The organism is Ideonella alba (assembly GCF_018069875.1).
Lineage (GTDB): Bacteria > Pseudomonadota > Gammaproteobacteria > Burkholderiales > Burkholderiaceae_C > Ideonella > Ideonella alba.
In genome coordinates this window covers 1-108,720 of record NZ_JAGQDF010000013.1, presented here as the reverse complement: position 1 = coordinate 108,720, position 108,720 = coordinate 1, and the positions used below count along the sequence as shown (strand labels likewise).

General features: G+C 70.0%; 113 protein-coding genes (1 of these 113 only partly in view). 44 read left to right on the top strand and 69 right to left on the bottom strand.

Annotated elements, in window-relative coordinates; translation table 11 throughout:
* The 9 genes from KAK07_RS20080 to KAK07_RS20040 all read right to left on the bottom strand — a co-directional run.
* Positions 1-962 carry the 5' portion of a cytochrome d ubiquinol oxidase subunit II gene (locus KAK07_RS20080; RefSeq protein ID WP_210855332.1) on the bottom strand. It extends 34 nt beyond the left edge of the window, so only the first 962 of its 996 coding nucleotides appear in the window; its start codon is at positions 960-962; its stop codon lies off the left edge, out of view.
* Complete coding sequence (locus KAK07_RS20075; RefSeq protein ID WP_210855334.1) at positions 959-2,317, bottom strand: cytochrome ubiquinol oxidase subunit I; 1,359 nt, start codon at positions 2,315-2,317, stop codon at positions 959-961. The genes KAK07_RS20080 and KAK07_RS20075 overlap by 4 nt, the downstream gene beginning before the upstream one ends.
* Positions 2,318-2,336: 19 nt before the next feature.
* Positions 2,337-2,897 carry a GbsR/MarR family transcriptional regulator gene (locus tag KAK07_RS20070; RefSeq protein WP_210855336.1) on the bottom strand — a complete coding sequence of 187 codons (561 nt, stop codon included), beginning with the start codon at positions 2,895-2,897 and terminating at the stop codon, positions 2,337-2,339.
* A 104-nt stretch (positions 2,898-3,001) separates the two neighbouring features.
* The gene (locus KAK07_RS20065) at positions 3,002-3,880 is read right to left on the bottom strand and encodes an alpha/beta hydrolase (protein WP_210855338.1); all 879 of its coding nucleotides are present in this window, start codon (positions 3,878-3,880) and stop codon (positions 3,002-3,004) included.
* 76 nt (positions 3,881-3,956) lie between these two features.
* A complete protein-coding gene (locus tag KAK07_RS20060) occupies positions 3,957-4,922 on the bottom strand; it encodes an AEC family transporter (protein ID WP_210855340.1) in 966 nt (321 codons plus the stop codon).
* Positions 4,922-5,938 (bottom strand): phosphotransferase family protein, encoded by a 1,017-nt coding sequence (locus KAK07_RS20055; protein ID WP_247661213.1) that lies wholly within the window; start codon positions 5,936-5,938, stop codon positions 4,922-4,924. The genes KAK07_RS20060 and KAK07_RS20055 overlap by 1 nt, the downstream gene beginning before the upstream one ends.
* 10 nt (positions 5,939-5,948) lie before the next feature.
* On the bottom strand, positions 5,949-6,716 hold the full coding sequence (locus tag KAK07_RS20050; protein ID WP_310738634.1) for an SDR family NAD(P)-dependent oxidoreductase: 768 nt from the start codon (positions 6,714-6,716) through the stop codon (positions 5,949-5,951).
* Positions 6,713-7,879 (bottom strand): acyl-CoA dehydrogenase family protein, encoded by a 1,167-nt coding sequence (locus KAK07_RS20045; RefSeq protein ID WP_210855435.1) that lies wholly within the window; start codon positions 7,877-7,879, stop codon positions 6,713-6,715. Before KAK07_RS20045 ends, KAK07_RS20050 begins: the two co-directional genes overlap by 4 nt.
* A gap of 34 nt (positions 7,880-7,913) precedes the next feature.
* A complete protein-coding gene (locus KAK07_RS20040) occupies positions 7,914-9,650 on the bottom strand; it encodes a 2-hydroxyacyl-CoA lyase (RefSeq protein ID WP_210855344.1) in 1,737 nt (578 codons plus the stop codon).
* A gap of 126 nt (positions 9,651-9,776) precedes the next feature.
* Between KAK07_RS20040 and KAK07_RS20035 the strand changes: the two genes are divergently transcribed.
* The 5 genes from KAK07_RS20035 (at position 9,777) to KAK07_RS20015 (ending at position 14,848) form a co-directional block, all read left to right on the top strand.
* On the top strand, positions 9,777-11,327 hold the full coding sequence (locus KAK07_RS20035) for a class I adenylate-forming enzyme family protein (RefSeq protein WP_210855346.1): 1,551 nt from the start codon (positions 9,777-9,779) through the stop codon (positions 11,325-11,327).
* Between the two features lie 69 nt (positions 11,328-11,396).
* Positions 11,397-12,065: a GntR family transcriptional regulator gene (locus KAK07_RS20030; RefSeq protein ID WP_210855347.1), complete on the top strand. Its 669-nt coding sequence runs from the start codon at positions 11,397-11,399 to the stop codon at positions 12,063-12,065.
* On the top strand, positions 12,065-12,466 hold the full coding sequence (locus tag KAK07_RS20025) for a VOC family protein (protein WP_247661215.1): 402 nt from the start codon (positions 12,065-12,067) through the stop codon (positions 12,464-12,466). The genes KAK07_RS20030 and KAK07_RS20025 overlap by 1 nt, the downstream gene beginning before the upstream one ends.
* 305 nt (positions 12,467-12,771) lie before the next feature.
* The gene (locus tag KAK07_RS20020; protein WP_210855351.1) at positions 12,772-13,893 is read left to right on the top strand and encodes a DUF262 domain-containing protein; all 1,122 of its coding nucleotides are present in this window, start codon (positions 12,772-12,774) and stop codon (positions 13,891-13,893) included.
* A gap of 7 nt (positions 13,894-13,900) precedes the next feature.
* A complete protein-coding gene (locus KAK07_RS20015) occupies positions 13,901-14,848 on the top strand; it encodes a HEPN domain-containing protein (protein ID WP_210855353.1) in 948 nt (315 codons plus the stop codon).
* A 229-nt stretch (positions 14,849-15,077) separates the two neighbouring features.
* Here the strand turns inward: KAK07_RS20015 and KAK07_RS20010 are convergent, their stop codons facing one another.
* The 3 genes from KAK07_RS20010 to KAK07_RS20000 form a co-directional block, all read right to left on the bottom strand.
* Positions 15,078-17,243, bottom strand: coding sequence for a TRAP transporter large permease subunit (locus tag KAK07_RS20010; protein ID WP_210855355.1), 2,166 nt, complete (start codon positions 17,241-17,243; stop codon positions 15,078-15,080).
* Positions 17,240-17,875 (bottom strand): TRAP transporter small permease subunit, encoded by a 636-nt coding sequence (locus KAK07_RS20005; protein WP_210855358.1) that lies wholly within the window; start codon positions 17,873-17,875, stop codon positions 17,240-17,242. The genes KAK07_RS20010 and KAK07_RS20005 overlap by 4 nt, the downstream gene beginning before the upstream one ends.
* A gap of 147 nt (positions 17,876-18,022) precedes the next feature.
* Positions 18,023-19,138: a TRAP transporter substrate-binding protein gene (locus tag KAK07_RS20000; protein WP_210855360.1), complete on the bottom strand. Its 1,116-nt coding sequence runs from the start codon at positions 19,136-19,138 to the stop codon at positions 18,023-18,025.
* 209 nt (positions 19,139-19,347) lie between these two features.
* Here KAK07_RS20000 and KAK07_RS19995 point away from each other — a divergent pair, with 209 nt between their 5' ends.
* Positions 19,348-20,460, top strand: coding sequence for a tectonin domain-containing protein (locus KAK07_RS19995; protein ID WP_210862857.1), 1,113 nt, complete (start codon positions 19,348-19,350; stop codon positions 20,458-20,460).
* Between the two features lie 58 nt (positions 20,461-20,518).
* Here the strand turns inward: KAK07_RS19995 and KAK07_RS19990 are convergent, their stop codons facing one another.
* The 8 genes from KAK07_RS19990 to KAK07_RS19955 all read right to left on the bottom strand — a co-directional run bounded on the left by KAK07_RS19990 (position 20,519) and on the right by KAK07_RS19955 (position 25,417).
* Entirely contained in the window at positions 20,519-20,893 is a 375-nt protein-coding gene (locus KAK07_RS19990) for a DUF6916 family protein (protein WP_210862855.1), read from the bottom strand.
* Entirely contained in the window at positions 20,880-21,389 is a 510-nt protein-coding gene (locus KAK07_RS19985) for a GNAT family N-acetyltransferase (RefSeq protein WP_210862854.1), read from the bottom strand. Before KAK07_RS19985 ends, KAK07_RS19990 begins: the two co-directional genes overlap by 14 nt.
* 10 nt (positions 21,390-21,399) lie before the next feature.
* Complete coding sequence (locus KAK07_RS19980) at positions 21,400-21,936, bottom strand: phage tail protein (RefSeq protein ID WP_210862852.1); 537 nt, start codon at positions 21,934-21,936, stop codon at positions 21,400-21,402.
* A 10-nt stretch (positions 21,937-21,946) separates the two neighbouring features.
* Positions 21,947-22,450: a phage tail protein gene (locus KAK07_RS19975; protein WP_247661216.1), complete on the bottom strand. Its 504-nt coding sequence runs from the start codon at positions 22,448-22,450 to the stop codon at positions 21,947-21,949.
* A gap of 11 nt (positions 22,451-22,461) precedes the next feature.
* On the bottom strand, positions 22,462-22,977 hold the full coding sequence (locus KAK07_RS19970; RefSeq protein ID WP_210855371.1) for a phage tail protein: 516 nt from the start codon (positions 22,975-22,977) through the stop codon (positions 22,462-22,464).
* A 175-nt stretch (positions 22,978-23,152) separates the two neighbouring features.
* Complete coding sequence (locus tag KAK07_RS19965; RefSeq protein ID WP_210855373.1) at positions 23,153-24,349, bottom strand: cation:proton antiporter; 1,197 nt, start codon at positions 24,347-24,349, stop codon at positions 23,153-23,155.
* Between the two features lie 58 nt (positions 24,350-24,407).
* A complete protein-coding gene (locus tag KAK07_RS19960) occupies positions 24,408-24,824 on the bottom strand; it encodes a hypothetical protein (RefSeq protein WP_210855375.1) in 417 nt (138 codons plus the stop codon).
* A gap of 11 nt (positions 24,825-24,835) precedes the next feature.
* Complete coding sequence (locus tag KAK07_RS19955) at positions 24,836-25,417, bottom strand: RNA polymerase sigma factor (protein WP_210855377.1); 582 nt, start codon at positions 25,415-25,417, stop codon at positions 24,836-24,838.
* 130 nt (positions 25,418-25,547) lie between these two features.
* On the opposite strand from KAK07_RS19955, the gene KAK07_RS19950 reads away from it, so the two are divergent.
* A complete protein-coding gene (locus KAK07_RS19950; RefSeq protein WP_210855379.1) occupies positions 25,548-25,961 on the top strand; it encodes a DUF6249 domain-containing protein in 414 nt (137 codons plus the stop codon).
* Here the strand turns inward: KAK07_RS19950 and KAK07_RS19945 are convergent, their stop codons facing one another.
* Positions 25,962-26,405: a hypothetical protein gene (locus KAK07_RS19945; RefSeq protein WP_210855381.1), complete on the bottom strand. Its 444-nt coding sequence runs from the start codon at positions 26,403-26,405 to the stop codon at positions 25,962-25,964. It abuts the gene before it with no gap.
* A gap of 73 nt (positions 26,406-26,478) precedes the next feature.
* Between KAK07_RS19945 and KAK07_RS19940 the strand changes: the two genes are divergently transcribed.
* A complete protein-coding gene (locus tag KAK07_RS19940) occupies positions 26,479-27,084 on the top strand; it encodes a DNA-3-methyladenine glycosylase I (protein ID WP_210855383.1) in 606 nt (201 codons plus the stop codon).
* Positions 27,081-27,791 carry a haloacid dehalogenase type II gene (locus KAK07_RS19935; protein WP_210855385.1) on the top strand — a complete coding sequence of 237 codons (711 nt, stop codon included), beginning with the start codon at positions 27,081-27,083 and terminating at the stop codon, positions 27,789-27,791. The genes KAK07_RS19940 and KAK07_RS19935 overlap by 4 nt, the downstream gene beginning before the upstream one ends.
* Here KAK07_RS19935 and KAK07_RS19930 read toward each other — a convergent pair.
* On the bottom strand, positions 27,743-28,729 hold the full coding sequence (locus KAK07_RS19930) for an NAD-dependent epimerase/dehydratase family protein (RefSeq protein ID WP_210855387.1): 987 nt from the start codon (positions 28,727-28,729) through the stop codon (positions 27,743-27,745). The genes KAK07_RS19935 and KAK07_RS19930 overlap by 49 nt on opposite strands.
* Before the next feature lie 71 nt (positions 28,730-28,800).
* Here KAK07_RS19930 and KAK07_RS19925 point away from each other — a divergent pair, with 71 nt between their 5' ends.
* Together KAK07_RS19925 and KAK07_RS19920 are read left to right on the top strand one after the other, a co-directional pair.
* Positions 28,801-29,727 (top strand): LysR family transcriptional regulator, encoded by a 927-nt coding sequence (locus KAK07_RS19925; protein WP_210855389.1) that lies wholly within the window; start codon positions 28,801-28,803, stop codon positions 29,725-29,727.
* A gap of 45 nt (positions 29,728-29,772) precedes the next feature.
* Complete coding sequence (locus KAK07_RS19920; RefSeq protein ID WP_210855391.1) at positions 29,773-30,300, top strand: OsmC family protein; 528 nt, start codon at positions 29,773-29,775, stop codon at positions 30,298-30,300.
* 31 nt (positions 30,301-30,331) lie between these two features.
* Here KAK07_RS19920 and KAK07_RS19915 read toward each other — a convergent pair whose 3' ends face one another.
* Together KAK07_RS19915 and KAK07_RS19910 are read right to left on the bottom strand one after the other, a co-directional pair.
* Entirely contained in the window at positions 30,332-30,616 is a 285-nt protein-coding gene (locus KAK07_RS19915; RefSeq protein ID WP_210855393.1) for a hypothetical protein, read from the bottom strand.
* On the bottom strand, positions 30,613-31,248 hold the full coding sequence (locus KAK07_RS19910; RefSeq protein ID WP_210862850.1) for an SRPBCC family protein: 636 nt from the start codon (positions 31,246-31,248) through the stop codon (positions 30,613-30,615). Before KAK07_RS19910 ends, KAK07_RS19915 begins: the two co-directional genes overlap by 4 nt.
* 43 nt (positions 31,249-31,291) lie before the next feature.
* Here KAK07_RS19910 and KAK07_RS19905 point away from each other — a divergent pair, with 43 nt between their 5' ends.
* Complete coding sequence (locus tag KAK07_RS19905; RefSeq protein WP_210862848.1) at positions 31,292-31,951, top strand: lysoplasmalogenase; 660 nt, start codon at positions 31,292-31,294, stop codon at positions 31,949-31,951.
* A gap of 54 nt (positions 31,952-32,005) precedes the next feature.
* Here the strand turns inward: KAK07_RS19905 and KAK07_RS19900 are convergent, their stop codons facing one another.
* On the bottom strand, positions 32,006-32,293 hold the full coding sequence (locus KAK07_RS19900) for a hypothetical protein (protein ID WP_210862846.1): 288 nt from the start codon (positions 32,291-32,293) through the stop codon (positions 32,006-32,008).
* A 275-nt stretch (positions 32,294-32,568) separates the two neighbouring features.
* Positions 32,569-32,880, bottom strand: coding sequence for a cell envelope biogenesis protein TolA (locus KAK07_RS19895; RefSeq protein WP_210862844.1), 312 nt, complete (start codon positions 32,878-32,880; stop codon positions 32,569-32,571).
* Between the two features lie 159 nt (positions 32,881-33,039).
* Here KAK07_RS19895 and KAK07_RS19890 point away from each other — a divergent pair, with 159 nt between their 5' ends.
* Entirely contained in the window at positions 33,040-33,333 is a 294-nt protein-coding gene (locus KAK07_RS19890; RefSeq protein WP_210855402.1) for a cupin domain-containing protein, read from the top strand.
* Here the strand turns inward: KAK07_RS19890 and KAK07_RS19885 are convergent, their stop codons facing one another.
* On the bottom strand, positions 33,334-33,993 hold the full coding sequence (locus KAK07_RS19885; protein ID WP_210862841.1) for a putative pterin-binding protein: 660 nt from the start codon (positions 33,991-33,993) through the stop codon (positions 33,334-33,336).
* 101 nt (positions 33,994-34,094) lie between these two features.
* Here KAK07_RS19885 and KAK07_RS19880 point away from each other — a divergent pair, with 101 nt between their 5' ends.
* The 3 genes from KAK07_RS19880 to KAK07_RS19870 all read left to right on the top strand — a co-directional run bounded on the left by KAK07_RS19880 (position 34,095) and on the right by KAK07_RS19870 (position 36,582).
* Positions 34,095-34,622 (top strand): gamma carbonic anhydrase family protein, encoded by a 528-nt coding sequence (locus KAK07_RS19880; RefSeq protein ID WP_210855404.1) that lies wholly within the window; start codon positions 34,095-34,097, stop codon positions 34,620-34,622.
* An 8-nt stretch (positions 34,623-34,630) separates the two neighbouring features.
* Positions 34,631-35,677, top strand: a complete 1,047-nt coding sequence (locus KAK07_RS19875) for an RNA methyltransferase (protein WP_210862839.1) — start codon at positions 34,631-34,633, stop codon at positions 35,675-35,677.
* A 110-nt stretch (positions 35,678-35,787) separates the two neighbouring features.
* A complete protein-coding gene (locus KAK07_RS19870; protein ID WP_210862838.1) occupies positions 35,788-36,582 on the top strand; it encodes a DUF5694 domain-containing protein in 795 nt (264 codons plus the stop codon).
* Between the two features lie 19 nt (positions 36,583-36,601).
* On the opposite strand, the gene KAK07_RS25850 is transcribed toward KAK07_RS19870, so the two are convergent.
* From KAK07_RS25850 to apaG, 6 genes are read right to left on the bottom strand one after another with little or no spacing between them, the layout of a single operon-like run.
* Positions 36,602-37,681: a GNAT family N-acetyltransferase gene (locus KAK07_RS25850; RefSeq protein ID WP_310740752.1), complete on the bottom strand. Its 1,080-nt coding sequence runs from the start codon at positions 37,679-37,681 to the stop codon at positions 36,602-36,604.
* Positions 37,674-38,183: a hypothetical protein gene (locus KAK07_RS19855; RefSeq protein WP_210855412.1), complete on the bottom strand. Its 510-nt coding sequence runs from the start codon at positions 38,181-38,183 to the stop codon at positions 37,674-37,676. The genes KAK07_RS25850 and KAK07_RS19855 overlap by 8 nt, the downstream gene beginning before the upstream one ends.
* The gene (locus tag KAK07_RS19850) at positions 38,180-39,148 is read right to left on the bottom strand and encodes an AEC family transporter (RefSeq protein ID WP_210862836.1); all 969 of its coding nucleotides are present in this window, start codon (positions 39,146-39,148) and stop codon (positions 38,180-38,182) included. Before KAK07_RS19850 ends, KAK07_RS19855 begins: the two co-directional genes overlap by 4 nt.
* A gap of 10 nt (positions 39,149-39,158) precedes the next feature.
* Positions 39,159-40,313, bottom strand: coding sequence for a murein transglycosylase A (gene mltA / locus KAK07_RS19845; protein ID WP_210862834.1), 1,155 nt, complete (start codon positions 40,311-40,313; stop codon positions 39,159-39,161).
* 16 nt (positions 40,314-40,329) lie between these two features.
* Positions 40,330-42,306, bottom strand: a complete 1,977-nt coding sequence (tlpB, locus tag KAK07_RS19840) for a transporter-like protein TlpB (protein ID WP_210862832.1) — start codon at positions 42,304-42,306, stop codon at positions 40,330-40,332.
* On the bottom strand, positions 42,306-42,680 hold the full coding sequence (gene apaG, locus KAK07_RS19835) for a Co2+/Mg2+ efflux facilitator ApaG/CorD (protein ID WP_210855418.1): 375 nt from the start codon (positions 42,678-42,680) through the stop codon (positions 42,306-42,308). The genes tlpB and apaG overlap by 1 nt, the downstream gene beginning before the upstream one ends.
* A gap of 72 nt (positions 42,681-42,752) precedes the next feature.
* On the opposite strand from apaG, the gene rpe reads away from it, so the two are divergent.
* From rpe to KAK07_RS19820, 3 genes are read left to right on the top strand one after another with little or no spacing between them, the layout of a single operon-like run.
* Positions 42,753-43,445 carry a ribulose-phosphate 3-epimerase gene (rpe, locus tag KAK07_RS19830; protein ID WP_210862830.1) on the top strand — a complete coding sequence of 231 codons (693 nt, stop codon included), beginning with the start codon at positions 42,753-42,755 and terminating at the stop codon, positions 43,443-43,445.
* Positions 43,446-43,453: 8 nt separating this feature from the next.
* Positions 43,454-43,912, top strand: a complete 459-nt coding sequence (locus KAK07_RS19825) for a MarR family winged helix-turn-helix transcriptional regulator (RefSeq protein WP_310738637.1) — start codon at positions 43,454-43,456, stop codon at positions 43,910-43,912.
* A gap of 10 nt (positions 43,913-43,922) precedes the next feature.
* Positions 43,923-44,786: an HTD2 family dehydratase gene (locus KAK07_RS19820; protein WP_310740751.1), complete on the top strand. Its 864-nt coding sequence runs from the start codon at positions 43,923-43,925 to the stop codon at positions 44,784-44,786.
* Here KAK07_RS19820 and KAK07_RS19815 read toward each other — a convergent pair.
* The 4 genes from KAK07_RS19815 to pyrE are packed head-to-tail and all read right to left on the bottom strand — an operon-like array spanning position 44,783 to position 46,742.
* The gene (locus tag KAK07_RS19815; protein WP_210855422.1) at positions 44,783-45,232 is read right to left on the bottom strand and encodes a GNAT family N-acetyltransferase; all 450 of its coding nucleotides are present in this window, start codon (positions 45,230-45,232) and stop codon (positions 44,783-44,785) included. The genes KAK07_RS19820 and KAK07_RS19815 overlap by 4 nt on opposite strands.
* A complete protein-coding gene (locus KAK07_RS19810; protein ID WP_210862828.1) occupies positions 45,216-45,680 on the bottom strand; it encodes a PACE efflux transporter in 465 nt (154 codons plus the stop codon). Before KAK07_RS19810 ends, KAK07_RS19815 begins: the two co-directional genes overlap by 17 nt.
* Positions 45,681-45,726: 46 nt before the next feature.
* Positions 45,727-46,062, bottom strand: coding sequence for a hypothetical protein (locus KAK07_RS19805; protein WP_210862826.1), 336 nt, complete (start codon positions 46,060-46,062; stop codon positions 45,727-45,729).
* Positions 46,062-46,742, bottom strand: a complete 681-nt coding sequence (gene pyrE, locus KAK07_RS19800; RefSeq protein ID WP_210862824.1) for an orotate phosphoribosyltransferase — start codon at positions 46,740-46,742, stop codon at positions 46,062-46,064. Before pyrE ends, KAK07_RS19805 begins: the two co-directional genes overlap by 1 nt.
* Between pyrE and KAK07_RS19795 the strand changes: the two genes are divergently transcribed.
* Positions 46,741-47,562: an exodeoxyribonuclease III gene (locus tag KAK07_RS19795; protein WP_210862946.1), complete on the top strand. Its 822-nt coding sequence runs from the start codon at positions 46,741-46,743 to the stop codon at positions 47,560-47,562. The genes pyrE and KAK07_RS19795 overlap by 2 nt on opposite strands.
* A gap of 312 nt (positions 47,563-47,874) precedes the next feature.
* Positions 47,875-48,144 carry a hypothetical protein gene (locus tag KAK07_RS19790; protein ID WP_210862822.1) on the top strand — a complete coding sequence of 90 codons (270 nt, stop codon included), beginning with the start codon at positions 47,875-47,877 and terminating at the stop codon, positions 48,142-48,144.
* On the opposite strand, the gene KAK07_RS19785 is transcribed toward KAK07_RS19790, so the two are convergent.
* The 3 genes from KAK07_RS19785 to KAK07_RS19775 form a co-directional block, all read right to left on the bottom strand.
* Positions 48,119-48,514, bottom strand: coding sequence for a barstar family protein (locus KAK07_RS19785; protein WP_210856857.1), 396 nt, complete (start codon positions 48,512-48,514; stop codon positions 48,119-48,121). The genes KAK07_RS19790 and KAK07_RS19785 overlap by 26 nt on opposite strands.
* A 47-nt stretch (positions 48,515-48,561) precedes the next feature.
* Positions 48,562-48,954 carry a guanyl-specific ribonuclease gene (locus KAK07_RS19780; RefSeq protein ID WP_375141231.1) on the bottom strand — a complete coding sequence of 131 codons (393 nt, stop codon included), beginning with the start codon at positions 48,952-48,954 and terminating at the stop codon, positions 48,562-48,564.
* 181 nt (positions 48,955-49,135) lie between these two features.
* Complete coding sequence (locus KAK07_RS19775) at positions 49,136-51,433, bottom strand: NADP-dependent malic enzyme (RefSeq protein WP_210862820.1); 2,298 nt, start codon at positions 51,431-51,433, stop codon at positions 49,136-49,138.
* Positions 51,434-51,544: 111 nt separating this feature from the next.
* Here KAK07_RS19775 and KAK07_RS19770 point away from each other — a divergent pair, with 111 nt between their 5' ends.
* Positions 51,545-53,578: a two-component system sensor histidine kinase NtrB gene (locus KAK07_RS19770; RefSeq protein WP_210862818.1), complete on the top strand. Its 2,034-nt coding sequence runs from the start codon at positions 51,545-51,547 to the stop codon at positions 53,576-53,578.
* Positions 53,575-54,225, top strand: coding sequence for a response regulator transcription factor (locus tag KAK07_RS19765; RefSeq protein WP_247661342.1), 651 nt, complete (start codon positions 53,575-53,577; stop codon positions 54,223-54,225). Before KAK07_RS19770 ends, KAK07_RS19765 begins: the two co-directional genes overlap by 4 nt.
* Positions 54,226-54,252: 27 nt before the next feature.
* Here the strand turns inward: KAK07_RS19765 and KAK07_RS19760 are convergent, their stop codons facing one another.
* Positions 54,253-54,630: a hypothetical protein gene (locus KAK07_RS19760; protein WP_210856854.1), complete on the bottom strand. Its 378-nt coding sequence runs from the start codon at positions 54,628-54,630 to the stop codon at positions 54,253-54,255.
* Between the two features lie 18 nt (positions 54,631-54,648).
* Positions 54,649-55,248, bottom strand: coding sequence for a hypothetical protein (locus tag KAK07_RS19755; RefSeq protein ID WP_210856853.1), 600 nt, complete (start codon positions 55,246-55,248; stop codon positions 54,649-54,651).
* A gap of 324 nt (positions 55,249-55,572) precedes the next feature.
* Between KAK07_RS19755 and KAK07_RS19750 the strand changes: the two genes are divergently transcribed.
* From KAK07_RS19750 to KAK07_RS19735, 4 genes are all read left to right on the top strand, one after another.
* Positions 55,573-56,184 (top strand): hypothetical protein, encoded by a 612-nt coding sequence (locus KAK07_RS19750; RefSeq protein WP_210862816.1) that lies wholly within the window; start codon positions 55,573-55,575, stop codon positions 56,182-56,184.
* Positions 56,185-56,481: 297 nt separating this feature from the next.
* Positions 56,482-57,093 (top strand): hypothetical protein, encoded by a 612-nt coding sequence (locus KAK07_RS19745; RefSeq protein WP_210862814.1) that lies wholly within the window; start codon positions 56,482-56,484, stop codon positions 57,091-57,093.
* 88 nt (positions 57,094-57,181) lie between these two features.
* A complete protein-coding gene (locus KAK07_RS19740) occupies positions 57,182-58,810 on the top strand; it encodes an AmpG family muropeptide MFS transporter (protein ID WP_210862812.1) in 1,629 nt (542 codons plus the stop codon).
* A gap of 88 nt (positions 58,811-58,898) precedes the next feature.
* A complete protein-coding gene (locus tag KAK07_RS19735; protein ID WP_210862942.1) occupies positions 58,899-59,798 on the top strand; it encodes a M48 family metallopeptidase in 900 nt (299 codons plus the stop codon).
* 34 nt (positions 59,799-59,832) lie between these two features.
* Here KAK07_RS19735 and KAK07_RS19730 read toward each other — a convergent pair whose 3' ends face one another.
* From KAK07_RS19730 to KAK07_RS19715, 4 genes are all read right to left on the bottom strand, one after another.
* Positions 59,833-60,474: a Crp/Fnr family transcriptional regulator gene (locus KAK07_RS19730; RefSeq protein WP_210862811.1), complete on the bottom strand. Its 642-nt coding sequence runs from the start codon at positions 60,472-60,474 to the stop codon at positions 59,833-59,835.
* A gap of 52 nt (positions 60,475-60,526) precedes the next feature.
* The gene (locus tag KAK07_RS19725) at positions 60,527-62,071 is read right to left on the bottom strand and encodes a hypothetical protein (protein ID WP_210862809.1); all 1,545 of its coding nucleotides are present in this window, start codon (positions 62,069-62,071) and stop codon (positions 60,527-60,529) included.
* Positions 62,072-62,099: 28 nt separating this feature from the next.
* A complete protein-coding gene (locus tag KAK07_RS19720; protein ID WP_210862807.1) occupies positions 62,100-62,840 on the bottom strand; it encodes a helix-turn-helix transcriptional regulator in 741 nt (246 codons plus the stop codon).
* Between the two features lie 147 nt (positions 62,841-62,987).
* Positions 62,988-63,626 (bottom strand): MBL fold metallo-hydrolase, encoded by a 639-nt coding sequence (locus KAK07_RS19715; RefSeq protein ID WP_210862805.1) that lies wholly within the window; start codon positions 63,624-63,626, stop codon positions 62,988-62,990.
* Between the two features lie 257 nt (positions 63,627-63,883).
* Between KAK07_RS19715 and KAK07_RS19710 the strand changes: the two genes are divergently transcribed.
* A complete protein-coding gene (locus KAK07_RS19710; protein WP_210862803.1) occupies positions 63,884-68,551 on the top strand; it encodes a hypothetical protein in 4,668 nt (1,555 codons plus the stop codon).
* An 8-nt stretch (positions 68,552-68,559) separates the two neighbouring features.
* On the opposite strand, the gene KAK07_RS19705 is transcribed toward KAK07_RS19710, so the two are convergent.
* A complete protein-coding gene (locus KAK07_RS19705) occupies positions 68,560-71,355 on the bottom strand; it encodes an ATP-binding protein (protein WP_210862801.1) in 2,796 nt (931 codons plus the stop codon).
* A gap of 600 nt (positions 71,356-71,955) precedes the next feature.
* On the opposite strand from KAK07_RS19705, the gene KAK07_RS19700 reads away from it, so the two are divergent.
* The 3 genes from KAK07_RS19700 to KAK07_RS19690 all read left to right on the top strand — a co-directional run bounded on the left by KAK07_RS19700 (position 71,956) and on the right by KAK07_RS19690 (position 75,240).
* Positions 71,956-73,266: an alpha/beta hydrolase gene (locus tag KAK07_RS19700; RefSeq protein WP_247664501.1), complete on the top strand. Its 1,311-nt coding sequence runs from the start codon at positions 71,956-71,958 to the stop codon at positions 73,264-73,266.
* Complete coding sequence (locus tag KAK07_RS19695) at positions 73,263-74,009, top strand: ABC transporter ATP-binding protein (RefSeq protein ID WP_210862799.1); 747 nt, start codon at positions 73,263-73,265, stop codon at positions 74,007-74,009. Before KAK07_RS19700 ends, KAK07_RS19695 begins: the two co-directional genes overlap by 4 nt.
* A 67-nt stretch (positions 74,010-74,076) precedes the next feature.
* Positions 74,077-75,240 (top strand): ABC transporter permease, encoded by a 1,164-nt coding sequence (locus KAK07_RS19690; RefSeq protein ID WP_210862797.1) that lies wholly within the window; start codon positions 74,077-74,079, stop codon positions 75,238-75,240.
* Here KAK07_RS19690 and KAK07_RS19685 read toward each other — a convergent pair.
* The 13 genes from KAK07_RS19685 to KAK07_RS19625 all read right to left on the bottom strand — a co-directional run bounded on the left by KAK07_RS19685 (position 75,182) and on the right by KAK07_RS19625 (position 86,840).
* On the bottom strand, positions 75,182-75,577 hold the full coding sequence (locus KAK07_RS19685; RefSeq protein ID WP_210862795.1) for a DUF192 domain-containing protein: 396 nt from the start codon (positions 75,575-75,577) through the stop codon (positions 75,182-75,184). The two genes, KAK07_RS19690 and KAK07_RS19685, sit on opposite strands and share 59 nt — an antisense overlap.
* Positions 75,578-75,582: 5 nt before the next feature.
* Positions 75,583-76,446 (bottom strand): type II secretion system F family protein, encoded by an 864-nt coding sequence (locus tag KAK07_RS19680; RefSeq protein WP_210862793.1) that lies wholly within the window; start codon positions 76,444-76,446, stop codon positions 75,583-75,585.
* Positions 76,443-77,285: a type II secretion system F family protein gene (locus KAK07_RS19675; RefSeq protein WP_210862791.1), complete on the bottom strand. Its 843-nt coding sequence runs from the start codon at positions 77,283-77,285 to the stop codon at positions 76,443-76,445. Before KAK07_RS19675 ends, KAK07_RS19680 begins: the two co-directional genes overlap by 4 nt.
* The gene (locus tag KAK07_RS19670; protein ID WP_210862789.1) at positions 77,282-79,009 is read right to left on the bottom strand and encodes a TadA family conjugal transfer-associated ATPase; all 1,728 of its coding nucleotides are present in this window, start codon (positions 79,007-79,009) and stop codon (positions 77,282-77,284) included. Before KAK07_RS19670 ends, KAK07_RS19675 begins: the two co-directional genes overlap by 4 nt.
* Positions 79,010-79,014: 5 nt before the next feature.
* Complete coding sequence (locus KAK07_RS19665; RefSeq protein WP_210862787.1) at positions 79,015-80,370, bottom strand: type II and III secretion system protein family protein; 1,356 nt, start codon at positions 80,368-80,370, stop codon at positions 79,015-79,017.
* A 205-nt stretch (positions 80,371-80,575) separates the two neighbouring features.
* A complete protein-coding gene (gene cpaB, locus KAK07_RS19660; protein ID WP_210862785.1) occupies positions 80,576-81,508 on the bottom strand; it encodes a Flp pilus assembly protein CpaB in 933 nt (310 codons plus the stop codon).
* Positions 81,509-81,510: 2 nt separating this feature from the next.
* Positions 81,511-81,711 (bottom strand): hypothetical protein, encoded by a 201-nt coding sequence (locus KAK07_RS19655; protein WP_210862784.1) that lies wholly within the window; start codon positions 81,709-81,711, stop codon positions 81,511-81,513.
* Positions 81,712-81,714: 3 nt separating this feature from the next.
* Positions 81,715-82,431 carry a hypothetical protein gene (locus KAK07_RS19650; protein ID WP_210862781.1) on the bottom strand — a complete coding sequence of 239 codons (717 nt, stop codon included), beginning with the start codon at positions 82,429-82,431 and terminating at the stop codon, positions 81,715-81,717.
* Positions 82,428-83,195, bottom strand: a complete 768-nt coding sequence (locus tag KAK07_RS19645) for a TadE family protein (protein ID WP_210862779.1) — start codon at positions 83,193-83,195, stop codon at positions 82,428-82,430. The genes KAK07_RS19650 and KAK07_RS19645 overlap by 4 nt, the downstream gene beginning before the upstream one ends.
* Complete coding sequence (locus KAK07_RS19640; protein WP_210862777.1) at positions 83,192-84,007, bottom strand: hypothetical protein; 816 nt, start codon at positions 84,005-84,007, stop codon at positions 83,192-83,194. The genes KAK07_RS19645 and KAK07_RS19640 overlap by 4 nt, the downstream gene beginning before the upstream one ends.
* A 50-nt stretch (positions 84,008-84,057) precedes the next feature.
* On the bottom strand, positions 84,058-85,452 hold the full coding sequence (locus KAK07_RS19635; RefSeq protein WP_210862775.1) for a pilus assembly protein TadG-related protein: 1,395 nt from the start codon (positions 85,450-85,452) through the stop codon (positions 84,058-84,060).
* Between the two features lie 168 nt (positions 85,453-85,620).
* On the bottom strand, positions 85,621-86,481 hold the full coding sequence (locus tag KAK07_RS19630; RefSeq protein WP_210862773.1) for an OmpA family protein: 861 nt from the start codon (positions 86,479-86,481) through the stop codon (positions 85,621-85,623).
* A 122-nt stretch (positions 86,482-86,603) separates the two neighbouring features.
* Positions 86,604-86,840 (bottom strand): pilus assembly protein, encoded by a 237-nt coding sequence (locus KAK07_RS19625; protein ID WP_247664499.1) that lies wholly within the window; start codon positions 86,838-86,840, stop codon positions 86,604-86,606.
* A 210-nt stretch (positions 86,841-87,050) separates the two neighbouring features.
* Here KAK07_RS19625 and lnt point away from each other — a divergent pair, with 210 nt between their 5' ends.
* The 4 genes from lnt to KAK07_RS19605 are packed head-to-tail and all read left to right on the top strand — an operon-like array spanning position 87,051 to position 90,138.
* Positions 87,051-88,679: an apolipoprotein N-acyltransferase gene (gene lnt / locus KAK07_RS19620; protein ID WP_210862771.1), complete on the top strand. Its 1,629-nt coding sequence runs from the start codon at positions 87,051-87,053 to the stop codon at positions 88,677-88,679.
* Positions 88,676-89,383 carry a TadE/TadG family type IV pilus assembly protein gene (locus KAK07_RS19615; protein WP_210862769.1) on the top strand — a complete coding sequence of 236 codons (708 nt, stop codon included), beginning with the start codon at positions 88,676-88,678 and terminating at the stop codon, positions 89,381-89,383. The genes lnt and KAK07_RS19615 overlap by 4 nt, the downstream gene beginning before the upstream one ends.
* A 60-nt stretch (positions 89,384-89,443) precedes the next feature.
* Complete coding sequence (locus KAK07_RS19610) at positions 89,444-89,788, top strand: hypothetical protein (RefSeq protein WP_210862767.1); 345 nt, start codon at positions 89,444-89,446, stop codon at positions 89,786-89,788.
* Positions 89,785-90,138, top strand: coding sequence for a hypothetical protein (locus KAK07_RS19605; protein WP_210862766.1), 354 nt, complete (start codon positions 89,785-89,787; stop codon positions 90,136-90,138). Before KAK07_RS19610 ends, KAK07_RS19605 begins: the two co-directional genes overlap by 4 nt.
* Positions 90,139-90,331: 193 nt before the next feature.
* Here KAK07_RS19605 and KAK07_RS19600 read toward each other — a convergent pair whose 3' ends face one another.
* On the bottom strand, positions 90,332-90,712 hold the full coding sequence (locus KAK07_RS19600; protein WP_210862764.1) for a hypothetical protein: 381 nt from the start codon (positions 90,710-90,712) through the stop codon (positions 90,332-90,334).
* A 107-nt stretch (positions 90,713-90,819) separates the two neighbouring features.
* A complete protein-coding gene (locus KAK07_RS19595; RefSeq protein ID WP_210862762.1) occupies positions 90,820-91,485 on the bottom strand; it encodes a phosphoglycolate phosphatase in 666 nt (221 codons plus the stop codon).
* A gap of 133 nt (positions 91,486-91,618) precedes the next feature.
* On the opposite strand from KAK07_RS19595, the gene KAK07_RS19590 reads away from it, so the two are divergent.
* The 4 genes from KAK07_RS19590 (at position 91,619) to KAK07_RS19575 (ending at position 97,068) form a co-directional block, all read left to right on the top strand.
* Positions 91,619-94,246: a cation-translocating P-type ATPase gene (locus KAK07_RS19590; RefSeq protein WP_210862760.1), complete on the top strand. Its 2,628-nt coding sequence runs from the start codon at positions 91,619-91,621 to the stop codon at positions 94,244-94,246.
* Positions 94,247-94,376: 130 nt separating this feature from the next.
* Complete coding sequence (locus KAK07_RS19585) at positions 94,377-95,612, top strand: 2Fe-2S iron-sulfur cluster-binding protein (protein WP_210862758.1); 1,236 nt, start codon at positions 94,377-94,379, stop codon at positions 95,610-95,612.
* Entirely contained in the window at positions 95,612-96,196 is a 585-nt protein-coding gene (locus KAK07_RS19580) for a hypothetical protein (RefSeq protein ID WP_247664497.1), read from the top strand. Before KAK07_RS19585 ends, KAK07_RS19580 begins: the two co-directional genes overlap by 1 nt.
* Positions 96,193-97,068: a cytochrome c3 family protein gene (locus tag KAK07_RS19575; RefSeq protein WP_210862756.1), complete on the top strand. Its 876-nt coding sequence runs from the start codon at positions 96,193-96,195 to the stop codon at positions 97,066-97,068. The genes KAK07_RS19580 and KAK07_RS19575 overlap by 4 nt, the downstream gene beginning before the upstream one ends.
* Positions 97,069-97,096: 28 nt before the next feature.
* On the opposite strand, the gene KAK07_RS19570 is transcribed toward KAK07_RS19575, so the two are convergent.
* Positions 97,097-98,047, bottom strand: a complete 951-nt coding sequence (locus KAK07_RS19570; protein ID WP_210862754.1) for a LysR substrate-binding domain-containing protein — start codon at positions 98,045-98,047, stop codon at positions 97,097-97,099.
* Positions 98,048-98,173: 126 nt separating this feature from the next.
* Between KAK07_RS19570 and KAK07_RS19565 the strand changes: the two genes are divergently transcribed.
* Genes KAK07_RS19565 through cbbX form a run of 3 tightly spaced genes read left to right on the top strand, consistent with a single transcriptional unit; the run spans position 98,174 to position 101,154 of the window.
* On the top strand, positions 98,174-99,658 hold the full coding sequence (locus KAK07_RS19565; protein WP_210862752.1) for a form I ribulose bisphosphate carboxylase large subunit: 1,485 nt from the start codon (positions 98,174-98,176) through the stop codon (positions 99,656-99,658).
* 24 nt (positions 99,659-99,682) lie between these two features.
* Positions 99,683-100,201 (top strand): ribulose bisphosphate carboxylase small subunit, encoded by a 519-nt coding sequence (locus tag KAK07_RS19560; RefSeq protein WP_210862750.1) that lies wholly within the window; start codon positions 99,683-99,685, stop codon positions 100,199-100,201.
* A gap of 11 nt (positions 100,202-100,212) precedes the next feature.
* The gene (gene cbbX / locus KAK07_RS19555) at positions 100,213-101,154 is read left to right on the top strand and encodes a CbbX protein (RefSeq protein WP_210862748.1); all 942 of its coding nucleotides are present in this window, start codon (positions 100,213-100,215) and stop codon (positions 101,152-101,154) included.
* A gap of 4 nt (positions 101,155-101,158) precedes the next feature.
* Here cbbX and KAK07_RS19550 read toward each other — a convergent pair whose 3' ends face one another.
* Complete coding sequence (locus KAK07_RS19550) at positions 101,159-101,758, bottom strand: exopolysaccharide biosynthesis protein (protein WP_210862746.1); 600 nt, start codon at positions 101,756-101,758, stop codon at positions 101,159-101,161.
* Positions 101,755-102,156, bottom strand: a complete 402-nt coding sequence (locus tag KAK07_RS19545; protein WP_210862744.1) for a hypothetical protein — start codon at positions 102,154-102,156, stop codon at positions 101,755-101,757. Before KAK07_RS19545 ends, KAK07_RS19550 begins: the two co-directional genes overlap by 4 nt.
* A 500-nt stretch (positions 102,157-102,656) precedes the next feature.
* Here KAK07_RS19545 and KAK07_RS19540 point away from each other — a divergent pair, with 500 nt between their 5' ends.
* The gene (locus tag KAK07_RS19540; RefSeq protein WP_210862742.1) at positions 102,657-103,076 is read left to right on the top strand and encodes a hypothetical protein; all 420 of its coding nucleotides are present in this window, start codon (positions 102,657-102,659) and stop codon (positions 103,074-103,076) included.
* Between the two features lie 127 nt (positions 103,077-103,203).
* Complete coding sequence (locus KAK07_RS19535; protein WP_210862740.1) at positions 103,204-103,863, top strand: hypothetical protein; 660 nt, start codon at positions 103,204-103,206, stop codon at positions 103,861-103,863.
* A 25-nt stretch (positions 103,864-103,888) separates the two neighbouring features.
* Here KAK07_RS19535 and katG read toward each other — a convergent pair whose 3' ends face one another.
* From katG to KAK07_RS19515, 4 genes are all read right to left on the bottom strand, one after another.
* The gene (gene katG, locus KAK07_RS19530; RefSeq protein ID WP_210862738.1) at positions 103,889-106,099 is read right to left on the bottom strand and encodes a catalase/peroxidase HPI; all 2,211 of its coding nucleotides are present in this window, start codon (positions 106,097-106,099) and stop codon (positions 103,889-103,891) included.
* Between the two features lie 116 nt (positions 106,100-106,215).
* A complete protein-coding gene (maiA, locus tag KAK07_RS19525; protein ID WP_210862736.1) occupies positions 106,216-106,860 on the bottom strand; it encodes a maleylacetoacetate isomerase in 645 nt (214 codons plus the stop codon).
* Positions 106,857-107,558 carry a fumarylacetoacetate hydrolase family protein gene (locus KAK07_RS19520; protein ID WP_210862734.1) on the bottom strand — a complete coding sequence of 234 codons (702 nt, stop codon included), beginning with the start codon at positions 107,556-107,558 and terminating at the stop codon, positions 106,857-106,859. The genes maiA and KAK07_RS19520 overlap by 4 nt, the downstream gene beginning before the upstream one ends.
* A gap of 9 nt (positions 107,559-107,567) precedes the next feature.
* Positions 107,568-108,623, bottom strand: a complete 1,056-nt coding sequence (locus KAK07_RS19515; protein WP_210862733.1) for a cupin domain-containing protein — start codon at positions 108,621-108,623, stop codon at positions 107,568-107,570.
* Between the last annotated feature and the right edge of the window lie 97 nt (positions 108,624-108,720).

The following is a 108,720-nucleotide window of genomic DNA, read 5'->3' as shown; positions in this document are numbered from 1 at the left end:
AACACGCGGTACGAGAACACCGTGTAGCCCGCGATGGCCGGCACGGTGATCGCACAGCCGATGGCGATCACCGCCAGCGACTCGGTCGCGCTGGCCGCCTGCCACACCGTCAGCCGGTCCATCACCACGTAGGGGAACAGGCTGTAGGCCAGGCCGGTGGCGCCCAGGCCGAACACCGCCACCGTGGCGGCGAACGGCAGCCAGGCCAGGCGGTCCAGCACCAGGCGGCTGTTCAGCACCACGCGGGCGGCCACCAGCGCGACCAGCGTGATCAGCGGAATCGGCAGCAGCGCGATCAGCTCGGGCATCGCGAACCAGCGCGCGCGCACCGTGGGGCTGACCAGCGGCGTGGCCAGCGACACCAGGCCCATGCCCAGCACCACTGGCGGCCAGGCGATCTTGGCCCAGACCACCGCGCGGCGCTGCAACTCACCCTCGGTCTTCAGGATCAGCCAGGCGGCGCCCAGCAGCACATAGGCGGCCGGCAGCAGCAGCGCGATGGCCGCGGCGAACAGCGTGGACAGCGTGGTGTCGCTCAGGCCGGTGATGTAGCGGCCCAGCATCCAGCCCTGGGTGGCGGCGGCCAGTGCGCTGCCGGCGAAGAAGGCGGCGTTCCAGGCCGGCTTCCAGGGGTCCTGCGCCTTGGCGCGGAAGTCAAAGGCCACGCCACGCAGCACCAGACCCACCAGCATCAGCGCCACCGGCAGGTACAGCGCCTGCAGCACCATGCCATGCGCCTTCGGAAAGGCGATCAGCAGGATGCCCACGCCCAGCACCAGCCAGGTCTCGTTGGCGTCCCAGAACGGGCCGATGCTGGCGATCATCGTGTCGCGCTCGGTGGGCGTGGCGCGCGGCAGCAGCATGCCCACGCCCAGGTCGTAGCCGTCCAGCACCACATAGGCCAGCATGGCCACGCCCATCAGGCCCAGGAAGACCACGGGCAGCAGCGTGTCCCAGTTCATGCGTTCACCTCCAGGCCAGGCTGCCCGGGCCGCCGCGGCGGCGCCAGCGCGGCTTCGCCCTTGCCGGCCATGTGCAGCAGCACCGCCACATACGACACCAGCAGCGCGGCATACAGCGTCAGGTACATCGCCAGCGTCAGCGCGATCTGCGGCGGCGGCACCTGGCTGGCCACCTCCGATGTGCGCAGCAGGCCATAGACGATGAAGGGCTGGCGGCCGATCTCGGTGACGTACCAGCCCGCCACCGTGGCCACCCAGCCACTGAAGGCCATGCCGCTCAGGCCCCACAGCAGCGGCCGCGGCAGGCGCTCGGCCACCCAGGCGCGGCGCCGGTAGAGCCACAGCCCTGCCCAGCTGAAGCCCAGCATCAGCAAGCCCATGCCCACCATCACCCGGAAGGCCCAGAACACCGGCGCCACCGGCGGGTGGGCGCCCTCGAACTCTGCCAGCCCGCGGATTTCACCATCGGTGCTGTGGCGCAGGATCAGGCTGGCGCCCTTGGGAATGCCCACGGCGTAGCGGTTCTCGCGCGCGGCCTCGTCCGGCCAGGCGAACAGCAGCAGCGGCGCGCCGCGCTCGGTGCGCCACACGCCCTCCATGGCGGCCAGCTTGGCGGGCTGGTGTTCCAGCGTGTTCAGGCCGTGCAGGTCACCCGCGGCGATCTGCAGCGGGATCAGCACCGCGCCCAGCGTCAGGCCCACGCGCAGCACCTTGGGCGTGCTGGCGTTGGCCTGGCGGCGCAGCAGCTGCCAGGCGCTCAGGCCGCTCAGCAGGAAGGCCACCGTCAGCCCGCTGGCCAGCAGCATGTGGGTCAGCCGGTAGGGGAAGCTGGGGTTGAAGATCACCTCCCACCAGCTGGTCACGAAGAACGCGCCGTCGCGCAGTTCCACCCCGGCCGGCGTCTGCATCCAGGAGTTCAGTGCCAGGATCCAGAAGGCGCTCATCGTGGTGCCAAAGGCCACCAGGGCGGTGGCCAGCAGGTGCACCCGCTCGCTGACCCGGCCGTGGCCGAACAGCATCACGCCCAGGAAGGTGGCTTCCAGGAAGAAGGCGGTCAGCACCTCGTAGCCCAGCAGCGGCCCGGCCACGTTGCCGGCGCGCTCCATGAAGCCCGGCCAGTTGGTGCCGAACTGGAAGCTCATCACGATGCCGCTGACCACGCCCAGCGCAAAGGTCAGCGCGAACACCTTGGTCCAGAAGCGGTAGGCGCCCAGCCAGGCGCTGTCCTGGGTGCGCAGCCAGCGCAGGCGGAAGAACAGCAGCACCCAGCACAGCGCGATGCTGATGGTGGGAAACAGGATGTGGAAGGTGATGTTGGCGGCAAACTGCATGCGCGCCAGAAGCAGGGCGTCCATGGGGAATCCTCTGTGAGGTTCAGTCGTTGCCGCGGGCCTTGCCCTTGAGCCGGTCCTTCAGCGCCAGCACGCGCTGCACCTGGGCGCCCATCTTCATCAGCTGGCCCAGCGTGGCAGCGTCCAGCTTCTGCACGTCGTCGAACCAGGTGGTCATCAGCTCGATCAGGTCGTGCATGCCCTTCATGCGCTGCTGGGCGTGGCGGTCCTCGTCGGTGGTGGGCTCTTCCAGCAGCGCATTGCGCAGCATCGACAGCGTGGGCTCGATCTCGCGGCGGCGGCGCTCCTCGGCCAGCGTGCGGAACACCTCCCAGGCGTCGCCCGGGGCCTCGAAGTACTCGCGCCGGTCACCGGGCAGGTGGCGCAGCCGCACCAGGCGCCAGGACTGCAACTCCTTCAGGCCCATGCTGACGTTGCTGCGGCTGAACTCCAGCTGCTCACCGATCTCGTCGGCGTTCAGCGGCCGCTGCGACACATAGATCAGCGCATAGATCTGGCCGACCGTGCGGTTGATGCCCCAGCGGCTGCCCATCTCGCCGAAGTGGGACACGAAGCTGCGGACCAGGGGCGACAGATTTGACATGCGGCAAGTCTGCTTGAATTTTCAGAAATTTGTGAAAATTCAGAAAATGACCCGGCTGCGCTCCGGGTTGATCGCGCCGGCCGGGCCGCCGCCTGGCGGGTCGTCTAGCGCCCCGCCGAGGGCGCAGACAAGGCCCGCGCCAGCACCGCCTGGTAGCTGGCAAAGCGGTGCACATCGTCGTGCGCCGCACCCGGGATCACCACCAGCCGTGCCTGCGGTGCCTGCCGCGCCAGCGCCTGGCTGTGCGCCAGCGGGATCAGCCGGTCCTGGTCTCCATGCACCAGCAGCACCGGCGAGCGCACCTGCGCCAGCGCCTGGTCGCTGCGCAGCGGGTAGCGCAGCAGGGCCGAGGGCACCCAGGGGTAGTGCTGCGCGGCCAGCGCCTGCATGCTCTCGTAGGGCGACACCAGGATGGTCAGCGCCGGCTGGTGCCGGGCCGCCCAGGCCGCCGCCAGTCCGGTGCCCAGCGAGCGGCCGTAGACGATCACCCGCAGCCCCGCATAGCGCGCCGCCACCGACTGCCACACCGCCTCGACATCGGCCTGCAGCTGTGCCTGCGATTCGATGCGCCCGCTGCTCTTGCCAAAGCCGCGGTAGTCCATCATCACCAGGTCCAGGTTGGCGCGGCGGTAGGGGCCGCCGTCGGTGAACCACTCCTTCAGGTGGCCACTGTTGCCGTGCAGGAAGAAGACCACGCCCTCCGGCCGCGGCCGGCGCAGCTCCAGCACCGACAGCCGCGCGCCGGGCACGTCCACAAAGCGCTCGCTGACATCGGCCTCGCGCGACAGCGGCTCCGAGTCGGCCAGCGGCACCGGGTGGAACAGCAGCCGCTCCTGGCCGAACCACAGCGCCACCAGTGCCAGCGCCCACAGCAGGACGGCCAGCACCGCCAGCCCGGCCACCCATCGCGCACCGCGCCACAGCCGCAGCAGCGGCGCCACGGTTCGTGCGTTGGCGAGCGGGGAACGGGCGGTGGGCGGCATGCAGGGGCTCCGGAAACGCGCCACGCGGCGCATCGTGGCATACGCCTGAGGCGCCCGTCTGGATGCACCTCGCCTGTCAGGGCCCCGCGCCCGGCTGCAGCGCCGCCACCGCCAGCGCAAAGCTGGCGAAGGCGCCCACGGTGCTGAGTAGCACCACCTGCGCCAGCCGCCCCGGCTCGGCGCCATAGCGCTCGGCCAGGATGGGCACGTAGCTGGCGCTGGGCAGCGCGGCCACCAGCACCAGCACCACCGCGGCGAACGGGTCCAGCGGCAGCCCGGCGGCGCGCGCGGCACCGCCGGCGGCCAGCACCACCAGCGGGTGGACGATCAGCTTGAGCGCCACGATGTCCCAGGCGGCCGGGGGTCGCGGCGCGCCCGGCGCGCGCTGCATCGGCCCGCGCGCCAGCATGCCGCCCAGCGCGAACAGCGCCACCGGCGACGCGGCGTCGGCCAGCAGCTCGACGATGCGCCACACCGGCGTGGGCGGCCGCCAGCCCAGCGCCGACAGCAGCGTGCCGCCCGCGATCGCCCAGGGCAGCGGGTTGACCGCCATGCCGCGCAGCGCGCGCGCCAGCGCCGGGCGCACGCCGCCCGGGTGGCCCAGCTGCGACAGCGCGATGCACAGCGAGCTGGTCAGCACCATGTCCAGCGCCAGCGCCACGATCGACGGCGCCGCGGCGCGCGGGCCCAGCAGCGCCACCAGCAGCGGCACGCCCATGAAGCCGCTGTTGGGGAACACCGCCAGCAGCGTGCCGAAGGCGGCATCCGGCCAGCGCTGCCCCTGCAGCCGGGCCAGTGCCACCGCCAGCACGCTCATCAGCGCCGCGCAGCCCAGGTAGACCGCCACCACCGCACCGTCCAGCAGCTGGGCGATCGGCGTGATCGCGCTGAAGCGCAGCAGCATGCAGGGCAGGGCGAAGAACAGCACGAAGCCGTTCAGGCCGGGAATGGCCTCCAGAGCCAGCAGCCCGCGGCGCGCCATCAGCCAGCCCAGCAGCACCAGCCCGAAGAAGGGCGTGGTGACGGTCAGGATGGCCTGCATCAGCCGCGCACCTGGCGCCAGCCGGCCTCGGCCATGCGGCGCGCGCGGGCGCCGGTGGCCTCGGCGTCGGCCGCGGCGGCATTGCCCTGGCGCGCGCGCGCCAGGATGCCCTGCAGGATGGCCGCCATGCGGAACATGTTGAAGGCCATCAGCCAGTCCATCGTCGCTGCATCGGGGCCGGGCCGGCCGCCCAGGTAGCGCGCCAGGTGCGCGGCCTCGTCGGGCAGGCCCAGCGCGGCCAGGTCGTGGCCCTTGAGGCCGCGGAACTCGTCGGGCGTGACACGCCAGGCCATCAGGTGGTAGCTCAGGTCGGCCCAGGGATGGCCCAGCGTGGACAGCTCCCAGTCGATCACCGCCAGCACGCGCGGCTCGGTGGGGTGGAAGATCAGGTTGTCCAGGCGGAAGTCGCCGTGCACCAGCGTGCCGGGGTGCTCGTCCAGGCCGGCGGGCAGGTGGGCGGGCAGCCAGTCGATCAGCGCCTCCATCGGCGCGATGTCCTCGGTCTGGCTGTCGCGGTACTGGCGCGTCCAGCGGGCGATCTGCCGCGACAGGTACTGCTGCGGCTTGCCGTGGCCGCTCAGCCCGGCGGCGGCCACATCCACGCGGTGGATCGCGGCCAGCGCGTCCGCCATCGCGGCGTAGAGGGCGGCGCGCTCCGCCGGCGGCAGGCCCGGCAGCGCCGGATCCACGAAGACCCGGCCGTCCACATGTTCCATCACCACGAAGGTGGAGCCGATCACCGCCGGGTCCTCGCACAGGCCCCCCATGCGCGGCACCGGCACGCCGTGGCCGGCCAGCGCCGCCATCACGCGGTGTTCGCGGTCCACCGCATGGGCCGAGGCCAGCAGCACGCCCGGCGGCTTGCGGCGCAGCACCCAGCGGTGCGCGCCGGCCTCCACGCGGTAGGTGGGGTTGGACTGGCCGCCAGCCAGCCGGCTCAGGCGCAGTTCGCCGTCGAAGGCGGCCACGTGCGCGCGCAGCCAGGCGGCCAGGCGCTGTTGTTCGTCGGGGCTCATCGCGGGTCCTTCACAGGCTGCCCACCAGGTGCCCGCCATCAACGGCCAGCACGCTGCCGGTCATGAAGCGGCCGCCCTCGCCCGCCAGCAGCAGCAGCGGGCCGTCCAGATCGGCCGGGGTGCCGAAGCGCTTCTGCGGGATGCGCGCCATCAGGCGCTGGCCGGCGCTGGAGGCCAGGAAGTCGCGGTTCAGTTCGGTGGCGATGTAGCCCGGCGCCAGCGCATTGACGCGGATGCCGTGGGGCGCCAGCTCCAGCGCCATCGCCCGGGTCAGCTGCAGCAGCGCGGCCTTCGAGGCGCAGTAGGGGGCCACCCCGCCGGCCACCCGCTCGCCGGTGATCGAGGCGATGTGGATGAAGGCGCCACCGCGGCCCGCGGCCACCAGCCGGCGCGCGGTCTCCTGGCCCACCAGCCAGGCGCCCTTGAGGTTGGTGTCCAGCACCTGGTCGTAGTCGGCCTCGGTCTGCTCCAGCAGCGGCCGGGACACCGCCACGCCCGCATTGCAGACCAGCAGGTCCGGCACCGCGCGCCAGGCGGCCACGGCGCCCAGTGCGTCGCGCACCGAGGCCGCATCGGTCACGTCCATCGCCACCGCGAAGGCCTGGCCGCCGGCCGCGCCGATCTCGTCGACCAGCGCCTGCAGCCGCTCGCGGCGCCGCGCCGCCACCGCCACCGCCGCGCCGGCCGCGGCCAGCGTGCGCGCGAAGTGCCAGCCCAGGCCGCTGGAGGCACCCGTCACCAGCGCGGTGCGGCCAGCCAGAGAAAACAGATCGCTCACGCCGGCAGCCCCTTCATGATGCGCTTGGCCAGGCTCCAGCGGTGCACCTCGGACGGGCCGTCGTAGATACGGAAGGCGCGCATGTCGGCAAAGATGCGCGCCACCACGGTTTCCGACGTGGTGCCCTGCCCGCCCAGCACCTGCACGCAGCGGTCGGCCACGCGCCACACGGCTTCCGAAACGATGACCTTGGCGCGGCTGGACTCGGCCAGCCCCAGCTCGCCCTGGTCCAGCACCCAGGCGGCCTGCCAGGTGGTCAGGCGGGCCAGGTGCAGGTCCATCGCGTTGTCGGCCAGCATGAAGCCCACGCCCTCGTGGCGGCCGATCGCCTGGCCAAAGGCCTGGCGCTCGCGCGCATAGGCGCTGGCCACCTCGTGCGCGCGGCGCGCCGCGCCCAGCCAGCGCATGCAGTGCGTCAGCCGCGCCGGCGACAGCCGCACCTGCGCGTAGTGGAAGCCCTTGCCCACCTCGCCCAGCACGTCGTCGCGGTGCACGCGCAGGCCCTCGAAGCGCAGCACGCCGTGGCCGCCGGGGAAGCAGCGGTCCAGCGTGTCCATGTTGCGCTCCAGCACGATGCCCGGCGCATCCATCGGCGCCAGGAACATGGTGGCCCCCGCCCCCGGCACCATCGCCATGATGATGGCCACGCCCGCGCCGTCGGCGCCGGTGATGAACCACTTGCGGCCGTCGATCACGAAGTGCTCGCCGTCGGCCCGGGCGGTGGTGGCCAGCATCGACGGGTCGGAGCCGGCGCCCGGTGCCGGCTCGGTCATCGCAAAGCACGAGCGCAGCGTGCCGGCGGCCATCGGGCGCAGCCAGCGTTCCTGCTGCGCGGGTGTGGCCACTTCCTGCAGCAGGTGCATATTGCCCTCGTCGGGCGCGAACACGTTCAGCGCCACCGGGCCCAGCAGCGAGGTGCCGGCCTCTTCAAACACCACCGCGCGCTCCACATGGCCCAGGTCCCGGCCGCCGAAGTCGCGCGCCACATGCGGCGTCAGCAGGCCGGCGGCGCGGGCGCGCGCCACCAGCTCGTCGCGCAGCGCCGGCTCGGGGCCGTGGGCGCCCTGGCGCGTGTCGGATTCGAGCGGGATGACCTGCTCGTCGATGAAGCGGCGCACGCGCGCCTGCAGCTCGGCCAGTGCCGGCGGGAGGGAGAAGTCGATCATCGGAGGTCCTTGAAAGCAGTCAGGCCGAGCATCAGGAAGCGGCGCGCCAGCGCGCCTCGGCCTCGTCCCAGGCGGCCAGCGGTTGCAGGTCGGGCACCCAGGCCAGGCCGGACTTGGCGTCGGACGACACGGCCTCGGGCGTGACCACCACGTCCAGCAGCGCGGGCAGGCCCAGGTCCAGGGCCTTGAGCGCGCGGGCGATGGCGCCGGGCAGGTCTTCCGCGCGCTCCACCCGCTCGCCATAGGCGCCCAGCGCCCGCGCCAGCATCGCATGATCGGCGAACTGCAGTTGGGTGCCCACCACCTTGCCGTGGGTCTCCTGCTGATCGCGCACCTCGATCGCCCAGCTGCCGTTGTTGGCCACCACCACCAGCACCGGCGCGCGGTGGCGCACAGCGGTGTCCAGCTCCAGCGCGTTGAAGCCGAAGGAGCCATCGCCGGTGGCCACCAGCACGCGTCGGCCCGGGCAGGCCAGCGCCGCGGCCACGCCAAAGGGCGTGCCCACGCCGATGCAGCCCAGCGAGCCCGGGTCCAGGTAGGTGTCGGCCGGCAGGCCCACGCGGGCAAAGCTGAGGAAGTCGCCGCCATCGGCCACCACCACGGCGTCGGCCGGCAGGGCCTCGCGCAGCGCGGCGATCACGCGGTTGGGGTGCATGCGGCCGTCGCTGCCGGCGGGCGCGGCGGCCATCGTCTGCAGCAGCTTGGTCGAGCGGGCCACGTGCTGCTCGCGCAGGCCGGCGGCCCAGGCGCGGTCGGTGGCGGGGGCGCGCTCGCCCGCGGCCTGCAGCAGCGCGCGCACGGCCGCGGCCGGGTCGGCCAGGATCTCGGCGGCGCCGCGGCGGTTGTCGCGCAGCTCGGCGGCGCAGTCGGCGATGCGCACGAAGCGGGCATCGCCAAACACCGCGGGCGAGCCATAGGCCAGCTGGAAGTCCAGCCGCCGGCCCAGCGTGAGCACCACGTCGGCCTGCTGCATCACCGCGCCGCGCATCGCGGCCACCACGCTGGGGTGCGACTCGGGCACCAGGCCGCGGCTTTCGCCGGTGTCCAGGTAGACGGCGCCCAGGCGATCCAGCAGCGCACGCAGCTCGGGCCCGGCGCGGCGCGCGCCGCGGCCGCTGATCACCAGCGGGCGCTTGGCCGACCACAGCACGTCCACCGCGCGCTGCACCGCGGCCTGGTCGGGCCCGGCCACGGTGGCGGGCGGCGGGTTGAACAGCTCGGGCAGCTGCACCGCGGGCGAGACCCGCGCGCGCAGCACATCCACCGGCACGTCCACGAACACCGGGCCGGGCTCGCCGCCCTGGCCCAGCGCGCGGGCCACGGCCTCGTCCAGCGCGCTCAGCAGCAGGTCGGGCTGGCGCACGGTGCGGGCGAAGCGGGTGAGCGGCGCCACGAAGGCGCAGTGGTCCATGTCCTGCAGCGCGCCGCGGTGCTCCTGCGCGCGCGGCGGCGTGCCCGACAGCACCAGCACCGGCGCGCGCGCCACATGGGCGTTGGCCAGGCCGGTCATCGCATTGGTCACGCCCGGGCCGGCGGTGACCAGGGCCACGCCCAGGCCGCCGGTCAGCTCGGCGTGGGCGTGCGCCATGTAGACGGCGGCGCGCTCGTCGCGCACGTCGATCAGGCGGATGCCCTCGGCGTCCAGCCGCATCCAGGTGGGCATGATGTGGCCGCCGCACAGCGCGAACACGCGGTCGACGCCGCGAGCCTTGAGGAAGCGGGCGATCAGCGCGGCGGCGCTGTCTTCAGTGACGGTGGGAGTGCTCATGGTGAGGCCCTTCGGAACGGTCCCCGGACTGTAGCACTCTGAATTCAGAGTACAAAAGACAGGGATTCCCCGAATGCATTCTGAATTCAGCATTCTAAAATCGGCGCCATCTCGACGGAGAAGCCCATGAACCACCTGCTGACCCTGGCCGACGCCGTGGCCGCCCATGCCCGCCTCACCCCCCACAAGCTGGCCGTGCGCGATTCGCGCCGCAGCCTGAGCTACGCCCAGTGGCACGAACGCGCCTGCCGCCTGGCCAACGGCCTGCGGGGCCTGGGCCTGGCCAAGGGCGATCGCGTGGCCCTGCTGGCCTACAACAGCGCCGAGTGGATGGAGCTGTACGCCGGCCTGGCCGCTGCCGGCCTGGTGGCGGTGCCCATCAACTTCCGCCTCACCGCGCCCGAGATCGCCTACATCGTGCAGCACGCCGAGGCCCGCGCGCTGATCGCCCAGGACGAGCTGACCGACCGGGTGGACGCCGTGCGCGCCGAGCTGCCGGTGCCGGCCGACGGCTACGTCGCCTTCGGCCCCACCCTGCCCGCCGGCTGGCGCAGCTACGAGGGCCTGATCGACGCCGCCCGCCCCGCTGCCCCCACCGGGCCCGTGACCCCGGGCGACCCCAGCGCGCTGATGTACACCTCGGGCACCACCGGCAAGCCCAAGGGCGCGATCCGCAGCCACGAGGGCAGCACGCTGATCGCGCTGGCCACCGCGCTGGAGATGCGCTTCACCCGCGACGACACCGCGCTGCTGGTGATGCCCATGTGCCACGCCAACTCGCTGTACTTCAGCCACACCTTCGCCCACCTGGGCGCCACCTGCGTGATCGACGACCGCCGCAGCTTCGACCCCGAGGCCCTGCTGGCCACGCTGGCGCGCGAGCGCATCACCTTCACCTCGCTGGTGCCCACCCACTACATCATGATGCTGGGCCTGCCACCCGAGGTGAAGGCGCGCCACGACGTGAGCCGGGTGGAGAAGCTGATGATCTCGTCCGCCCCGGCGCGCAAGGACACCAAGCTGGCCATCCTGGACCACTTCCGCAACGGCCAGTTGTATGAGCTGTACGGCAGCACCGAGGCCGGCTGGGTGACGCTGCTGCGCCCCGAGGAGCAGATCGACCGCCTGGGCTCGGTGGGCCGCGAGTGGGCCGGCTCGGGCGCCATCCGCCTGCTCGACGCCGACGGCCACGAGGTGCCCGACGGCGAGGTGGGCGAGCTCTTCTCGCGCACCGCCTATGTCTTCGACGGCTACTGGAAGAACCCCGAGAAGACGGCGGAAGCGTTCCGCGGCCCCTGGTGTTCGGTCGGCGACATGGCCCGCCGCGACGCCGACGGCTACATCCACCTGGTCGACCGCAAGAGCAACATGATCATCAGCGGCGGCGAGAACGTCTACCCTTCAGAGGTGGAAAGCGTGCTGGGCGCGCACCCCGCCATCAAGGACATCGCCGTGGTGGGCGTGCCGCACGACAAGTGGGGCGAGGCCGTGCACGCCGTGGTGGTGCTGCACCAGGGCGCCGCCCTCACCGAGGCCGAACTGCTGGACTGGTGCCGCCCGCGCATGGCCGGCTACAAGCGGCCGCAGACCGTGCGCTTCGTCAGCGAAGAGCAAATGCCCCGCACGGCCACCGGCAAGATCCTGCACCGCCTGCTGCGCACGCCGCAGGCCGCCTGAGCCGCGACACGCACCCGTGATGGGGGCAGACCGCTACACTGGCGTGGCATTCCGGATTCGGCATTCAACATGAAGCCCCTGACCACCCAGCCCAACCTTGTCGAGCAGGTGCGCGACGCCATCCTCGAGGAAATCGCCGCCGGCCATTTCGCTCCCGGCGACCGCATCATCCAGGAGCAGCTGGCGCAGGCGCTGGGCGTGTCGCGCCAGCCGGTGCAGCAGGCGCTGGTGCTGCTGCGCAACCAGGGCGTGCTGCAGGACGCCCCTGGCCGCGGCCTGCTGGTGGCGCCGCTGGACCCCAACCACGTGCAGCACATGTACGACATCCGCGCCGCCATCGAAGGCCTGGCCGCCCGCCGCGCCGCCGAGCTGGGCGCCGAGCGCGCCGCCAAGGCCGGCCCCGCGCTGATCGAGGCCGGCCGCAAGGCCGTGGCCGCCGGCTCGGTGGCCAAGCTCATCGCCGCCGACATGAAGTTCCACGAGTTCATCTACGGCCTGTCCGGCAACCCGCTGATCGCCCCGGCCCTGGAAACCCACCTCACCTACACCCAGCGCGTGATGGGCGAGGTGCTGATCCGCGACGAAAAGCCGCGCGACATCTGGGACCAGCACGCCGAAATCCTGGACGCCATCGCCACCGGCAACGGCGACCGCGCCGAAGCCCTGGTGCGCAGCCACCTGCTGCAGGCCGCCCAGTTCATGGTCAACCGGGTGCGCGCCAAGACCGCCACACCTTGATGCTGCGCGCCGTCGAGTCGGTCATCTTCTTCGTGGCCGACATCGACGCCGCCGCCGCCTGGTGGGCCGATTTGCTGGGCAGCACGGTCGGCCACGAGAACCCCCAATTCGCCTTCGTCCGCGGCCCGGGCGGCGTGGTGCTGGGCTTTCACCCGGCGGACGCCAAGTGCCCAGGTGGCATTGGCGGCACCACCGTTTACTGGGAAGTGGACGATCTGGATGTGGCGGTGCAGGAACTGCAGCGCCGAGGGGCGCGGCTGCACCGAGGACCGATGCGCACGGACTTCGGGGCGGGGGTGGCGATGATGGTGTGTCCGTGGGGGTGTACGGTGGGGCTGAACCGGGTGACGGAAGAGTCATGCCAGGCGATTACCGCGACAGGTAATTTCGGTGGCAGTTAGGGGCCCTTGCTATGCCACAGCAGCTTGCAACAGGGATCGCGTACGGAAACGTAGCTGTCCCGCTAAGCGGAATCCAATCCTGCATGCTGCTCACTAACGCTATCGTCCGGCGGGCAATCCGTACAAGTCAGTGGCAACAGCGGACATCCCGGTAGCAGTGAGTCGGCGATGATTTCGGAGTTAGGATACCAACAAGAGCCGTGCAATAGGCAGGCTAGGTTGGGGCTGAGTGGCTAGACTGTCCCGCATGTCTCGCATATGCTCCATTCGGGTGATGCTCAACATAGCGAATTACTGGGGAAAAAATGCCAAGCAAAGTAGTATCTCCGGCACAGCAAGGCTCCAACGTCCAAAATGAAAAGATCCTCAGGCGGTTCCTGCTTGCACAAGATAGCCTGGTCTACCAAACAGCGGACCTCTCGTTAGGTTCCCTGTCGGGAATGATGTCTCCGCGCGAAGGAGGCGAGGCGGCAATCAACCTAGACCCTGATTTCCAACGTCGGGAAAGATGGTCACCTGACAAACAGTCCGGACTTATCGAATCCTTCCTGCTTAATGTTCCGGTGCCGCCTATTTATCTTGCCGAAGATGAATACGGTAAATACTCTGTAGTCGACGGTAAGCAACGACTTACAGCCATTCGGGCATTCATGGCAGAGAACCTTGAATTACGCGATCTCGAGAAGTTCGTCGAACTTGAAGGCCGAACTTTCGCCACTCTGCCCGAGGCACTTCAGAATTCACTCAATATTCGTCCATATGTGCGTGTCGTCACTCTGCTTAAGCAATCAGATCCTACCTTGAAGTTCGAGGTCTTCACCCGCCTTAACCGAGGTGGGGAGCCAATGCTTCCACAGGAACTTCGGAAGGTTGCTTATCGAGGAGCGCTAAGTGATCTCGTCTTCGATTTGTCGGACTCGCAGTTCTTGCGTGAGCAACTCAAGATAATTTCTAGCAACTCACCCGCGTACAAGAATATGGAGGACGCTGAGTATGTTTTGCGCTATTTTGCGCTCAGGAGTTCGTGGCAAAGCTTCTCCGGTAGCCTGCGAGGGGAGTTGGATGGCTACATGATAAAAAACCAGCACAGCAAACCTGCACAGATTAAGTCCCTACGACGAGATTTCCTGAGATCCCTTAACGGTTGTCAAAGTATATGGGGCGAACACGCCTTTAAGCGCCACACAGGGACTGGGTGGCGCTCGCAGTTTCTTGCGGGCATGTACGATGCGGAGATGTTGGCAATTGGGGAGCTGAACGATTCACAACTAGAAAAATCGATCAGAAAATCGGCGACTGCCGTGAAGCGCACAGCAGCTCTTTTTACTGATCCAGTATTCGAGAAATCTGTTCGACAAGGGACAAATACTCCATCCTTCGTGCGTACTCGAATAAAGGCGGTAACCGAGCTTCTCAAGGCGCTTTGACATCACCATGGGTGCAAGAGCCTCTCTGCTGGAGACATTGGCAGTTCTGAAGGACTGCCTTAATGACCCTGCGCTTGTAGACACAGTGCCTAATGGTCTTGCTCACAATGCTCGAGCGCGGATGTTGCGGCAGGGGTTGGCAGTGCTAATCTTCTCGACTGTCGAGACATTCATTAGGGAGCGCACAGGCGAGGTCTTGCGCTCGTTTGATAATCCGTCACTTGTATTCTCTGACCTGTCTCCGGCGCTTCAAAAGGCAACTACCATTGGTGCCCTTGATGGTGTCCGTTTTAGGCTGAAGCTTCAGCCGGTTGCAGACAAGATATCGTGGCTCGTAGCGAATTTGGTTCCTATATCCAGCGCGTTAACCAATGTGCAGAACCTCTCAGATCATTCGTTTGGTTACTCTGCTTCTAACATTGCCGAGAACGATGTTAAGGAAATTCTCAGGTCCTTTGGGGTAAATGATCCGTGGAGCCAACTGACATCGCTAACGGCTAGGTTCGGTATCGCCATACTCGACGCGGAGGCTGAATTTTCTTCCATTAAAAAGAGACGACACTCTTCTGCTCATGCGTTGACTGGCCAGGTCCTTTACGCAGACCTTCAGGACTCGGTTAGATCATCGCTGGCGATTTGTCTTGCATTCGATTTACTACTTTCTCACTCGGGAGCCTTGGTAAATGCAAAGGAAGGGGCCGGACAGGGTGGGCGGCCTCAGCTGCTTCACAGCGATATCGAGATGGTTTTTGTTGATCCACGAAGTCGGGCTCCTAAATTCCTTGTAAAAAAGGAGCGGGTTCAGCCACCCGCGGTCACAGCACGAACGACACTGAGAATATTTCCGAGTGAGCAACTTGCAATAGCTTATGGCGAGCAGTATGCCAAAGCTAGAAGGCGTCAGTTAGTTATTCTTGATGCTATGGCCATCCCGTCGAATTGGGTAACTTGGTGAATTGGGCGCTCAGAAAGTCTACTTGTTGGGTGTCAGTCTCAATTATGGAGCAGGATCATAATTCGACGAGGGCTCAGACCGCCTTCTCCGCTTCGGTGCTGCACGGTTGCCATCGATACTGAACTCTGCGGAAGAAAAGTTTCGTTTCTGAATGGCGTCAACTTACTGACCTAGTCAGCGGGCTCCGCAGGACCACTTCAGTTGCGAGGCCACCCCTCCCCTCTCCCCCTCACCTCCCATACAACACCTCCGGCAACCACAACCCAATCCCCGGGAACAGGTACAGCAGCACGATCGCCACCACCTGGATGCCCATGAAGGGCAGCATGCCGGCGAAGATCTGGTTCAGGGTGACGTGGGGCGGGCTGACGCCCTTCAGGTAGAAGGCGGCCATGGCCACCGGGGGGCTGAGGAAGGCGGTCTGCAGGTTCAGCGCCACCAGCAGGCCGAAGAACAGCGGGTCGACGCCGAAGTTGTCGAGCAGCGGGATGAAGATGGGCATGAAGATCACGATGATCTCGGTCCACTCCAGCGGCCAGCCCAGCAGGAAGATGATCACCTGACTCAGCACCAGGAACTGGGTCTTGGTCAGGTTCATCGACATCACCCACTGCTCCACCAGCTCCTGCCCGCCCAGCAGCGCGAACGCCGCCGAGAAGATGGCCGAGCCGACGAAGAGCCAGCACACCATCGCGCTGGTCTTGGCGGTCAGGAACACCGATTCCTTCAGCACGCCAAAGGTGAACTGCCGGTAGGCCACGGCCAGCAGGAAGCCGCCGAAGGCGCCCACCGCGGCGGCCTCGGTGGGTGTGGCCAGGCCGAAGACGATGGAGCCCAGCACGGCCAGGATCAGCACCAGCAGCGGGAAGAAGCTGCTGAGCAGCATCTTGAACACTTCCAGCCGCTGGAAGCTGAGCAGCGCGTACAGCGCCACCAGCGCCACCGCGCCCACGCCGGTGCCGATCCAGAAGCCCTGGGTGGCGGGGGTGCGTGTGCGCGGGGCATCAGCCGCGGCCGCACCGGCCGGGCTGGCCAGCGTGCCGCCGCTGGCGCCGGGGGGTTCACGCACGCCGCTGGTGGCGCCAGGAGGCTCGGCCAGGCCGCCGGGTGCGGCGCCCGGGGGTTCCTGCAGACCACCGCCGGCCGATCCGGGCGGCTCCTTCAGGCCACCTCCGGCGGCGCCGGGGGGCTCCTGCAGACCGCTGCTGCTGGTGTTGCTGCTGCTGCCAGGGGGCTCTTGCAGACCGCCGCTGGTGGGCGGCTCGCGCAGGCTGGTGGACGCGCCAGGCGGCTCCTGCACGCCGGTGGCGGCGCCCGGGGGTTCCTTCACGCCGTCTGCGGCCCCCGGCGGTTCTTGCACACCGGCGCTGGCCCCCGGCGGCTCGGCCACGCCGCCGCGCTGCACCGCGGCCGGCGCGTTGCTGTCGTCGCTGGGGCTGGTGTTCAGGTGCCAGGCCAGGCCGGTGGCCAGCGCAAACACCAGCGCGGGCAGCAGGGCCACCAGCAGCTCGCGCAGCAGCAGGCCCATGGGCACCTTGGCGTTGCGCGGGCCGGCCAGCGCGCGCAGCAGCGCGGGCAGCGCCAGCGGGCTGAAGGCGCGGGCCAGGTCTTCGCTCAGCGGGGGCAGCGGCACCAGGCGCTCGGCGGCGCTCAGCGGCGGCATCAGCGCGGGCTTGAGCTTGGCTAGCACCACCACGTAGACGATGTACAGGCCGGCCAGCATCAGGCCGGGGAAGAAGGCGCCGGCATACAGCTGCACCACCGACACCCCGGCGGTGGCGCCGTAGACGATCAGCATCACCGACGGCGGGATCAGGATGCCCAGGCAGCCGCCGGCGGTGATGGCGCCGGCCGAGATGCGCACGTCGTAGCCGCCGCGCAGCATCTGCGGCAGCGCCAGCAGGCCCATCAGCGTGACCACCGCGCCGACGATGCCGGTGGCGGTGGCAAACACCGCGCAGGTGAACAGCGTGGCCACCGCCAGCGAGCCCGGCACCCGCGCCAGCGCCAGGTGCAGGCTGCGGAACAGGCGCTCGATCAGGTTGGCCCGCTCCACCAGGTAGCCCATGAAGACGAACAGCGGGATCGAGATGAGCACGTCGTTGCCCATCACCGCAAAGGCGCGCTGCACCATCAGGTCCAGCGTCTGCGTCACCGCGCCACCCACCGTCTGCCCGCCCGAGTGGTAGGCGAAGAAGGCGAACAGCATGCCCATGCCCATCAGCGTGAACGCCGTGGGAAAGCCCAGCATGATGGCCACCACCACCAGCGCCAGCATCAGCAGGCCGTAGTGGCCGTTGGTGAGCTGGTCGGCGCTCAGCATCATGGCGGCCGCACCAGCCATGATCAGCCCCATCAGCGTGAAGCCGAACCAGAGTTCCTTGCGCAGCTTCATCGGGCCTTCTCCTGCGCAGCGGGGGCGGCGCCGGTGACAAAGCGGTCCAGTGCGGCGATGTCCTCGTCCTTCACGTGCACCATCTGCTTGAGCTTGTCGACGTCCACCTCTTCCACGTCCTGCTCACGCGATGGCCACTCGCCGGTCTTCAGGCAGGCCACGCAGCGCACGATCTCCACCACGCCCTGCAGCAGCAGCATCCCACCGGCCAGCGGGATGATGAACTTGAACGGGTACAGCGGCAGCGGCGTGGCCGAGAAGGTCTTCTCGCGGATGGCCAGCGATTCATTCGCGTAGGTCCATCCGGCCCAGGTCAGCGCCACGATGCCGGGCAGGAAGAACACCAGGTACAGCAGCAGGTCGATGCCGGCCTGGGTGCGCGGCTGGAAGAAGCCGTAGAGCACATCGCCGCGCACATGGCCGGCCTTGGCCAGGGTGTAGGCGCCGGCCATCATGAACAGCGTGCCGTACAGCATGATCTGGCCGTTGAGCGCCCAGTCGTGCGGGTTGTTCAGCACATAGCGGCTGAACACCTCCCACGAGATGCCCAGCGTGAGCAGCACGATGGACCAGGCGAAGAACTGGCCGATCCAGGTGGACAGCCGGTCAACGGCAAGCAGCAGCTTCTGCATGGGGGGCGCGGCCAGGGGCCGGGTGGGTGGGCGAGGTCACCGTGTGGGGCGGTGAGGCATGCCGTGCGGGCCTGTGGGAAACGGCACACGGGCCACCGGCCGCGCGCAGCGGCAAGCGGTGGCCCGTCCGGCCCGCGGGTGCGGGCGTCAGCGGCGGCCGAAGTAGTGGTTGTAGGCCATCTTGAAGTCGACCATGTAGTCGTTCTGCCAGGGGATCACGCGCTGGGCGTAGGCCTTCTGGCTGTCGAGCACCTTCTTGAACAGCGGGTTCTCGCCGGACTTCTTGGCGATCACCTTGTCCCAGGCGTCCAGCTGGGCGCGCAGGATGGCGTCGGGCGTCTTGTAGAAGTTCACGCCGGCCTTCTTCAGCTCGGCGTAGTCCTTCGAGTTGCGCTCGATGGCCTTCCAGCTCATGTCGGCGCTGGCGGCTTCCACGGCCACGTCGATGGCCTTCTTCAGCTCGGCCGGCAGGCCGTTGTACTTGGGGCCGTTGAACAGGATCTCGAACTGCTCGCCGCTCTGGTGGAAGCTCTGCAGCATGCAGTTCTTGGCCACGTCGGCAAAGCCCAGCACGCGGTCGGAGCTGGCGTTGTTGAACTCGGCCGCGTCGATCAGGCCGCGGTCCAGCGCTGGCACGATCTCACCACCGGGCAGCGGGTTCACCGCCGCGCCCAGCTCGGTGAACACGTCCACCGCCAGGCCCACGGTGCGGTACTTCAGGCCCTTGAGGTCTTCCACCTTGGCAATGGGCTTCTTGAACCAGCCCAGCGGCTGCGTGGGCATGGGGCCGTAGACGAAAGACTTCACGTCCATGTTCAGGCCCTTGTAGATCTCCTCCAGCAGCGCCTCGCCGCCGCCGTAGTAGTGCCAGGCCAGCACCATGTTCGGGTCCATGCCGAAGGCCGGGCCCGAGCCCCACAGCGCCAGCGCCGAGTTCTTGCCGTAGTGGTAGGCCAGCACGCCATGGCCGCCATCCAGCGTGCCCTTGGCCACGGCTTCCAGCAACTGGAAGGCCGGCACCACCGCGCCGGCCGGCAGCACCTCGATCTTCAGCCGGTTGCCGGCGATGTCGTTGACCTTCTTGGCGAAGTCGTTGGCGTACTCGTGGAAGATGTCTTTGGCCGGCCAGGTGCTCTGGAAGCGCAGCGTCACCGTCTGCGCGCGCGAGATGGCGGGCGCCGCCAGCGCCCCGGCACCCGCGGTGGCCGCGGCGGCAGTCTTCAGGAAACGGCGGCGCTTGGCCGGGGTCGGGTTCGATTCCATGCTGTCTCCAGGGGGTTGGACGGCACCGCGATGGGCCGTGGTTTGCGACATCAAGCGCTTGATGTTCTGGTACGCCGCAAATCAGACTCAACTCGTAGATACCCCGGAGGGAACAGGGGGCCGACCCGTAGGTTGGCGCGACAAAATGTCGGAGCCGCCGTCGGCCGGTCCGGGGCGGCCGATCAACCTCTGGCAGCAGGAGCACCGACATGACTCAACCGGATGACCGTTGGCCTGGGGGCGCCTGGCGCGCTGCGCTGCGTGTCCTGTCCGCGCTGCTGATGGCAGCTGCGGCCGGCGCCGCCGGCGCACAGGCCTGGACGCCCGTGCCCGACAGCGGCTTCGTCACCGCCGTGGCGGCCGCGCCGGATGGCCGGCTGGTGGGTGTGGGCACCGACCGCCTGCTGTGGACGCGCGCGTCGCTGCAGGCACCCTGGGTGCAGGTGCCGGGCAGTGGCTTCGTGGTCAGCGTGGCGCTTCGGCCCGATGGCAGCCTGGTGGGTGTGGGCACCGACCAGCAGCTGTGGACCCGCGCCCACCTGAACGCCGCCTGGGTGCAGGTGCCCAACAGCGGCTCGGTGGTGGGCGTGGCGGTGATGCCCTCGGGCGTGATCGTCGGCGTGGGCACCGACGGCTTCCTGTGGCAGCGCGCAACGATCGACAGCGCCTGGGCGCGCGTGCCCGACAGCGGCAGCGTGACCGCGGTGGCTGCGCGGCCCGATGGCAGCCTGGTGGGCGTGGGCCGTGACCAGGCGCTGTGGACCCGGGCGACGCTGGCCAGCCCCTGGGTGGCGCTGCCCAACAGCGCTGCGGTCATCGGCGTGGCGGCGCGGGCCGACGGTTCGCTGGTGGGCATTGGCACCGACAAGACGCTGTGGACCTGGGGCGCCGCCGGCGCCCAGCTGGCCCAGGCCGAGGCCCCGTGCAAGGACTGCCCGCCCTGGGTGGCGCGTTCGTTCACCGCCAACCACCTGCCGCTGGCCGCCACGGCGGAGGTCTGGAGCCGTCCCAAGCCCTTCCAGGCCAGCTCGGGCCCGATGACGGTGCAGTCCCGTTTCATGGGCCAGCAGGGCACGACCTGCCGTTTCGAGGTGCAGTTCAACAACCCGGGCCCGAAGCCGCTGGACGAGCGCCTGCTGATCGCCCGCCCCGACAAGGCGGCCGTGGGGGGCAACGACTTTCCGCTGGCGGCGCGCCTGGCGCCGGGCACCCACGTGGCCTATGCCACCGAAGTGCGCCAGTGCCCGCTGAACTGGGGCGAGACCAAGGACATGGACAAGTGCGCCGCCTGCGAGCCGCAGGTGTATTTCCTGGCGCGCTGAGACCGCCCACCGACCGACACCGCACCGGCGGGCGCTGGCGCGCCCGGCGGTGCAGCGCTCAGGCCAGCAGGCTGAAGTTGGCCTGGACGGTGCCGTTCAGGCCCGGCTCCAGGTGCAGGACCAGCGCCTGGCCGCTGCCGGCGTGCTGCAGGGTCTGCAGGCCGGAGGCGGCCCGCTCGGCGGCCGGTGCGGTGAAGTGCAGGTTGAACTGCTCGGCCGGGCCGTCGATCTTCAGCCGCTCGACGACCTTCAGGGTCAGGGGGCCGGCGGCGGTCTGGAAGGTCTCGCCGACGAAGGCCTCGAAGCGCTCGGCGCTGTAGCCGCTGGCCAGGTCGGGGAACGACCGCGCCTGGGGCTGGGCCATGGCCGGCAGGGTCGCCGGGGCCAGGCTGGCGGCGGCAACGCCGCTGAAAAGGAAATCACGCTTGTTCATCATGGCACTCCAGGGTCAGCGGAGCCGGCGTCCAGCGCATCTGGCGGTCCGGTCCGTTGTCACCGATGTCGTCGAAGCCCAGGCGCTGGTACAGCCGCCGGGCGGGATTGGATGCGTCCACCATCAGGGTGAGGGGACGCTGGGCGCGGGTGGCCTCGGCCTGCAGGGCCGACAGGGCCCACTGCCCGATGCCCTGGCGCTGGTGCGCCGGCAGCACGGCCAGGTCCAGCAGGTGCAGGGTCTGGCCTTCATGCACCCAGGCGCGACCGACCGGGGTGCCGCTGTCGGCCGCCACGATCAGCCGACAGCCCAGGCCACCGGTGGCCTCGGCATAGGCGCCGTCGCGCCAGCGATGCTGCTGGGCCAGCAGGCCTTGCAGCACCGGGTCGGGCGCGTCGGGCGACAGACCCCAGGCCTGGCCCTGCGTGGCCGCATACAGCTGGGCCATGAAGGGCGCGTCCTGCGGCGTCGCCGCCTGCCAGAGCCATCGGTCCACGGCGCGCACCTCAGGGGCGCTGGGGCCAGACGCCCTGCAGCGCGATGATGAAGCTGAGCTTCAGCACCGGCGGCAGGTTGTTGTGGGTGACGCTGGCGCCGGCGCCGGCCGGCAGCACGCTGGGGAAGCCCATGTCGACCAGCAGGCCCGGCCCGGGGTCGGCGCGGTAGGCCGGGAGGTTCTCGCTGACCGTGGCCAGGCTGGCGCTGGGCGACGGCGAGGTCTGCGTGGCCTGCGCCGACGCCATGGCGGTGTGCCCGTGGGCCGGGAGGTAGTTCTGGTTCAGGACGGCACGCTCGGCGCCGCCCACGCGGCCCAGGTCGCGCGGGCTCAGGCCGGGGCCCTGGCCGGCCTGGATCGGCACGCGGTTGCTCAGGTTGGGCAGCGCGAAGGTGGTCTGGCCGTCGCCACCGTAGGTGGTGCCCAGCAAGGAGAAGAGCGCGGTGTTCTGCGAGATCGGCAGCACCTGGCCCTCGCAGAACGCCCAGCCGGCTGGCGCGAAGTTGCCCGCGAACATGCGCACTTCGGCGATGAATTGATCGGACATCGGGAGCTCCTCAGGCGGGTGACGGGAAGATCCCGAACACCGAGATGATGAAATTCAGCGCCAGGTAGGGCGGCATGTTCTGGTGCGAGCCCGACTTGCCGGCCGGCCCCAACATCTGCGCGGCCATCGCCACCGTCGGCGTGGCGGTGCCGTAGATCGTCGAGGTGCTCGCGCCCAGCATGGCGTCCGCCGGCGGCAGCGTCACGTTGGCCGGCTGACGGCTGGCCTGCAGCCGGTGGGTGTGGGCCGGCAGATGTTCCGGACGCAGGGTCACCCGCTCCTCGCCGGCCGCCTGCCCGATCACATAGCCCGAGCCCTGGTGCAGGGGCGCGCGCCCGCGCAGGTCCGGCAGGGCGAAGGTTTCCTGACCATCGCCACCATAGGTGGTGCCGATCAGGGCGTACAGCGTGTCGTACTCGCTGATCGGCAGCAGGCTGCCGTCACAGAGCAGCCAGCCATAGGGCGCATAGGTGCCGGCGAACATGCGGATCTCGCCTACATAGGGTTGTGGCATGGTGCGCCTCCTCAGGTGGCCGACGGAAAAATGCCCTGAAGCGCGATCATGAAGTTCAGCGTCAGGTAGGGATTCATGTTCGAGTGGGGCTGGCCCTGGCCGCTCGCGGCGACCGTCTCGGGGTGCAGGGGCACGACCTTGCCGATGGGGGCGAAGATCGCCGCACCGCCGTAGTCGTTGTGCGTGGCGGGCATGGCATTGCTGGGCGAGCGGGTCTCGGCCCAGGGCTTGCTGGCGCGCATGGGGTGACGGTGCGTGGGCATTTCCTCCGCCGTCAGCGCATGCGATGCCTCCCCCAGGCGGGCGCCCAGCTCGCTCGACCCTGCCGGGGCGTGCATGGGCTGGCGGCCACGCAGGTCGGGCAGGGCGAAGGTGGTGCGCCCGTCGCCGCCGTAGGTCGTGCCCAGCAGCGCGAACAGGCCCTGGTTCTGCGCGATGGGCAGCACCTGGCCGTTGCACAGCGCCCATCCTCTGGGCACGAAGTTGAAACTGACGACGCGGATCTCGCCGAGGTAGGGGGTGGACATCGAGGACTTTCCAGCCACGTCGCCACCAGCCCCACGGGCCAGCCCCAACGACTGCAGGCTGTGCGGTGGATTGTCGGGACCTGGGGGCCCGCCGGGCCCACACCCCCCCACGCTTGACGGCGGTCATTTGTCACGGCGGGTACCGCCGGAGCGCCCTGGGCGGCGCGGCAGACCGTCAGCCCGTCGCGCCGGAGGCTGGCGAGCGCGCCAGCCGCGGCGCCACCACCGGCACCGTCAGCATGGTGCTGGCCACCGCCATCAGCAGCAGCGCGGTGAAGGTCTCGGCGGTGATGACCTGCTTGTCCAGCAGGATGTTGGCGAAGATGATCATGATCAGCGCCTTGGTCTGCAGCAGCCAGCCGATCAGGCTGGCCTCGCCCTTCGGCCAGCCCAGGATGCGGCCGGCCAGGCGCAGGCCGGCGAGCTTGCCCACCAGCTGCGCCACCAGCAGCAGCGCGGCGGCGCCGAAGACGGCCAGGCCGCCGGCCTGCCAGTTCGTGCGCAGGCCGGTGGACAGGAAGAACACCGGCATCATCACCAGCAGCACATGGTGGCGCAGCAGGTCCATCTTGGCCTGCTCGAACCACTCGGCGTCCAGCACCGCGCCGGCCAGGAAGGCGCCCACCATGTAGTGCAGCCCGGCCCAGTCGGCCAGGAAGGCGCAGCCGGCCAGCCAGATCAGCGCGGTGTACCAGCGGTCGCGCTCGGGGATGGCCTGCATCAGGCGGCGCACGCCCCAGGCGGCCAGCGCGAACAGCGCCAGGAAGGCCAGCTGGCGGCCCACGCGCTGCCAGTCCATCAGGATCAGCGCCAGCACGGCCCAGATGGCGATGTCGTCCAGGCTGGCATAGCGCAGGATGCGCTGGCCCAGTGGCTGGCGCAGGATGCCCAGCTTCTCCATGAACAGGATCAGGATCGGCAGCGCGGTCACCGCGCAGGCCATGCCAATGCCCAGCACGAACTGCCAGGGCTGCGCCTTCGGGCCCACCCAGCCGTCCTGCGCCAGCAGCACCAGCGCGGCGGCGCTGCCCAGCAGCAGCGGGCTGCCCAGCGCCAGGCCGGCGGTGATGCTGCTCTCGCGGCGGTGCCGCCAGGCGGCGCGCAGGTCCAGCTCGATGCCGGCGATGAACACGAACAGCATCACCGCCCACCAGGCCACGCCATTGAGCGACTGGATCACCGCCGGGGTGAAGACGAAGCGGTAGTACTCGGGGAAGGCCGCGCCCAGCACGCCTGGGCCCAGCACGATGCCGCCGACGATCTGCACCACCACCAGCGGCGCCCAGTACTCGGTGCGGCCCAGCCGCCACACCAGGTAGGGCCCGCCGAAGATGATCGTCATCGCGATCAGGAACAGTTCTGTGGTGTTCATGGCGGGGCGGATGGTGCCATGTCCACGCAGACCCGCAGCCGCGGGTTGTCTTGGAGCGTCAGAACCAGCCGCGGCCCCAGTTGGCGCGCGCCGCCAGCGTGGCGCTGCCCACCCCCAGCGCCAGCGCCACCAGCGGCAGCACCAGGTCGGGCGGCTGGTCCAGCCAGGGTTGCCACCAGGGCAGGGTCCAGACGGCCAGCGCGCCGCTGGCGAAGGACACCGCCACCGCCACGCCCAGCACCTGGGCGCTGTCGCGCCAGCGGCGCTGGCGCAGCTGGGCGCGGGCGCGGGCCAGTTCGGCCAGCAGTTCGGCCTCGCGTGCGGTCTGGCGCTGGCGCAGTTCGTCCAGCGCCCGCTGCTGGCGCGCCTGGGCCAGCGCGGTGTGCAGGCGCGGGGTCAGGCCGGCGGGCAGCGCGGGCGGCGGCAGCTGGCGCTGCAGCGCGTGGTCCAGCCAGTCGGGGTGGTGTTCGCTCATCGCGGTCTCCTTCACAGCCACAGCGCCGGGTCGTCCAGGCCCTGGTCGGCCAGGGCCTGGCGCAGACGGGCGCGGGCCCGGTGCAGGTGGGTCTTGACGGTGTTGTCGGGCAGGCCCAGCTGGGCCGCCACCTCGGCCACCGAGCGGTCTTCCCAGTAGAAGAGCTGCAGGCAGGCGCGGGGGGTCTCGGGCAGGGTGTCGATCAGCGCCTGCAGCGTGGCGCGGGCGTCGGTGGGGCCGGCCGCAGGCTGGGCCAGCGTGGCGGCCAGGGCCTCGCCGTCGGGCTCGTCGAGCGACAGCGTGTCCAGCGCCGGCCGGCCCAGCTGGGCCAGGCAGTGGTGGCGGGTGATGGTGTAGAGCCAGGTGGACAGCGCGCCGCGGGTGGCGTCGTAGCCGTCCAGCGCGCGCCAGGCGCGCAGCAGGCTGTCCTGCACCGCGTCCTCGGCGCGGGCGCTGTCACGCAGCAGCAGCCAGCTCAGCCGGTACAGGCGCGGCGTGTAGCGCTGCACCAGCTGGTCAAAGGCGGCCGCGCGCTCGCCGCGGGCCAGCGCGGCGACCAGATCGGCATCGCGCGCGCGGGCGTCCAGGGTCATGGGGCCTGATAGTGCCGGGGCGGCGCGGCGGTTTCAGCGGCGGCATCAAAAATTTTGGGGTGGCGGTCTGAAACCGGCCCGCCGCCGCGGCGCTATCAAGGGCATCCACCACTTCACGGAGCCCGACACCATGGACGCTGACGCCGTCATCCTCAAGCAGCTGCTCGGCCTGCTGATTCCCATCTGCGGCATCCTCGGCGGCGTGGCCGTGGCCATCATCTGGCTGGCCACCGACTACAAGCGCCGCGCCCAGCTGGTCGAGCTGCACCACAAGGAGCGCCTGGCGGCGATCGAGCGCGGCGTGGACGTGCCGCCGCTGCCGCCCGAGCTGTTCGACCGCGAGGACCGCATCGACCCGCTGGACGCCCGCAGCCGCGCGCTGCGCCGCGGCCTGACCTTCCTGCTGGTGGGCCTGGCGGTGGCGGCGGCGCTGGCGATCAACCGCGACAACGACTCGGCCGCCTGGGGCCTGATCCCGATCGCCATCGGCGTGGCCAACCTGATCTTCGCGCGCATCGGCCCGAAGACCGACGGCCCGGCCTGATCAGCGCGCCAGCAGCTTGTCCACCCGCGACTCGGCGCGGTTGGACACCAGCAGGCGCTCCACCACATTGGCCTGCTTGAGCAGCTTCGCGCCTTCGGTGCGGCAGCCTTGCGACAGCGCGCGCAGCGATTCCGGCGAGGCGCGCTTCTGCGCCGCCTCGGCCTCTTCCAGCAGGCGGTCGGCCAGGGTCTGGCGCAAGCCCTGCTTGTAGGCGGTGCCGATGAAGGCGAAGCCCTGCTCGGTCAGGCGCTTCATCTCGGGCTTCAGCCCGGGCGTGCCCGCCCAGCTGCGGTCGCGCAGCACCAGCACGTCGGCCTTGAGCACCGCCACGCAGGCCGAGGCCTGCTGCCAGCGGGCCAGGTCCTGCGGCGAGGGGTCGGACTGCGCCGCGGCGGCGCCGCACAGGCCGGCCAGGGCCAGCGCGACAAGGGGGTGGTTTCGCATCGGTCGGGGCTCAACGCGGCGTCGGCCCGGGCTGTTGACCGCGGCATTGTCGTCGCGGACGCACAATCCGCGCATGAGCCTGTCCACCGACGCCGGCCCCGACGGCCGACCGCGCTGCCGCTGGTGCCTGTCCACCGCCCAGTACCTGGCCTACCACGACCAGGAATGGGGCTTTCCGGTGGCCGATGACCGGCGCCTGTTCGAGAAGCTCTGCCTGGAGGCCTTCCAGTCGGGCCTGAGCTGGCGCACCATCCTGGAAAAGCGCGAGAACTTCCGCGCCGCCTTCCACGCCTTCGACTTCCACCGCATGGCCCGCTACACCGAGGCCGACGTGGCCCGCCTGCTGGCCGACGCCGGCATCGTGCGCCACCGCGGCAAGATCGAGGCGGTGATCCACAACGCCGCCCGCGCGGTGGAGCTGGTGCAGGCCGAGGGCTCGCTGGCGGCCTTCCTGTGGCGCTTCGAGGAAGCGCCCGACGACGACCCGGCGGCGCGCGCCACCTCGCCGCAGTCGGTGGCGCTGGCACGCGAGCTCAAGCGCCGCGGCTGGAAGTTCGTCGGCCCCACCACCGCCTATGCCTTCATGCAGTCGATGGGCCTGGTCAACGACCACGCCCCCGGCTGCCTCACCCGCGCCGCGGTGACGGCCGCGCGCCAGCATTTCAAGGTGCCCCGATGAATCCGCCGATCCGCGCCCTGGTCTTCGATGTCTTCGGTACGCTGGTGGACTGGCACGGCGGCGTGGCCCGCGAGGTGCGCGCCCACCTGCAGCCGCTGGGCCTGGATGTGGACGCCGCCGCCTTCGCGCTGGCCTGGCGCGCCCAGTACCAGCCGGCGATGGACGAGGTGCGCCGCGGCCTGATCCCGTTCGGCAAGCTCGACCTCCTGCACCGCCGCAACCTGGACGTGGTGCTGCGCGAGCTGGGCCTGGACGCGCAGGTGGACGAGGCCACGCGCCAGTCGCTGAACCTAGCCTGGCACCGCCTGGACGCCTGGCCCGAGGTGCCGGCCGCGCTGGCCCGGCTGCGCCAGCGCTTCCTGCTGGCGCCCTGCTCCAACGGCCACATCGCGCTGATGGTGAACCTGGCGCGGCGCAACGGTCTGCGCTGGGACGCGGTGCTGGGCGCCGAGATCGCCCGCGACTACAAGCCCACGCCCGTGGTCTACCAGGCCGCCGCCGCCGCGCTGGACCTGCCGCGCGAGCAGGTGATGATGGTGGCCGCTCATTCCTGGGACCTGGCCGCGGCTGCGCAGGCCGGCCTGCGCACCGCCTTCATCGCCCGGCCGAACGAGCACGGCCCCGGCGTGGGCGAGACCCGCGCCCAGGTGCCGGTGGACTACGAGGCCGCCGACCTGGCCGCGCTGGCCGACACGCTGGGCTGCTGAAGCGCGGCCACCGTGGCGGCCATCGCCGCCGCCAGCGGCGTGGCGGCGCGCGCTTGCGGCAGCACCTCCAGCAGGGCGTGCGGGCGCGCCCACAGATAGGCCATCTCGGCGATCTCGCGCGCCATCGGCACCAGCGGCGCGGCCAGGCGGATCGGCCACCAGGCCATGCGCCGCTCGCGCCAGCCGCGCGCCGGCGCCAGGCCCTGCGCCTCGGCGGCGCTGCGCAGGCCCTGCAGCAGCGCGGCGCCGGTCAGCGTGTGGCCGGCGAATTGCCAGCGGGCGAAGGGGCGGGTCTCAGCATGGGCGGCCACGTCCACGAAGGCGCGCGCCAGGTCGGGCAGGAAGGCCCAGGCGTGCGGCACCTCCAGCGGCCCGGGGTAGTCCAGCCGGCCGGCGCGCAGGTGCTTGGCGATCACCAGGTCGATCCAGCTGCCCGGGCCGCCGCCGAAGAAATCGCCCGCGCGCAGCACGCTGCTGCGCAGCCGGCCGGCCTGGGCACGCTGGCGCAGCTCGGCCTCCAGCGCGATGCGCAGCGCGCCCTTGCGGGTGTTGGCCACCTCGGGCGTGTCCAGCGTCAGCTGCGCCGGCAGCTCGCGGCCGAAGTTGTAGACGTTGCCCGGCAGCAGGAAGCGCGCGCCCAGCGCCTCGGCCACGTCCATGCCCTGGCGGGCCAGCGGCAGCATCTGCTGCGGCCAGCGGGTGTACGGCGGGTTGACCGCGTAGACCACCGCCTGCGCGCCCTGGGCGGCCGTGGCCAGCGCGGCGGTGTCGGCGAGCGGCACATCCAGCGCCCGGGCACCGGCGGGCAGGTCGGGTTGCGGGCGGCGGGCCTGGGCCCAGACGCGCCAGCCGGCGGCGGCAAAGGCCTGCACGGCGGCCTGGCCCAGTCGGCCCTGGCTGCCCAGGACCAGCACGGAAGGATCACTGGTGTATTCCATGCCCGGCAGTCTGCGCGCGCCCGATTCATCCGACAATGGCCGAACCCTGCATGTCAGCCATACGGATCCGCATGAGCAGCCTGGCCCGCCCCGACGCCTTCGACTGGACCCTGGTGCGCAGCTTCCTGCTGGTGCTGGAAGCCGGCAGCCTGACCGCCGCGGCGCGCCGCCACGGCCTGCACCAGCCCACGCTGTCGCGCCATGTGGCCGAACTGGAGGCGCAGCTGGGCGCGCCACTGTTCGAGCGCACCGGCCGCGGCGTGCGCGCCACGCCGGTGGCGCTGGCCATGGCCGATGCGGCGCGACAGATGCGCAGCGCTTCCCAGGCGGTCGCGCACGCGGTGGCGGCGCAGCGCGAGAGCCTGACGGGCACGGTGCGCCTGGCCACCAGCGAGGTGGCGGCGGCCTACCTGCTGCCCGAGGTGCTGGTGGCGCTGCAGCAGGCCGAGCCGGGCATCCAGGTCGAGCTGGTGGTGTCCAACAGCCTGAGCAACCTGCTGGCGCGCGAGGCCGACATCGCGGTGCGCATGCTGCGGCCCAGCCAGTCCTCGCTGGTGGCGCGCCAGCTGGCCGAGCTTCCCATCGTGCCCTGCGCCCACCGCGACTACCTGGCCCGCCACGGCACGCCGCGCGTGCCTGAGGAGCTGCCGCGCCATCGCCTGATCGGCTTCGACCAGGACGAAACCATCCTGCGCGGCTTCGCCCGCATGGGCCTGCCGCTGGGCCGCGAGGCCTTCGCGCTGCGCTGCGACAACCAGCTGGCCGCCAGCGCGCTGCTGGCGGCGGGCGCCGGCATCGGCTTTGCGGCGCGCTATGTGCTGCCGCTGCTGCCCGGCGTGGTGCCCCTGCTGCCGCAGCTGGCGATCCCGCCCATGCCCTGCTGGCTGGCGGTGCACCGCGAGCTGCGCGGCAGCGCGCTGGTGCGGCGGGTGTGGGAGCACCTGGCCGACGGCATCCCGCGCGTGCTGGCCGCGCGCGAGGCTGCCACCCTGGCCTGAGTGTGCGTGCATCATCGGGGTGTTGCCACAGCCCCCCGTACGCCGATGGATGCCGACCAACTCCGCCAGCTGCAGGCGCCGCTGAAGGCGCGCTACCGCACCGAGCCCGAGGCGGCGCAGCTGCGCTCGGTGGCGCGCGCGCAGCTGCTGCCGCACCGCCCCGCCTGCCGCATCGAGACCCGTGGCGGCCCGATCGAGGCCGGCCTGCACCCGCTGGCCGGCGGCGACGGCCAGGACGCCTGCTCGATGGACATGCTGCTCGAGGCGATGGTCGCCTGCGCCGGCGTCACCTTCAACGTGGTGGCCACCGCGATGGGCATTCCGTATCGCTCAGTGGAGGTGGTCGCCGAGGGCGAGGGTGACATGCGCGGCACGCTGGGCGTGGACCGCAGCGTGCCGGTGGGCGCCACCGCGCTGCGGCTGCGCTTCGAGGTGGATTCACCCGCCACCGACGAGCAGCTGGCCACGCTGGTGCGCCAGACCGAACGCTACTGCGTGATCCTGCAGACGCTGCAGCACCCGCCGCCGGTGGGCGTGACCTTGCAGCGCGTGGAGGCTGGCGCGCCCGGCTGACCCTGGTGCGATCGCGGCCCGCGGCCGCGGATCAGGCCGAGACGTCAAGCAGCGAGCCCAGCACCGGGTCGTGCCGCGGCAGGCTCTTCAGGCTGGCCTGCAGGCGCTCCAGCGCGCGGCGCTCGGACTGCATCTCCTGCTCCAGCTGGCGGCCCAGGGCCTCGGCGTTCTGTGCCGCCGGACTGGGCGTGGGCGGCCGGTGCGTGGCGGCAGGCACGGCGGCGCGGGGGTCGCGGCGTGGCCCCAGCGTCTCGAGCCGGGCCTGCGTCACGGCGGTCTGCAACGCCGTCAGCGCACTGGCGGTGGAGGTGTTCATGCCGCGCGCATCGGCTGGGGGCGGCGGCAGTTGAGGGTCTCGGCCCGGCAAAAGGTAACGGGTTGTATCCCGCTGACGCCTTGAGGGGCCCGGCGGGCCGCCATCTCGCGCAGCAGCGCGCTGAACTGCTCGGCGGTTTCGTGCTGCACCAGCGCGGGCCCCAGGCCGGGCGGGAACCAGCGGCCGGGCTCGACCTCGGCGTGGTAGTGCAGCCGGGTGCCGCCGGGCTCGGGCTCGAGCTGCATCAGCGTGTCCATGGCCGCCGCGCTGCCGCTGAGCGCATGGGCGCGGATCTCGCGCGGCGGGTCCAGCTGCAGCTCGCGCACCGATTCAAAGGGCAGCGTGATCGGGCCCCAGTGCGCCGCGCCCTTCTGCGCCACGCGCCAGGTCAGGCCGCGGCGCTCCAGCACCCGGCTCTCGCTCAGGTTGGGCACGAAGCGCGCCATGTGGTCGAAGTCGGTCAGCACCTCGAAGGCCAGCGGCGGCGGCACCGCCGCGTGCATCACCACGTCGATGCTGAAGTGGCTGCCCTGGCGCTGCACCTGCACGTCGGTCGGGGCCACGGTCGGCTCGCCGCCGGCGCGGCAGGCCAGCGCCAGCAGCATCGGCAGCAGGGCTCGGGATGCGCGCATCACCGCAGTGTGCCGCAGCGCGGGGCGCAGGAGAATCGGCGCCATGCCTTCTGTTGCCCTGCTGCTGCTGGCCGCCCTGAGCGGCGCCCTGACCATCCTGGCCGCGCCCTGGGCCTGGGCGCTGCCGCCGCTGGCCTGGGTCTGCAAGCCGCTGACCACGGCGCTGCTGATCGCCTGGGCGGCGCGGCGCGGCCACGGCGACCCGATGCGCCGGCCGCTGTTGCTGGGGCTGGCGCTGTCGTGGGTGGGTGATGTGGCGCTGCTGTGGCCGCAGCAGGGCTTCCTGCCAGGGCTGGTGAGCTTTCTGGCGGCGCACCTGGCCTATGGCGTGGCGCTGTGGCGCGGCGGCGCGCGGCCGTGGTGGCCGGCGATCGCGCTGTATGGCGCGGTGGCGCTGGGGGTGCTGCAGCACCTGTGGCCGGGCATTGCGCCCGCGCTGCAGGGGCCGGTGGTGGCCTATGTGCTGGCGCTGGCCGGCATGGCGGCACTGGCCGCGGCGCGCTGGTGGCGCCAGCGCAGTGCCGGCGCGGCCGGCCCTGCCTGGGGCGCTGCGGGCGGGGCGTTGTTCATGCTCTCGGACGCGACGCTGGCGGTCGACCGCTTTGCAGCGCCGGTGCCGATGGCGTCGCTGTGGATCCTGGCCAGCTACTGGTGCGCCCAGGCCTGCATCGCGGCGGCCTTGCCGCCGCGGGCAGCACGCTGAGCAGCGGCACGAGGCCGCTGCAGGGTGGTCAGCGGCCAGGGGCCGCTGTGACGATCACTGCGCGCCGGACGCGCCGGAGGCCTTCTTGGCGGCCTTGCGGGCTTCCTTGCGATCGGCCTTGCGGTCGTCCTGACGCGCGTCCTGGCGGCCATCCTGGCGCGCATCCTGACGGGCGTCCTGACGCTTGTCCTGACGGGCCTCCTTGCGGGCGGCCTTCTTGTCGGCATGGGCCGCGGAGGCGGCCGGCGCCGCCTGGGCGGCCGGGGCGGGAGCGGCAGGGGCTTGCGCGAACGCGGTGGCCGAAGCGAACAGCAGGGACAGCAGGGGCAGACGGAAGTTCATGGTGGACCTGTGCAATGAAGGGTTGAGGAGGGCGTCCGACCCGATGGTGTGGCGTCGGTCGTCGCGCGCCCTTCTGCCAACGCGGCTGCCCAGGTCCGGGTTGACCGCCGGCGATGTTTGGGCGCGCAAAGGTCGGGCGCGTGTGGGCCATGCGAAGTGACCGCCTGGGCACCTCGCCGTCAGCGTTGTGCGGACCATGGTGGCCCGCGACGTGAACGCACAGACCACTCGCCACGGCCCGACGGGCGCGGCGAGCGGTCTGTGGCCTGCGCGACTCAGGCGGCCGCGTGCGCCGAGCGCTGCGCCTTGCGGTGCGTGACGTGGGCGTGGCGGGTGGTGTGCGCGGCGCCGACGGCCGCGGTCTTGTCAGCCTTCTTCGCGGCCTTGCGCGTGGCCTTGCGGTGGGCCTTCTTGGCGGCCTTCTTGTCGGCATGCGCAGCCTTGTGCGAGGCCTTCTTGTCGGCCTTGGACATGTCGGCCGGCGCGGCCTGGGCGGCGGGAGCGGGCGCTGCAGGGGCCGCGGGCGCCTGCGCAAAGGCGGTGGCGGAGGCGAGCAGCAGCGGAATCAGCGACAGACGAAACTTCATGGTGGGCCTGTGAAGGAAAGGGTTGACCGGTGAACCCGAGAATCCGGCCAAGGGCCATTATTCGGGCCCGACCCGCCTTCTGACGAGGCCCTGCTTTTCGGACGGCGCACACTGTCGGCTCGTCGCCACAACCCAGCGACATGCCACCCTGGAGGCTGCATGAGTGACTCGCCCCTGCCCCGTTTCGACGACTTCGCCCAGGCGCTGCGCGCGCAAGGCTTCGACGAGGTGGTCGAGCGCCAGTGGCCGCCCGGCGAGATCGTACCCACCCACACCCACCCGTTCGCGGTGGAGGCACTGGTGGTGGCGGGCGAGCTGTGGCTGGGCTGCGGCGACGCCGCGCCGCGCCACCTGCGCCCGGGCGACCGCTTCAGCCTGGCGGCGCACCAGCCGCACGATGAGCGCTACGGCCCCGACGGCGCCACCTACTGGGTGGCCCGGCGCCACGCCTGATCAGGTCTGGATGACCTCGATGTGGTACAGGCCCCAGGGGCAGCGCTGGAAACGCTCGGCCAGCGGCAGCTCGGCGATGCCGGGCAGGCGGTCGGCGTCATAGACGGCCCACAGCGGGCCCAGGCCGCCAATGGCCATGCTCTGGCCGTCGATGCGGGTGGCCAGGATCATCTTCCAGGCGCGCACATCGGCCAGGCTCAGCTCCATGCGGTAGCCGTCCACCGCGCGCAGCGCCAGCATCACGCCGGCCTGGCCGGGGGTGATGCCCAGCGTGGCCAGCACCATCTCCAGCGGCGGGCCGCTGAGCGTGTGCGGCTTGGCGTCGTATTCCAGCGTGGGGTGGATGGTCTCGGCCGGCAGGTTGGCCAGTGCGGCGGCGTCGAAGGTGTAGGCCTGCTCCCAGGCCAGGCCGTGCTTGGCGGCCATCTGGTCGATCGCCTTGTCCAGCGGACCGCGGTTGCTCTTCTTGATGGCGCCGCTGACGGTCAGCAGCACCGGGCTGCGCAGCGGCGGCGGGGCGGGCGCGCGGGCCGGCGCGGCAGGGCGGCGCGGCGGCGCGGCCTTGCGCACCGGTGCGGCACGCTTGACCGGCGCGGCCTGGGCAGCCGGCAGCACGGCCGCCACGGCGCCCAGCAGGAAGGCACGCTTGAGCAGGTTCATGGGCAGGGTCCGTGAACGGGAAAGGGGGGCATCTTAGCGGCCCAGGACGCTCCGGGCCCCAGCCTTTACCATGGCGGGCTTCAGCCACCCGACACCGCACCATGGCCCTCTTCGCTCTCGACGACCAGCAGCCCGAACTCGCCCCCGGCGCCTGGGTGGCCGACTCGGCCGAGGTGATCGGTCAGGTCCGTCTGGGCGAGGACGCCAGCGTCTGGTTCGGCGCCGTGGTGCGCGGCGACCAGCCCGAGCCGATCACCATCGGCGCGCGCAGCAACATCCAGGACGGCAGCGTGCTGCACGCCGACGCCGGCCTGCCGCTGACCATCGGCGCGGACGTCACGGTGGGCCACAAGGTGATCCTGCACGGCTGCACCGTGGGCGACGGCACGCTGGTGGGCATGGGCGCGGTGGTGCTCAATGGCGCGGTGATCGGCAAGGGCTGCCTGATCGGCGCCGGCGCGCTGGTCACCGAGCGTCAGCAGATCCCGGACGGCTCGCTGGTGGTGGGCAGCCCGGCGGTGGTCAAGCGCCAGCTCAGCCCCGAGCAGCAGCAGCGCCTGGCGCTGAGCGCCGCGCACTACGTGCACAACGCGCGGCGCTACGCGGGCGGCCTGCGGCGCCTCGGCTGAACACCGCCATGCGCGTGACCGAGCTGCGCCAGCGCCTGCAGGCGCTGGGCGCGCAGCCGCTGCACCTGCAGCGCGTGCTGCGCGAGTGGACCCACGCGCTGCCGCCCGACGCCCACAAGCGCAGGAGCGACGACTTCCTGCCGCTCACGCTGCGCGACGCGCTGCCCGCGTTGCGTGCCGAGCTGGCCGGCCTGGCCACGCTGCGCGAGCAGCACCCGGGCGAAGACGGCTCCTCGCGCCTGCTGGTGGGCCTGCACGATGGCCAGGCCGCCGAAGCCGTGCTGCTGCCGCGCGACGGCGTGTGCGTGTCCACCCAGATCGGCTGCGCCGTGGGTTGCGCCTTCTGCATGACCGGCACCGGCGGCCTGGTGCGCCAGCTGGGCAGCGCCGAGATCGTCGCCCAGGTGGTGCTGGCGCGCACGCTGCGGCCCGTGAAGAAGGTGGTCTTCATGGGCATGGGAGAGCCGGCGCACAACCTGGACAACGTGCTCGAGGCGATTGAGCTGCTGGGCACCGTGGGCCAGATCGGCCACAAGAACCTGGTCTTCTCCACCGTGGGCGACGAGCGCGCCTTCGACGCGCTGCCGCAGGGCCGCGTGAAGCCCGCGCTGGCGCTGTCGCTGCACACCACCAAGCCGGCGCTGCGCGAGCAGCTGCTGCCGCGCGCGCCGCGCATCGCGCCCGAAGACCTGGTGGAACGCGCCGATGCCTACGGCCGACTCAGCGGCTACCCGGTGCAGCTGCAATGGACGCTGCTCAAGGGCGTCAACGACGGCGACGACGAGCTCGACGGCATCGTGCGCCTGCTCAGCGGCCGGCGCATGGTGCTGAACATGATCCCCTACAACGCGGTGCCCGGCCTGCCCTTCGAGCGCCCCAGCTGGGAAGCCGCCGCCGACATCGCCCGCCGCCTCCACCGCCGCGGCGTGCTGACCAAGCTGCGCCACTCGGCCGGCCAGGACGTGGACGGCGGCTGCGGCCAGCTGCGCGCGCGGGCGATGGATGGGGTCAGCGTGGTGCGCGGGCCGGCGGCGCGCAGGCGCCCACGCGGCTGACGGCGGCACCGGCGGCAGGCGACAGGCCGTCGATTCGCGGGGATGAACCGCCGCCCAGGCCCCGGCCGCCCGGCCTACAGTCTGGCCATCGTCCACCCCGCCCCCGCGCCATGAACCGACTGCTGGCCTGCGCCCTGCTGCTGATCGCCTGCCAGGCCCCCGCGGCCGAGCCGGTGCGCGTGATGGTGCTGGGCACCTTCCACTTCGACAACCCCGGGCTGGACATCGCCAACGTCCAGGTCGATGACGTGCTGCAGCCCCGGCGCCAGGCCGAGCTGCGCGCGCTGGCCGACAGCCTGGCGCGCTTCCAGCCCACGCTGGTGGCGGTGGAGCAGGACGCCGATGCGCTGCCCGACCGCGCCTTGCCGGCCTACAGCCGCTACCTGGCCGGCGAAGGCCGTGAGGATCGCAACGAGATCCTGCAGATCGGCTACCGCCTGGCGCAGCGCGCCGGACTGCGCCGCGTGGTGGGCATCGACACGCCGGGCGCCTTCCCCTTCGAGGCCGTGCAGGCCTGGGCCGGCCGCCACGGCCGCAGCGCCGACCTGGACGCCGAGATCGCCGCCATCCAGGCCCGGGTGAACGCCATGGAGGCACAGCAGAGGACCCAGACCATCGGCCGCGTGCTGCACGACATGAACCGTCCCGAGGTGATCCGCGAGGACAACGGCTTCTACCTGCGCCTGCTGGGCTATGGCGCCGGCGCCGAGCAGCCCGGCGCTGCGCTGCTGGGTGCCTGGACCGCGCGCAACCTGGCGATCTGCGCCCGCCTGGTGCAGGTGGCGCGGGCGGGCGACCGTGTGGTGGTGGTCTACGGTGCCGGCCACAGCGCGGCGCTGCGCCAGTGCGTCACGGATCTGCCCGGCTGGCAGCTGGTGGAGGCGGTGGACTACCTGCCGCGCTGAAAAACCCTCACCCTCCGAGTCAGCGCGGTGCCGGCCAGCGGAACAGGTCGCGCTCGCGCCCGTCCACAAAGGCCTGCCGGCCGGCGGGCTCGGCGCCCAGCCGGCGCACCAGCGCCCGCGCCTCGGTGTTGTCGTCGTTCATATAGGTCTGCACCTCGGGCCAGCCGAAGACGCTGTGGGCGTGGGCGATGGCGGCGCGCGAGGCCTCGGCGGCCAGGCCCTGGCCGCGGGCCTCGGGCAGCAGCCACCAGGTCAGCTCGCGCGGCCAGCCCAGGCCCTGCCAGAAGCCGCAGGCGCCGACGATGGCACCGCTGTCGCGCCGCTGCAGCGCCCAGACCCCGAAGCCCTGCAGGGCCCAGCTGCCCAGGTCGCTGGCCAGACGGGTCCAGGCCGCGGCGGCGCTGATCGGGCCGCCATAGTGGTGCGAGGCGACCGGATCGGTGTAGAAGCGGGTCCAGGCCTCGGCGCAGGCGGCCGAGGGCGGGACCAGGCGCAGGCGCTCGGTCTCCAGCGTGGGCGGCGTGGCCAGGGCGGATGGGGCCGATCGCTGCGCCGGCCAGTCGGCCGCCAGCAGCCCGTAGATCGCCGAGTCCGACGGCCTCCCGTCGATGATCCAGCGCTCGCGCAGCCGCCCCTCCCGCTGAAAGCCTAGTGCCTCCAGCGCGCGGGCCGAGGCCCGGTTGTCGGGGTCGATGTCGGCCTCCAGCCGGTTCAGCGCCAGCGCGCCGAAGGCGTGGTCAATCACGCTGCTGACGGCTTCGCGCTGGTAGCCCTGGCGCCAGTGCGCGGGCGCGATGCCGTAGCCGATCTCGGCGCGCCGGCAGCCGGCGTCCAGGTGGAACAGCGACACGGTGCCGATCAGCGCGCCGGCGTCCTTCAGCACGATGCCCAGGCGCAGGTGTTCGCCGGCGGGCAGCTCGCGCTGGTCGCGCTCGATCATCGCGTGGGCCTGGTCGATCGAGGTCCACGGCGGCGTGCTCCAGTAGCGCATGAAGGCCGGGTCCGAGTAGATGCCGAACAGCGCCGGGGCATCCTCGGGCCGCAGCGGCCGCAGCCGCAGCCGCGGCGTGTGCAGGCTCACCGCGCTGAAGTCAGGCATGGCCACCTGCGCTGGCGGTGAGGCGCCGGGCCGCCGCCGCCAGCAGCGCGCGGGCGTAGGCATGGTGCAGGCCGACCAGCGCGCCGGCCAGGCCGAAGCGCTGCCAGCGGCCGTGGCCGGGGCGCGGCAGCAGCGCCGAGCCGAACAACAGCCGGGTGCCGCCACCGGGCAGGCGCTCGGCCATCCACCAGCTGCGGATGCGCCCGCCCTGCACCGCCATCAGCAGCTGGTCGCGCACCCGGGCCTCGACGCGCCAGATGGCAAAGTCCTGCGCGCTGCCCATGGCCAGCGCCTGAACGTCCGACGCGGTGGTCGGGTGGCCCGCCCAGCCCAGCACACGGCGCTCCAGCTGGAACAGCCAGGAGTGGGCAAAGCCCAGCAGGTAGTCGGTCAGGTCCAGGCTGTGCGGCAGCGTCAGCGCCCAGCAGTCGACCAGCGCGCCGCGCTCGGCGTAGGCGCGCAGCAGCGCGGCCTCGGGCAGGGGCGCGGCGACGACCTTCAATGCGCCACCCTTGGCACCCAGCCGGCGGCCATCAGCGGCACGCTCAGCACCGCCAGCGCGGTGGACAGCAGCACGATCCAGGCGATGCGGCCGGCATCGGCCTCGTAGCGCTCGGCCAGCATGGTCACGTTGCTGGCCGAAGGCAGCGTGGCGGCCAGCACCACCACGCCCAGCGTGAACGGGTCCATCGGAAAGCCCAGCGCGGCCACGCCCAGGCTGGCCCCCCACACCGCCAGCGGGTGCAGCGCCAGCTTGATGGCGACGATCCAGCCCTCGTCCACCGCACCATGGGGCGCCTCGCCGGCACCCGCCGAGCGGGCCAGCACGCCCCCCAGCGTGAACAGCGCCACCGGGCTGGCGGCGTCGGCCAGCAGGCCCAGCAGCCGCGCCCCGGGCGCCGGCAGCTGGAACTCGGTGGCCGAGGCCAGCACGCCCAGCACGATCGCCCAGGGCAGCGGGTTGGTCAGCATGCCCTTGAACATCCGCCCCACCGCCTCACCGGCGTGGCCGGCGCCGATGCGCGACAGCGCGATGCACACCGAGGTGGTGATGACCATGTCCACCGCCACCGTGACGATCACCGGCCCGGCCGCCTGGGGGCCCAGCAGCGCCACCAGCACCGGCACGCCCACGAAGCCCGAGTTGGGGAAGGCGGCCACCAGCGCGCCGAAAGACGCATCGTTCCAGCCCACCGCACCGCGGCGCGTGGTGGCGATCGTCAAGCCCACGATCACCGCCGCCGCCAGCCCCCAGGTCAGCGCCACCGCCGGGTCCAGCAGGCGCTGAATCGGCGTGCTGGCGCCGAAGCGGAACAGCATGCACGGCAGCGCCACCCACAGCACGAAGGTGTTCATGCCGGGGATGGCCGCCATCGGCAGCCAGCCACGCCGCCAGCCCAGCCAGCCCAGGCCGACCAGCGCGAAGAACGGGGTGGTGACGCCCAGCACTTGCAAGACACCGTTCATGCCGATGTCCTCAGGGCCGTGGCCACAGTGCCCACACGCGCAGCGCCTGCTTGGTGCGGCCGGCCTGGGCCTCGGGCTCGTCGCCCCAGCCCCAGAAGAAGTCGGCGCGCACCGCGCCGACGATGGCGCTGCCGGTGTCCTGGGCCATCACCAGGCGCTGCAGCGGCCGCGTGGACAGCGGCTCGGTGCTGTCGATCCACACCGGCGTGCCGTAGGGAATGCTCTGCGGGTCCACCGCGATCGAGCGCCCGGGCGTCAGCGGCACGCCCTGGGCGCCCTTGGGGCCCAGCGCGGGGTCGGGCAGCGGCTCCTCGCGGAAGAACACATAGCGCGGGTTCTGCCACAGCAGCTCCTGCACCCGCCTGGGGTTGCGCCGTGCCCAGTCCTTGATGCCGGGCCAGCTGGCCTCGCCGGCCTTCAGCTCGCCCTGGTCGATCAGCCAGCGGCCGACCGATTTGTAGGGCTGGTCGTTGTGGCCGGCAAAGGCCACGCGCACCAGCTTCTCGCTGCCGTCGGGCTCGGTCAGGCGCAGCCGGCCCGAGCCCTGGATCTGCAGCACCAGCGCGTCCAGCGGGTCGTCGACATAGGCGATCTCGCGGCCCTTGAGCGCCACCGCGGCGGCGCCAGGGGTCTCGATCTGCTGGCGGGTGTACCAGGGCTTCTTCTGCCCCAGCTCGGCGGGCACCGCATGCAGCGGCACGCGGCGGCTGGCCGTGGGCTTGCGGCTGGCGGCCACCAGCGGCTCGAAGTAGCCGGTCAGCAGGCCCTCGGGGTTGGCGTCGGGCGATTCCACGCGGTAGACCACCAGGCGGTCTTCCAGGAAGCGCCGCAGCGTGGCGTCGTCAGGCGCCTTCAGCGCCGCCAGCTGGCCGCACAGGGCCACCCAGGGGTCGACTGGCACCGCGCAGCCGGCGCGCAGCGCGGGCAGCCACTCGCTCAGGCGATCGACGCCCCAGCCGGGCAGCTCGCCCCAGGCGGCGGGAATCCAGTGGGCGCGCGGGCGCGCCAGGCCACCCGGTGGCAGCGGCACGGGCTCCGTGCTGAGCTTCAGGTCAGGGCGGCGTTGCTCCACCGGCGCGGGGCCGTCAGCGCGCGGGGTCAGCAGGCTGCAGGCGGCCAGCGCCGCCAGGGCCACCGCGGCGGCCAGGAATCGGAACGGATGCATTGGGCGTGATGGTAGGTCACCCACGCGGCGGCCAGAAGAAACTGGCCGGCGCGCGCCGCAGCCGCCCGAGGATGGCGTCACGCAGCCGGGCCTGGTCCTTGAGCTTGAGTTGACGCGAGGCCAGCGCCACGCGCAGCGCCAGGAAGAAGCTGACGCCCAGGTTCAGCGCACCGATCACCGGAATCGCCGCCAGGCAGCGCCAGAACCCGGGTTGCTGCAGCAGGTCGGTGCCCAGCGCGCCCAGCGCGGCGGCCAGCTGGCCCATCGCCAGTGTGACGTGGCGCACCTCGATCGGCAGGCCGAAGAAGCTGCCCAGCGCCGGCACCAGGCCCAGCAGCAGACCCAGCGAGGTGTTGGCGGCCAGGCCCGAGACATTCGCGCGCCACCAGCGCGCCCAGCGCTGCGCGCGCTCGGGGCCCAGCAGCGCGCGGCTGCGCGGGTTCCAGGCGATGGCACTGTCCAGGCGCTGGAAGACGAACCAGTTCTCCACCCAGCCGGCAATCAGGCTGGAGGCGAACAGCAGCACGCCGGTGAAGGCGGCAAAGAAGGCGCTGGGCCCCAGGATGTCCAGCGAATGCAGCACGTAGTGCGCGTCGGTCTCGCCCACCAGCGGCGCGCCGGCCCACCACCAGCCCAGGCCTTGCAGCGCCAGCACCACCGGCACCACCAGCGCCAGGTTGCCGACGATGCCGGCCATCTGCGAGCGCAGCAGGTGCGCCACCTCGTCGACGAAGCCCTCCACCGCCTGCTCGTCGCGGCCGATGCCGTCCAGCCGCGCGGCCATGCTGGGCGCGGTCATCGCCGGCTGCTTGGTGGCCACGGTCCAGTGCAGCAGCTGCACCAGCACGAAGCTGATCGCGTAGTTCAGCCCGGCGGCCAGACCCGCCCAGAAGATCGGCAGCGCCAGCGCGCCCAGCGCGAACTTGGCCAGCGTGGTGAAGCCGATCACCGCGCCGCCGCCGGCGGCGTGGCGCAGCATCTGCAGCCAGCCGGCGCGGTCGCGGGTGATGTAGTGCTCGCCGGTCTCGGCGCTGCGCTCGGTGACCTTGCGCGCCAGCAGCGCGTAGTGGCGCGCCAGCAGCCGGCCCAGGCCGCGGCGCTCGGCGGCGGCCTCGGCCAGCGCTTCCACCAGACGGCGCCAGGCCGATGCGGGCCGGGGCGCCAGCAGCAGGTCGAGCAGCAGCTCCATGCGCTCGCGGCGGCGGCGCAGCTGGTCGATCTGGAACACCAGGTCCACCGAGATGCCGTGTTCGTCCAGGTGCTGGCGCACACTGTCGGCGGCTTCGACGCAGGCCTGCAGCACGGCGCGCAGGTACTGCGCCTGCTGCAGGCGCTCGGCGGCGTCGGCGCCGTCGCGGTGGGCGGCGCGCAGCGCCTCGGCGGTGCGGGCCAGCTCGTGGAAGGGGCGCTGCGCCAGCGCGGCGGGGTCGATGCGCTGGCGCATCGCGCCGGCCAGGCCGGTGGCGCGCATCTGGCTGGCCAGCAGCTGCAGCGCCTCGATCAGCACCGCCTGCGGCGGCTCCTCGGGGGTGTCGGTGCACAGCGCGGCCAGGCCCAGCAGCGTGGCGTCGTCCAGCGCGGCCAGCCAGGTGGCGTCGCCGTCGGCGCACACCAGCTGGAACAGCTCGCCCAGGTCATGGGTCTGCGGCGTGCCGGGCAGCAGGCCCAGGCGCAGTCGCTCGCCCAGCTCGCTGACGAAGCCCTGGCGAGGCGCAAAGCCGAAATCGGCCAGCAGGCCGGCCGGGTCCAGCGAGGCGAGCGTGGTGCGCAGCAGCGCGCTGACGCGGCCGTGGGCGTCGGCGTCGTGGTCCAGCTCGCTCAGCAGGTGGCGCAGCCGGCGCACCGGCCAGGGCACGTCGCGCAGCGGGTCGGCCTCGTCCACCGCGGGGCCGTCGGCGCGCACCCAGGCCAGCAGGTTCACCAGCCACAGGTGGCGCTCGACCGCCGGCGCCGCCGGATCGGCCTGCGCCAGCAGCCCCGCCAGCCCGGTCATCAATGCAGCGCGCTGGCCTGGGCCAGTTCGAAGGGCGCGATCGGCGTGTCGAACCAGTGCGCGTCTTCGGTGATGCAGAAGAAGGTGCCCTGCATGCGCCCGCGCGGCGTGGCCAGGCGCGTCCAGCTGGTGTATTCGAACTGCTCGCCTGGCTTGAGCAGCGGTTGGTGGCCCACCACGGCCAGGCCGCGCACTTCCTCGGTGTGGCCGGCGCTGTCGGTGATGATCCAGTGGCGCGCGACCAGCTGCGCCGCCACATCGCCGCTGTTGCGGATGGTGATCGTGTAGGCAAAGGCCCAGACATGGTCTGCGGCCGAGGACTGCTCGGGCAGGTACTGCGTGGCCACCGAGACGCTGAATTGCGGGTTCGACATCGGGCCATCCTAGCGCGGCTCCGTAAAATCGAGGTTTCCGCCCGTGCCAAGTCCCTTCACGCCTCATCCGTCATGACCACCTACCGCATCGCGCCCAGCATCCTGTCCGCCGACTTCGCCCGCCTGGGCGAGGAGGTCAAGAACGTGCTGGCCGCCGGGGCGGACTGGATCCACTTCGACGTGATGGACAACCATTACGTGCCCAACCTCACCTTCGGGCCGATGGTCTGCCAGGCGCTGAAGAAGCACGCGGTCAAGCCCGACGGCACGCCCGCGCCGATCGACGTGCACCTGATGGTGCAGCCGGTGGACGCGCTGGCGCTGGAGTTCGCCAAGGCGGGCGCCGACATCATCACCTTCCACCCCGATGCCTCCACCCACGTGGACCGCACGCTGCAGCTGATCAAGGGCGCGGGCTGCCAGGCCGGCCTGGTGTTCAACCCGGCGATGCCCATCGACGTGCTGGAGTGGACGATCGACAAGCTCGACGTGATCCTGCTGATGAGCGTGAACCCCGGCTTCGGCGGCCAGAGCTTCATCGACAGCACGCTGCGCAAGGCCGAGCAGGTGCGCCGGCTGATCGACGCTGAACGAGCCAGGTCGGGCCGCGACATCCGCCTGGAGATCGACGGCGGCGTCAAGGGCGACAACATCCGCCGCATCGCCGATGCCGGCGCCGACACCTTCGTGGCCGGCAGCGCGATCTTCGGCAAGCCCGACTACAAGGCCGTGATCGACGAGATGCGCGCCGCCCTGGCCCGCTGAGCCCCACCTTGGCCGACTTCCCGCTCGACGCCCTGCCGGGCCACTACATCCGGCGCCTGCAGCAGATCGCGGTGGCGGTCTTCCTGGAGGAGACGGCCGAGTTCGGCATCACGCCGGTGCAGTTTGCCGCGTTGCAGGCGGTGCGCCTGCAGCCGGGGATGGACCAGCGCAGCCTGGCCCGCACCATCGGCTACGACACCTCCACCATCGGCGGCGTGGTCGACCGCCTGGAAAAGCGCGGCCTGCTGCAGCGCCAGGCCTCGCCCAGCGACCGCCGCGTGCGCCAGCTGGTGCTCACGCCCGAGGGCGAGCGGGTGCTGACGCTGATCATCGCGCCGATGCAGCGCGCCCAGCACCGCATGCTGGCGCCCTTGCCGCCCGAGCAGCGCGACGAGTTCCTGCGCATGCTGATGACCCTGGTGCAGGGCAACAACGAGCTGGCGCGGGCGCCGGGCGAGATGGGCTGAGGGCGCTCCGGTGGACGCGCTGCCGCCACCGCTGGAGCCTGAGCAGCTGCGCCAATGGGTCGGCCGCGCGCCGCGGCGCATGGAGGATGTGGCCGCGCTGACGCCCGCCCGGCTGATGGCTGCCACCGTGGACGACACGCCGCGCGCGCTGCAGCCTGGCGATGCGCTGCCACCGCTGTGGCACTGGCTGTACTTCCTGGAAGGCCTGCCGCGCGCGCAGCTGGGGCCCGACGGCCACCCGGCGCGCGGGGGCTTCCTGCCACCGGTGCCGCTGCCCAACCGGATGTGGGCCGGCGGCCGCGTGCAGTGGCTGGCGCCGCTGCCGCTGGGCGCGGCGCTGGTGCGGCTGTCCAGCGTGCAGTCGGTGGAGGTCAAGCAGGGCCGCAGCGGTCCGCTGGTCTTCGTCACCGTGCTGCACGCGCTGCAGGCCGATGGCCAGCCCTGCCTGCGCGAAGAGCACGACATTGTCTTCAAGGGCCGGTCCTTGCCGGCCGCGGCCGCCACGCCCGAGCTGCCCGCGGCGGTGCTGCGTGAGCCCTGGACGCCGGACAGCACGCAGCTGTTCCGCTACTCGGCGCTGACCTTCAACGGCCACCGCATCCACTACGACGCCGACTACTGCCGCAGCGTGGAAGGCTACGACGCGCCCGTGGTGCACGGCCCGCTGATCGCCACCCGGCTGGCCGGCCTGGCGCAGCGCTGCCTGGGTGCGCCGCTGACGCGCTTCGAGTACCGCGCGCGCCAGCCGGTGACGCTGGGCCACGGCCTCGAGCTGGTGGCGGCCGCCCAGGACGGCGATGGCCTGGCGCTGTGGGCGGCGATCGACGAGGGCGCTGGTGTGGCCATGCAGGCCCGCGCCTGGGCGGCGCCCTAGCGCACCGTGCGCGAGTAGGCCCGGAACACCTGGTCGCGCACCCAGCCCATCGACTCGTACAGCGCCTGCGCGCCGATGTTGTCGTGGGCGGTGGTCAGGTCGATGCGCTGCTTGTCGTCGTCGCGCGCGGCGTTCACCGCCGACAGCAGCAGCAGCCGCCCGGCGCCCAGGCGGCGCGCCACCGGCTGCACATACAGGTCGTAGAGCACGTAGATGGGCGCCAGCTCCAGCGAGCACCAGCTGGGGTAGAGCTGGCAGAAGCCGATCACGCCGGCGGCCGCGGTCTCGGCCACGATGACGCGCGATTCCCCCGTCACCAGGCGCTGCTGCAGGAAGGCCTGGGCCGCCGCGCGGCCCGGGGGGCAGTGGTAGAACTGACGGTACTGTTCGAACAGCTCGCCCAGCCGCGGAAGGTCGGACAGGGCGGCGTCACGCGTGCTCAGCATGAGGATTCCCGGGGTTGGCTCGGGCCGATTCCGGCAGCCCGAAGACGCGATCGAAGGCCCAGGTGAAGGCCACCGCGTAGACGAAGAAGAAGGCGACGATACCCAGGTCAGCCAGCAGCGCGGCCCACAGCGTGGTGTTGAGCCACCAGGCCATCAGCGGCACCAGCATCACGACCAGGCCGCCCTCGAAACCGATGCCATGCGCCAGCCGGCGCCGCCACGAGCGGCCCTTGACCGCCTGGCGCGCCTCCCAGCGCTCGAACCAGCCATTGAACACCCAGTTCCAGGCCAGTGCCACGCTGGACAGCACCAGCGCCAGCGCCAGCGAGGAGGCCATCGGTGCGTCGAACAGCGAGGCCATGGCCGGGCCGACCGCCGTGATCGCGATCGCCTCGTAGAGCACGGCCTGCACGATGCGGCGGGCGGCGGGGGTCAGGGCCAGGGGCATCGGCCCATGATAGGGGCGCCAGGCTGCCGCCCGGCTGACAAGGGGTTCAGCGCGACGCCGCCGAGGCGGCCGGCGGCACGTAGACGTTCTCGGGCGCGATGCTGCGCGGCACCAGGCGGCACAGCGTGGTGCCCTCGGGCGTGCGCCACTCCAGCCGCGGCCCGCGCAGCTCCAGCCGGGTCTTCTCGCGGCCGTTCACATAGACCGCCTCGCGGCCTTCGCGCACCCGCTGCACGGTGTGGCGCTGGCCGTCCCACTCGACATGGGCGGTGAAGGGCGTGCTGGTGAGCTTGAGCACGCGGCCATCCTCGCAGCGGTAGTCGGCCGGCGCGGCCGCGGCGGCCAGCGGCAGCAGGGCCAGCAGCGCGGCCAGACGGCGCATCAGGCGTCGATCCCGTAGCGGGCGCGGTAGGCCGCCACGCGCTCGAGGTTGGCCGCCAGCGCCGCATCGCCGGTGGTCTGCAGCAAGGCCATCAGGTCGGCCAGCGTGGCGATGGACACCACCCGCAGGCCCAGCTCCTGCTCGACATACTGCACGCCCGAGCGGCGGTTGGCCGGGTCGTCGCTGGCGCGCTCCTGGCGGTCCATGGTGATGGCCACGCCCACGGGGGTGGCACCGGCGGCGCGGATCATGTCGGCGGCTTCACGCTTGGAGGCGCCGTCGGTGATCACGTCGTCGATGATCAGCACGCGGCCGCGCACCGGCGCACCCACCAGCGTGCCGCCTTCGCCGTGGTCCTTGGCTTCCTTGCGGTTGTACGCAAAGGGCACGCTGCGGCCTTCCTTGGCCAGGCCGATGGCCACCGCCGCGGCCAGCGTGATGCCCTTGTAGGCCGGGCCGAACAGCATGTCGAATTCGAGGCCCGAGGCGATCAGCCGGCGTGCATAGAATTCGCCCAGCCGCATCAGCTTGGCACCGTCGTCAAAGAGGCCGGTGTTGAAGAAGTACGGCGATTTCCGGCCCGCCTTGGTGGTGAAATCGCCGAAGCGCAGCACCCCCGCCTCCACCGAGAACATGACGAATTCCTGGGCCAGGGCGTCGGTGGTGGGCGTGGTCGACATGAAGGGACAGACGGTGGGTTTCAGACTGGTCTCGCTCAACCTGAACGGCATCCGTTCGGCGGCAACCAAGGGCTTTCGCGAGTGGGCGCAGGCCCACGCGCCGGATTGTATGGGGGTGCAGGAGGTCAAGGCGCAGGCGCCGGACGTCGAGGGGGTCTTCGACCACCTGGGTGACCTGCGCGGCCACTTCCACTACGCCCAGAAGAAGGGCTACTCCGGTGTGGGCTTGTACACCCGCCACGAGCCCAGCGACGTGAAAATCGGCTTCGGCAACCCTGAGTTTGATGACGAGGGCCGCTGGGTGGAACTGCGCTTCGACAAGCCCGGCCGCAAGCTCAGCCTGATCAGCTGCTACTTTCCCAGCGGCTCCAGCGGCGAGGACCGCCAGCAGGCCAAGTTCCGCTTCCTGGACGCGATGGCGCCGCACCTGGCCAAGCTGAAGAAGACACGCGAGTTCATCCTGGTGGGCGACGTCAACATCGCACACCAGGAAGCCGACCTGAAGAACTGGAAGTCCAACCAGAAGAACAGCGGCTTCCTGCCTGAAGAGCGCGCCTGGATGACCCAGCTGCTGGGCACCGGCAAGGGCCAGGGCGGCCTGGTCGACGTCTACCGCCGCCTGCACCCCAGCACCACCGACGAGTGCTACACATGGTGGAGCAACCGCGGCCAGGCCTACGCCAAGAACGTGGGCTGGCGCCTGGACTACCACCTGGCCACACCGGCGCTGGCCGAACACGCGAAGGCCGCCGCCATCTACAAGGACCAGAAGTTCAGCGACCATGCGCCGCTGACGATCGATTACGGGTTCAAGCTGTAGCACTGCGGGGCCGCTTGCTGCCTTGGCCGGCCGTTGGGTCGACTGCGGCGGTATGGCGCGGCGGGCGAGGGGGAGTTCGCTTGTCCTCATGTCCCCCGGCCTGCGGCCTCCTCCTTGACTTCGGCCAAGCGAACTCCCCCTCACCCGCTACCGACGTTCCCGCACTGCTCGCGCGAGCAGTCCCGAAACGGTGCCAAGCGAGGTGGGGGAAAGGGGTCGAACGAAGTCAAGGAGGAGGCCGCAGGCCGGGGGACATGAGAGAGACCCCTTTCCCCCACCTCGCCTCAACCGCCTCCGCGGGCAATGACTGCCATGGGCAGTCTGGCGTTCCCGAAAACAACAAAGCCCGCCGAAGCGGGCTTTGCCTTGTGCGCCAGACCAGAAGGTCAGGCGGCGCTGAGCCACATCGCCGTGTCGAAGGCGCTGCTCATCATCGGCATGTTCATGCCGAAGTTTGGATTGATACCGTTCTTGGCTGCCGCCTTCGCGGCAGGCTTCGTAGCTTCCTGGGCCGTCTCAGCAGCCCGCTCCCATGACCCGTTTTCCTGGGAGCGGGCTACTGAAAAGAATAGAAACATCTGAAGGGTATTTTTCGATCACCCCAGAAGTCGGCGGCATCGCGGAAGACGTCGAGCAGCTGCTCGCGCGACTCGCGATCGAAGCGCGTGTTGTCGGGGATCTGCTCGAGCACGACCACGAAGCCCGGCTGCTGGCCCGACTTGTGGACCAGGTCGGTCATGCAGTCGTACAGGGCGTCGAGGTTCTTGCCGAAGTGCGATGGGAACAGGAACGCGCTCGCGATGCCTTCCAGCACGTCCTGCTTGGACTGTGCCTCGGTGAGGTTGGCATACAGGAAATGCTGGCCCGACTCCTGTGCCGCGCGCATCAGGTCATCGACCCGGTACGCGCGTATCGCCTGCACGATGTTGGGACGGACGGTCTGCAAGAGCATGGTCTCGTTCCTCCGTTGTTCAAATGTCTGTCGTTCGTCCGCGGGCTTCAGGGCACGATGCGCCGAAAGCTCGCGTAATGGTCTTGGGTGTAATAACAGGCCTCAGGTTCCCTGGTTTGCTTGCCGCCGCAGACGATGCGCCGGGCACCCCGGTCGCGCGAGCCTGGCGTGGGCACGGTGTATTCGCGGTAGTGACCCCGGGGCTGGCGCGGTAGCAGTCGCTCGCGGTTGCCGAACACCGTGCCATCCTTGGCATACGGGAACGGACCGCCGGCGCGGATCAGGCTGTCGGTGCGGCGGGCCTCGACCGGCAGATCGCTCAGCCGGACCGTGGCCATCGCCGAGTCGGTCGCAGGGCCCGTTTCACGGGCCTGCGCCGCCGTCGCGGCAGCCCCCAGGACACCCACTGCGGCCACACCGACGACCGCCGCAGATGCGATGGTGAGCCCCCACTTGCGTAAGGTTCTGCCCACCAGCAGCGGATCGCACGAGACCACGGGTTTACCCTGAAGACTTAAACAGTCATGCTACCGGATTGGCGCGAAAACCACAAGTGCACTGCACCATGGCGGCGCAGTGCAAGGCCTTTCAAGTAAGCATTTGCTTACTTGCTTTACGTTGTCAATGGCGGGCGGCGTTGGCGTCAACCACCGTCAGTGCGGTCATGTTCACGATGCGGCGCACCGTGGCGGACGGCGTGAGGATGTGCACCGGTTTGGCCGCACCCAGCAGCACCGGGCCGATCGCGATGCCGCCGCCCGAGGCGGTTTTCAGCAGGTTGTAGCTGATGTTGGCGGCGTCGATGTTGGGCATCACCAGCAGGTTGGCCTCGCCGGTGAGCGTGCTGCGCGGCATCAGCTCGGCGCGGTAGGCGGCGTCCAGCGCGGTGTCGCCATGCATCTCGCCGTCGATCTCCAGCCAGGGTGCCTGCTCGCGCACCAGCGCCAGCGTCTGGCGCATCTTCACCGCCGAGGGCTGGTCGCTGGAGCCGAAGTTGCTGTGCGACAGCAGCGCGGCCTTGGGCGCGATGCCGAAGCGGCGCATCTCCTCGGCGGCCAGGATGGTGATCTCGGCCAGCTGCTCGGCGCTGGGGTCGTAGTTGATGTGGGTGTCGACCACGAAGACCTGGCGGCCCGGCAGCACCAGGCCGTTCATGCAGGCGTAGTTCTTGACGCCCGGGCGCTTGCCGATCAGCGCATCCACGTGGTGGATGTGCATGGCCGTGGTGCCCCAGGTGCCGCAGATCATGCCGTCGACTTCGCCCTTGTGCAGCAGCATGCTGGCGATCAGGGTGAGCCGGCGGCGCATCTCGATCTTGGCGAACTGCTCGGTCACGCCGCGGCGCTCCATCAGCCGGTGGTAGGTCTGCCAGTAGTCGCGGTAGCGGGTGTCCTCGTCGATGTTGACGATCTCGAAGTCGCGGCCTTCTTCAATGCGCAGGCCCAGCTTCTCGATGCGCGTCTTGATGACGCTGGCGCGGCCCACCAGCACCGGGCGGGCCAGGTTCTCGTCGACGATCACCTGCAGCGCGCGCAGCACGCGGCGGTCCTCGCCCTCGGCGAAGGCCACGCGGCGGTTCTTCGCCCGCTTGGCCACCGCGAAGATCGGCTTCATCAGCGTGCCCGAGGCATAGACGAAGGTCTGCAGCTTGTCGCGGTAGGCCTGCAGGTCGGTGATCGGGCGGGTGGCCACGCCGCACTCGGCGGCGGCCTGGGCCACGGCCGGGGCGATGATCATCATCAGCCGCGGGTCGAAGGGCTTGGGGATCAGGTACTCGGGGCCGAAGCTCAGCGTCGCGCCCGAGTAGGCGGCGGCCACCGCGTCGTTCTGCTCGGCCTGGGCCAGCGTGGCGATCGCGTGGACCGCGGCGATCTCCATCTCGTCGGTGATCGTCCTGGCGCCGCAGTCCAGCGCGCCGCGGAAGATGTACGGGAAGCACAGGACGTTGTTGACCTGGTTCGGGTAGTCGGTGCGGCCGGTGGCCATGATGGCGTCGTCGCGCACCGCCTTGACCGCCTCCGGCATGATCTCGGGCGTGGGGTTGGCCAGCGCGAAGATCAGCGGCCGCTCGGCCATGCTGGCCACCATCTCGGGCTTGAGCACGCCGCCGGCGGACAGGCCCAGGAAGATGTCGGCACCGGCGATGGCCTGCGCCAGCGTGCGGTGCGGCGTGTCGTTGGCGAACTCGGCCTTGTCCGGGTCCATCAGCTCGGTGCGGCCCTTCCAGACCACGCCGGCCAGGTCGGTGGCGATGATGTTCTCGCGCGGCAGGCCCAGCTTGACCAGCAGGTTCAGGCAGGCCAGCGCGGCGGCGCCGGCGCCGCTGGACACCAGGCGCACCTCCTTGATGCTCTTGCCCACCACCTTCAGGCCGTTGAGCAGCGCCGCGCCCACCACGATGGCGGTGCCGTGCTGGTCGTCGTGGAAGACCGGGATGGACAGGCGCTCGCGCAGCTTGCGTTCGACATAGAAGCAGTCGGGCGCCTTGATGTCCTCGAGGTTGATGCCGCCGAAGGTGGGCTCCAGCGCGGCGATGATGTCGACCAGCTTGTCGAGGTTCTTCTCGGCGATCTCCAGGTCGAAGACGTCGATGCCGGCGAACTTCTTGAACAGGACGCCCTTGCCCTCCATCACCGGCTTGGAGGCCAGCGGGCCGATGTCGCCCAGGCCCAGCACCGCGGTGCCGTTGGTGACCACCGCCACCAGGTTGCCGCGGCTGGTGTAGCGGAAGGCGTTGGCCGGGTCCTCGACGATCTCCTCGCAGGCCGCGGCCACGCCGGGCGAGTAGGCCAGCGCCAGGTCGCGCTGGTTGATCAGCTGCTTGGTCGCGGTGATGGCCACCTTGCCCGGGGTCGGGAACTCGTGGTACTCCAGCGCGGCTCGGCGCAGTTCGGATTGCTTCTCTTCGGAGGTGGTCATGCAGGAGCCTCGGCGCAGCGGATCGGGGGTCGGATTGTAGGAGTCACCCCGCGCCGGAGCCCTGCGGGAACTGCGTAGGCCCTGTCCCCGGTCCGGCCGGATACTTCCGCCATGCCACCCGCCACCGGCTCCACGCCCACCCCCGCACTGCGCGCGCGCGTGCTGTGGGGGGCACTGGTGCTGATGCTGCTGGTGGCACAGTCGCTGCTGGTGTGGCTGACGCTGGACTACGAATCGGGCCGCGCGCAGGACCGTGCTGCCGAGGTGGCCGCGCAGTCGGCCGGCGAGCTGCGCCGCCAGGCCCAGCAGGTGCTGGAATCGGTGCAGGTGCTGGTCTGGACCCATGGCTCCGATGCCGCCTGGCGCACCGAGACCCAGGCCCTGCTGCGCGAACGCCACGCGCTGCTGCGGCTGGAGCGCCGTGACGACCAGCTGCACCTGCTGTCGGCCACCGACACGCCCTACGGCCCCACGCCCTTCTCGGCGATGAGCCGGCGCGCGCTGGAGCTGGAACTGGCACCCACTTGCGTACAGGCGGTGCGCACCTCGACGCCTACCTTCTCGCGCAGCTACTTCATGCCGCTGCCCGGCGGCCAGGGCCAGGAGGTGGTGGACCTGTGCTTCGCGGCCGAGGGCGGCGCGCGCTTCGTGGTGGCCACCGTGTCGCTGCCCGAGCTGCTGGAGAAGGTGGCGGCCGGCACCCGCGGTGAGCACGAGCTGTCGCTGGTCGAACCCGACGGCACCCGCCTGGCGCGCGCGGGCAGCCTGCGCGGCCAGGGCGTCTACCAGGCCACCCGGCTGGTCAGCCTGCCGGGCCTGTCGCTGCTGCTGCGCGCCGACGCGGTGACCGGCCGCCCGGGCCTGATTCCCAACCTGGCGATCGCGCTGGTGCTGGGCCTGTCGCTGAGCCTGCTGGGCGTGGTGGGCCTGCTGGTGCGCGACATCCGCCGCCGCAGCGCCGCCGAACACGCGGTGGCCGAGGCGCTGGCCTTTCGCCGCGCGATGGAGGACTCGCTGGTCACCGGCCTGCGCGCCCGCGACCGTGACGGCCGCATCACCTATGTCAACCCGGCCTTCTGCGCGATGGTGGGCTGGGAGGCCGACGCACTGGTGGGCCAGGACACGCCGCCCTACTGGCCGCCCGAGCGGGTGGACGACTACCGCCGCCGCCAGGCCGAGCGGCTGCAGCTGGGCGCCGACGACAACGCCCAGCGCCAGGGCTTCGAGACCCAGTTCATGCGCCGCAACGGCGAGCGCTTCCCGGTGATGATCTACGAGGCGCCGCTGCGCGACCGCGAGGGCCGCCACACCGGCTGGATGAGCGCCGCGGTGGATGTGAGTGGCGAGCGCCGCATGGAAGAGCTCTCGCGCCAGCAGCAGGAGCGTCTGCAGGCCAGCGCGCGCCTGGCCACGGTGGGCGAGATGGCCTCGCTGCTGAGCCACGAGCTGAACCAGCCGCTGGCCGCAATCGCCAGCTACGCCACCGGCTCGCTGAACCTGATGGACGCGCCCGACGAGGACCCGGCCGAGCTGAAGGACCTGCTGCGCCAGGCACTCACCCGCATCGCCGAGCAGGCCGAGCGCGCCGGCCGGGTGATCAAGAGCGTGCACGGCTTTGTGCGGCGTCGCGACGGCGCGCGCGAGGCCCTGGCCGCCGACCAGCTCATCGAGGCCGTGCTGCCGCTGGTGCGCCTGCAGGCCCGCAAGAGCGGCACCCGCATCGAGGTGACGCTGGCCAGGCCGGTGCCGCGCGTCTGGGCCGATCGCACGATGGTGGAGCAGGTGCTGCTGAACCTCACCCGCAACGGCATCCAGGCGATGGACGAGGCCACGCCCGCCGCCGAGCGGGTGCTGCACATCGAGGTGGTGCAGACCCACCCGCGCTGGGTGCGCTTCACCGTGCGCGACGCCGGCCCCGGCATCCCGCCCGAGGTGGCGGCGCGCCTGTTCACGCCCTTCTTCACCACCAAGACCGAGGGCATGGGCCTGGGCCTGTCGCTGTGCCGCACGGTGATCGAGCAGCATGGCGGCGCGCTGGATTTCGGCCCCCCGCCGGGCGAACCCGCTGGCCGCGGCACCGAGTTCCGGTTTACCCTGCCGGTGCCCGAGACGCCCGTTCGCAAGCCCACCGACACCCCGCCATGAACTCCGCCCGCTTCGGCCTGCCGATGGTCTATCTGGTTGACGACGAGGACGTGGTGCGCGACGCGCTGGCCTGGCTGCTGCGTTCGCGCCGCCTGCTGTCGGAAGCGCATGGCAGCGCCGAGGCGTTTGAGACCATGCTGCGCCAGCGCCTGGCCGCCGGCGCCTGGCCCAGCGCGCCCAGTTGCCTGCTGCTGGACGTGCGCATGCCCGGCATGAGCGGCCTGGCGCTGTTCGACCGCCTGGTGGAGCTGGGCCTGACCCGGCTGCTGCCGGTGATCTTCCTGACCGGCCATGCCGACGTGCCCACCGCGGTGGCCTCGGTCAAGCGCGGCGCCTTTGACTTCGTCGAGAAGCCTTTTTCCGACAACGCCCTGGTCGACCGCGTGGAGCAGGCGCTGGCCTTGAGCCTGCAGGCCCTGACCGAGCGCGAGGATGCCCGCGCGCTGGCGCGCGCGCTGGCCGAGCTGACCGAGCGCGAGCGCGAGGTGATGCAGCTGGTGGTGGAAGGCAAGCCGAACAAGCTGATCGCCGATGCGCTGGACATCAGCGTGCGCACGGTGGAAGTGCACCGCGCCCGGCTGTTCGAGAAGATGAATGTGAAGTCGGCGGTGGAGCTGGCCAACCTGCTGCGCCCTGGCGGCGGCTGACGCGCCGCTGCGCCGTGGCGCGGATGGTCAGTTCTCGTCGAAGCGCGTTGGCTCGAACGAGGTGCCGCTGATCACGTGGCCCTGGCTGGAGGCCTCGACCAGCGCGCGCAGCTTGGCGCGCTCCTGCTTCAGGTCTTCTTCCAGGTCGGCGATCTCGCCGGCGTGCGAGCGCTTGAGCGCCTCGATCGAGCGCAGGTGGCGCTGCTCCTGCCGCTCGACCCGGGCTTCCAGCTCGCGGTTGTCCTCACGCAGCTTTTCCAGCGCGCGGCGCTGCTGCGAATCGGCCAGCGCATCGCGGGCGCGCTGGCTCTCGCGTGCGGCGCGGGCCGGGCCCACCAGCAGCATCACCACCGCGCCGATCACGGCGCCGGTGAGCAGCCAGGCTGCGCCGATCAAGGGGTCCATGCAAGCTCTCCTGCGGTGTCAGTGGCGCTGCGCCGGGCCGGGCAGCAGCTCGGTGCTCGCGAAGGTGGTGGTGGCGGGCTCGTCGGTGCTGTCATGGGGGCCCATGCGGCGCCAACGCTCGACCTCGGCCTCCAGCGCCTTCACATGGTTGGCGTGGGCCTTGTGGATGCCGTCCACCTGCTCCACCAGCAGCGCCATCAGGTGGCGCAGCTCGGTGGAGTGCTGCTGGCGCAGCGTTTCGACGCGCTCGTCGTAATCGGCCTTGGCCTCGGCCAGTGCTTCATCCTGGGTGCGCAGCAGCTTGGCATGCTGGGCGGCACTGGCCTTGAGCTGCGCCGCCAGGTCCAGGTTGCTCTGGCGCAGGTGTTCCAGCAGGCGCTGCTGCGGGGATTCGGCCGGGCTGCCAAAGCGGCTGGCGCCGGGCAGCACCGAGGTGGGCAACTCGCTGGCGGGTTTGCTCAGGCGGCTGTCGCTGGCGGGCGGACTGGCCGGGCGCTGCGGCCGCCGCTGGGCCTTGGTGCGCCGCAGGTGCCACGCGCCCAGGCCCAGACCCAGCCCCAGGCCGCCGAAGGCGCCGAGCACCTGCCAGGCCCAACTGGGAATGTCCGCCCACTGCACGCGAGTCCTCCACGCGCCGCGAGTCCCGGCGCTTCCATGCCTGATTGTGCGGGCAAACGCGCACCGCCACCACCCGCGGCCGGCCGGCAGCTGTGCCAGACCGTGACCGCCGCGTGCCGCTTGCGACAGGGCCGGGCACTCCGTCACGCCCGCCAGGCCCGCTCGGCGCTTCATCCAGGGGGCTTCTCCAGGAGGTGGCCAAAGCGCACACTGCCCCATCCCTTCGCCATCCCGCCCATCGCATCCGGCCCGCCCACCCTCCCGGCGGGCCGTTCGTCCGTCCACCGGTCGAGGAGGGCGACCCCTCTTGTCGAAGGAAGTGCCATGTCCACACCCACCTCCCGCGCCATGATGGTCCTGCTGGCCAGCCTGGCGGCGGCTCCGGCCTGCCGGGCCGACGCGAGCGCACCGCCCCCCTGCCTGATCAGCGGCACGCCCTTCCAGGCCGCCTATGCGCAGCAGCTGAGCTTTGGCAGTGACATCGAGACCTACGACCTCGAGACCCACTCGTACCGTTTCATCCCGCGCATCAACATGACGGTGTGCAGCGTCGGCTACACCAGCCCCGCCACGCCGCCGGGCCGCTACCGCTTCCAGATCCGCGACATCAACTGCAGCCCGGGGGTGCTGCTGAGCGTGGTCTTCAACCCCGCCTCGCTGGCCTTCCCGCCGCTGGGCATTCCCAACACCACCCACCAGCTGGTCACGCCCACGCCGCTGAGTGCCGGCTGCACCTACGAGATCCGGCGCACCGCGCTGAACTACAGCCTGACCAACCAGCTGATCGGCCGGGTGCTGACCGGCCAGGCGCCCTACCTCAGCGGGCCCAACAGCATCAACGCCCCGCTGATGACCATCGTCAGCAGCAAGCTCTTCGGCGGCGGCGGGCCGGTCAAGGACCAGGTGCTGCCGCACATCGACTTCGGCACCTACTGAGCCGCCGGGCCGCGACCGGGCCCGGCACCTGCCACACCACCCCGGCGCGCCACCGAACCGGCCGCGCCGCGGCGGCTTCGATCAGGGGGCTTCACCGTTCCTCCGCGGGCGCGCACACTGCATCCTGCACCCCGTGGCGGGCCACCGTCCGCTGCGCGGTGCCAGAGCGGCCGATTCAGGTGCTGCCGGCGCTGGGCGCGCCTCGCATGTCTGCCGGCCGGGTCTGTTCTCCCTTCGAGCAGACCGTCTGTCCGCCACCGGGTCGAGGAGGGCGCCCACCACACCGAGTGAACGGCCATGGCCCCATCCGCCACCCGCGCCGCGATGATCCTGCTGGCCACGCTGGTCAGCGCCCCGGCCTGCCGCGCTGAGGCTGGCGCCGTGCCGCCCTGCGTGATCAGCGGCACCCCGTTCCAGGCGGCCTATGCCCAGCAGCTGAGTTCGGGCACCGACCACGAGACCTACGACCTCGACGCGCATGGCTACCACTTCATCCCGCGCATCAACATGACGGTGTGCAGCGTCGGCTACACCAGCCCCGCCACGCCGCCGGGCCGCTACCGCTTCCAGATCCGCGACATCAACTGCACACCGGGCGTGTTGTTGAGCGTGGCCTTCGACCCGGCCGCGCTGGCCTTCCCGCCGCTGGGCATCCCCTACACCACGCACCAGCCGGTCACGCCGACGCCGCTGTTGGCCGGCTGCACCTACGAGATCCGGCGCACTGCACTGGACATCAGCCAGACCTACCAGCGCACCGGCCGGGTGCTGACCGGTCAGTCGCCGTTCCTGCGTGGCCCCCACAGCATCGACACGCCGCTGATGAGCATCCTCAGCACCAAGCTGGTGGGCGGCGGCGGGCCGGTCAGCAACCGGGTGCTGCCCTATATCGATTTCGGCACGTACTGAGCGCCCGCCGTGCGCGGCCTGGCGCGCCCTGGTGGAGGCGCCGCGGTGCCGCCGGCGGGGCGCAGCGGCCGCTCCTAGAATCGCGCCGATGCCCGATCCCGCCGCCCCCGCCCCGGCCCACCCTTCCGCCCCGGCGGCCCCGGCGCCCCTGACGGCCCAGGACCGGCTGCACGCTGCCTGGCGCCTGCTGGCGGTGGCGGTGCTGGGCTTTGCCTCCGGCCTGCCACTGGCCCTGACCGGCCAGGCGCTGCAGGCCTGGCTGAGCCAGTCGGGGGTGGACATCGCCACCATCGGTTTTCTCAGCCTGGTGGGCCTGCCCTACACCTTCAAGTTCCTGTGGGCGCCGCTGATGGACCGCTTCGATCCGCCCTGGCTGGGGCGGCGCCGCGGCTGGCTGGTGCTGACACAGCTGCTGCTGGCGGCCGGCCTGTGGGCGATGTCGGTGACGCCGCCGCAGGGCGCGCTGCAGACGCTGGCGCTGCTGGCGGTGGCGGTGGCCTTTCTGTCGGCGTCGCAGGATGTGGCGGTGGGCGGCTACCAGACCGATCTGCTGGCGGCGCGCGAGCGCGGCATGGGCGCGTCGCTGAACGTCATGGGCTACCGGCTGGCGATGATCGTCTCGGGCGGCATCGCGCTGATCTGGACCGACGCGCTACAGGGCGGCGGCTGGACCTGGCCCGAGGTCTACCGCCTGATGGCCGCCATCCTGGCTGGCGCCGCGGTGTTCAGCGCGGTGGCACTGCCCCGGCTGAAGGCCCCGCCGCCGCTGGCCCAGCCTGGCGGCCACGACCTGAAGGGCTTCCTGGCCGTGCTGGCCGCGGCCGCGATGGGTTACTTGCTGACAGACCGCTTGCTGGTGCCCGCGGCGCATGCGCTGCTGGCGCCGCTGTGGCAGGGCAGCGCGCTGCCCGCCGGGTTGCAGCAGCGCTGGGGCGATCTGCTGGCGTTGCTGGCCGGCATCGCGCTGACCGTGCCGCTGGGCGTGGCGGCGGCGCGCTGGGCCCGCTTCGAGACCCTGCGCGCCGGCCTGGCCAGCTACTTCGCCCAGTCCGGCGCGGTGGCCTTCCTGGTGTTCATCGTGCTGTACAAGCTGGGCGATGCCTTCGCCGGCGCGCTGATGACGCCCTTCCTGCTCAAGAGCATGGCCTTCGCCGCCGCCGAGGTGGGCCTGGTCAACAAGGTGCTGGGCCTGTGGCTGACCATCCTGGGCGCGCTGGCCGGCGGCGCGCTGATGCTGAAGCTGGGCCTGTGGCGCGCGCTGATGGTGTTTGGCGTGCTGCAGGCCGCCAGCAACCTGGGCTTCTGGTGGCTGGCCACGCATGGCCAGGGTGCGCTGGGCGCGTTGCCGGTGCCGGCCTTCGACTGGGGCTTCGTCAAGCTGGCGCAGGACAGCCGCATGGACGGCGGCTTGATTCTGGTGGTGGCGCTGGAAAACCTGACCGGCGGCATGGGCACGGCCGCCTTCGTGGCCTTCCTGATGAGCCTGACCAGCCAGCGCTTTTCGGCCACCCAGTTCGCGCTGCTGTCGGCGCTGGCCTCGGTGGGCCGGGTCTGGGTGGGGCCGATGGCCGGCGTGGTGGCCGAATCCATCGGCTGGCCCGACTTCTTCGTGCTGTCCACCTTGCTGGCGCTGCCCGCGTTGGGCATGCTGTGGTGGCTGCGGCCGCAGATCCAGGTGCTGGAAGCCGATCCGACCGCCGCCGCCATGGACGACTGAGTGACCACTGAGTGACGACCGAGGGAGCCCGATGAACGACCGCGTGGATGATCTGCTGGTGACCGACGCCACCATCGCCCTGCCGCCAATGGCGCACGCCCGGGGCTGCGGCTGCGCGCTGCACCGACGCCGCCGCGTCTTCGGCGGCCTGGCCGGCGCCGCCGCGCTGGGCACGCCGCTGGGCGCGCTGGCCCAGGACGGCGTGCGCAGCGAAGTGGGCAAGACCAGCGGCTTCACCAAGCTGGTGTCGGCCGAGCAGGTGGAACAGGCCGCCACCGAACAGTACGGCCAGATGAAGCGCCAGGCCGCCGCCAAGAACGCGCTGGCCCCCGACAACCACCCGCAGGTCATCCGCCTGCGCGCGATCGCCAACCGCATCATCCCCTTCACCAACCCCTGGAACCCCCGCGCCGCCCAGTGGCGCTGGGAAGTCAACCTGATCGGCTCCAAGGACCTCAACGCCTTCTGCATGCCCGGCGGCAAGATCGCCTACTACTTCGGCATCCTGCAACGCCTGCAGCTGAACGACGACGAAGTGGCCATGATCATGGGCCACGAGGTGGCCCACGCGCTGCGCGAACACGCCCGCGAACGCATGGGCAAGACCGCAGCCACCCGCGTGGGCGCCGGCCTGCTGAGTTCATTGCTGGGCCTGGGCAACCTGGGCGACGCCGCCCTGAACATCGGCGGCCAGCTGCTGACCCTGAAATTCAGCCGCCAGGACGAAAGCGAAGCCGACCTGGTCGGCCTGGACCTGGCCGCCCGCGCCGGCTACGACCCCCGCGCCGGCATCAGCCTGTGGCAGAAGATGCTCAAGGCCAGCGAAGGCGCCCCGCCCGAATTCATGTCCACCCACCCGGCGGGGCCGACGCGGATCAAGGACATCGAGGGGACCTTGCCGAAGGTGATGCCGCTGTATACGGCGGCGGGGAAGCCGGGGCAGAGGTTTGGGCCGCCGGCGGCGGAGGGCGGCGCGGCCGCGAGATAGGGCCTTGCCACCGGGGGCGGGGCGCTGAAGCGCCTTACCACCGGGACGGCAGCGCCTTCAGCAAGCACAACGCCTTGTCCCTGGTATCCACGAAGCCGCCGCGTTCCAGGTCCTTCATCACCCGGCTGACCATCTCGCGCGAGCATCCCAGGTGCTGGGACATCTGCTGATGCGTCAGCCGCTCGCCGATCACGCGCACCCCCTGTGCATCCGGCGGACCGGCCAGTTCCTCCAGCAGCACGCGCAACCGGCCGTAGACATCGTTGAGTGCCAGTTGCCGCGCTGACAACGTGGCCGCGCGCGCGCGGCGGATCACCTTGGCCAGCAGCTCCAGTGCGAATTCGGGGTGATCGGCGATGTGGGCCAGCAGCGTGCGCTGTGTCACCACCACGCACTCGCTGGCCTCCAGGGTTTCGACACTGGCCGAGCGCGGCCCACCGTCCAGGCTCATCTCGCCCAGGTACTCGCCAGGGCCGTAGGTGCCGTAGGTGATCTCCTTGCCGTTGTCAGCGGCCGAGAAGGCGCGCAGGCGGCCGCTGGCGATCAGGTACAGCGTGTCGCCTTGGTCGCCCTCCTGGATCAGCAGCGTGCCCTTGCGGTAGCGGCGCAATTCGCCACGGGCTGCCAATGGACGAACGGATGCAGAAAAGACCCCAAGCCATGCGTCACTTGCCATGGCTTGATCGTACCGCCCAGGGCGTGCGCCCTGAGCGGAGCATTGGTGCGTGTCATTTGCACATCGTCGCCAGCATGTCGGGTGGCGGTACCACGGCGCTGGTCAGAGCGGCCTCCGTCAGCTTGGCGCTGCTGAACTTTGCTCTCCAGGCGGTGGCTGTCAGCGCTGAGAGGCTTCGGGCAGTGGTCGACAGCAAATCAATGTCCTGCAGCACAGACTTGGCGCTGGCGCGCGCCTTGCCCAATTGGGCGTCAACGCTCAGCCGCTTCTCGGTGTTGGGCTCTTCCAACTTGGCGGCAGCCGAAGCCTTCATCAGGTTGGACAAGGCTTCGGGGATCCTGGCTTGGCAGGCTGCAAACGGCAAGGCAGCGATCGACTTGCCGAAACCCGCTGTCTCGCTTTCAAACTGCTTTTGTACTTGGTCCGGGCTCAGGCTTGACTTGTCAGACGCAGGCAGGGCTTGCTGCGATGACGCGTAGCTGGTGCTCAGTTCCTTTGCAATGATCGAGGCGTCGGCCACGGCGTTCGAGCGTGCGCGACTGGCACTGATCAAGGCTGCCTGCAGCGAGTTGTCCGTATCGCGCAGGGCTTCGCCCGAATAGGTCACTGCCAAAGGCGAGACGGTGAGGTTGGTTTGCTTCAGCAGGCTGGCCAACTCGCCAGAGTTCGCCATGTCCTTGATGTTCGGAGCGCGAGCCACTTCCCCGGCCACCTTGACGGCGGCGATGACCTCTGCCGCGCGGGCCAGACCCGGGTTGACGGCTTCCTTGATCGACTCCGCCGCTTCGGTGAGGCCGGCGACAGTGGAGCAGGCCCCATCGATGGTGATGGCGTCCCTGATCGCCGCCTCCATGGAGTAGTCGGCGATGGACTTGCCCGTTCGATTTTGCAGCACCTCCTTCTTCAGCCTGGCCATTCGCACATCCACACCTTGGGCGATCACCTGAGCCGCCAGGTTGCTGTAGTAGGCGCTGTTGAATTCGGCCTGAGTGCCCGAGAGCATGCCGGCTACTGCGGCCAGGTTACGGGAGTCATTGGCGCCCGGCAGAACGGCGCCCAGCACACCGGCCACCGTTGTGGCCGTGCCCAACTGGAAGTTGACGTCGCTCTGCTGTCGGCGCAAGAAGGTCTTGAAGACATTGCAGCGCGACTCAGTGGCCGCCATGATCTTGTCTTGAACACCATCTCGACGGATCGCCTTGTCCTCCGCAGTGATCTCTGACGTAGAGCGGAACCACGCCAAGACGAGGTCATAGCGCCTGCCCCAGACGCGCCAGTCGTTCTCGGCGGCCGCAGGATCCGCCGGGTCTGTAGGGGCTGCCGCATCGGCGGGCCAGGCCTTTAGGAGCTTTTCGCTGCGACTATCGGGGTCAATCATCTCTACCAGATTGACCTGCTCAAGGTAAACGCGCCGCACAACGGGGAACGCACTGTGCCTGTCCACGCGCGAAACCTGTTCGGCAGCCTCGCGCTGGTGGCCTGGGTCCCTCGCCAGTTGGGCACAGCCCGTCATGGCAACTGATGTCGCCACCGCAGCCAAGAGAGCCCAGCGGCGCGGCTCGCGGGGACCGCTGGCGTCAGATTCGCAGTGGTTCATGAGAAAGCTCCTCTCGAACGGCGCGTGCTCAAGCTGCCAGACGCTGGGGGGTACACAGGAAGTCGACGCCCATCAAGCGCAGCGAGCTCATCATCGGTGGCAGCATCGCCACCGACTGCACCAGCTCACGGATGCTGGGCGTGTCGGTCTTGGCGCGAATGCAGGCGATCTGGGTGCGCACGGTGGCGATCTTCACGCCATGGCGGTCGGCGATCTCGGTGGGTGTCAGGCCGTCGCACAGCTGCCGCAGCACGCGCTCTTCATGGTCCGACAGGCCGTGGGCCCGCGCATAGCCATGGATGCTCAGCGCACCGCACACTTGCCGGCGGCCCAGCACCAGCAGCGCGCCGGCGGGGCTGTTGGCACCGGGTGCCAGGCCTCCCAGCGGCACCACCGACACGCTGATGCGCTGCGCGCCCTGGCCAATCGACAGCATCCGGCGCAGCCCCTTGGTCACCGCCGTGTTCACGGCGTCGAACAGCGCTGCCACGTCCTTGGCGTCGCGGGCGCGCAGCTCGCCGCCCAGCAGTTGCAGCGGGTGGTCCTCGCCCAGCTCGGCCCGGGCGGCGTGGTTGACGTGCAGCACCTGGCGCGCATCGGCCAGCAGCACCAGGCCGTAGTCGATCTCGTCCAGCACCTGCGCCAACAGGCGCGCCATGGTCAGGCTGGCCTGGCGGCGTTCGGGGCCGCTGTAGGGCAGGGGCTGGTGCCAGGCGCCGCCGGCGTGCGGGCGGCGTGCCGGCTCGGGAAACGGGGTGTGGGTGTTCATCGCTGTCCTCCATCCAGGCCCCCGAAATGGGTGGGAGCCATGGGGAGTCAGCGTAGAAATCTGGCCCGGTTTCAGGCGGGCACTCTGACCGCGACGATTTGTGATCTATTCACATCCCCGCGGTGCAGGGCGGATGAGTTGAACCGATCAGGTGCCTTTGACGTAGGGGTTGTAGCGCCGCTCTTCGCCGAACGTGCTCTCGGGCCCATGCCCCGGGATAAACACCGTCGCATCGCCCATCGGCCACAGCCGCTGGGTGATGCTGTCGATCAGCTGCGGGTGGCTGCCACCGGGGAAATCGGTGCGACCAATCGAGCCGGCGAACAGCACGTCCCCCACGAAGCAGCGCTGAATCTCGGGGCTGTGGAACACCACGTGGCCGGGCGTGTGGCCGGGGCAGTGGCGCACGTTCAGCGTGGACTGACCCAGCGTGACCGTGTCGCCGTCATGTAGCCAGCGCGTGGGCGTGAAGGGTTCGGCCTTCGGAAAGCCGAACATCTGGCTCTGCTGCGGCAGGCCGTCGATCCAGAACTGATCGCCCTCGTGCGGGCCGATGATTGGCAGGCCCAACTCGCGTGCCAGCTGGCCGGTGCCACCGGCGTGGTCGATGTGGGCGTGGGTGAGCCACAGCGCCACCAGCTTCACGCCGCGGCGCGCCACCTCGGCCTTCAGCACGTCCAGATCGCCGCCGGGGTCGATCAGGGCAGCTTCGTTCGTCTGGTCGCACCAGAGCAGGGAGCAGTTTTGGGCGAAGCCGGTGACGGGGATGGTGTGATATCTAAGCATCGGGGGCGCGTCGTAAACAGTTTTCTGGTGATTTCGGCGTCGGTGCGCACTATTGCCGGCCCAAGGCCTGCGGCTGTTCGGCGAAGTTTCTCATCACTACGAAGTGCATGGCCACTATCCAAGGGTGTGCATTTGGCCCTAACCGGCGTTGAATAACCTCGTTCCGCGCGCTGAGCTGCCTCCTCCCTCGTTCTGTTGACAAAGGACTTGAAAAGTCGCGCTACATTTGCTTGAGTTCACGGTGTCGGGAGAACATCATGCAACCCGAATTTGAGGTGCGTACACCTAGCCTGTCTGGTTCGACGGAGCTTCTTGTGATGGCGCCTATTCGATCTGGCTTTGTGCCGGCGCTGGACACGTTGACCTACAAGAGCCGCGTACAGATGCTGCTTGAAATGCTGCACGCCGGACGCCAGGGCCAGCACGAGTACCGACTGCTAAGGGCTGTCTCCGATGCCGTCGAGCGCGTCGGCGTCATTCGCTCGCTGCGCGTGGCGGTCGTCGAAGGTCGCCGCCCTGCCGACGACCGAATCCTCCTCTCCGTGCACTTCGATGGCTCCTACGAGGCCTACGCGCGAACGATCTGGCAACGGGCTGCTCGCCTGCTGGATCTGATCTTTTGCAACGCCGAGGGCTACGTAACTGGCTGGGACCACCCTTTTGACGACTGGAACGCCTGGATCCGCTCGGTGCAAGTGCCGACGCCGTTCTTCTACGCGACGCCCGGCCTTACCTACGCCGACCAGACACACTTGACCATGTTCCACGCCCGCGACCGCGGTGACCCTGGCGACGAGACGGCGCGGACGCGCCTAGCGACGCCGACCGCCGAGGAGATCGCGTGGCGGATCTTGAAGGACCAGGTCGATCCGACGAGACGCGACGACAACACTGCGGCAAAAGGTCCGCTCGCGCGCGAGGAGGCCTTTCGCCAGAACCTCGCGGCGCTGACCGGTCTGTATCGGCTGATCGACAGCTATCCCTCTGAAACGGTGGACGGAGACGTGCTCCGCCGAGCCGCGCACGAAATGCTTCCCCAGCTTGCCGACGCGCTCGGCAGCCCCTTCAACCTCCAGCTGGCGCAGGTAATCGCTTACGCGGGTGGCCCACAAATGGCGCAGCGCCTAAAGTGGTTTGGCACGGGGCTTGGGGAAGCTCCGCCGTCGCGGGGGGGCACAACACTGCCCGAGCGCGCGTCGTGGGACCGAGCCGCCAATGAGGTTCAGAGCGGCATCCTACGAGCCTACGATGGTGTGACCGATGGCGCGATGGTGCTGGTGGCTTTCGCCAATCCGGCGTCGGCGGCTGGCTTCCTGGAAGGCTTCCGGCCTAGTCTGGAGGGTGACGCCGATGCGCCCGGCGCCAAGGTCTTCGGTAACTTCGCGCTGACGTTCGAGGGGCTGCGCGCCTGTGGTCTGTCGGCGGCACAGCTGGAAAGCTGGCCGCTGGAGTTCCGCCAAGGCATGGCGGCGCGGGCCGGCCTACTGGGCGACGTTCGCGGCAACCATCCGCGTCGCTGGACGCTGCCGCGTCGCAACGGCGCTCTGGACCCGAACCCAGATCGCGTCGACGCCGCACTGCCGCCGCTGCCGCTTGAGACCGTTCACGCCATCGTGCAGTTCCGGGCGCGGCCGGCTGCCGGCGTTCGCGCGGGCGCCATCGATGCCTTGTCTGAAGCGATCCGCAGCCTTTCCAATTTCGCGGGCGTCACGCCGCTCTCGGTGCAGTGGATGGCCCGCCGCATGGGTGACAACGGCAGCGCCGTCGACCACTTCGGCTACACCGACGGCCAGTCACAGCCGGTGTTCGACAGCGATCCGCAGGCGACGGCGCCGTACAAGAGCCAGGTGCACATGGGCGAGGTGCTGGTCGGCTACGCGAACGCTGCCGACCGCGAGTGTGACCTCGCGATCCGGCGCGACCCCGACCTTTCGGCGTTGATGTGCAACGGCAGCTTCCTCGCGGTGCGTAAGCTGCGCCAGGACGTGGCCGGCTTCCGGCGCGCTGTTGAGCGAGCTGCTAGCGGTGACTCTGTGGCCGACGCCCTGCTGCGCGCCAAGCTGATGGGCCGTTGGCCAGCCGACGCCGGCAAATCGCAGGCCGGCCTTCCGCTGGCGCCACTGCTGTCCGCTGACATCAACGACTTCGACTACCGTGGCGACGAGCATGGCGACACCACGCCGCTGGCGGCCCACGTCCGCCGTGCCAACCCTCGCGGGTCTGTGCTGGAGGATGACTTCCCTCAGCCCGCGCCCGGTGCCCGCCCGCCGCGCCTGATGCGCCGAAGCCTGCCCTACGGGCCGCCGCCGCCTGAGGATGGCCGCGACGACAGTGCTGACCGCGGCCTCGTCTTCATGGCTTACAACGCGAGCCTGGCGGAGCAGTTCGAGGTCGTTCAGGGCTGGCTGGCCGGCGGGAACAGTTCGCGCGCCTACTCAAGGGCTGCCTGTCCATTCCTCGGTGTGCCCGAGGTTGGTCGCGTGCGCCGTTTCCGCTACCTGGACGGTAATCGCAGCATCCAAGTCGCTCTCGACGGCGACGATGACCTGGGCCTCGAGCCTAAGCCGTTGGTCGCACTGCAGTGGGGCATCTACGCCTTCGCGCCTTCGCGCGCTGGCCAGGTAAGGTTGGCATCCATTGCTCGCGGCGTTGGCGCCGCTGCCGCGGCCCTGCCGTGGTCGGCCGAGCGTGGGCGGGCGCTGATCGCGCAGTTGCATCGGACCGAGGCCGAAGAAGGCACCGATGCCGCCGCAGCGGCCTGGAAGGCGGCGCTAGAGGATCCGCGGCCACTCGCCCGTTTCGACGCCGCCTCAATTTGGGCTGCGGTGCGCCAACTGCATGACGGCGTGCTTCGCATCCCCTATGGCGTGCTCGTCGCCGCCCCCGAGACAGTGGCCGCCGTCCTGAAGGACGAGGCGCGGTACACGGTGTCCGGCTACCGCCGCCGGCTGGTCAGCGCTGGCATGGGACCGATATTCCTGGGACGTGATGCTGACGATCCCGACTACACGCTGCTATCGGCCGCCTGCAACCAAGCGATCCAGTCGATCGACATGGCACGCGCCTTCAATGACGCGCGCTTGGCGGCGAAAGCGGTACTCGATGGTTGGATCAGTTATGCGGTGATGGTCGCGGCGGACAACCACAGCAAAGTATGGGAGGCCGCGATCGACGTCCGCGACCTCGTCACGCAGACGCTTGCCACGCTTTGCGAGACTTGGTTCGGGATCAATGAGGACAGCAAACCTCAGCTTTTCCGACGCGGCGCGCTGGATCCCGAATGGCTCCCGGGCGACGTCGTCAACTACCCTGGCCACTTCACCGCCGCGTCACGGGCCACCTTTCAGCCCGATCCGTCGGAGGCCGTGATGCGCGTTGCTGCCGCGCACGGTACTGCGTTGACTCGGGCGTTGCGTGCATTCATAGAGGCCAAGAGCGTGGGCGCTTTTGCTTCGAACCCAATCACGCGCGCCGTGCTTGAGGACCTGTGGGAAGAGCGGCCGCAGGATGCGGTCCACACCATTGCCGGCGCAATGATGGGCTTTCTCCCAACGACAGAAGGTTTGCTTCGGCGCGTGCTGGCCGAGTGGACTCGCGACAACACATTGCTTGACCTTTTTGGTGCCGCTGGGGTGGCCAAGCTCGAAGAATGGAAGGAGGCAGAGGCGATCATTGCGCCGGCGTTGAGACGCGCCATGAAGTTCCGGCCGGTGCCGGAACAAGTGTGGCGGGAAGCGAAAGTGGCGCACCGACTGGCTGGCACGGCGGACACGAGCATCGAGGTGCGCCCAGGCGACAAGCTGGTGCTTGGACAGGTGTCGGCGCTGCACGCGCAACTCGAACAGGGCGAGGATAGCGACGTCTCCGGTCTCTTTGGTGGCGCCCGTAAGGAAGGTGGCCCCACCCACGCTTGCCCGGGCTACGCTGCTGCCATGGGGGCCATGGTGGGTACTCTGGCGGCACTGCTCGCGCCGTCGCAGGGTCAGCTCGAACCCTCTGCGGCGGGTAGCCTGCTGTATCGAGGGTTCATCGATCGGTCCAGCGGGGTGGTCACTTTCTCGGACCGACTGGAGGTGATGAACGAGCGACCCGGACAAGGCCGCAAGCTGCTGGGATTCGGTGACTCCTGGCTGCGCTTCGAGTGGGAGATAGAGGACGAAGGCTCTGATTTCATGCGCTCCCTCGCCACGCTAGGCTACGACACCTCCATGTTTGCACTTCCCAACCACGCCAAGCAGGGCTTCCAACTCGCCCATATGAGGAAGCAATTGGTGGGCAGCGGTGCGTCCGTCTACGCGACGCTGCGCAACCTGCTGAAGGATGGGTCGCCGCCGTTGGCTGTGTTGGTGGGTGGGGGTGGAAACGACTTTGTAGATGGCGCTGGTGGCGGACTTCACATTTTCCCATTTTGCGAGAATCAGGGTGTCGGCTCGGTGCTCGACAAGGTACTCGGTGACCCGGGCAATCTGCAACCCTTCGTCGCCTTGATGCAGCAGCACCTTCACTTCATTGTGACTGAGCTACATCGTGCGGGTGAAGGTCGAGTGCCAGTGATCGTCCAGGCCTACGACCACCCTTATCCCGACGGCACTGGCGTTCGGAAGGCTATGTGTCCTTCGCTGCAGCCGGCCTTTCTCCGTAAGAAGCTGACGAAACTAGAAGACAACGCCCGCGCAATGGCGACCTTTATCGATGCGCTGAATGTTGGCTACGCCGAGACGGTGAAGACTTTGGTCGATAAGGACGGCGTCAACGCCCGCTTCGTCCGCCTGACTGGTGTATTGGCCTCAACGCCAGCGTTCGCCCAGCACGGCTTTAAGGGGGTCTGGAAGAATGAGATGCACCCCAATCGTGCTGGCTTTGCGGCGCTGGCGCAGCGGCTGCACGAAGAAGCGCTGGCGCCGTTGCTGGTGCCCATTCCCTGAGCCTACCCTCAGCGGCCTTGCTGAAGCTCGGCGCGCAACGAGACGTTGAGCGCTGCCTCTCGTATCGACCGTCGCCGGGCGGCCGCACGCTCAGCGTGCCCCAGGCGTCGCCACGCGCGCAGTTGGTCGCCCTGGCGAGCGGAGACGCGCGCCATCGCGCGCCACGCTACTGCCTCGCCCAACCGCTCGCCGGCGCGCGAGCGCCGCAGCACGCAGGCCGTCCAGCGCCAGGCGTCGGCGTCACGGCCCGTGTCGGCAGCCATCTCAGCCAGCCAAGCGTAGTAGATGGAGGTGAAGAACAGGACATGGTGATTCTCCATCCAGCGCACGGCCTCTTCCGTCTGGACAATCGCCATGTCATCGCGCTCCAGCCGCCAACGTGCGTAGCCGTCAACAGCGCGCGCGATGGCCAGCGGCAGCAGCGCATGCAGGCGCTGCGCAGACTCGGCCGTCGCGGCCACCACGCCTCGGACGTCGGCCCAACGCGCCTCCCAGGCCAGTATCACCATTTCCCAGTTGCGGACGGAGTCGGCCACTGGGTGGTTCGGCTGGGCTGCGACCAGTGTCCGCGCCTCGTCCAGCGACGCGTGGGCGGCGACAAAGTCTCCCTGGTCGGCGAGGACGCTGGCGCGGCAGGCGAGCGTGAACGCAGAACCGATGGCGAGCGCGCCGCTGTGTCTTGCATTCGTCTGCTTGGCGCGTAACGCGTGATGCATTGCTTCCAGCGCTGGCTCATAGCGGCAGATGGCAGCGAGCGCCTGGCCGTAGGTGGCCTGCACCTGCGCCAACAGCCGGCCGTTGTCTAGCGCTGCCGCGAGGGTGGCCGCTTCGTAGGACCGTCGCGTCGCTTTTTTCGGGTGGCCATAGACGTAAAGCAAGTACGCCTCCCAGTACAAAGATCGGGCCAGCAACTCGGCGTCGTCCAGCGTACGCGCCGTCGCGACTGCCCGGCCGGCGAGCACCAACGCCTCAGGCGAGGCCAGCGGGTCGAACATGCAAGTCATGGCGAGCCGATGCACCAGCGTGCACCATCGCCGCGTCGAACCTGTGTCGACAAGGCCAGCGAACTCGGCGCACTCAATGGAGGCCAAGTACTGCCGACGAGCGCTGTCGTAGGCGCCCAGTGGCACGGCGGCATCGGCGGCAGCTTCGCAGCGCAGCGTGGCCAGCGCCCAGTCACCTGCAGCGCGGGCATGGTGCGCCAGTGCCTCCATTCGCTCAAGCGGCCGCAGAGAGCCGCCCGGATTGCCCTCAAGGTGCTCAGCAGCGCGGCGGTGCAGGTCTTCTCGGCGATCGAGCGGAATCAGCTCGTATACCGCGTCGCGTGACAGACCGTGCCGGAAGCGAGCCGCGCCATCGTCACTGGTATACAGCAGGTCCGCATCGGCCAACTGTTTCAGCGAGTCCGGCGTCGGCGCGTGACCGAGCAGGTCGGTCAAGAGATTCAGTGGAGCGCGTAAACCGGCGACAGCGGCAGCCTGCACGACCCGGACTGCCGGCTCAGCCAAGCTCTCCAGACGTGCTGCCATCATCGATTTCATCCAATGGCTTGCTCCACCGCGGGCGCCTGCCGCGCGTAGCTGCTTCCAGCCGAGCTCGCCACGGTGGCGGAGCATGTGGCAGAGTTCCTCAACAAGTAGCGGTACACCGCCAGCATGTTCGTGCAACTCGTCCGCGACGAAAGGGCTGGTGCCGGGTGCCCAGGCCTGAACCAAGCGAAGCGTTTCCTCACGCCTCAACGGCATTGGACAAACGGTGGGACCATCAGGGTAGGTTTCAACGTCTCCGGCGTGACGTGACGCGAGCACAACACGGAGTTGCACTGTCGTGCGCAGCGCCTCGTCGAGAAGCGCCCGACAGGCATCGTCGGCCCACTGCCAGTCATCGAGTAGCATCACATGTCGGCCATCGTCGCAGGCGCGCAGCCATTGGAGTGCCGCGTCGCGCACGTCGTCTTCGGTGGCGGACTTACGGCTGTCGGCGTCCGCACCTAGTAGCTGGCGAAAGGGCGCCAGCACGGGCGTTATGCCGAAGGACTCACAACCTCCGCGTAGCGTCCGAACGCCCAACTGGTTCAAACGGCTGGCTAACTCGTCGAGAAGCCGCGTCTTGCCAATCCCCGCCTGTCCACGAATGGCAATGACCCGATGCACCGTGTCGGATCGTGTACAACCGTCTACCAAACGCGAAAGTGTGTCCTCGCGGCCTAATAGCGGCGACTGGCCACGGCTGCGTTCGGCGTCGATGCGGCGTTTAAGCGCGGCCACTGCCTTCACCTGAGCAGCCCGGATCGGGATTGCTCGTCCCGGCAAAGCCAAATCAGTCAGACTGTCAGTATCGAAGAAGGCCAGTTCGGGGCCCAGCGAGTCGGCGTCAGCAAGCAAGCCACCCCGACCGGCGCAGGACGCAAGCCGGGAGGCCGTATTCGCAGCATCACCCACGACGTCAAGATCGCCTCGCGTTCCGTTTCCAGGGGCGACGTATACCAGGCCGGAATGGACGCCCGAGTGCAGAGCAAGACGCTGCTGCCCGCCGGGCAGGTTCAAAGGCGGCAACGCTGCCACAGCTGCATGCGCCTCCAGTGCTGCCTGGCATGCATGACGCGCGTCATGCTCGCCAGGCCGCGGATAGCCGAACACGGCCAAGCTCCCATCACCCTGCGTGCGGACCACTCGCCCACCATGCCTAACCACTGCGTCGTTCACGACGTCATGCACACGGTCAAGCAGCGCGGCCAATATCTCGTACTCCAACAGGCCCGCGAGCGTGCTGGAGCCGCTGAGATCAGTGAAGAGTAGCGTCAAGAAATGTCGTCTGCGCGCCGGTACTCTCGCTCCTGTCTGCGAAGCCACTTGTCGTCCGTCCATCCCTTGCCTGTATGCCCTGTCATTGTTGTCGTGGAGAGGTCGTCCCCACAAGTGCACCGGTAGACCGCTCGCAGAGACGGGGCTGACGTGTCTGAGAAGCCATCACCGTACGGGGCGCCAGATGCCGGCAAGCAATTGACTCGCTCCCACCTTCTTGCCGTTCCGGAGACCATGAGACCGCCTAGCCCGGGGGAGCAACAGAATACCGACCTGAATGCAAGTCCGGACAGCAGTTTACGGTTGTTGAATGTTGGTGCGATTCACCGGTGCCCGCACCACGCACTATTTGACGGTGCGCAACCCACGACCGCCAGATCCCGAATATCGCCATTCCGCCTGTTTCTTACGACGTTGTCCTAACATCACAGCACCGTGGTTCGCCTCCCCCTCGTTCCCAGCCTCGCCGCCCCTTGGCTGGCCCCCCTCCTGCTGGCCACCCTCGCCTCCGCCTCCCCCGCCGCCCCCTCCCTCCCCCTCACCCCCTGCCGCCTCAGCAACGTCCCCCAGGAAGCCCGCTGCGGCACCCTGCAGCGGCCCTTGGACCCGGCGCAGCCGCAGGGTCGGCAGATCACCCTGAAGGTGGCCCTGATCCCGGCGCTGGCGCGCAACGCGCGGCAGGATCCGGTGGTGTTCGTCGCGGGCGGGCCGGGGCAGAGTGCGGTGGATCTGGCGGGGCATGCGATGGCGCTGTTTCCGCGGCTGCTGAACCGGCGGCCGCTGCTGTTGGTGGACCAGCGGGGCACCGGGCGCAGTGCGCCGCTGTACTGCGATGACCGCGTGCCGCCCACGCGGCCGCTGGCCGAGCTGGTGGATGCGCGGCGGCTGCCGTTGGACCTGGCGGCGTGTCGCCAGCGCTTGCAGCAGTTGCCGCATGGCGATCTGCGCCACTACAGCACCACGGTCGCCAGCGCCGACCTGGAAGCCGTGCGCCAGGCGCTGGACCTGGGGCCGCTGAACCTGTTTGGCGGCTCCTACGGCACGCGGGCGGCGCTGGACTACCTGCGCCAGTACCCCGGCAGCGTGCGCCGCCTGCTGCTGGACGGCGTGGCTCCGCCGGACATGGTGCTGATGCGCTCCATGCCCACCGACCAGCGCGCCACGCTCGATGCGCTGCTGGCCAGCGCCGAACCGCAGCGCCCCGGCCTGACCCAGCGCTGGCAGGCGCTGCTGGCCGCGCCCGCGCGCGACTGGCCGGTGCGCCACCCCTTCAGCGGCCGCGATGAAACCTTGCGTGTGGATGGTGCGCTGCTGGCCTCGCTGGTGCGCCCGGCGCTGTACCAGCCCGCGGCGGCCGCCGCGCTGCCCTCGGCGATCGACCGCGCCGCGGCGGGCGACCTGGGCCCGCTGCTGGCGCTGGCCACGCCCGGCCCCAGCCCCAGCGGCCGGCCGGGGCTGGCGCAGGGCCAGCATTTCTCGGTGGTGTGCAGCGAAGACGCGCCGCTGCTGGACACCCAGCCCGCCGCCCCCTCGCCCGATCCGGCCGGCACCGAGGCCCTGTATCGCCGCATCTGCGCCGACTGGCCGCGCGCCAGCGTGCCGCCCGACTTCTACCGTCTGCCGGTCAGCCCGGTGCCGGTGCTGCTGATGTCTGGCGGCCAGGACCCAGCCACACCGCCGCGCCACGCCCAGCGCGTGCTGCAGGCGCTGGGCCCGAAGGCGGTGCATGCGCTGGTGCCGCAGGCCGGCCACGGCGTGTCCAGCCTGGGCTGCCTGCGCGAGCTGATGCACCGCTTCATCGACGCCGACGACGACACCGCCGCACTGGCCGCCGCCCGCGAGGGCGCCGATTGCGCGAAGGACGTGCCCCGCCCCACGCCCTGGCGCGCCCTGTCGGAGACCGCGCCATGATCGAGGTGCAGGACCTGCGCAAGCACTTCCCCGCCCCCCAGGGCGCGCCGCCGGTGCGCGCGGTGGACGGCGTCAGCTGGCAGGCGGCCGATGCCCGCATCACCGGCCTGCTGGGCCCCAACGGCGCCGGCAAGACCACCACGCTGCGCATGCTGGCCGGCCTGCTGCCGCCCGATGCCGGCACGCTGCACATCGACGGCATCGACGTGGCCGCGCAGCCGCTGCAGGCGCGCGCGCGGCTGGGCGTGCTGTCGGATGCGCGCGGGCTGTACCCGCGTCTGACCGCGCGCGAGAACATCGTCTACTACGGCCGCCTGCAAGGCCTGTCGGCCGAGGCCGCACAGGCGCGCGCCGAAGCGCTGTCGGCCCAGCTGGGCCTGCAGTCGCTGATGGACCGCCGCACCGACGGCTTCAGCCAGGGTGAGCGCATGAAGACCGCGCTGGCCCGCGCGCTGGTGCACGACCCCAGCCACATCATCCTGGACGAGCCCACCAACGGCCTGGACGTGGTGGCCACCCGCGCGCTGCGCGAGGTGCTGCGCCGCCTGCGCGACGAGCAGGGCAAGTGCATCGTCTTCTCCACCCACATCATGCAGGAGGTGGAACGCCTGTGCGACGCGGTGGTGGTGATGGCCCGCGGCCGCACCGTGGCCAGCGGCAGCGTTGATACCCTGCGCGCCCTGAGCGGCCACACCGACCTGGAAGACGCCTTCGTGGCGCTGGCTTACGGAGACGCGCCATGACGCTCATTCGCGCGCGCCCCCGGGGGCCGAATGCCGGGCATCAAGCCTGCCAAGACGAGGGGCGCTCATGACGCAAGCCTGGCTGGTCTTCCTGAAGGAACTGCGCGACGCCCTGCGCGACCGCCGCACGCTGCGCGCCGTGCTGCTCAGCGCGCTGCTGCCCGGCCCGCTGATGCTGGTGCTGCTGTCGGTGCTGGTGAGCGATGTCGAGCGCCAGGCCGAATCGCGCGAGCTGGTGGTGGTGGGCCTGGCCGACGCGCCCACGCTGTACAACTACCTGCGCCGCCAGACCTGGACCACCCGCGACGCGCCGGCCGACTACGAAGACGCGCTGCGCCGCAAGCGCCTGGGCGATGCGGTGCTGGTGCTGCCGGCCGATTTCGAGCAGCGTCTGGCCAGCGGCGAGCAGCCGCGCCTGCGCCTGATCTTCGACAGCGCCAACCCGCGCGCCAGTGCCAGCCAGCGCCGCGTGCAGGAGCTGCTGGCCGGCTTTGCGCGTGAACGCGGCACGCTGGCGCTGGTGTCGCGCGGCGTGGCGCCCGGCCTGCTGCAGCCGCTGGCGGTGGACGCCGAGGACCTGGCCGACCCGGCCGCGCGGGCCTCCAACTTCACCAGCATGCTGCCCTTCCTGGTGATGATGGCGATGGTCTCGGGCGCGCTGGCCGCCGCGCTGGACAGCACCGCGGGCGAACGCGAACGCGGCTCGCTCGAGCCGCTGCTGATGAACCCCACGCCGGGCTGGTCCCTGGTGGCCGGCAAGTGGGCCGCGGTGGCGCTGCTGGGCATGTTCATCGCGGTGCTGGCCTGCGGCAGCCTGATGCCCGGACAGTGGCTGCTGCGCAATGAACAGCTGTCGGCGATGTTCCGCTTCGGCCCGCCCGAGGTGGCCGCCTTCCTGGCCCTGCTGCTGCCGCTGGCCGGCCTGCTGGCCGCGGTGCTGATGGTGCTGGGCATCCACGGCCGCAGCGTCAAGGAGGCCCAGGCCGGCGCCAGCCTGGTGGTGCTGGCGGTGTCCTTCCTGCCGCTGGTGCCCATGCTCAGCACCCGCGGCGAGCAGCCCTGGCAGCTGTGGCTGCCGGTGGTGGCGCAAAGCACACTGATGTCGCGCGTGCTGCGCGGCGAAGCCATGGCCTGGCACGAGGTGGCCGGCCCGGCGCTGGCCTGCGCGCTGCTCACCGTGCTGGCGCTGGCACTGGTGGTGCGGCAGATGGGGCGGGTGGTGGCGCGCTGAGCGCCAGGCGGCTGCCCGACCTGATCGCCAGATCCACCGCCAGGCCCGCGCGCAGCTCCAGCGTCTGGTGTGCGCCGCGGCAGACCGCCGCGGCCCAAGGCCGCAGGCCGGGCACCACGCGCAGCACGCCGCCGCTGCGGTCCAGGAAGACGATGTCCAGCGCATAGGCCATGCCGACCATGTGCACCGCGGCGCAGGGGCTGAGCCACAGGCCGTCGAGCCGGTCGAGCTGGCGCGTGGCCAGCAGCCCGATTGCCCGCGAACGCCAACGGTTGGCCAGGCCGACGCGGCAGCCGCTGTCGCGGCCGTCGATCCACAGCGCCTGGGCAGGTCCCATGCGTCTCAGAGCCCCGCGCTGAGGAACTTCATGACGATCGGGAAGCCCAGCACGATGAACGTGCACGGGAAAATGAACAGGATCAGCGGCCCGAGCATCTTCACCGGGGCCTCCATCGCCAGCTTCTCGGCGCGCTGGAAGCGCTCGGTGCGACGCTGGTCGCTCTGGGCGCGCAGCACCGGGCCCAGGCTCGAGCCCATCAGTTCGCCCTGGACCAGCGCACTCACCAGGCTGGAGACCGGCGCGAAGTCCATGCGCTCGGCCAGGTCGCGCAGCGCATCGACCCGCGGCTTGCCGGCCCGGATATCGCGCAGCACGCGGTTGATCTCGGACATCAGAGGCCCGGGCTTGCTGCGGTCAACCGCCTTCTGCAGCGCGCCCGTGAGGTTCAGGCCCGCCTCGATGGCCAGCGTGACGATGTCCAGGAAGTAGGGCATGGCCTTGAGCACCGCCAACCGGCGGCGCTGTGTGTGATCTTTCAGCCAGAGGTCCGGGTAGTACCAGCCCAGCAGACCGCCGCCCAGCAGGGCGGCCAGCGAGCTGCCGTCCAGCAGCCACTGCGCCAGCAGCCCCGCCAGCAGCGCGGACAGCAACTGGCCCCCGATCAATTGCTCTGGTGTCAGCGCGTACTCCTGGCCGGCGCGCCGCAGGCGGGTCAAGATGGTCTGTCGCCGGCCTGGCGTCAGCAGGGTGGCCACGCTGTTGCCGAGGATGTTGATCAGCGGCCACAGGACGCGGAAGCCCGGCGGCGGCTTGTCACGGTAGGTGGCGTCGGCGCGGCCGAGCGTGGTGTAGAGGCCCCAGGCCGCAATCAACAGCAAGACCAGCGCGAGACCGCCGAGCACGGAGACCGTCAGGGGATGTGTCATACGTCGATCGAGACGATCTTGCGGATGAAGACGGCGCCCAGCAGCAGCAGCACGGCGACGGCCGCCATCACGCCCCAGCCGTACAGGGTGGTGAACAGCGGCACCATGGCTGGCGGATCCATCAGATAGAGGATGCCGGCCAGGAAGATGGGCAACAGGCCGACGATCAGGCCCTGCAACTTGCCTTGCGCGGTGAGCGCGCGGATCTTGCCTTCCATCACCGCCTTGGCGCGCAGCGCGGACGACAGCCGCTCCAGCACTTCAGAGAGATTGCCACCCACCTCCTTGGCGATCGTCAGCGCCGAGACGAAGAGGTCAACCTCCTCCATCTTCAGCCGCTGTCCCATGCCGTGCAGTGCGTCCTCCAGCGCCACGCCCAGCCGCTGTTCGCGCAGCAGCAGCGAGATTTCCTGGGACAGCGGCGCCGGGCTCTCGCGCACCAACAGGTCCAGTGCGTTCTGCAAGCTGGCACCGGCCCGCAGCGAGCCGGCCATCATCGTCAGCCCATCGGGCAGCTGCTGCACCAGCCGGGCGGCTCGGCGTTGGCGCATCACCACCCAGGCCAGGCGCGGCAGCCCAGCGCCCAGCAAGCCGGCCAGCAGCGCCAGCACCGGCGCACCGGTCAGCAGCCAGACCAGCAGCGGCAGCAGCATGAACATCAGCAGGTTCAGGCGGAACAGGCGGCGTGGGTCAATGAACAGGAACATGTCCTCCAGCGTCACACGGGCGTGTTCGGTGAAGCTGGCCCGCCAAGCGATGTAGGCGCCGCTGATGGCACTCACCAGCAGGAGCACGCTGGCAAAGACCAGCAGGGCGATCACCAGCGCCTCGGTGTTCATGGGCGGCGCATCCGTGCGACTTCTTCGGCGGGCATGCCCGAGAAGAAGATGTCCAGGTCCAGTGGCACGCCGATGCGCCGCAGCTCCTCGTAGAACTCCGGCACGAAGCCGCGCCCGGCAAAGTGACCGCGGGTCTTGCCCTGGTGGTCGACGCCGGACTGCTGGAAGGCGAAGACCTCCTGCAACTGGATGCGACCGCTTTCGACGCCGGTCACTTCAACGATGCTGGTGATCTTGCGGGTGCCGCAGGCGAAGCGTGTCTGCTGCACGATGATGTCCAGCGCAGAGGCCACTTGCTCTCGGATCGCCGTGACCGGCAGGTCCATGCCCGCCATCAGCACCATCACCTCCAGCCGCGCCAGCATGTCCCGCGGGCTGTTCGCATGGGCGGTGGTGAGCGAGCCGTCGTGACCGGTGTTCATGGCCTGCAGCATGTCCAGGGCCTCGCCGCCGCGGCACTCGCCCACCACCACACGGTCGGGCCGCATGCGCAGCGAGTTCCTCACCAGGTCGCGGATCGACACCGCCCCCTTGCCCTCCAGGTTGGCCGGGCGCGCTTCCATCGACACCAGGTTCGCGTGGTGCAGCTGCAGCTCGGCGGCGTCCTCGATCGTGACGATGCGTTCGCCGTCGGGGATGAAGTTGGACAGGATGTTCAACAGCGTGGTCTTGCCGGAGCCGGTGCCGCCGGAGATCAGCATGTTCTTGCGCTGCTCCACGCACACGCGAAGGAAGTCAATCATCGCCGGGCTGGCGGAGCCGAACTTCAGCAGGTCATCGGAGCCCAGCTTGCGCTGGGAGAACTTGCGGATCGTGATCGAGGGGCCCTTGAGTGCCAGCGGCGAGATCACGGCGTTGACCCGTGAGCCGTCTTTGAGGCGCGCATCGACCATGGGTGAGCTCTCGTCGATCCGGCGCCCGATTGGCGCGACGATGCGCTCGATCACGCCCTGCACCGCGCGATCGCTGGTGAAGTTGACGGGCCAGCGCTGCAGTCGGCCGGCGCGCTCGACGAAGACCTCGTCGTGACGATTGACCATGATCTCGGTGACCGAGGCATCGGCCAGCAGCGGCTCCAGCGGACCCAGGCCAATGGCCTCGTCGCGGACCTCCTCCAGCAGGCGCACGCGGTCCACCTGTGGCGGCAGATCGGCCGACATCTGCGCGATGAGCTCGCGGATCATCCGCTCGGTCAGCTCGCGCAGCTCGGCGTCACCCATGCGGTGGGTGTCGACACGGCGCACGTCGAAGGCGTCCAGCAGCCGACCATGCAGCGCGCGCCGGTAGCGGTAGAGCTCATCGTCGGCGTCGGAGTCGGCGTTGGCGTTGGCGTTGGCGTCGGCCGCAGGGGCGGACACCGCCTCCCCAACGGCCCGGACCGCCGCGTCTCGAAGCAGTGCGTTGGCGGGGGCGGCCGTGGCCGCAGTGGTCAATGGCGCCCGCTGCAGGCGAACCCTCAACTGGTGGCCGCCGATGCGCAACTGGTCCTGCTCGTCCACCACGGCCGTGCCGTCAACCTTGCGCTCATTGATCAGCGTTCCGAAGGCGGACGCCAGATCGCGCACATAGACCCGATCGTTGCTGACGAAGACCTCGGCATGACGACGACTCACGCGCCAGCCTGGCAAGGTGACCTCGCAGTCAAGGTCTTTGCCGATGACGCAGCGCAGGGCCTCGACCCGCAGCGGGCCTGTCTGCCCAGGAATGCCGTCTACGATCAGCATGGGTGTCACCGGGTCATGTCGAAGTTGCCCTCGGTGGTGCTGGGCGTGACGCGCGGCCTGACCTTGTCGGCTGCCGCGGCGGCGGCGGCGGCAGCCTTCTCCAGCGCCTCGCGGTTGATCGCCGAGTCTGGTGTGATCACCCGGGGCGTGGCGATCACGAACAGCTCGGTCTGCTCGGTGGTGTTCTCGCGGGAGCGGAAGAGGGTATTGACCACCGGGATGCGCGCCAGGCCGGGGATGCCGTCCATGCCGCGCTCGGCGCGCTGGCGCAGCAGGCCGGAGATCACCAGTGGCTCACCCTGGCGCAACGCCACGCGGGTCTCAGTGCGGTGCGTGGTGAAGGCCACGTAGCCGGCGTTCGAGTTGCGCGCGTCGGGTTCGGAGACCTCGACCATCAGCGCCGAGTCGATGTTGCCCTCGCCGTCGGCCACGGGCTTGAACTCGATGCGCACGCCGTACTGCTTGTACTCCACGGTGACCGCCCCCAGGCCCTGGGCCACAGGGATCGGGATCTCGCCGCCCGCCAGGAAGCTGGCCTCGCCGCCACTGCGGCAGCTCAGGCGCGGTTCTGCCAGGGCCCAGGCGTCGCCGTTCTGCTCCAGCAGGTTGATCGCGGAGCTGAGCTGTGTGGCGAGGCCGAAGTAGCTGCGCGCCGGCACCACGCTGCTGACCGGTGGCAGGCCAACGTTGTCCGCGGGCCGCCATGGCGTGTTGCTGTAGCCCAGGATGTTGGTCGCGAAGCTGGGGCCCTGGGCGCTGCTGCCCCATTTCACACCGAGTTGGTCGAGTGCGCGCTTCTTCACCTCGACGACGCGCAGGTCGATCTGCACCATGCGCTCCATCTGCAGCGGGTCGGCGTCGGCCGGCCGCTCGGCCACCAGGTTCAGGGCCTGCGGGAAACTGGCCGCCAGCTTGTTCATGCGGATGGCCGTTTCGGCGTCGGGGTATCGCCCCTCCATGACGATGCGGTCTCCCACCTGGCGCGCGGTGACGCCGGGCACCGCGCGGATCAGCTCCTGCAGATCCTCCAGCACCCGCGAGGCACGCACCGCCTCGACCTTGAGCTGGTAGCTGATCTGCCGGCCCGACTTCAGCCAGACATGCATCGTCGTCTCGCCAGCGGCCTCGGCCAGCAGCACGATCTCACGGTCGTCCACGACGGTGGCCTTGACCACGGCACCGTTGCCGATGGCGATTCGGCTGATCGCCGGCAGGCCGATGGTGCCGACCTCGCCCACCACCATGCGGCGGTTCGGGCCCAGCTCGACCTCGGGGGCGGCCACGGGCGGGGGTGTGCGGGCCGGGGCACGCTGGGCGGGCAGGACCCGGGTCTCCATCGGCGTGCCGCGCGCTGTGGACACGGGCGACGTGGTGGCGCCGGCCGGCATGGGTGCCGCTGGCGGCGTGGCCGCAGCCACGGTGGGTACCGCGGCCGTGGCGATGACCGGCCAGGCCAGACACGCGGTCAGACAGGCGGCTGGACGGCAGCACCACCGGGCGCAGGCGGACATCATGGCGCGCAGGAACAACGGAGTCTCCCGAGGAAGGTGGGTCGGTTGCAGGGCGTCAACGGATGGCCGTGGCCGCTGGTCGGACGGCCGCCGGTGCCGATGGACCCGCTGGCTCCAGCAAGCCCTTGAGCAGCGGTGCCAGCCCGGACACCTTGGCGTCGATCACGTTGGCCAGACCACTGCCCTGTCCGCCGACGATGAACTCGACACGACGGTCACCCACCTGCGCCGGGCGCTGATTGATCAGTGACGTGCTACTCATCACCGGCGTGTGGTTGGGGTCGGGGTCGTCCGGGTTGCGCAGCAGCGCGGTCAGCCGACCGGCGGCGCGGGCAACGATGATGCGGTCGGCCTCCTCAGGGCTGACCTCCAGGGTGATGGTCGAGTAGGCCGACTCGGAGCCATCGTCCCGCCGATTGACCCGCTGGTCGGTGGCCAGCACCGGCACCCTGGATAGCACCGGCAGCGTCAGCTCGTCGTCGCGCCCGGTCCCCTGCGCAGCGGCTGGCCGGCCGGAATAGATCAGGTCGATGAAGTCGCCGGGCTTGAGCATGCCGGAGATCGAGTTCACCGAGTCGACCTCGACCGTCATGGCCCGCAGACCCTTCTTCAACGTGGCCGAGAACACGTAACGGCCACCGCCTTCGGCGTGCATGGGCAGCAACACCTCGCCACGCTTGATCGGCACGGTCAGCCGCTGGCGCTCGAAGTCACCGAACTGGCCGGGCATCACCGCGCTCTGGTGCACAAACTCCTTGGGCACCTCTCGAACGGCCATCACGTCGGCCGAGATCGGCTCACCACGGTCCAGGTCGCGCTTGGCGACGACCACCTGGACCATCTCGCGCCCGCGGCGGCTCTCTTCCTCGAGCTGCGCCAATCGGCTGTGTATCAGGTGGTTGCTCAGGTAGACAGCGCCGGCGCCCAGCGCGATGGCGACGCCCAGCAGCAGCCAGTGGGTGTTGATCTGGGGTCGGGCAAACCGCATGGTCAGGGCAACGAGAGGAAGTAGGTGAGGTTGCGGTAGAAGAGCCGGACCATGTCGGCCAGGTGCTGCGCGCCGGTTCGGCCGTCCACCTCGACGATGAACAAGGCCGCCGCCAGTGCCGACACGACCACGAGGTACTCGACCATGGACTGCCCGCCATCACCGCGGTGGACTGGGCGTTGGTGCTCAACGGCGTTCGTCATGGCTCAGCGTGCCAGGGCTGCGGTGGCGGGCGCCAGCAGGTTGATCGTGGCGACGCCACGCTGCTCCTGCGGCTGCCAGCTGATCACCACATCAACGCTGCGCGGGGGGCGCTCGAAACTGGCCAGCCAACTGCGGCCGGTTTCAGCGTCGGCAGGGCTTTCGCGGTCGAAGGTGGCGCGCCAGCCTTGTCGCTGCCAGTGGTCCCGCCAGCGACGGACCTGCACCTCGAATGGCGCCCGGCTGACCAGGGTCACGCGCTCGCTGCGCACGGGCCCATCGGTGGAGGCCATGCTCTGCGCGATGTGGTGGTCTGAGAAACGGGGCAGCCAGGTCGGTGCCAGATCGCGCCGCAGGCCCTGGACCTGGCCCCAGCTGATCAGGCCCTCACAGCCGCGACCCTCGGGATGCTCGCGCACCTGGACGGCCACCAGCAGTCCACCGGCCAGCGTCGACAAGGCCATCCAGCCCCCGGTATCGACCCGACGCGGCGCGCCAACGGACCGGCGCGCCCATTCACGTTCGAAGAAGTCGAACACCTCGCGCGGCGTCAACTCGGAGACGAAGTGCTGCAGCCGGGTCGGCAAGCCATTGACCACGGCGTCGTTGGTGACCCACTCGGCGTGGGTGCGCGGCGGCAGCTTGACATCGACCCACTCGACCGGGCTGGCGCCCGCTGCGCCCCCGATCATCCAGACCAGCGCGCCCAGCAGTGACTTCATGGCACGCAGGGCCCCGCGGTACCGGCCCCCTCCAGTCGGCTCGCGTAGATCGGGTCCGGTTTGATGCAGCCCAGCACGGGTCCTTCGGGCTCAAACAGCGAGACGGCCCGTTCCACAAAGTCGCTCAACATGCCGGGCATGTGGGTCAGCGGAACAATGACCGCCGCCGCATCACGGGTGGCTTTCGAGCCGCTGCTGCCCAGCGCATGGGCGCCTGCAGCGGTGGCGGCGGCCAGCGTGAGTCGATCCGCCTTCATGGTCTCGGCCAAGGGCAGCCGGTTGATCAGAGCGACTTCAACCCGAGCGACGGTGCCCGGGGGGTAGTGCTTGCCCGCTGACCAGGCCATGGCCTTGGCCTCTGCCAGCGGCCCCTTGCTGCCCATCGCGACCCCGCTGAAGACCACACTCACGTCCTCGGGCTTCTCCAGCAGTGGCTGGCCGGACAGGTCCAGCCACAACGAGGTCTGCCCCTTGGCGCCCTGGATCGACGCGACGCTGTCGTCAGAGCGCAGCCTGCCGCCATGCAGATGGCTCCCGTGCAGGAAGAAGCGGGCCCGCATCTGGTCCTGGATCCGGTCCTCGGACAGGCCAGGATGCATGGCCTTCTGCATGGCCGCGTAGCGGCTGGCCTGTGTGGCCGTCTGGTTCAGGTCACCATAGCGGCCCAGGTAGCTGATACCCAGAAACAGCGGCAGCATCACCGCCAGGCCCACCAGGAACTCGGCCATCGACTGACCGTGCTGGTGGGATCGCAGCGCGGTCATCGGGCGACTCCCAGGGCTTGCTTGTGCGGCTGGCGCAGGAAGGCCTCGACGCCCTCGCGGGAGAAACGGGTGGGTGAAATCGGGGTGCCGTCGCTGAACTCGGCGAGTCGATGGTCCCCGACGACAGGGAAAAGCGCTCCAATGTCACCGCCTCGTTCGTTTCTGAGGTCCAGGCGGTTGCGAACGACGACGTCCTTTCGGCCACTGGGTAAGGCAACTGTGGGCCGACGGGCATAGACACAGGTGTCAGTGCTCCTAGCCTCTCTTTGCCCCAACGGAAGCTTCATCTCGCGTGCCATGAAGTCCGAACTCCAAATGCAGCTCACGCCCAGCCCTGCGTCGTCGACGGGCAGGCCACTCATGTCGGGTGCCCGGCCAATGGGTCTTCCGCTACAGCGGCCCGCTGACTCGATGAGTGACGTCTTGGGCGCTTCGCCGTCGCCCGGCATCGGGCTTCCCTTGTTGCCAATCAGCTCCCTTCTGCAGCCGTCCAGCACCCTGACACTGAATCCTCGCCAGATGATGGGCAGGCAACTGGCTGGTTCGACCACAAAGTCAGCTGTCGTCTCGTACCTTGCCCAGCGATCACCGTCGAAGAGATCCTCGGTCTCCACTTGCGGTGTTCGACGCAATAGCTCCGCAGGCAGCGGCGGCACTGGCACGTTCGCCTGTCCCTTGAGTAGCCGGCAGCCATCCGAGAGCAGCTGCAAACTCTCGTGAATGGCCGCCGGTTGCGCATAGCCGCGTAAGAGCACTCGAATGGGACCGCCTTCGGCTGCCGGCAATGTGCTGGGCAGAAGGCAGAGCACCATCAGTCCGAAGATACGGTGACGGCTCGGTCCAGGAGATGCGCGACGCATGTTCACTGGCCTCCCGGGGTGTAGTACGCGTAATCTGGCGCCAGCCCCATCGCGGCCAATAGCGCGGCCTTCTCGCCGGGACGTGTGTCCGCCAGCCGGGCCTGCCAATAGGGGCTGAACAATGAGCCGTGCTCTTTGGCGCTGTCCGGGCGCCAGAGTGTTCTGGCTGTGAAATCGTTGGGCAGGCCGCGGCGCGGACGCTCAAAGAAGACCCGCGCCTTCCCAATGGCGCTCAGCCGATGGCCAGCCAGGCGCTCGGGCATGTCGGAAGAGCCAGCCACCGAGCCCGTGGCGACACCCATCTGCAAAGCATCGCTGGTCTGGGTGTTCGACAGAGGACGACTGACCACCACCACGAAGTCCAGGCCCAGGCGATCGCGCTGGGACAGGGACTTGTCCCTGATGTCGTAGACATGAGGGACGCCGGTCCACTTCGGGTGCGACGTCGAATCTGCGTGGGCGAGGAACTGTGCGGTGCGCCGGGGTGACCACACGTCGCCCGAGCTACCCGCATCGTCGGCGTTGGCGCGGCCCCAACCTATCGGCGCGTAGACCTTGCAGGGCCGCGGCGGCTTGCCGCACAGGCCCTTGGTCCACAACTCCAAGGTGTCCTGGCTCTCCCAACGCTCATAAGCCTTGAGGCGAGAGCCGCCGTCCTTCTCGAGACCGAAGAGCAGGGCGTCGAAGTTCAGCCAACCCTCGCCGGGTCGAGCCGCTGAGAAGCCATCGCGCGAGGCCAGCAGGACGTGGGCGGCATCGCGCCGGTCGTCCCCGGTGGTGCCGTACTGCCGAGTGAAGTTCATCCAGTCGTGCGCGTTTGTGGCCAGGGTCAGGGCCAGCACTGAGGGCCGGCGATCAAGCTGAACCCCAGCATCGCTGTGGCCGTCGAAATGGGTCCGATTGGCATCGGTGATCGCGATGGCTGCGTCTTGTGCCAGCAGGCTGCCAGTGTTGCGGACCACACTGTGGTTGAAGCGGAAGATGCCCTTCTCCCGTTCCAATGCCCTGATCACCGGGTCAATTGCCAGGCCCAGTTTCCTGTGCCCTTCGTCGGCGGCGGCCGCCAACTCGTGCAACAGCCGGGCCGCGATCGCCACTTGAGGAACGACCGTGCCCAGCACGTCCATCACGTCGCCAATGTGGTCTGCCGTGCTTGAGAAGTACTGGGTCCAGCTCTCCAGGCTGAGCATCTGCACCAGGAATGCCTCGTTGGCCATCATGGCGCGGTTGTTGTAGGCCATCAGGTTGAGCAACCGAGCTTCCACCGTGGCGCCGGCCAGCGCGGCGGCATCGGCCGCGTTCACCGTCCGTTCCTTCGCCACGGTGAGTTGCGAGACGTTGAACACGCTGTACATCACGGCTGCGGCGGCCGACAGAGTGCCCAACAGCCAGATCATCGCTTGCCCGCGCTGCAGACCGCCTTTTCGCGGTGGGCGCAGACGTACGACGCTGCTCCGAAGTGGTCCGTTGCGCATGGTTCTGCCCTGTTGTGGCGGGCGCGGGCCATCAACGGCTCCGGGCGACGATCCACGCAGAATGCTCGTTCCCGCTGTCATGTCACACCATCACGGCGACTTCACCAGTTCGACGCGACGGTTCTGCGCCCGTCCAGCGTCGGCGCGGTTGTCGGCAATCGGCTGTTCCTGTCCCCAGCCCTTGGCCGTCAGGCGGCCCGCCGCGATGCCCTGGGCCAGCAAGGCACTGCGCACCGCGTCCGCGCGCGCTTGGGACAGTCGCTTGTTGTCGGCGGCCTGGCCCACGTTGTCGGTATGGCCCTCGATCGACAGGTGCAACGACGGCGTCTGCTTGAGCCACTGCACGATGGTTTGCAGGGTCTGCGCAGCGTCTGGTGGCACCTCTGCGCTTCCAGTGGCGAAATTCAAACGAATCGTGGCAAACCCCTGGTCAGCCATCTCCTGGGCGAGCTTCCCAACGGTGACCTGCTGAACCATCGGGCTGGGTTCGATAAATGTCAGTGAATACCGCCGCGAGCCGTTGATTCGCAGCAGCACGTAGGTGGGCTCCGCCACAGACTTGCTAGGAATCTGGAAAATGTGATGCCCTCCTTGAACATCCCGGCTAGTAGGCCCAAAGTTCGAGTTGAGTTGCACGCCGCCGAGTGACTTGGCCGCACTAAGATAATTTCTGTAGATGAACGCTGGGGAAGTGGTCTCTTTGTCATCGTTGTAGTCAATGAAAGTAACCTTACCCTCGGCTTGAAATGCCTGAGAATTCTTGCCGATCTGGCCTGCGATGTTGAAATCTTCGATTTTCACGACATCGAATCTCGGACCTGTCTTTGAGTGGACCTCAAACCCCGGAATACGAGAAAGCAGGGGGTGGTCACTGGGTTCAGGTGAAGCCGCCGCGTGGGCGGTGGAAGCAGCGAATGCGGCCCAGAGCAGCCACAGAAGCAGACGGAACATGCGCATACATTCAGACTTCAGGAGTACGACGCAGGCGAGATGCCCGGCAGCCCATATGACGGGTGAATCCAGACACGCATCACCAGCGCCAAGTAGATGAGAAGGGTTCGGACGTTGAGTTCTTACTTATCGCCCGTCGAATCGGCAAAGCTCGACAACCCACGTGGGGTATTGGCGTCGGACTTGGCTGCCTCCTCAGCATCCCGCGCGGCCTTAATCGCATTCTTGGCGTGCCCATCCTCTCCAGCCAAACCCGCTGCCAAACCAGCCGTCTGATTGCGAATCGTCTTGCCGAAGAGGTTGTAGACGCCGATCGATGCAATCGCGATCAGCGCCACGATGATGATGTACTCGGTCATCCCCTGGCCGTGATGACGACCCTTCATGCTGTGTGCGGACATATTCGCTCCCTGAGGTTGATTGAGTCGAAGGTCGACGCCGAGATATCGCAGGTATGGGTATGACACACGGCTGTCGATGGCCGCCAGACTACTTCAAGACCTGCTGGTGTCATCCCCCCCTCATGGGTGATGGCCGGCTGAATTCCGACGGATTAATTTCCCTGGATCGTGGCGCCAGGCACCCCCTCGGCGCTGATTGTCAAAACCCACGGATCGCGACGTCGCGCTATCTACGTGCCCAGCACTCCACAGCTCAAACCCGCTTGGACCGGCGCGGTGTCTGGCGTCCTGATCGGCCTGTCGCTGGCGGGACCAGCGTGGTCGGTCCTGGCTTGGCCTGCCTTGTTGCTGTGGGCGGTGGGCATCCATGTGAGCCAGGATCGTCGCCAGGAGGTCGCCTGCCTCGCATGGGGTGTCTGGGCCTGGTCCGGTGTCGGCACGGTCTGGGTGGCCGCCGCGGTGCAGGACGCCTCGGACCCGCGGCTGCTCTGGCAGTGGCTGACGATGCTGGTGTCAGTGCTTCACCACTCGGTCTGCGTCATGCTGCCCTGGGTGCCGGTGCGCTGGTCCATGGGCCGGGGCGCCACAGCGCGCCAGCGCCTGGCAGCGTGGGCCATCGCCCTGGCCTCGGGTGAGGCCTGGCGCCAATGGGGCTGGGCCGGGCACGGCTACGCGTCGCTGGCGGCCCCTCTTTCTGCGGTGCCTGGCGCAGCGCTGCCGCTGAGCCTGGTGGGCGGGCTGGGGTTGTCGGCCATCGGTTGCGGTGCTGCCGCGGTGGCAGCCAGAGCGCTGCTGTCGCCTGACCACCGTGGACCTCGGCGCATGGCCGCGGTGGCCGCTGTGTTGCTGCCGATGCTCCTCGCGGTTCCGTGGCGACCCACACCCTCCGAGGCCAGCACCCACGCCGACGGGTGGCAGGTCGTGGCCCTGGCCACCCACATCGACCATGGTCAGGCGTCCAGCCGACCAGGGCGAGACCGCCAGCTCGCGGCACTGGACCAGGCCATGCAGCTGGCTGGTGCCGGCCAAGCGGTGGTCACCCCTGAAACCTTCTTTGCCGAGCCACCCCCTCAGAGGGCTGAAGGGGTCTGGGCCGATCTGCTGAGGCAGGTGGACGCCAGCGGCGTCACGCTGCTGCTGGGCATGCCGCACGCGCTGTACGACGAGACCGGTCTGCGGATCATCAACACAGCGCTTCAGCTCGCCCCCGGCAGAGCGTCGATGTATGGCAAGCGCCGACTGGTCCCCGGTGGTGAGTATCTGCCGTGGCCCACATTGATGGGCTGGGTCGATGGGCGGGTGTTCGGCCGCACGCTTGAGGGGCCCAGTCCCGCCCCCGAGGAATTGGTGCAATCGCTGCTGGTGGCGGGACACGCCACGGGCGTGCTGATCTGCCATGAGATGTCCTTCGCCCTGGAAGCCGCCGAGCGGGCGGCCGACACCGAGTGGCTGGTCGTGCTGTCCGAGGACGGCTGGATCGACCACCCGATGTATCGCCAGCAGATGGTCGCGCTGGCCCGGCTGCGCGCCATGGAGACCGGTTTGCCGCTGCTGCGGGTGGCCAACGGCGGGCCAACGCTGCTCGCCCTGCCTGACGGGCAGGTGCAGCGCATGTGGCCGATGCGCGGCGCACGCATCCAGCCCTGGCCCGTGGTGGTCCCCGCCGGCAGCACCGCCTCGTTCTATGCGCGCAGTGCCGCTCCGCAGTGGTGGCTGCTTGCCCTGTTTCCGCTGGTGCAGGCCCTGCCTGCGGCCTTCGGGCACCGGGCCCCATGGCGCCGGGGAGTCCCTGCATGAAGCCCGCGCAGGCCCAGCGCCGTCAGCAAGGCGCGTCGCTGGTCGAGTTCGTGATCGTCTTTCCGTTCGCCGTGTTGTTCATGCTCGGCCTGATCCAGGTGGGCTTCGTCTTCATGGCCAAGACGACGCTGAACCACGCCACCTTCATGGCGGCGCGGGTGGGGGCGACGCACAACGCCAGTCGCAGCGCCATGAACGAGGCGCTGGTGCGCGGGCTCAGCCCGTTCTACCAGGATGGCTCCCACCGCAACGACCACACCCGCTTGGCGCTGGCACTGGCCCAGGCCAAGGTGGACAGCCTGCTCTTCAGCGAGCTGACCGTGCTGTCGCCCTCGCCCGAGGCCTTCGCCGATTTCGGTGTGCGTGATCCCGTCAGGAAGGTCACCTACATCCCGAACGACAACCTCGCTTTCCGCAGCCAGGCCGTGCAGCCCAAGTCCAAGATGAACCTGCGCGATGCCAATCTGCTGAAGATCAAGGTCGTCTACGGCTACGAGATGAAGGTCCCTTTGATGGCCGGCGTGATCCGCCGCGTGATGTGCGGCGGGGACGCGGGCGTCGACGCCTGGGGCGACGTCAGCATCACCGAGTCCACCTTCGGCCTGTCCCACCCGGTGCTGTGCGCCCGCTACTACCAGCGCGGCCGACTGCCCATCGAGGCCTATGCCCTGGTCGAGATGCAGTCGCCGGCCTACCAACCCTGAAGTCTTCGCAAGGATCGCTCCGTGTCCACATCCATCCCACGTTCTTCCCGGTGCGGCCTGGTGGCCTTGCCGCTGGCGATCGCCCTGGCCGGTTGCGGCGGTGGCGGCAATGAACTGGGTCCGGCCGATGCCGTCTGGGCGTCGCCCGATGCGGTCAAGGTCGGCGCCAAGGGCCGCTGCTTCGTGGGGATAGGTCCAACCGTCCATGTCTATGGCGGCAAGCCGCCCTACGTGCTGAAGAACGCTGCGCCGTTGGCCATGTCGCTCGATCGCGCACGCGTCAACATGCCGGGGGAGGGCTTCACGCTGACCTTCAACGGCGTGTGTCTGTCGGACATGCCCATCACGATCGAGGATGCCGAAGGCCGGTTGCTGGCCGTGCCGATCAGCAACGCGCCGATATGACCGCCGGTCCCGGCCAATGGCTCGCCGTTGTCGTGCTGGGCCTGCTGCTCAGGCCCGCGTCGGCGCAGTGGCACTGTCGTCAGGGTCGGGTCGAGCTGATCGTCGGGGGCGCCCAGGGCTGCGTCGAGTCCGCACCAGCCTCCCCGTCAGCCGCCCCACCGAGCCCCGGTGTTGCGCCGACGTTGCAGCGCCAGCGTGACATCGCTCGGCGCGCCATCCTGGAGAACGAGCTGCGCCAGGAGCAAGCTGCGCTGGCCGCCCTGCAGAGCGCTGGGCGTGTCGTGAATCCCGCCGAGCGGCAGCGCGCGCAGGACAACATCGATGCCCTGCGGCGCGAACTCGCGCGCTGAACATCCGCCCGATCGGCGCCGTCGGCATCGGCGGCTGCCGCGCTTCGGTCGGGCGCTGACGGACGTGCGGCGCACCACACTGGTACGACGGGCTGTCTGCAGTGAGGCCTGCGCACCGCTCACCGTGCTGGCACTCGCGCTGGCGCCGGTGGTGCGGCAGATGGGGCGGGTGGTGGCGCGCTGAGGCCGCGCCTCAGCGGTGGTACAGGATCCCCTGCGGCGGCCCCTGGGCCAGCTGCAGCAGGATCTGGCAGGACTCGGCCAGATCGGCCTCCGAGGCCTGGCTCAGCTCGGTGCTGAGCCGCTGGTGGTGGGCCTCGTACTCGGCCGTGCCGATGTACGACGCATAGGTCCGACCGGCGAAGCTGCCCGCCAGCACTTGTCGCACCCGGGCGAAGACCGCGGCCTGCGCCGGCGTACGCCGCGAGCAGGCCGCAATGCCCAGCTCCATGCCGGCGACGAACTCGGCCGGCGGCGGAATCTCCGGCTCGGCCCGCGCGGCGCTGCAGGCGCAGGCCAGCAGCAGCAGCGCCAGCACGCGGCGCGGTCGCTGGCGGTGGAAGGGTGGCGTCACGCGGTGTCTCCCCTGCTGATCCGCGGCTGTCGGGCGGGGGTCGCCGTCGGGAACGGGCCGAGGGTGCGCCGGGCCGGCCTTGCCATTGGTTCGGCCGCCGTGCGCCCTCAGGGCTGCAGCAGCGCGTCCAGGCGGTCGATCACGCGGTCGGGCTGCGAGGCCTCCACCGGCTCGCCATGGTTGTAGCCATAGCGCACCAGCACCACCGGGCAGCCGGCGGCGCGCGCGGCCTGGCAGTCGTTGCTGGAATCGCCCACCATCAGCGTCTGCGCGGGCGCGGTGCCCAGCGCTTCACAGGTGCGCAGCAGCGGCAGCGGGTCGGGCTTCTTGCGCTCGAAGGCGTCGCCGCCGAAGACCACCTCGAAGTGGCCGTCCAGGCCCTTGCGCGCCAGCAGCTCGCGTGCGAACTCGCCCGGCTTGTTGGTCAGGCAGGCCAGGCGCAGGCCGCGCGCGCGCAGCGCCTGCAGGCCTTCAAGCACGCCCGAGTACACCGCCGAGTGCGCGCCGTTGATGTGCCGATAGTGGCGCTGGTAGGCGGCCCAGGCGGCCTCGTACAGCTCGGCCGGGGCGCCCACCTCGGCCAGCGTGCGGCGGATCAGGTGCTCCGAGCCCTTGCCCACGGTGCGCTCGATGAAGGCGCGCTGGATGGCCGGCTGGTCCAGCTCGGCCAGCGTGCGGTTCAGCGCGGCGTCGAAGTCGCCCACGGTGTCCACCATCGTGCCGTCCAGGTCGATGATGGCGGCGTGCCAGGGCAGGGGGGTGGCTGGGCTCATGTCTCGGCGCGGGTTGGGGGGAGCGCGGATTGTGCGTCGGGGCCGCCGGTGCCCGTGCGGCGTGCCTTTGATGACCCCAGGCCACATGGCGCAAGTCCAGCCAACGGGGCGGCTGGTAGGCTCGCCATGCACCATGGCACCCCACACCCCGGATTCCCCCACCGCCACAGACCGCGTCGCCAGCACCGCGCTGTCGCCCGCCAACGGCCTCAGCACCACCGAGGCCCAGCGGCGGCTGGCCGAAGACGGACCCAACGCGCTGCCAGGTGGAGAGCGGCGCACGCTGCTGTCGATCGCGCTGGAGACGATGCGCGAGCCGATGTTCCTGCTGCTGCTCGCGGCGGGCACGCTCTACCTGGCGTTCGGCGACCTCCAGGAAGGCCTGACGCTCTTCGGTTTCGTCGTGGTGACGCTCGCGCTGACGCTGTTCCAGGAAGGCCGCACCGAGCGGGCCATCGAGGCCTTGCGCGATCTGACCAGTCCGCGGGCGCTGGTCATCCGCGACGGCCAGCCGCAGCGCATCGCCGGGCGCGACGTGGTGCGCGGCGATCTGCTGAAGCTCAGCGAGGGCGACCGGGTGCCGGCCGACGCGCTGCTCCTGTCCGCCGACAACGTGCGTGCGGATGAGTCGCTGCTGACCGGCGAATCCGTCGCCGTGGGCAAGCGCCAGGCACGTGCCGAGGAGCTGACGCAGGCCGTCGCCGCTGCCCCCGGCGGCGACGATCAGCCAAGGGTCTACGCCGGCACCCTGCTCGTCCAAGGTCAGGCGCTGGCGCAGGTCACCGCCACTGGCCCGCGCAGCGAGATCGGACGCATCGGCGCCGCACTCGGCAGCGTGGCCGCCGAGCGCACGCCCTTGCAGAAGCAGACCGCGTCGCTGGTGCGCAAGCTGGCGCTGCTGGCCCTGGGCCTGAGCCTGGCGCTGGTCCTGGTCCATGGACTGCTCCAGGGCGACTGGCTTCAGGCCGTGCTGGCAGGCATTGCGCTGGCGATGGCGATGCTGCCGGAGGAGTATCCGGTGGTGCTGACCGTCTTTCCGGCGCTGGGCGCGCGCCGCTTGTCGAAGGAAGGCGTGCTGACGCGGCGCATCACCGCGATCGAGACGCTGGGCGCCACGACGGTGCTGTGTTCGGACAAGACCGGTACGCTGACCGAGAACCGCATGACCGTGACCCACCTGGTCGCCGGTGGCACGGCGGTCGATCAGCGCCTGGCCTTGCCGGCCGAGGGCGGCGATCTGCCCGAAGCCTTCCACGCCCTGGTCGAGGTGGCCATCCTGGCCAGCGTGGTGGACCCCTTCGATCCGATGGAGAAGGCGTTCCACCAACTCGGCCAGCGCTGCCTGGCCCACACCGAGCATCTGCACCGCGACTGGCGCCTGGTGCAGACCTACGCGCTGTCTCCCGCGCTGCGGGCGATGTCGCATGTCTGGGCGTCCGACGAGGCGGGCGTGCACACGATCGCCGCCAAGGGCGCGCCAGAGGCGGTGGTCGACCTGTGCCATCTGGGCGACGCCGAGCGCCAGCGCATCGCCGCGGCGGTCGATGAACTGGCGGCGAAGGGGCTGCGCGTGCTGGCTGCCGCGCGGGGCCGCTTCGTCGGCCAGGACTGGCCGGCGGATGAGCACGGTTTTGACTTTGAGTTCGTCGGCCTGCTCGGGCTGGCCGACCCCGTGCGGCCACAGGTGCCGCACGCCGTGGCCGAATGCCGCGCCGCGGGCATCCGGGTGGTGATGATCACCGGCGACTACCCGGCCACGGCGCGCGCCATCGCCGAGCAGGCGGGCGTGGCCGACGGCAACGCCGATGTGCTGTCCGGCGACGAGATCGCAGACCTGGACGACGAGGCGCTGCGCGAGCGCATGGCGGAGGTCCGGATCTGCGCCCGCATCACGCCCGACCAGAAGCTGCGCATCGTGCAGGCCCTGAAGGCGCGTGGCGAGATCGTCGCGATGACCGGTGATGGCGTGAACGATGCGCCGGCCCTGCGTGCCGCGCACGTCGCCGTGGCGATGGGCGGCCGCGGCACCGATGTGGCGCGCGAGTCGTCGTCGCTCGTGCTGATCGACGACAACTTCGCCTCCATCGTCCACGCGATGCGGCTGGGCCGCCGCATCTTCGACAACCTGCGCAAGGCGATGTCCTACATCCTCGCGGTGCACGTGCCCATCGCCGGCATGGCGCTGCTGCCGGTGCTGTTCGGCTGGCCGCCGCTGCTCTACCCGATGCACATCGCGGTGCTCGAGCTGATCATCGACCCGGCCTGCTCGATCGCCTTCGAGAACGAGCCCGCCGAGCACGATGTCATGCAGCGGCCGCCGCGCGACGCCTCGGCGCCGCTGTTCGGTGGTGCGACCTTGTGGCTGGCCCTGCTGCAGGGCGCGGGCGTGCTGCTGGTGGTGCTGCTGGCCTACGCCTGGGCGAGCCCGCGCATCGCTGAGGCCGAGGCGCGGGCCTTCGCGTTCGCCACCCTCGTCACCGGCAACCTCGCGCTGATCCTGTCGAACCGCTCGACCCACGGCTCGCTGTGGATGACGCTGCGCACGCCAAACGCCACCCTGTGGTGGGTGATCGGTGGGGCGCTGGCCCTGCTGGCCGCAGCGCTCTACCTGCCGTGGGCCGTCCAGGTGCTGCGGTTCTCGCCCTTGCCCATCCACGAACTGGGCGCGGCCATGGGCCTCGGTGTGCTGAGCGTGGCGTGGTTCGAGGCCATCAAGTGGGTGCGCAGGAAAGGGCCGCAGCGTGCCGTTGCCCCACCTTAAGGGCTGCTGAACCGCGCGGCCGCAGGTCGGCGCGGCTTGATGCCTCTCAAGGGCCATCGTCAGGTCGGCATCGAGACTGCCCTGGACCCGTCTGCGCTCCCCGTGGCTGCGCCGGGGCAGGACACCACCCATGACCGCCGTCGAACTGCTCGCACTGATCTGCGCCGCCTGGCTGATCCAGCTGGCGCTGGGCATCGGCGTGGTGCTGCGGCGCCGGCGCATCGCGGCGTCGGTGGCGCCGCCGCCGGCCGCTGAGCAGCACGCCGGTGCCGACCTCGCCTGGCCAGGCTGGCGCGAGTTCCGCGTGGCGCGGCGCGAGCTGGAGGACGTGGCACGTACCCAGTGCTCCTTCTACCTGCAGCCGGTCGATGGCCAGCCGCTGCCGGCCTTCCGCCCGGGCCAGTTCCTGACCTTCTCGCTGACCTGGGCTGCAGGCGCTGCCGGCGAGGCCGGGCGCACGATCACGCGGTGCTACTCCTTGTCCGATCGGCCGGATCCGGCGCACTACCGGGTGACGATCAAGCGCGTGCCGGCCCCGCAAGGCCAACCGGATGTGCTGCCGGGCCTGTCCTCGAACCATTTCCACGACCACGTTCGCGTCGGCGATGTGCTGCGCGTCAAGGCGCCCTCGGGTCACTTCTGCATCGACCCGGACGCCGCCGTGCCCGTGGTGCTGATCGGCGGCGGCATCGGCATCACGCCGATGATGAGCATGCTGCGCTGGTGCATCGCCCACCAGCCGCAGCGCCCGGTTCACCTGTTCTACGGCCTGCGCAACAGCGACGAGCATGCGTTCAAGGCGCAGCTCGAGGCCCTGGCCGCAGCCCACCCGGCGATGACGCTGCAGGTGGTCTACAGCCGGCCCACCGCGGCCGATGTGCCGGGGCGCGACTTCCAGCACCTCGGGCACGTCGACATCGACCTGCTGCGCAAGACCGTGCCGCACGGCCGGCACCAGTTCTACATCTGCGGCCCGGCGGCCATGATGCAGACCCTCGTGCCGGCGCTGGCCGACTGGGGCGTACCGCTCGCCGACATCCACCATGAGGCCTTCGGCCCGGCATCGGTGACCCGGCCCGTCGTGCCGGCGGCTGCGCCCCCTGAGGCGATGGGCGTCGAGGTGCGCTTCCAGCGGTCGGGTCGGACCCTGGCATGGAACGGCAGCGACGCCTCCTTGCTCGACTTCGCCGAGCGCCACGGCATTGCGGTGGAGTCGGGGTGCCGCTCAGGCGGCTGCGGCAGCTGCGAGACGCGCGTGCTGGAGGGCACGGTGGCCTACCCGCAGGCGCCGGACCACGACGTGGCGCGCGGCCACTGCCTGCTGTGCGTCGGCCGGCCAACCACCGCCCTGGTGCTGGAGGCCTGATGCCGCTGAAGGCCCGACTGATCCAGCGCGAGGTGCTGCCTTTCCTGGCGAGCTTCGCCTTGCTGGCGCTGCTGGCGCTGGCGCTGGACGGCCTGCTGCACCTGCTGGACCTGCTGTGGGTCGGCCGCTGGCTCGGCATCCCGGGCACCCTGCTCATCATCGGCTCGACAGCCTATTCGCTGCGCAAGCGCCAGCTGATCCGGGCCGGCCACCCGGCCCGGCTGCTGCGCTGGCACGAACTGCTGGCGTGGCTGGGTTCGCTGCTGGTGCTGGTGCATGCCGGTGTGCACTTCAACGCGATCCTCGGCTGGCTGGCGGTGTGGGCGATGCTGATCAACGTCGGCAGCGGGCTGGTCGGCAAGTTCCTGCTGGACCGCTCGCGCCGCCGCCTGGAGGCCACGCGCCAGCGCATGCGTGCGCGCGGGCTGCCCGAGTCCGAGCTGGAAGACCAGCTCTACTGGGACAGCCTGACCTTTGACGCCGTCAAGCAGTGGCGCGTCGTGCACTTCCCGATCACGCTGGCCTTTGCCGTGCTGGCCACCGCGCACATCGTGGCGATCTTCCTGTTCTGGGGCTGGACATGAAGAAGCGGCCCGTCCTGTGGATCGTCGTCGTGCTGAACCTGGTGGTGCTGGTCGCGCTCGCGTTCGTGGTCCCGCATCTGATGGTCAGCCCGGGGCCGCTGGTCAGGGGGCACGAGACGCTGGCGACCGACTGCTTTGCCTGCCACGCGCCGTGGCGCGGCGCCTTGACGGCGCGCTGCACCGAATGCCACGCCATCGCCGACGTCGGGCTGAAGACGACGAAGGGCGAGCCCATTGCGGCGCGGACCGTCAAGGTCTCGTTCCACCAGCAGCTGATCGAGCAGGACTGCATGGCCTGCCACAGCGACCACCAGGGGCCCAAGCTCACCAAGCGCAGCCGCAAGCCGTTCTCGCACGCGCTGCTGAAGCTGTCGGTGAAGGACCAGTGCGCGTCCTGCCACGGCGCGCCGAAGGACACGGTGCACCGCGACCTGCGGCTCGAATGCAGCCAGTGCCACGGCGACACCGCCTGGAAGCCGGCCCACTTCGACCACCAGCTGCTGACGGCTCCGGTGCGCGACCGCTGCGACAGTTGCCACAACGCGCCGAACGACCGCATGCACCGGCAGATCAAGGGCAGTTGCCAGTCCTGCCACCAGACCGCTGCCTGGAAGCCCGCGACCTTCGACCACGACAAGTCCTTCGTGCTCGACCGCGACCACCAGGCCTCGTGCGAGACCTGCCACAGGAACAACGACTACAGCCGCTACACCTGCTACGGCTGCCACGAACACTCCGAAGCCAAGGTGCGGGCGGAGCATCTGGAAGAGGGCATCCGCGACTTCACGAACTGCGTGGAATGCCATCGTGACCCGGGTGTGGAGCCCGAGGAACAGGCCGGTCGGTCGCGAGGTCGACGTGAGCGGGATTGAGCCCGGCGAGAGGGTCGCCCGCTCTCCCTCAATCCGCCTCCTCCACCGTCTCCGTCCCCCCGCTGATCTCGCCCACCAGCTCCGCCAGCACGCCCCGCCCGCTCTCCAGCAGGAAGTAGCGAAACGCCTCGGCCGCCGGTGACAGCTCGGTGCCGCTGCTGCGCACCAGGTGCCAGCGGCGCAGCAGCGGCAGGCCTTCCATCGGCGGGGTGGCGATCAGGCCGTGCTGCAGCTCCAGCGCCACGGTGTGGCGCGACAGCAGGCTCACGCCCAGGCCGGCCATCACGGCCTGCTTGATGGCTTCGTCGCTGGGGATCTCCATCAGCGACACCGGCTGCACGTGGTGGGCGCGCAGGAACTCCTCCATCGCGGCGCGGGTGCCCGAGCCGGCTTCGCGCACGATCAGCGTTTCGCGCGCCAGGGCGGCCACCGGCACATGGGCCAGCGCGGTGAAGGGGTGGTCGGGCGCGGTGACCAGCACCTGCGGGTGCATCGCAAAGGGCTCGGCGCGGTTGGGCCAGTCGGCGGGGGCGCGGCCCATCACGGCCATGTCCACCTCGCGCGCCTGCATCGCGGCCACCAGCTGCGCGCGGTTGCCCAGGCGCAGCGTGACCTGCACGCCCGGGTGTTCGGCGCGAAAGCGCGCCAGCAGCGTGGGCAGGAAGTACTTGGCCGGGCCCAGCATGCCGATGCTCAGGCGGCCCGATGCCACCTGCTTGTAGCGCGCCATCAGGTCCTGGGTTTCCTTCAGCAGCGCCAGCATGCGCCGCGCCTGCATCAGGAACTGCTCGCCGGCCATCGACAGGCTCAGGCCGCGGCCCTGGCGGTCAAAGAGGCGCAGGCCCACCTGCGACTCGATCTCGCGCAGCTGCATCGACACCGCCTGCGGTGTCAGGTGCAGCACTTCGGATGCGCGCTGCACGCTGTTGTGGCGCGCGACCTCGGTGAACACGCGCAGCTGTCTGAAAGTGACATTCATCAATCTCCCCCTGACACCTCAGCCGAACCTTACGTGATCGACAAGAACTTCTGACTGTTTCTTTCGCAAGCCTGTTCCTACAGTGGGGTCACCCACCCACTCTGAGACCCCTGAAGGAGACACCCCATGAACAGCCCTGTGGACGCCGGCCTGGTGGCCGAGGCCACCCAGATCGTCGACGCCAAGAAGCGCTACAGCGCGGGTGTCCTGAAGTACCGCCAGATGGGCTACTGGGTGCCCGACTACGTGCCCAAGGACACCGACACCATCTGCCTGTTCCGCATCACGCCGCAGGACGGCGTGGACCCGGTGGAAGCCGGCGCCGCCGTGGCCGGCGAGAGCAGCACCGCCACCTGGACCGTGGTCTGGACCGACCGCCTCACTGCCTGCGAAAACTACCGCGCCAAGTGCTACAAGGTCGAGCCGGTGCCGGGCCGGCCGGGCGAGTACTTCGCCTGGGTCGCCTACGACATCATCCTCTTCGAAGAGGGCTCGATCGCCAACATGACGGCCAGCCTGATCGGCAACGTCTTCAGCTTCAAGCCGCTGAAGGCGGCGCGGCTGGAGGACATCCGCATCCCGGTGGCCTATGTCAAGACCTTCAAGGGCCCGCCCACCGGCCTGATCGTCGAGCGCGAGCGCCTGGACAAGTTCGGCCGCCCGCTGCTGGGCGCCACCACCAAGCCCAAGCTGGGCCTGTCGGCGCGCAACTACGGCCGCGTCATCTACGAGGGCCTGAAGGGCGGCTTGGACTTCATGAAGGACGACGAGAACATCAACTCGCAGCCCTTCATGCACTGGCGCGACCGCTTCCTGTACGTGATGGACGGCGTCAACAAGGCCAGCGCCGCCACCGGCGAGGTCAAGGGCAGCTACCTCAACGTCACCGCCGGCACGATGGAGGCCATCTACGAGCGCGCCGAGTTCGCCAAGAGCCTGGGCAGCGTGATCGTGATGATCGACCTGATCGTCGGCTGGCCCTGCATCCAGAGCCTGGGCGAATGGTGCCGCCGCAACGACATGATCCTGCACCTGCACCGCGCCGGCCACGGCACCTACACCCGCCAGAAGAGCCACGGCGTGAGCTTCCGCGTGATCGCCAAGTGGCTGCGCCTGGCCGGCGTGGACCACATGCACACCGGCACCGCGGTGGGCAAGCTCGAGGGCGACCCGATGACCGTGCAGGGCTACTACAACGTCTGCCGCGACGCCTACACCCGGCAGGACCTGCCGCGCGGTCTGTACTTCGACCAGGACTGGTGCGACCTGAAGAAGGTGATGCCGGTGGCCTCGGGCGGCATCCACGCTGGCCAGATGCACCAGCTGCTGCACCTGTTCGGCGACGACGTGGTGCTGCAGTTCGGCGGCGGCACCATCGGTCACCCGGCCGGCATCCAGGCCGGTGGCGTGGCCAACCGCGTGGCGCTGGAAGCCATGGTCAAGGCGCGCAACGAGGGCAAGGACATCGTCAACGAAGGCCCCGAGATCCTGCGCAACGCCGCGCGCTTCTGCACGCCGCTGAAGCAGGCCCTGGATACCTGGGGCGACATCAGCTTCAACTACACCCCCACCGACACCAGCGATTACGCGGTCACGCCGGCCCTGGCCTGAACCCGCACGAAGGAGACACCCACCATGATGACCAACCCCGCCGGCCGCGTGACCCAGGGCCAGTTCAGCTTCCTGCCCGACCTGAGCGACGCCGAAATCACCCAGCAGATCGACTACGGCCTGCGCAAGGGCTACGCCTGGAGCGTGGAATACACCGACGACCCGCACCCGCGCAACACCTACTGGGAGATGTTCGGCATGCCGATGTTCGACCTGCAGAACCTGGAGCCCCCAGGGGTCGGCAGGCCGACCCCGCCCCCCGAGGGGGACCGCCGGCCTTGGGACGGCCCGGCGGCCGGCGCCGCCGCCGTGATGATGGAACTGAAGGCCTGCCGCGAGACCTTCCCCCAGCACTACATCCGCCTGATGGCCTTTGACTCCACCCGCGGCATCGAGTCCATCGCGATGAGCTTCATCGTCAACCGGCCCAGCACCGAGCCCGGCTTCGGCCTCGTGCGGCAGGAGGCCGATGGGCGCTCGATCCGCTACACCGTTCACTCCTACGCCACCGACCGGCCCGAGGCCGAGCGCTACAGCGGCTGAGGACGCGAGCGATGAATGCTCCGCTGTATCGCATCCCCGGTGCGAGCCTGGCGCCCGCCAGTGCCGCCGACGACCCCTCGGCCCCGCCCCCGCGCACCGTCGGCGAGGTGCTGGCGCACAGCGGCATCGAATCGGTGCTGGACGAGCTGGACCACGACCTCGTCGGCCTGGTGCCGGTGAAATCACGCATCCGCGACATCGCCGCGCTGCTGGTGATCGACCGGCTGCGCGCCCAGCACGGGCTGGCAGCGCAGCCGCCGTCGCTGCACATGTGCTTCACCGGCAACCCCGGCACCGGCAAGACCACGGTGGCGCTGCGAATGGCCGAGATCCTGCACCGGCTGGGCTATGTGCGCCGGCCGCAGGTGGTCAGCGTCACCCGTGACGACCTGGTGGGCCAGTACATCGGCCACACCGCGCCCAAGACCAAGGAGGTGCTCAAGAAAGCGATGGGCGGCGTGCTGTTCATCGACGAGGCCTACTACCTCTACCGCCCCGAGAACGAGCGCGACTACGGCCAGGAGGCGATCGAGATCCTGCTGCAGGTGATGGAGAACCAGCGCGACGACCTGGTGGTCATCCTGGCCGGCTACGAGGACCGGATGAACACCTTCTTCCAGAGCAACCCGGGCATGAGCTCGCGCATTGCCCACCACCTGGCCTTTCCGGACTACTCGGTGGAGGAGCTGCTGCAGATCGCGGACCGCATGCTCAGCCAGTCGCACTACCGCTTCGGCGACGGCGCCCCGGCCGCCTTCGAGGCCTACCTGCGCCGCCGCGTGCAGCAGCCGCACTTTGCCAATGCGCGCAGCGTGCGCAATGCGCTGGACCGCTCGCGCCTGCGCCAGGCCAGCCGCCTGTACGCCGACCGCGAACGGGTGCTGGACGCCACCGAGCTGTCCACCATCGCCGACGTGGACATCCTGGCCAGCCGGGTGTTCGCCGCGGGCTGACCTGTCAGCTGATCCAGCGCGCCGCCCAGTCGCTGCCCCAGGTCCAGGCCCACAGCACCAGGCCCGTCGTGGCCAGCACCGCCAGCGCGGCGCCGGCCAGGCCCAGGGCCACCGCCAGCCCGTCGCGGAACACCAAGCCCAGGCCGATCAGCACCAGCGCCAGCGAGGGCAGCAGGTTGCCGAACGGAATCGGCAGCAGCACGATCAGCGCCATCAGGCCCACCACCGCCGCCAGCACTGGGTGCCAGCGCTCGGCGGTCAGCGTGTCCAGGCGCTGCCGCGCATGGCGGCCGGCCAGCGCATAGGCGGTGGCCAGGCCGTGCAGCACCCGGCGCGCCCAGTCCCCGGGCAGCTTCAGCGCCGCCACCCGCGGCGGCAGGCCCACGCCGTGGCCGCGCCACATGGCCACCGACAGCGCAGCAATGCCCAGGCTCAGCACCGTGCCCACCCCCGGCACCGGCAGCAGGCAGGGCATGGCCAGCAGCAGCAGCAGCGTGCCCTGGGCCTCGGGGCCGTGGGCCTGGGCCAGCGCCTGCATCGACACCCGCTCGCGGCCGACCGATGCGGCCGCGTCGCGCAGGCGCTGCGCGATCGGCGGCGTCATGCGGCGCCACCGGCGGCCAGCGTCGGCGCGCGCCGCTGCCACAGCGCGATCAGCCCGTGCAGGCCGGCGCCCAGCAGCACCAGCAGCAGGCTGACCAGGCCCCACAGCACCCAGCTCAGCACCGTCAGGCCGGTGGCCAGCGCCGGGGCGGCCGACAGCGTGGCATCCACCCACGGGCCCAACCAGGCCACCAGCTGGCCCAGTGCGCCCACCAGGTCCAGCGGCACCCAGTCGGCCAGCCAGGCGGGCAGCGACAGCAGGCTGCCCGGCTCGGGGTTGCCGGCCATCGCGCCGGCACTGTTGAGGCTCCAGGTGGCCAGCGCATGCACGGCCCAGACCAGCAGGGACCAGCCTGCAAGAACAACGGCGACCAGCAGCCAGCTGAGGGCGTAAAGCATGGTGTGTCAGGGGTGAAGGACCAGGAATCCCGGCAGTGTGGGGGCGGGGCGGCGCGGCACAAGCCAGGTCGGGCCTGAACAAGGCTTCGGTTTTCCCGCAAGGCGTGGCGGCCGGGTTTTTCGAAGCCCCTGCGCGGAAAAGCCTGCTGGTTCCGCACCCGAGCCACCACCACATTCCAGCCGTCCGGCGATTGCCGGCCCCCCTTCACCGAGGAGACACGCCATGCGCAGCTACCCCATCGACAGCCCCCAGGCCGCCGCCCGCATCCTGGCGCTGACCGCCACCGCCGACGGCCTGGTCGATCCCGCCGAGCGAGGGCCTGTTCACACGGCCGGAAGGGATTGCGTTGATGTTCAGAGAGGCCGCAGGCAAGGCGCACACCGCAGCCGGGTTGGATACCCGGCGAGGGGTGCAACGCCGCATGCGGCCTCTCTGAACATCAACCCTGCGGGAAGGCCTGCCGAAGCGGGCCACTCGTCGTTGCATCGCTTGCCCGCACGTGAGTGCGGGCGGCGCGCTGCGCCTAGATTGGCCCGCTTCTGCAGGCCTTCGCAACCCCTTCCGGTCGTGTGAACAGGCCCTGAACTGGCTCGACCGGCACGCCGTCCACCAGTCGCTGGGGCTGTCGCGCTCCTCGCTGCTGGCCTTGCTGGCCGCCCACATCAAGGAGCTGCGCGAGGTGGGCCACTGGGTCGACCCCGACATCTGCCCCTTCGACGAGCGCACGCTGGCCGACCTGATGGCCGAGATCCAGGACCCCGCGCTGCGCCGCCGGCTGCTGAGCCTGTGCGTGGCGCTGGCCCAGTCCGACGAGTTCGTCGCCGAGGCCGAATCGGCGGTGCTGGTGGCCGCGGTCGAGCACTGGGGGCTGCAGCACGCGATGGTGTTGCCCGACACGCCCGCCCTGGCCAACCACTGAAGGCCGCTCGGGGCGGCCTGCGGGGCAGGGGCCGGATATCGGGTATACCCGGGCAGCTCAGACACCGGTCAGCTTCGACCCGCAGACTGGGCGGGTGCGGCTGCGTCTGGCCGTGTCCGGAGCCCCGATGCGCCTCACCCTGTCCTGCCTGGCCCTGGTCGCCAGCCTCGCCGCCCCGATCGCTGCCCTGGCCGCCAAGGCCAACCTGCTGGTCAACGGCGATTTCTCGGCCGACACCACCGGCTGGAGCGGCGCCACGCTGAGCGACGGCCGCCCGCTGCTGAACCTGTTCGTCGACGCCAACGGCGAGCTGGTCTACCAGGCCCGCTACGACCGTTGCGACCCGGGCGACCCGCCGTCCTGCAAGCAGTTCCCGATGTCGCCGCTGCTGTCGCAGGCGGTCACGCTGACCGCCGGCACCTACAAGCTCAGCTGGCACCAGCACAACGACGGCCGTCAGGTCGGCCCGATCAATGCCTTCGATGTGCGCGTGCTCAACCCCGGCGAGCCTCTCTACGTGCAGGACCCGACCACCGGCTACTACGTGCGCACGCCGCCTGACATGCAGGGCCCGATCCTGATCATCGATCCGGTGACCAACCAGTGGGTCACCGCCCCGCCGGCCACGCACACCTACAAGTTCAAGGCGCCGGTGGACGGCGTCTACACCGTCTACCTGGGCCTGCACGGCGTGGGCCGCCTGGTCGACACTGGCCTGCCCTGGGACACGGTTTGGATCGACCAGGTGACGCTGACCAAGGTCTGCAAGAAGGGCCAGACCTGCTGAAACAGGCCTGGCCCGCGGGCATCGCTCAGCGGTGCAGGTCGAAGCGGTCCGCCTCCATCACCTGCGTCCACGCCGCGGCGAACTCGCGCACGAAGCGCGCGCCGCCGTCGTCCTGCGCATAGACCTCGGCGATCGCGCGCAGCTGCGCGTTGGAGCCGAACACCAGGTCCACCCGCGTGGCCGTCCAGCGTGGCCGGCCGGTGCTGCGGTCGCGGCCGCTGTAGGCGTTGTCGCCCACCGGGGCCCACACCGTGCCCATGTCCAGCAGGTGAACGAAGAAGTCGTTCGTCAGCTGGCCGGGGCGCTGGGTGAACACGCCCTCGGGCGCGCCGCCGTGGTTGGCGCCCAGCACGCGCAGGCCGCCCAGCAGCGCGGTCATCTGCGGCGCGGACAGACCCAGCAGCTGCGCGCGGTCCAGCAGCATCTGCTCGGGCGCCACGCTGAAGGCCTGGGCGCGCCAGTTGCGGAAGCCATCGGCCTGCGGCTCCAGCACGGCGAAGGACTCGACGTCGGTCTGCTCGGCGCTGGCGTCGGTGCGGCCGGGCGTGAAGGGCAGCTGCAGCGTGTGGCCGGCCGCCTGCGCGGCGGCCTCGACGCCGGCGTTGCCGGCCAGCACGATCAGGTCGGCCAGTGAGACGCGCTTGCCGCCTTCGGCATGGGTGTCGAAGCCGCGCTTCACTTCTTCCAGCACGCGCAGCACCTTGGCCAGCTGGGCCGGCTGGTTGACCGCCCAGTCCTTCTGCGGCGCCAGGCGGATGCGTGCGCCGTTGACGCCACCGCGGCGGTCGCTGCCGCGGTAGGTGCTGGCGGCGGCCCAGGCGGTGGAGACCAATTCCGCCACGCTCAGGCCCGAGGCCAGCACGCGCTGCTTCAGCTCGGCCGCGTCGGCCGCGTCAATCAGCGGGTGGTCCACCGGCGGCAGCGGGTCCTGCCACAGCAGGTCTTCGGTGGGCGCTTCGGGGCCCAGGTAGCGGCTCTTCGGGCCCAGGTCGCGGTGGGTCAGCTTGAACCAGGCGCGGGCGAAGGCGTCGGCGAACTGCTCCGGGTGGGCCAGGAAGTGGCGCGAGATGGCCTCATACGCCGGGTCGAAGCGCAGCGACAGGTCGGCGGTGGTCATCATCGGCGCGTGCTTCAGCGCGGGGTCGTGCGCGTCGGGAATCATGTCCTCGGGCGCCACGTCCTTGGCACGCCACTGGTGGGCGCCGGCCGGGCTCTTCACCAGCTCCCACTCGTACTTGAAGAGCGTTTCGAAGTAGCCCATGTCCCAGCGCGTGGGGTGGGGCTTCCAGGCGCCTTCAATGCCGCTGGTGGTGGTGTGCACGCCGTGGCCGCTGCCCAGCTGGTTGATCCAGCCCAGGCCCAGGGCCTCGATCGGCGCGGCCTCGGGCTCGGGGCCCACCAGCGCCGGGTCGCCCGCGCCGTGGGCCTTGCCGAAGGTGTGGCCGCCAGCGATCAGGGCCACGGTTTCCTCGTCGTTCATCGCCATGCGGGCGAAGGTCTCGCGCACATCGCGGCCGCTGGCCACCGGGTCGGGGCGGCCATCGGGGCCTTCGGGGTTCACGTAGATCAGGCCCATCTGCACGGCGGCCAGCGGGTTCTGCAGCTGGCGCTCGCCGTGGTAGCGGCTGTGGGGCTGGTCGCTGGTGGCGAGCCAGGTCTTCTCGGCGCCCCAGTAGATGTCTTCCTCGGGCGCCCACAGGTCTTCGCGGCCACCGGCAAAGCCAAAGGTCTTGAAGCCCATGGACTCCAGCGCCACGTTGCCGGCCAGGATCATCAGGTCGGCCCAGGAGACGGCGTTGCCGTACTTCTGCTTGATCGGCCACAGCAGGCGGCGGGCCTTGTCCAGGTTGCCGTTGTCGGGCCAGCTGTTGAGCGGCGCGAAGCGCTGGTTGCCGGTGCTGGCGCCGCCGCGGCCGTCGGCCGTGCGGTAGGTGCCGGCACTGTGCCAGGCCATGCGGATGAACAGGCCGCCGTAGTGGCCCCAATCAGCGGGCCACCAGGGCTGGGAGTCGGTCATCAGCGCGGCCAGGTCGCGCTTGAGCGCGGCATAGTCCAGCGTACCGAAGTCGTGGGCGTAGTCGAACGTAGCGTCCAGCGGGCTGGAGACCGGCTGGTGCTGGTGCAGGATCGCCAGGTTCAGCTGGTTGGGCCACCAGTCGGCATTGGCGCGGACGGCGGGGGTGGTTCGGGCGCCGGTGTGGTGGAACGGGCACTGGGCGGCGGCAGGCTGGCTCATCAGGATCTCCTCGGTGACACGGCGTTGGTGCCGATGCCGGGACTTTAGAGATCTGCTATCAGTGTGGGTATTTGATTGAGCCAATCAATGCAATAGCCGCCGCCTCCCAGGCTGGCTCAGCGGGGTGCGTCGGGCTGCTTCGACGGCGCCGCGTCGGCAAAGGCCGGCAGCTTCGCGCAGGCCGCATCCACTGCGCTGATCAGCGGCCAGCGCGACAGGTCCACGCCAAAGCGGCGGGCGCTTTCCACCTGGGGCACCAGGTAGACATCGGCCAGCGTGGGCGTGTGGCCAAAGCAGTAGGCACCGCGCGCGGTGTCGGCTGCCAGCAGCGCCTCGATCGCGTCGAAGCCGGCGCTGATCCAGGTGCCGCACCAGGCGTTGATGGCGGCCTCATCGCAGCCGAACTGCTGGCGCAGGGTTTCCAGGATGCGGCGGTTGTTGATGGGGTGGATGTCGCAGCCCACGATGGCCGCCAGCGCGCGCACGCGGGCGCGGGCTTCGGGATCAGTGGGCAGCAGCGGCGGCGTGGGGTGGCGCTCTTCCAGCCATTCGATGATGGCGGGCGACTGGATCAGCACCTGGCCGTCGTCCAGCACCAGCGCCGGCACCAGCTGCTGCGGGTTGACGGCCTTGAAGGCGTCCTGCAGGTGCGCCTCCGTGCGCAGGTCCACTGCGATGTACTCGGGCGCCAGGCCCTTGAGGTTCAGCGCGATGCGCAGGCGGTGGGATGTCCCGCTGCGAAAGAAGTTGAACAACTTCATTCGGCAGGGCCCACCACCAGCTTGACGCTGCCCACGCCCTCAACCGAGCCTTCGATCACATCACCCGCCACCACCGGCCCCACGCCTTCGGGCGTGCCGGTGTAGATCAGATCACCCGGCTGCAGATGATAGAACAGCGACAGGTCGGCAATGATCTCGCGGATGTTCCAGATCAGCTTGTCCACGTTGGACTGCTGGCGCACCTGGCCGTTCACGCTCATCGCCAGCGCGCCCTGGTCCAGCACCACGCCCGGCAGCGGCTTGATCGGCGCGCAGACCGACGAGCCCTCCACATCCTTGCCCAGGTCCCAGGGGCGGCCCTTGTCGCGGGCCACCAGCTGCAGGTCGCGCCGGGTCATGTCCAGGCCGCAGGCGTAGCCGTAGACCAGCTCGTGGGCCTGCTCGGCCGGCACGCGAAAGCCGGCCTGGCCAATCGCCAGCACCAGCTCCATCTCGTGGTGGAAGTTCTTCGTCTCGCTGGGGTAGGGCACTTCTGAGCCCGATTCCACCAGCGTGCTGGGCGACTTGGTGAAGTAGAACGGCCGCTCCACGCTCTTGTCCACCGGCTTGCCCATCTCCACCGCATGCGCGTGGTAGTTGCGGCCGACGAAGAACAGGCGGTTGACCGGGAAGCGCTCGGCGCGGCCCTCGATGGGCAGCGAGGCAACGGGCGGCGGGGGGAACAGGTAGGTGGTCATGGTCGGGGGTTACGAACGCACTTCGTAGACGCCCAGCTTGCGGTGCAGCGGGCTCTCGTCGGCGATGAAGATGAAGGCGGGCTCGGTGGCCGAACGGTTGGTCAGCGTGGCCGCCGTGTAGCCGGGGATGGCGCAGGTGTCGGCCTCGGCCAGCGTGAAGGCGCTGGACTCCACCGCCACGTCCACGCAGCCCTCGATCTGGTGCAGCACCTGGGCGGGCGAGCGCGCCGGCAGGCGCAGCGTCTGGCCCGGGCGCAGCAGCTGGGCGTAGAAGCCCAGGATGTTCTCGGCGTCCTTGCCGGTCTCGGGGTTGATGTAGGTGACCTGCACCGATTCCAGCGCGGGCTGGTCCTCGGCCAGCGACAGCAGCGCGGCCTTGGCATCGGCCCAGGGGTAGCGCAGCATCGGGTAGGCCTTGTCGCTGCGCTGGAACACGGTGGTGGGCGCCACGCCGCCGCGCGCATAGGCCTTGACGCCCTGGCCGGGTTGCACGGTCTGGCTGGGCACTTCCTCGTGGTACGAGGCCTCGATGTAGTAGACCAGCGGCAGGTCCAGCACATCCAGCCAGATCACCGGGCCGCTGCCGTCGTGGCCATGCTCGTGCCACAGGCCGGTGGGCGTGAGGATCAGGTCGCCGCGGGCCATCGGGCACTTCTCGCCATTGACCAGGGTCCAGGCGCCCTCGCCTTCCACCACCATGCGCACCGCGTTGGGGGTGTGGCGGTGCGCGGGGGCCAGCTCGCCGGGCAGCAGCAGCTGCATGCCCAGGTACATCGCGGCGCTGGCCTGCATCTTTTCCAGGCCGTGACCGGGGTTGGCCAGCACCAGCACGCGGCGCTCGGCCTTCTCGATGGGCGTGAGCTCGCCGGCCTTCAGCAGCAGCGGGCGCAGCGCCTCGTACGACCAGTGGGTGGGCCGGGTCTTGCGCGCCGGCACATGCGGCGGCAGCACCGCGCGCAGGCTGGGCCACAGCGGCACCAGGTTCTGCGCGGTGAGTTCGTCGCGGTAGTCCTGCGGCAGGTCTTCCAGACGGCCCAGGGTGTCGAACCTTCCTTGCTCGTTCATCGCTCGCTCCAATTTCGGTATTATTGATCCGGCATTGAAATGTTGAACTTTTCCGGACGCGTAGAGTCTGACCCTGCATGGACAAGATCGACTCTCG

What these genes read in the sequence shown, in the direction of transcription:
- KAK07_RS20075 (WP_210855334.1), bottom strand. Translation starts at nt 2,317, where the DNA reads ATGGACGCCCTGCTTCTGGCGCGCATGCAGTTTGCCGCCAACATCACC.
- KAK07_RS20070 (WP_210855336.1), bottom strand. Translation starts at nt 2,897, where the DNA reads ATGTCAAATCTGTCGCCCCTGGTCCGCAGCTTCGTGTCCCACTTCGGC.
- KAK07_RS20065 (WP_210855338.1), bottom strand. Translation starts at nt 3,880, where the DNA reads ATGCCGCCCACCGCCCGTTCCCCGCTCGCCAACGCACGAACCGTGGCG.
- KAK07_RS20060 (WP_210855340.1), bottom strand. Translation starts at nt 4,922, where the DNA reads ATGCAGGCCATCCTGACCGTCACCACGCCCTTCTTCGGGCTGGTGCTG.
- KAK07_RS20055 (WP_247661213.1), bottom strand. Translation starts at nt 5,938, where the DNA reads ATGAGCCCCGACGAACAACAGCGCCTGGCCGCCTGGCTGCGCGCGCAC.
- KAK07_RS20040 (WP_210855344.1), bottom strand. Translation starts at nt 9,650, where the DNA reads ATGAGCACTCCCACCGTCACTGAAGACAGCGCCGCCGCGCTGATCGCC.
- KAK07_RS20035 (WP_210855346.1), top strand. Translation starts at nt 9,777, where the DNA reads ATGAACCACCTGCTGACCCTGGCCGACGCCGTGGCCGCCCATGCCCGC.
- KAK07_RS20030 (WP_210855347.1), top strand. Translation starts at nt 11,397, where the DNA reads ATGAAGCCCCTGACCACCCAGCCCAACCTTGTCGAGCAGGTGCGCGAC.
- KAK07_RS20025 (WP_247661215.1), top strand. Translation starts at nt 12,065, where the DNA reads ATGCTGCGCGCCGTCGAGTCGGTCATCTTCTTCGTGGCCGACATCGAC.
- KAK07_RS20020 (WP_210855351.1), top strand. Translation starts at nt 12,772, where the DNA reads ATGCCAAGCAAAGTAGTATCTCCGGCACAGCAAGGCTCCAACGTCCAA.
- KAK07_RS20015 (WP_210855353.1), top strand. Translation starts at nt 13,901, where the DNA reads ATGGGTGCAAGAGCCTCTCTGCTGGAGACATTGGCAGTTCTGAAGGAC.
- KAK07_RS20010 (WP_210855355.1), bottom strand. Translation starts at nt 17,243, where the DNA reads ATGAAGCTGCGCAAGGAACTCTGGTTCGGCTTCACGCTGATGGGGCTG.
- KAK07_RS20005 (WP_210855358.1), bottom strand. Translation starts at nt 17,875, where the DNA reads ATGCAGAAGCTGCTGCTTGCCGTTGACCGGCTGTCCACCTGGATCGGC.
- KAK07_RS20000 (WP_210855360.1), bottom strand. Translation starts at nt 19,138, where the DNA reads ATGGAATCGAACCCGACCCCGGCCAAGCGCCGCCGTTTCCTGAAGACT.
- KAK07_RS19995 (WP_210862857.1), top strand. Translation starts at nt 19,348, where the DNA reads ATGACTCAACCGGATGACCGTTGGCCTGGGGGCGCCTGGCGCGCTGCG.
- KAK07_RS19990 (WP_210862855.1), bottom strand. Translation starts at nt 20,893, where the DNA reads ATGAACAAGCGTGATTTCCTTTTCAGCGGCGTTGCCGCCGCCAGCCTG.
- KAK07_RS19980 (WP_210862852.1), bottom strand. Translation starts at nt 21,936, where the DNA reads ATGTCCGATCAATTCATCGCCGAAGTGCGCATGTTCGCGGGCAACTTC.
- KAK07_RS19975 (WP_247661216.1), bottom strand. Translation starts at nt 22,450, where the DNA reads ATGCCACAACCCTATGTAGGCGAGATCCGCATGTTCGCCGGCACCTAT.
- KAK07_RS19970 (WP_210855371.1), bottom strand. Translation starts at nt 22,977, where the DNA reads ATGTCCACCCCCTACCTCGGCGAGATCCGCGTCGTCAGTTTCAACTTC.
- KAK07_RS19965 (WP_210855373.1), bottom strand. Translation starts at nt 24,349, where the DNA reads ATGAACACCACAGAACTGTTCCTGATCGCGATGACGATCATCTTCGGC.
- KAK07_RS19960 (WP_210855375.1), bottom strand. Translation starts at nt 24,824, where the DNA reads ATGAGCGAACACCACCCCGACTGGCTGGACCACGCGCTGCAGCGCCAG.
- KAK07_RS19955 (WP_210855377.1), bottom strand. Translation starts at nt 25,417, where the DNA reads ATGACCCTGGACGCCCGCGCGCGCGATGCCGATCTGGTCGCCGCGCTG.
- KAK07_RS19950 (WP_210855379.1), top strand. Translation starts at nt 25,548, where the DNA reads ATGGACGCTGACGCCGTCATCCTCAAGCAGCTGCTCGGCCTGCTGATT.
- KAK07_RS19945 (WP_210855381.1), bottom strand. Translation starts at nt 26,405, where the DNA reads ATGCGAAACCACCCCCTTGTCGCGCTGGCCCTGGCCGGCCTGTGCGGC.
- KAK07_RS19940 (WP_210855383.1), top strand. Translation starts at nt 26,479, where the DNA reads ATGAGCCTGTCCACCGACGCCGGCCCCGACGGCCGACCGCGCTGCCGC.
- KAK07_RS19935 (WP_210855385.1), top strand. Translation starts at nt 27,081, where the DNA reads ATGAATCCGCCGATCCGCGCCCTGGTCTTCGATGTCTTCGGTACGCTG.
- KAK07_RS19930 (WP_210855387.1), bottom strand. Translation starts at nt 28,729, where the DNA reads ATGGAATACACCAGTGATCCTTCCGTGCTGGTCCTGGGCAGCCAGGGC.
- KAK07_RS19925 (WP_210855389.1), top strand. Translation starts at nt 28,801, where the DNA reads ATGAGCAGCCTGGCCCGCCCCGACGCCTTCGACTGGACCCTGGTGCGC.
- KAK07_RS19920 (WP_210855391.1), top strand. Translation starts at nt 29,773, where the DNA reads ATGGATGCCGACCAACTCCGCCAGCTGCAGGCGCCGCTGAAGGCGCGC.
- KAK07_RS19915 (WP_210855393.1), bottom strand. Translation starts at nt 30,616, where the DNA reads ATGAACACCTCCACCGCCAGTGCGCTGACGGCGTTGCAGACCGCCGTG.
- KAK07_RS19910 (WP_210862850.1), bottom strand. Translation starts at nt 31,248, where the DNA reads ATGCGCGCATCCCGAGCCCTGCTGCCGATGCTGCTGGCGCTGGCCTGC.
- KAK07_RS19905 (WP_210862848.1), top strand. Translation starts at nt 31,292, where the DNA reads ATGCCTTCTGTTGCCCTGCTGCTGCTGGCCGCCCTGAGCGGCGCCCTG.
- KAK07_RS19900 (WP_210862846.1), bottom strand. Translation starts at nt 32,293, where the DNA reads ATGAACTTCCGTCTGCCCCTGCTGTCCCTGCTGTTCGCTTCGGCCACC.
- KAK07_RS19895 (WP_210862844.1), bottom strand. Translation starts at nt 32,880, where the DNA reads ATGAAGTTTCGTCTGTCGCTGATTCCGCTGCTGCTCGCCTCCGCCACC.
- KAK07_RS19890 (WP_210855402.1), top strand. Translation starts at nt 33,040, where the DNA reads ATGAGTGACTCGCCCCTGCCCCGTTTCGACGACTTCGCCCAGGCGCTG.
- KAK07_RS19885 (WP_210862841.1), bottom strand. Translation starts at nt 33,993, where the DNA reads ATGAACCTGCTCAAGCGTGCCTTCCTGCTGGGCGCCGTGGCGGCCGTG.
- KAK07_RS19880 (WP_210855404.1), top strand. Translation starts at nt 34,095, where the DNA reads ATGGCCCTCTTCGCTCTCGACGACCAGCAGCCCGAACTCGCCCCCGGC.
- KAK07_RS19875 (WP_210862839.1), top strand. Translation starts at nt 34,631, where the DNA reads ATGCGCGTGACCGAGCTGCGCCAGCGCCTGCAGGCGCTGGGCGCGCAG.
- KAK07_RS19870 (WP_210862838.1), top strand. Translation starts at nt 35,788, where the DNA reads ATGAACCGACTGCTGGCCTGCGCCCTGCTGCTGATCGCCTGCCAGGCC.
- KAK07_RS25850 (WP_310740752.1), bottom strand. Translation starts at nt 37,681, where the DNA reads ATGCCTGACTTCAGCGCGGTGAGCCTGCACACGCCGCGGCTGCGGCTG.
- KAK07_RS19850 (WP_210862836.1), bottom strand. Translation starts at nt 39,148, where the DNA reads ATGAACGGTGTCTTGCAAGTGCTGGGCGTCACCACCCCGTTCTTCGCG.
- mltA (WP_210862834.1), bottom strand. Translation starts at nt 40,313, where the DNA reads ATGCATCCGTTCCGATTCCTGGCCGCCGCGGTGGCCCTGGCGGCGCTG.
- tlpB (WP_210862832.1), bottom strand. Translation starts at nt 42,306, where the DNA reads ATGACCGGGCTGGCGGGGCTGCTGGCGCAGGCCGATCCGGCGGCGCCG.
- apaG (WP_210855418.1), bottom strand. Translation starts at nt 42,680, where the DNA reads ATGTCGAACCCGCAATTCAGCGTCTCGGTGGCCACGCAGTACCTGCCC.
- rpe (WP_210862830.1), top strand. Translation starts at nt 42,753, where the DNA reads ATGACCACCTACCGCATCGCGCCCAGCATCCTGTCCGCCGACTTCGCC.
- KAK07_RS19815 (WP_210855422.1), bottom strand. Translation starts at nt 45,232, where the DNA reads ATGCTGAGCACGCGTGACGCCGCCCTGTCCGACCTTCCGCGGCTGGGC.
- KAK07_RS19810 (WP_210862828.1), bottom strand. Translation starts at nt 45,680, where the DNA reads ATGCCCCTGGCCCTGACCCCCGCCGCCCGCCGCATCGTGCAGGCCGTG.
- KAK07_RS19805 (WP_210862826.1), bottom strand. Translation starts at nt 46,062, where the DNA reads ATGCGCCGTCTGGCCGCGCTGCTGGCCCTGCTGCCGCTGGCCGCCGCG.
- KAK07_RS19795 (WP_210862946.1), top strand. Translation starts at nt 46,741, where the DNA reads ATGAAGGGACAGACGGTGGGTTTCAGACTGGTCTCGCTCAACCTGAAC.
- pyrE (WP_210862824.1), bottom strand. Translation starts at nt 46,742, where the DNA reads ATGTCGACCACGCCCACCACCGACGCCCTGGCCCAGGAATTCGTCATG.
- KAK07_RS19790 (WP_210862822.1), top strand. Translation starts at nt 47,875, where the DNA reads ATGGGCAGTCTGGCGTTCCCGAAAACAACAAAGCCCGCCGAAGCGGGC.
- KAK07_RS19785 (WP_210856857.1), bottom strand. Translation starts at nt 48,514, where the DNA reads ATGCTCTTGCAGACCGTCCGTCCCAACATCGTGCAGGCGATACGCGCG.
- KAK07_RS19775 (WP_210862820.1), bottom strand. Translation starts at nt 51,433, where the DNA reads ATGACCACCTCCGAAGAGAAGCAATCCGAACTGCGCCGAGCCGCGCTG.
- KAK07_RS19770 (WP_210862818.1), top strand. Translation starts at nt 51,545, where the DNA reads ATGCCACCCGCCACCGGCTCCACGCCCACCCCCGCACTGCGCGCGCGC.
- KAK07_RS19765 (WP_247661342.1), top strand. Translation starts at nt 53,575, where the DNA reads ATGAACTCCGCCCGCTTCGGCCTGCCGATGGTCTATCTGGTTGACGAC.
- KAK07_RS19760 (WP_210856854.1), bottom strand. Translation starts at nt 54,630, where the DNA reads ATGGACCCCTTGATCGGCGCAGCCTGGCTGCTCACCGGCGCCGTGATC.
- KAK07_RS19750 (WP_210862816.1), top strand. Translation starts at nt 55,573, where the DNA reads ATGTCCACACCCACCTCCCGCGCCATGATGGTCCTGCTGGCCAGCCTG.
- KAK07_RS19745 (WP_210862814.1), top strand. Translation starts at nt 56,482, where the DNA reads ATGGCCCCATCCGCCACCCGCGCCGCGATGATCCTGCTGGCCACGCTG.
- KAK07_RS19740 (WP_210862812.1), top strand. Translation starts at nt 57,182, where the DNA reads ATGCCCGATCCCGCCGCCCCCGCCCCGGCCCACCCTTCCGCCCCGGCG.
- KAK07_RS19735 (WP_210862942.1), top strand. Translation starts at nt 58,899, where the DNA reads ATGGCGCACGCCCGGGGCTGCGGCTGCGCGCTGCACCGACGCCGCCGC.
- KAK07_RS19730 (WP_210862811.1), bottom strand. Translation starts at nt 60,474, where the DNA reads ATGGCAAGTGACGCATGGCTTGGGGTCTTTTCTGCATCCGTTCGTCCA.
- KAK07_RS19725 (WP_210862809.1), bottom strand. Translation starts at nt 62,071, where the DNA reads ATGAACCACTGCGAATCTGACGCCAGCGGTCCCCGCGAGCCGCGCCGC.
- KAK07_RS19720 (WP_210862807.1), bottom strand. Translation starts at nt 62,840, where the DNA reads ATGAACACCCACACCCCGTTTCCCGAGCCGGCACGCCGCCCGCACGCC.
- KAK07_RS19715 (WP_210862805.1), bottom strand. Translation starts at nt 63,626, where the DNA reads ATGCTTAGATATCACACCATCCCCGTCACCGGCTTCGCCCAAAACTGC.
- KAK07_RS19710 (WP_210862803.1), top strand. Translation starts at nt 63,884, where the DNA reads ATGCAACCCGAATTTGAGGTGCGTACACCTAGCCTGTCTGGTTCGACG.
- KAK07_RS19695 (WP_210862799.1), top strand. Translation starts at nt 73,263, where the DNA reads ATGATCGAGGTGCAGGACCTGCGCAAGCACTTCCCCGCCCCCCAGGGC.
- KAK07_RS19690 (WP_210862797.1), top strand. Translation starts at nt 74,077, where the DNA reads ATGACGCAAGCCTGGCTGGTCTTCCTGAAGGAACTGCGCGACGCCCTG.
- KAK07_RS19685 (WP_210862795.1), bottom strand. Translation starts at nt 75,577, where the DNA reads ATGGGACCTGCCCAGGCGCTGTGGATCGACGGCCGCGACAGCGGCTGC.
- KAK07_RS19680 (WP_210862793.1), bottom strand. Translation starts at nt 76,446, where the DNA reads ATGACACATCCCCTGACGGTCTCCGTGCTCGGCGGTCTCGCGCTGGTC.
- KAK07_RS19675 (WP_210862791.1), bottom strand. Translation starts at nt 77,285, where the DNA reads ATGAACACCGAGGCGCTGGTGATCGCCCTGCTGGTCTTTGCCAGCGTG.
- KAK07_RS19670 (WP_210862789.1), bottom strand. Translation starts at nt 79,009, where the DNA reads ATGCTGATCGTAGACGGCATTCCTGGGCAGACAGGCCCGCTGCGGGTC.
- cpaB (WP_210862785.1), bottom strand. Translation starts at nt 81,508, where the DNA reads ATGCGGTTTGCCCGACCCCAGATCAACACCCACTGGCTGCTGCTGGGC.
- KAK07_RS19655 (WP_210862784.1), bottom strand. Translation starts at nt 81,711, where the DNA reads ATGACGAACGCCGTTGAGCACCAACGCCCAGTCCACCGCGGTGATGGC.
- KAK07_RS19650 (WP_210862781.1), bottom strand. Translation starts at nt 82,431, where the DNA reads ATGAAGTCACTGCTGGGCGCGCTGGTCTGGATGATCGGGGGCGCAGCG.
- KAK07_RS19645 (WP_210862779.1), bottom strand. Translation starts at nt 83,195, where the DNA reads ATGACCGCGCTGCGATCCCACCAGCACGGTCAGTCGATGGCCGAGTTC.
- KAK07_RS19640 (WP_210862777.1), bottom strand. Translation starts at nt 84,007, where the DNA reads ATGGTGCTCTGCCTTCTGCCCAGCACATTGCCGGCAGCCGAAGGCGGT.
- KAK07_RS19635 (WP_210862775.1), bottom strand. Translation starts at nt 85,452, where the DNA reads ATGATCTGGCTGTTGGGCACTCTGTCGGCCGCCGCAGCCGTGATGTAC.
- KAK07_RS19630 (WP_210862773.1), bottom strand. Translation starts at nt 86,481, where the DNA reads ATGTTCCGTCTGCTTCTGTGGCTGCTCTGGGCCGCATTCGCTGCTTCC.
- KAK07_RS19625 (WP_247664499.1), bottom strand. Translation starts at nt 86,840, where the DNA reads ATGACCGAGTACATCATCATCGTGGCGCTGATCGCGATTGCATCGATC.
- KAK07_RS19615 (WP_210862769.1), top strand. Translation starts at nt 88,676, where the DNA reads ATGAAGCCCGCGCAGGCCCAGCGCCGTCAGCAAGGCGCGTCGCTGGTC.
- KAK07_RS19605 (WP_210862766.1), top strand. Translation starts at nt 89,785, where the DNA reads ATGACCGCCGGTCCCGGCCAATGGCTCGCCGTTGTCGTGCTGGGCCTG.
- KAK07_RS19595 (WP_210862762.1), bottom strand. Translation starts at nt 91,485, where the DNA reads ATGAGCCCAGCCACCCCCCTGCCCTGGCACGCCGCCATCATCGACCTG.
- KAK07_RS19590 (WP_210862760.1), top strand. Translation starts at nt 91,619, where the DNA reads ATGGCACCCCACACCCCGGATTCCCCCACCGCCACAGACCGCGTCGCC.
- KAK07_RS19585 (WP_210862758.1), top strand. Translation starts at nt 94,377, where the DNA reads ATGACCGCCGTCGAACTGCTCGCACTGATCTGCGCCGCCTGGCTGATC.
- KAK07_RS19580 (WP_247664497.1), top strand. Translation starts at nt 95,612, where the DNA reads ATGCCGCTGAAGGCCCGACTGATCCAGCGCGAGGTGCTGCCTTTCCTG.
- KAK07_RS19575 (WP_210862756.1), top strand. Translation starts at nt 96,193, where the DNA reads ATGAAGAAGCGGCCCGTCCTGTGGATCGTCGTCGTGCTGAACCTGGTG.
- KAK07_RS19570 (WP_210862754.1), bottom strand. Translation starts at nt 98,047, where the DNA reads ATGAATGTCACTTTCAGACAGCTGCGCGTGTTCACCGAGGTCGCGCGC.
- KAK07_RS19565 (WP_210862752.1), top strand. Translation starts at nt 98,174, where the DNA reads ATGAACAGCCCTGTGGACGCCGGCCTGGTGGCCGAGGCCACCCAGATC.
- KAK07_RS19560 (WP_210862750.1), top strand. Translation starts at nt 99,683, where the DNA reads ATGATGACCAACCCCGCCGGCCGCGTGACCCAGGGCCAGTTCAGCTTC.
- cbbX (WP_210862748.1), top strand. Translation starts at nt 100,213, where the DNA reads ATGAATGCTCCGCTGTATCGCATCCCCGGTGCGAGCCTGGCGCCCGCC.
- KAK07_RS19550 (WP_210862746.1), bottom strand. Translation starts at nt 101,758, where the DNA reads ATGACGCCGCCGATCGCGCAGCGCCTGCGCGACGCGGCCGCATCGGTC.
- KAK07_RS19545 (WP_210862744.1), bottom strand. Translation starts at nt 102,156, where the DNA reads ATGCTTTACGCCCTCAGCTGGCTGCTGGTCGCCGTTGTTCTTGCAGGC.
- KAK07_RS19535 (WP_210862740.1), top strand. Translation starts at nt 103,204, where the DNA reads ATGCGCCTCACCCTGTCCTGCCTGGCCCTGGTCGCCAGCCTCGCCGCC.
- katG (WP_210862738.1), bottom strand. Translation starts at nt 106,099, where the DNA reads ATGAGCCAGCCTGCCGCCGCCCAGTGCCCGTTCCACCACACCGGCGCC.
- maiA (WP_210862736.1), bottom strand. Translation starts at nt 106,860, where the DNA reads ATGAAGTTGTTCAACTTCTTTCGCAGCGGGACATCCCACCGCCTGCGC.
- KAK07_RS19520 (WP_210862734.1), bottom strand. Translation starts at nt 107,558, where the DNA reads ATGACCACCTACCTGTTCCCCCCGCCGCCCGTTGCCTCGCTGCCCATC.
- KAK07_RS19515 (WP_210862733.1), bottom strand. Translation starts at nt 108,623, where the DNA reads ATGAACGAGCAAGGAAGGTTCGACACCCTGGGCCGTCTGGAAGACCTG.